The 115,343-nt window shown below is 40.7% G+C and carries 98 protein-coding genes and 2 tRNA genes (2 of these 100 cut by a window edge); 72 read left to right on the top strand and 28 right to left on the bottom strand.

Features of this window, described 5'->3' with window-relative positions:
• The 3 genes in view from Q4600_RS04685 to Q4600_RS04675 are tightly spaced (at most 47 nt apart) and all read left to right on the top strand, a layout consistent with a single transcriptional unit that may run on beyond the window.
• A protein-coding gene (locus Q4600_RS04685) for a sigma-54 dependent transcriptional regulator (protein WP_229368991.1) crosses the window boundary here: on the top strand, window positions 1-573 show its final stretch. It extends 795 nt beyond the left edge of the window; 573 of the gene's 1,368 nt are visible here — the last part of the coding sequence; its start codon lies off the left edge, out of view; the stop codon is at window positions 571-573.
• Window positions 574-620: 47 nt separating this feature from the next.
• Window positions 621-1,961 (top strand): ATP-binding protein, encoded by a 1,341-nt coding sequence (locus Q4600_RS04680; RefSeq protein WP_102526148.1) that lies wholly within the window; start codon window positions 621-623, stop codon window positions 1,959-1,961.
• 30 nt (window positions 1,962-1,991) lie between these two features.
• Entirely contained in the window at window positions 1,992-2,438 is a 447-nt protein-coding gene (locus Q4600_RS04675) for a DUF3291 domain-containing protein (RefSeq protein ID WP_248954897.1), read from the top strand.
• A 72-nt stretch (window positions 2,439-2,510) separates the two neighbouring features.
• Here the strand turns inward: Q4600_RS04675 and Q4600_RS04670 are convergent, their stop codons facing one another.
• The 3 genes from Q4600_RS04670 to Q4600_RS04660 all read right to left on the bottom strand — a co-directional run bounded on the left by Q4600_RS04670 (window position 2,511) and on the right by Q4600_RS04660 (window position 4,854).
• A complete protein-coding gene (locus Q4600_RS04670) occupies window positions 2,511-3,308 on the bottom strand; it encodes a DNA-binding domain-containing protein (protein ID WP_303513201.1) in 798 nt (265 codons plus the stop codon).
• Entirely contained in the window at window positions 3,305-4,258 is a 954-nt protein-coding gene (locus Q4600_RS04665; RefSeq protein ID WP_303513198.1) for a DUF692 domain-containing protein, read from the bottom strand. Before Q4600_RS04665 ends, Q4600_RS04670 begins: the two co-directional genes overlap by 4 nt.
• 137 nt (window positions 4,259-4,395) lie before the next feature.
• On the bottom strand, window positions 4,396-4,854 hold the full coding sequence (locus Q4600_RS04660) for a hypothetical protein (RefSeq protein ID WP_102526152.1): 459 nt from the start codon (window positions 4,852-4,854) through the stop codon (window positions 4,396-4,398).
• Window positions 4,855-5,373: 519 nt separating this feature from the next.
• Between Q4600_RS04660 and Q4600_RS04655 the strand changes: the two genes are divergently transcribed.
• Entirely contained in the window at window positions 5,374-5,757 is a 384-nt protein-coding gene (locus Q4600_RS04655; RefSeq protein WP_102526153.1) for an MAPEG family protein, read from the top strand.
• A 169-nt stretch (window positions 5,758-5,926) separates the two neighbouring features.
• Here Q4600_RS04655 and Q4600_RS04650 read toward each other — a convergent pair whose 3' ends face one another.
• The 4 genes from Q4600_RS04650 to Q4600_RS04635 all read right to left on the bottom strand — a co-directional run bounded on the left by Q4600_RS04650 (window position 5,927) and on the right by Q4600_RS04635 (window position 10,607).
• Window positions 5,927-7,015: an alkene reductase gene (locus Q4600_RS04650; RefSeq protein WP_303513195.1), complete on the bottom strand. Its 1,089-nt coding sequence runs from the start codon at window positions 7,013-7,015 to the stop codon at window positions 5,927-5,929.
• A 112-nt stretch (window positions 7,016-7,127) separates the two neighbouring features.
• Window positions 7,128-8,222 (bottom strand): alkene reductase, encoded by a 1,095-nt coding sequence (locus tag Q4600_RS04645; protein ID WP_303513192.1) that lies wholly within the window; start codon window positions 8,220-8,222, stop codon window positions 7,128-7,130.
• A 129-nt stretch (window positions 8,223-8,351) separates the two neighbouring features.
• Window positions 8,352-9,041: a TetR/AcrR family transcriptional regulator gene (locus Q4600_RS04640; protein WP_102526156.1), complete on the bottom strand. Its 690-nt coding sequence runs from the start codon at window positions 9,039-9,041 to the stop codon at window positions 8,352-8,354.
• A 141-nt stretch (window positions 9,042-9,182) separates the two neighbouring features.
• Window positions 9,183-10,607, bottom strand: coding sequence for a coniferyl aldehyde dehydrogenase (locus tag Q4600_RS04635; RefSeq protein ID WP_303513185.1), 1,425 nt, complete (start codon window positions 10,605-10,607; stop codon window positions 9,183-9,185).
• A gap of 454 nt (window positions 10,608-11,061) precedes the next feature.
• Between Q4600_RS04635 and Q4600_RS04630 the strand changes: the two genes are divergently transcribed.
• Window positions 11,062-11,493, top strand: coding sequence for a universal stress protein (locus Q4600_RS04630; RefSeq protein ID WP_303513182.1), 432 nt, complete (start codon window positions 11,062-11,064; stop codon window positions 11,491-11,493).
• 218 nt (window positions 11,494-11,711) lie between these two features.
• Here Q4600_RS04630 and Q4600_RS04625 read toward each other — a convergent pair whose 3' ends face one another.
• A complete protein-coding gene (locus Q4600_RS04625) occupies window positions 11,712-13,352 on the bottom strand; it encodes a PH domain-containing protein (protein ID WP_303513179.1) in 1,641 nt (546 codons plus the stop codon).
• Window positions 13,345-14,172 (bottom strand): PH domain-containing protein, encoded by an 828-nt coding sequence (locus tag Q4600_RS04620; protein ID WP_303513176.1) that lies wholly within the window; start codon window positions 14,170-14,172, stop codon window positions 13,345-13,347. Before Q4600_RS04620 ends, Q4600_RS04625 begins: the two co-directional genes overlap by 8 nt.
• 200 nt (window positions 14,173-14,372) lie before the next feature.
• On the opposite strand from Q4600_RS04620, the gene Q4600_RS04615 reads away from it, so the two are divergent.
• Window positions 14,373-14,714: a winged helix-turn-helix domain-containing protein gene (locus tag Q4600_RS04615; protein ID WP_303513506.1), complete on the top strand. Its 342-nt coding sequence runs from the start codon at window positions 14,373-14,375 to the stop codon at window positions 14,712-14,714.
• Window positions 14,715-14,756: 42 nt separating this feature from the next.
• Here the strand turns inward: Q4600_RS04615 and Q4600_RS04610 are convergent, their stop codons facing one another.
• On the bottom strand, window positions 14,757-16,472 hold the full coding sequence (locus Q4600_RS04610; protein ID WP_303513172.1) for a diguanylate cyclase: 1,716 nt from the start codon (window positions 16,470-16,472) through the stop codon (window positions 14,757-14,759).
• A 375-nt stretch (window positions 16,473-16,847) separates the two neighbouring features.
• Between Q4600_RS04610 and Q4600_RS04605 the strand changes: the two genes are divergently transcribed.
• From Q4600_RS04605 to bfr (Q4600_RS04540), 14 genes are all read left to right on the top strand, one after another.
• A complete protein-coding gene (locus tag Q4600_RS04605; RefSeq protein WP_303513169.1) occupies window positions 16,848-17,486 on the top strand; it encodes an alpha-ketoglutarate-dependent dioxygenase AlkB in 639 nt (212 codons plus the stop codon).
• A gap of 153 nt (window positions 17,487-17,639) precedes the next feature.
• Window positions 17,640-17,939 (top strand): BolA family transcriptional regulator, encoded by a 300-nt coding sequence (locus Q4600_RS04600; RefSeq protein ID WP_102528430.1) that lies wholly within the window; start codon window positions 17,640-17,642, stop codon window positions 17,937-17,939.
• 307 nt (window positions 17,940-18,246) lie between these two features.
• Entirely contained in the window at window positions 18,247-18,756 is a 510-nt protein-coding gene (luxS, locus tag Q4600_RS04595; RefSeq protein ID WP_102528431.1) for an S-ribosylhomocysteine lyase, read from the top strand.
• 195 nt (window positions 18,757-18,951) lie between these two features.
• A complete protein-coding gene (locus Q4600_RS04590) occupies window positions 18,952-21,027 on the top strand; it encodes a TonB-dependent receptor (RefSeq protein WP_303513167.1) in 2,076 nt (691 codons plus the stop codon).
• A 430-nt stretch (window positions 21,028-21,457) separates the two neighbouring features.
• Window positions 21,458-22,792, top strand: coding sequence for a Na(+)-translocating NADH-quinone reductase subunit A (locus Q4600_RS04585; protein WP_229368979.1), 1,335 nt, complete (start codon window positions 21,458-21,460; stop codon window positions 22,790-22,792).
• Window positions 22,792-23,994: an NADH:ubiquinone reductase (Na(+)-transporting) subunit B gene (locus Q4600_RS04580; protein ID WP_102528433.1), complete on the top strand. Its 1,203-nt coding sequence runs from the start codon at window positions 22,792-22,794 to the stop codon at window positions 23,992-23,994. Before Q4600_RS04585 ends, Q4600_RS04580 begins: the two co-directional genes overlap by 1 nt.
• Complete coding sequence (locus Q4600_RS04575) at window positions 23,984-24,778, top strand: Na(+)-translocating NADH-quinone reductase subunit C (protein ID WP_229368978.1); 795 nt, start codon at window positions 23,984-23,986, stop codon at window positions 24,776-24,778. Before Q4600_RS04580 ends, Q4600_RS04575 begins: the two co-directional genes overlap by 11 nt.
• Window positions 24,778-25,410 carry an NADH:ubiquinone reductase (Na(+)-transporting) subunit D gene (locus Q4600_RS04570; protein WP_102528435.1) on the top strand — a complete coding sequence of 211 codons (633 nt, stop codon included), beginning with the start codon at window positions 24,778-24,780 and terminating at the stop codon, window positions 25,408-25,410. Before Q4600_RS04575 ends, Q4600_RS04570 begins: the two co-directional genes overlap by 1 nt.
• A gap of 5 nt (window positions 25,411-25,415) precedes the next feature.
• Window positions 25,416-26,024 (top strand): NADH:ubiquinone reductase (Na(+)-transporting) subunit E, encoded by a 609-nt coding sequence (gene nqrE, locus Q4600_RS04565; protein ID WP_102528436.1) that lies wholly within the window; start codon window positions 25,416-25,418, stop codon window positions 26,022-26,024.
• Between the two features lie 46 nt (window positions 26,025-26,070).
• Window positions 26,071-27,318 (top strand): NADH:ubiquinone reductase (Na(+)-transporting) subunit F, encoded by a 1,248-nt coding sequence (nqrF, locus tag Q4600_RS04560; RefSeq protein WP_102528437.1) that lies wholly within the window; start codon window positions 26,071-26,073, stop codon window positions 27,316-27,318.
• A 136-nt stretch (window positions 27,319-27,454) separates the two neighbouring features.
• A complete protein-coding gene (locus tag Q4600_RS04555) occupies window positions 27,455-28,468 on the top strand; it encodes an FAD:protein FMN transferase (RefSeq protein WP_303513155.1) in 1,014 nt (337 codons plus the stop codon).
• A 72-nt stretch (window positions 28,469-28,540) separates the two neighbouring features.
• Window positions 28,541-28,762, top strand: coding sequence for a (Na+)-NQR maturation NqrM (nqrM, locus tag Q4600_RS04550; RefSeq protein WP_102528439.1), 222 nt, complete (start codon window positions 28,541-28,543; stop codon window positions 28,760-28,762).
• Between the two features lie 393 nt (window positions 28,763-29,155).
• Window positions 29,156-29,626, top strand: coding sequence for a bacterioferritin (gene bfr / locus Q4600_RS04545; protein ID WP_220751761.1), 471 nt, complete (start codon window positions 29,156-29,158; stop codon window positions 29,624-29,626).
• Between the two features lie 12 nt (window positions 29,627-29,638).
• Window positions 29,639-30,106 (top strand): bacterioferritin, encoded by a 468-nt coding sequence (gene bfr, locus Q4600_RS04540; RefSeq protein WP_102528441.1) that lies wholly within the window; start codon window positions 29,639-29,641, stop codon window positions 30,104-30,106.
• A 148-nt stretch (window positions 30,107-30,254) separates the two neighbouring features.
• Here the strand turns inward: bfr (Q4600_RS04540) and Q4600_RS04535 are convergent, their stop codons facing one another.
• Complete coding sequence (locus Q4600_RS04535) at window positions 30,255-32,165, bottom strand: methyl-accepting chemotaxis protein (protein WP_102528442.1); 1,911 nt, start codon at window positions 32,163-32,165, stop codon at window positions 30,255-30,257.
• Between the two features lie 259 nt (window positions 32,166-32,424).
• On the opposite strand from Q4600_RS04535, the gene dinB reads away from it, so the two are divergent.
• On the top strand, window positions 32,425-33,522 hold the full coding sequence (dinB, locus tag Q4600_RS04530) for a DNA polymerase IV (RefSeq protein WP_102528443.1): 1,098 nt from the start codon (window positions 32,425-32,427) through the stop codon (window positions 33,520-33,522).
• 73 nt (window positions 33,523-33,595) lie between these two features.
• Here dinB and Q4600_RS04525 read toward each other — a convergent pair whose 3' ends face one another.
• Entirely contained in the window at window positions 33,596-35,056 is a 1,461-nt protein-coding gene (locus Q4600_RS04525) for an aminoacyl-histidine dipeptidase (RefSeq protein ID WP_303513148.1), read from the bottom strand.
• Between the two features lie 238 nt (window positions 35,057-35,294).
• On the opposite strand from Q4600_RS04525, the gene Q4600_RS04520 reads away from it, so the two are divergent.
• From Q4600_RS04520 to Q4600_RS04505, 4 genes are all read left to right on the top strand, one after another.
• Window positions 35,295-36,827 (top strand): leucyl aminopeptidase family protein, encoded by a 1,533-nt coding sequence (locus Q4600_RS04520; RefSeq protein ID WP_303513147.1) that lies wholly within the window; start codon window positions 35,295-35,297, stop codon window positions 36,825-36,827.
• Window positions 36,828-37,672: 845 nt separating this feature from the next.
• Window positions 37,673-38,962 (top strand): NCS2 family permease, encoded by a 1,290-nt coding sequence (locus Q4600_RS04515; protein WP_102526876.1) that lies wholly within the window; start codon window positions 37,673-37,675, stop codon window positions 38,960-38,962.
• A gap of 292 nt (window positions 38,963-39,254) precedes the next feature.
• Window positions 39,255-40,394 carry a glutamate 5-kinase gene (gene proB / locus Q4600_RS04510; protein ID WP_303513144.1) on the top strand — a complete coding sequence of 380 codons (1,140 nt, stop codon included), beginning with the start codon at window positions 39,255-39,257 and terminating at the stop codon, window positions 40,392-40,394.
• On the top strand, window positions 40,384-41,652 hold the full coding sequence (locus tag Q4600_RS04505; RefSeq protein WP_303513142.1) for a glutamate-5-semialdehyde dehydrogenase: 1,269 nt from the start codon (window positions 40,384-40,386) through the stop codon (window positions 41,650-41,652). The genes proB and Q4600_RS04505 overlap by 11 nt, the downstream gene beginning before the upstream one ends.
• 173 nt (window positions 41,653-41,825) lie before the next feature.
• Here Q4600_RS04505 and Q4600_RS04500 read toward each other — a convergent pair whose 3' ends face one another.
• Together Q4600_RS04500 and Q4600_RS04495 are read right to left on the bottom strand one after the other, a co-directional pair.
• The gene (locus tag Q4600_RS04500; protein WP_229368969.1) at window positions 41,826-42,176 is read right to left on the bottom strand and encodes a hypothetical protein; all 351 of its coding nucleotides are present in this window, start codon (window positions 42,174-42,176) and stop codon (window positions 41,826-41,828) included.
• A 96-nt stretch (window positions 42,177-42,272) separates the two neighbouring features.
• A complete protein-coding gene (locus Q4600_RS04495) occupies window positions 42,273-43,196 on the bottom strand; it encodes a DMT family transporter (protein WP_303513139.1) in 924 nt (307 codons plus the stop codon).
• A 274-nt stretch (window positions 43,197-43,470) separates the two neighbouring features.
• Between Q4600_RS04495 and dnaK the strand changes: the two genes are divergently transcribed.
• From dnaK to greA, 9 genes are all read left to right on the top strand, one after another.
• Window positions 43,471-45,390 carry a molecular chaperone DnaK gene (dnaK, locus tag Q4600_RS04490; protein WP_229368967.1) on the top strand — a complete coding sequence of 640 codons (1,920 nt, stop codon included), beginning with the start codon at window positions 43,471-43,473 and terminating at the stop codon, window positions 45,388-45,390.
• A gap of 87 nt (window positions 45,391-45,477) precedes the next feature.
• On the top strand, window positions 45,478-46,611 hold the full coding sequence (dnaJ, locus tag Q4600_RS04485; protein WP_102526881.1) for a molecular chaperone DnaJ: 1,134 nt from the start codon (window positions 45,478-45,480) through the stop codon (window positions 46,609-46,611).
• Between the two features lie 143 nt (window positions 46,612-46,754).
• Window positions 46,755-47,996 (top strand): DEAD/DEAH box helicase, encoded by a 1,242-nt coding sequence (locus Q4600_RS04480; RefSeq protein WP_303513134.1) that lies wholly within the window; start codon window positions 46,755-46,757, stop codon window positions 47,994-47,996.
• Window positions 47,997-48,159: 163 nt separating this feature from the next.
• Complete coding sequence (locus Q4600_RS04475) at window positions 48,160-48,957, top strand: M48 family metallopeptidase (protein ID WP_102526883.1); 798 nt, start codon at window positions 48,160-48,162, stop codon at window positions 48,955-48,957.
• Window positions 48,958-49,058: 101 nt separating this feature from the next.
• Window positions 49,059-49,673 (top strand): FKBP-type peptidyl-prolyl cis-trans isomerase, encoded by a 615-nt coding sequence (locus Q4600_RS04470; protein WP_102526884.1) that lies wholly within the window; start codon window positions 49,059-49,061, stop codon window positions 49,671-49,673.
• 52 nt (window positions 49,674-49,725) lie between these two features.
• On the top strand, window positions 49,726-50,538 hold the full coding sequence (gene dapB / locus Q4600_RS04465; protein WP_102526885.1) for a 4-hydroxy-tetrahydrodipicolinate reductase: 813 nt from the start codon (window positions 49,726-49,728) through the stop codon (window positions 50,536-50,538).
• A 180-nt stretch (window positions 50,539-50,718) separates the two neighbouring features.
• The gene (gene carA, locus Q4600_RS04460; RefSeq protein ID WP_102526886.1) at window positions 50,719-51,876 is read left to right on the top strand and encodes a glutamine-hydrolyzing carbamoyl-phosphate synthase small subunit; all 1,158 of its coding nucleotides are present in this window, start codon (window positions 50,719-50,721) and stop codon (window positions 51,874-51,876) included.
• A 27-nt stretch (window positions 51,877-51,903) separates the two neighbouring features.
• Entirely contained in the window at window positions 51,904-55,128 is a 3,225-nt protein-coding gene (gene carB / locus Q4600_RS04455) for a carbamoyl-phosphate synthase large subunit (RefSeq protein WP_248954916.1), read from the top strand.
• 266 nt (window positions 55,129-55,394) lie between these two features.
• Entirely contained in the window at window positions 55,395-55,871 is a 477-nt protein-coding gene (gene greA / locus Q4600_RS04450; RefSeq protein WP_102526888.1) for a transcription elongation factor GreA, read from the top strand.
• Between the two features lie 153 nt (window positions 55,872-56,024).
• On the opposite strand, the gene yhbY is transcribed toward greA, so the two are convergent.
• On the bottom strand, window positions 56,025-56,324 hold the full coding sequence (gene yhbY / locus Q4600_RS04445) for a ribosome assembly RNA-binding protein YhbY (protein WP_055023703.1): 300 nt from the start codon (window positions 56,322-56,324) through the stop codon (window positions 56,025-56,027).
• A 90-nt stretch (window positions 56,325-56,414) separates the two neighbouring features.
• Between yhbY and rlmE the strand changes: the two genes are divergently transcribed.
• The 14 genes from rlmE (at window position 56,415) to rpsO (ending at window position 69,860) form a co-directional block, all read left to right on the top strand.
• The gene (gene rlmE / locus Q4600_RS04440; protein WP_102526889.1) at window positions 56,415-57,044 is read left to right on the top strand and encodes a 23S rRNA (uridine(2552)-2'-O)-methyltransferase RlmE; all 630 of its coding nucleotides are present in this window, start codon (window positions 56,415-56,417) and stop codon (window positions 57,042-57,044) included.
• A 45-nt stretch (window positions 57,045-57,089) separates the two neighbouring features.
• Entirely contained in the window at window positions 57,090-59,057 is a 1,968-nt protein-coding gene (gene ftsH / locus Q4600_RS04435; protein ID WP_303513125.1) for an ATP-dependent zinc metalloprotease FtsH, read from the top strand.
• A gap of 180 nt (window positions 59,058-59,237) precedes the next feature.
• Entirely contained in the window at window positions 59,238-60,077 is an 840-nt protein-coding gene (gene folP, locus Q4600_RS04430) for a dihydropteroate synthase (RefSeq protein ID WP_102526891.1), read from the top strand.
• Between the two features lie 69 nt (window positions 60,078-60,146).
• Window positions 60,147-61,556, top strand: coding sequence for a phosphoglucosamine mutase (gene glmM / locus Q4600_RS04425; protein WP_102526892.1), 1,410 nt, complete (start codon window positions 60,147-60,149; stop codon window positions 61,554-61,556).
• 169 nt (window positions 61,557-61,725) lie between these two features.
• Window positions 61,726-62,508: a triose-phosphate isomerase gene (gene tpiA, locus Q4600_RS04420; protein ID WP_102526893.1), complete on the top strand. Its 783-nt coding sequence runs from the start codon at window positions 61,726-61,728 to the stop codon at window positions 62,506-62,508.
• 4 nt (window positions 62,509-62,512) lie between these two features.
• Complete coding sequence (gene secG / locus Q4600_RS04415; protein WP_303513118.1) at window positions 62,513-62,845, top strand: preprotein translocase subunit SecG; 333 nt, start codon at window positions 62,513-62,515, stop codon at window positions 62,843-62,845.
• 100 nt (window positions 62,846-62,945) lie between these two features.
• Window positions 62,946-63,030: transfer RNA gene (locus tag Q4600_RS04410), tRNA-Leu, on the top strand.
• Between the two features lie 82 nt (window positions 63,031-63,112).
• Window positions 63,113-63,189: transfer RNA gene (locus tag Q4600_RS04405), tRNA-Met, on the top strand.
• Between the two features lie 170 nt (window positions 63,190-63,359).
• Window positions 63,360-63,815 carry a ribosome maturation factor RimP gene (rimP, locus tag Q4600_RS04400; protein ID WP_102526895.1) on the top strand — a complete coding sequence of 152 codons (456 nt, stop codon included), beginning with the start codon at window positions 63,360-63,362 and terminating at the stop codon, window positions 63,813-63,815.
• 29 nt (window positions 63,816-63,844) lie between these two features.
• Window positions 63,845-65,344 carry a transcription termination factor NusA gene (gene nusA / locus Q4600_RS04395; RefSeq protein ID WP_102526896.1) on the top strand — a complete coding sequence of 500 codons (1,500 nt, stop codon included), beginning with the start codon at window positions 63,845-63,847 and terminating at the stop codon, window positions 65,342-65,344.
• A gap of 25 nt (window positions 65,345-65,369) precedes the next feature.
• A complete protein-coding gene (gene infB / locus Q4600_RS04390) occupies window positions 65,370-68,018 on the top strand; it encodes a translation initiation factor IF-2 (RefSeq protein WP_102526897.1) in 2,649 nt (882 codons plus the stop codon).
• A gap of 61 nt (window positions 68,019-68,079) precedes the next feature.
• Window positions 68,080-68,520 carry a 30S ribosome-binding factor RbfA gene (gene rbfA / locus Q4600_RS04385; RefSeq protein ID WP_303513115.1) on the top strand — a complete coding sequence of 147 codons (441 nt, stop codon included), beginning with the start codon at window positions 68,080-68,082 and terminating at the stop codon, window positions 68,518-68,520.
• Window positions 68,520-69,464, top strand: coding sequence for a tRNA pseudouridine(55) synthase TruB (truB, locus tag Q4600_RS04380; protein ID WP_303513113.1), 945 nt, complete (start codon window positions 68,520-68,522; stop codon window positions 69,462-69,464). The genes rbfA and truB overlap by 1 nt, the downstream gene beginning before the upstream one ends.
• Window positions 69,465-69,590: 126 nt before the next feature.
• A complete protein-coding gene (gene rpsO, locus Q4600_RS04375; protein WP_055023715.1) occupies window positions 69,591-69,860 on the top strand; it encodes a 30S ribosomal protein S15 in 270 nt (89 codons plus the stop codon).
• 115 nt (window positions 69,861-69,975) lie between these two features.
• Here the strand turns inward: rpsO and Q4600_RS04370 are convergent, their stop codons facing one another.
• Window positions 69,976-72,015 (bottom strand): bifunctional diguanylate cyclase/phosphodiesterase, encoded by a 2,040-nt coding sequence (locus Q4600_RS04370; RefSeq protein WP_102526900.1) that lies wholly within the window; start codon window positions 72,013-72,015, stop codon window positions 69,976-69,978.
• A gap of 383 nt (window positions 72,016-72,398) precedes the next feature.
• Between Q4600_RS04370 and pnp the strand changes: the two genes are divergently transcribed.
• The 8 genes from pnp to Q4600_RS04330 all read left to right on the top strand — a co-directional run bounded on the left by pnp (window position 72,399) and on the right by Q4600_RS04330 (window position 82,378).
• Complete coding sequence (pnp, locus tag Q4600_RS04365; protein ID WP_102526968.1) at window positions 72,399-74,501, top strand: polyribonucleotide nucleotidyltransferase; 2,103 nt, start codon at window positions 72,399-72,401, stop codon at window positions 74,499-74,501.
• A 269-nt stretch (window positions 74,502-74,770) separates the two neighbouring features.
• The gene (gene nlpI, locus Q4600_RS04360) at window positions 74,771-75,679 is read left to right on the top strand and encodes a lipoprotein NlpI (protein ID WP_303513107.1); all 909 of its coding nucleotides are present in this window, start codon (window positions 74,771-74,773) and stop codon (window positions 75,677-75,679) included.
• Window positions 75,680-76,265: 586 nt separating this feature from the next.
• A complete protein-coding gene (locus tag Q4600_RS04355) occupies window positions 76,266-76,769 on the top strand; it encodes a hypothetical protein (protein WP_102526902.1) in 504 nt (167 codons plus the stop codon).
• A 97-nt stretch (window positions 76,770-76,866) separates the two neighbouring features.
• On the top strand, window positions 76,867-77,355 hold the full coding sequence (locus tag Q4600_RS04350; protein WP_102526903.1) for a hypothetical protein: 489 nt from the start codon (window positions 76,867-76,869) through the stop codon (window positions 77,353-77,355).
• A 55-nt stretch (window positions 77,356-77,410) separates the two neighbouring features.
• Complete coding sequence (locus tag Q4600_RS04345; protein ID WP_303513103.1) at window positions 77,411-78,148, top strand: hypothetical protein; 738 nt, start codon at window positions 77,411-77,413, stop codon at window positions 78,146-78,148.
• 84 nt (window positions 78,149-78,232) lie between these two features.
• On the top strand, window positions 78,233-79,018 hold the full coding sequence (locus Q4600_RS04340; protein ID WP_303513100.1) for a hypothetical protein: 786 nt from the start codon (window positions 78,233-78,235) through the stop codon (window positions 79,016-79,018).
• A 2-nt stretch (window positions 79,019-79,020) separates the two neighbouring features.
• On the top strand, window positions 79,021-81,477 hold the full coding sequence (locus Q4600_RS04335; protein WP_303513097.1) for a fimbria/pilus outer membrane usher protein: 2,457 nt from the start codon (window positions 79,021-79,023) through the stop codon (window positions 81,475-81,477).
• Window positions 81,467-82,378: a hypothetical protein gene (locus Q4600_RS04330; RefSeq protein WP_303513095.1), complete on the top strand. Its 912-nt coding sequence runs from the start codon at window positions 81,467-81,469 to the stop codon at window positions 82,376-82,378. Before Q4600_RS04335 ends, Q4600_RS04330 begins: the two co-directional genes overlap by 11 nt.
• Window positions 82,379-82,386: 8 nt before the next feature.
• Here Q4600_RS04330 and Q4600_RS04325 read toward each other — a convergent pair whose 3' ends face one another.
• Window positions 82,387-83,040 carry a LuxR C-terminal-related transcriptional regulator gene (locus tag Q4600_RS04325; RefSeq protein ID WP_102526908.1) on the bottom strand — a complete coding sequence of 218 codons (654 nt, stop codon included), beginning with the start codon at window positions 83,038-83,040 and terminating at the stop codon, window positions 82,387-82,389.
• Window positions 83,041-83,301: 261 nt separating this feature from the next.
• Between Q4600_RS04325 and prfC the strand changes: the two genes are divergently transcribed.
• From prfC to deoD, 9 genes are all read left to right on the top strand, one after another.
• Window positions 83,302-84,885: a peptide chain release factor 3 gene (gene prfC / locus Q4600_RS04320; protein WP_102526909.1), complete on the top strand. Its 1,584-nt coding sequence runs from the start codon at window positions 83,302-83,304 to the stop codon at window positions 84,883-84,885.
• Between the two features lie 120 nt (window positions 84,886-85,005).
• Entirely contained in the window at window positions 85,006-85,266 is a 261-nt protein-coding gene (locus Q4600_RS04315; protein WP_248954926.1) for a hypothetical protein, read from the top strand.
• A complete protein-coding gene (locus Q4600_RS04310) occupies window positions 85,259-86,020 on the top strand; it encodes a TatD family hydrolase (RefSeq protein WP_303513090.1) in 762 nt (253 codons plus the stop codon). Before Q4600_RS04315 ends, Q4600_RS04310 begins: the two co-directional genes overlap by 8 nt.
• Window positions 86,021-86,201: 181 nt before the next feature.
• Entirely contained in the window at window positions 86,202-87,464 is a 1,263-nt protein-coding gene (locus Q4600_RS04305) for a NupC/NupG family nucleoside CNT transporter (protein WP_102526912.1), read from the top strand.
• Between the two features lie 361 nt (window positions 87,465-87,825).
• Complete coding sequence (locus tag Q4600_RS04300; protein ID WP_248954928.1) at window positions 87,826-88,686, top strand: outer membrane protein OmpK; 861 nt, start codon at window positions 87,826-87,828, stop codon at window positions 88,684-88,686.
• Window positions 88,687-89,137: 451 nt separating this feature from the next.
• Window positions 89,138-89,911 carry a deoxyribose-phosphate aldolase gene (deoC, locus tag Q4600_RS04295; protein ID WP_229368947.1) on the top strand — a complete coding sequence of 258 codons (774 nt, stop codon included), beginning with the start codon at window positions 89,138-89,140 and terminating at the stop codon, window positions 89,909-89,911.
• A gap of 186 nt (window positions 89,912-90,097) precedes the next feature.
• Entirely contained in the window at window positions 90,098-91,429 is a 1,332-nt protein-coding gene (gene deoA / locus Q4600_RS04290; protein ID WP_102526915.1) for a thymidine phosphorylase, read from the top strand.
• Window positions 91,430-91,441: 12 nt separating this feature from the next.
• Window positions 91,442-92,656, top strand: coding sequence for a phosphopentomutase (locus Q4600_RS04285; protein WP_248954930.1), 1,215 nt, complete (start codon window positions 91,442-91,444; stop codon window positions 92,654-92,656).
• Window positions 92,657-92,781: 125 nt separating this feature from the next.
• Window positions 92,782-93,492: a purine-nucleoside phosphorylase gene (deoD, locus tag Q4600_RS04280; RefSeq protein ID WP_102526917.1), complete on the top strand. Its 711-nt coding sequence runs from the start codon at window positions 92,782-92,784 to the stop codon at window positions 93,490-93,492.
• 119 nt (window positions 93,493-93,611) lie between these two features.
• On the opposite strand, the gene Q4600_RS04275 is transcribed toward deoD, so the two are convergent.
• Window positions 93,612-94,484, bottom strand: coding sequence for an AhpA/YtjB family protein (locus Q4600_RS04275; protein WP_303513083.1), 873 nt, complete (start codon window positions 94,482-94,484; stop codon window positions 93,612-93,614).
• 87 nt (window positions 94,485-94,571) lie between these two features.
• Here Q4600_RS04275 and serB point away from each other — a divergent pair, with 87 nt between their 5' ends.
• Window positions 94,572-95,558, top strand: a complete 987-nt coding sequence (gene serB, locus Q4600_RS04270) for a phosphoserine phosphatase SerB (protein ID WP_303513080.1) — start codon at window positions 94,572-94,574, stop codon at window positions 95,556-95,558.
• A gap of 272 nt (window positions 95,559-95,830) precedes the next feature.
• Window positions 95,831-96,733 carry an alpha/beta fold hydrolase gene (locus Q4600_RS04265; RefSeq protein WP_303513078.1) on the top strand — a complete coding sequence of 301 codons (903 nt, stop codon included), beginning with the start codon at window positions 95,831-95,833 and terminating at the stop codon, window positions 96,731-96,733.
• A 49-nt stretch (window positions 96,734-96,782) separates the two neighbouring features.
• On the opposite strand, the gene Q4600_RS04260 is transcribed toward Q4600_RS04265, so the two are convergent.
• Window positions 96,783-99,179 carry a PilZ domain-containing protein gene (locus Q4600_RS04260; protein ID WP_303513076.1) on the bottom strand — a complete coding sequence of 799 codons (2,397 nt, stop codon included), beginning with the start codon at window positions 99,177-99,179 and terminating at the stop codon, window positions 96,783-96,785.
• Window positions 99,180-99,387: 208 nt separating this feature from the next.
• Here Q4600_RS04260 and radA point away from each other — a divergent pair, with 208 nt between their 5' ends.
• Window positions 99,388-100,761, top strand: coding sequence for a DNA repair protein RadA (gene radA / locus Q4600_RS04255; protein ID WP_248954934.1), 1,374 nt, complete (start codon window positions 99,388-99,390; stop codon window positions 100,759-100,761).
• 227 nt (window positions 100,762-100,988) lie between these two features.
• Window positions 100,989-101,840: a hypothetical protein gene (locus Q4600_RS04250; RefSeq protein WP_303524355.1), complete on the top strand. Its 852-nt coding sequence runs from the start codon at window positions 100,989-100,991 to the stop codon at window positions 101,838-101,840.
• Window positions 101,841-101,871: 31 nt separating this feature from the next.
• Here Q4600_RS04250 and Q4600_RS04245 read toward each other — a convergent pair whose 3' ends face one another.
• Entirely contained in the window at window positions 101,872-102,231 is a 360-nt protein-coding gene (locus Q4600_RS04245) for a PilZ domain-containing protein (RefSeq protein ID WP_229368938.1), read from the bottom strand.
• Window positions 102,232-102,523: 292 nt separating this feature from the next.
• Window positions 102,524-103,882 (bottom strand): YjiH family protein, encoded by a 1,359-nt coding sequence (locus Q4600_RS04240; RefSeq protein WP_198589526.1) that lies wholly within the window; start codon window positions 103,880-103,882, stop codon window positions 102,524-102,526.
• A 430-nt stretch (window positions 103,883-104,312) separates the two neighbouring features.
• Here Q4600_RS04240 and Q4600_RS04235 point away from each other — a divergent pair, with 430 nt between their 5' ends.
• Window positions 104,313-105,020 (top strand): hypothetical protein, encoded by a 708-nt coding sequence (locus Q4600_RS04235; RefSeq protein WP_303513068.1) that lies wholly within the window; start codon window positions 104,313-104,315, stop codon window positions 105,018-105,020.
• 23 nt (window positions 105,021-105,043) lie between these two features.
• On the opposite strand, the gene Q4600_RS04230 is transcribed toward Q4600_RS04235, so the two are convergent.
• Both Q4600_RS04230 and Q4600_RS04225 read right to left on the bottom strand, forming a co-directional pair.
• The gene (locus tag Q4600_RS04230) at window positions 105,044-105,931 is read right to left on the bottom strand and encodes a U32 family peptidase (RefSeq protein ID WP_303513065.1); all 888 of its coding nucleotides are present in this window, start codon (window positions 105,929-105,931) and stop codon (window positions 105,044-105,046) included.
• A gap of 10 nt (window positions 105,932-105,941) precedes the next feature.
• Entirely contained in the window at window positions 105,942-106,943 is a 1,002-nt protein-coding gene (locus Q4600_RS04225) for a peptidase U32 family protein (protein WP_102526927.1), read from the bottom strand.
• 136 nt (window positions 106,944-107,079) lie between these two features.
• Here Q4600_RS04225 and Q4600_RS04220 point away from each other — a divergent pair, with 136 nt between their 5' ends.
• Window positions 107,080-107,601, top strand: a complete 522-nt coding sequence (locus Q4600_RS04220) for an SCP2 domain-containing protein (RefSeq protein WP_229368935.1) — start codon at window positions 107,080-107,082, stop codon at window positions 107,599-107,601.
• Between the two features lie 127 nt (window positions 107,602-107,728).
• Here Q4600_RS04220 and Q4600_RS04215 read toward each other — a convergent pair whose 3' ends face one another.
• Complete coding sequence (locus Q4600_RS04215) at window positions 107,729-107,980, bottom strand: YfhL family 4Fe-4S dicluster ferredoxin (RefSeq protein ID WP_229368934.1); 252 nt, start codon at window positions 107,978-107,980, stop codon at window positions 107,729-107,731.
• A 467-nt stretch (window positions 107,981-108,447) separates the two neighbouring features.
• On the opposite strand from Q4600_RS04215, the gene Q4600_RS04210 reads away from it, so the two are divergent.
• On the top strand, window positions 108,448-109,626 hold the full coding sequence (locus Q4600_RS04210) for a threonine/serine exporter family protein (protein WP_303513061.1): 1,179 nt from the start codon (window positions 108,448-108,450) through the stop codon (window positions 109,624-109,626).
• 92 nt (window positions 109,627-109,718) lie between these two features.
• Here the strand turns inward: Q4600_RS04210 and Q4600_RS04205 are convergent, their stop codons facing one another.
• The 4 genes from Q4600_RS04205 to yegQ form a co-directional block, all read right to left on the bottom strand.
• Window positions 109,719-111,377: an amidohydrolase family protein gene (locus Q4600_RS04205; protein ID WP_303513060.1), complete on the bottom strand. Its 1,659-nt coding sequence runs from the start codon at window positions 111,375-111,377 to the stop codon at window positions 109,719-109,721.
• A gap of 116 nt (window positions 111,378-111,493) precedes the next feature.
• Window positions 111,494-112,477 (bottom strand): GTP-binding protein, encoded by a 984-nt coding sequence (locus tag Q4600_RS04200; protein WP_102436176.1) that lies wholly within the window; start codon window positions 112,475-112,477, stop codon window positions 111,494-111,496.
• Window positions 112,478-112,554: 77 nt separating this feature from the next.
• Complete coding sequence (locus Q4600_RS04195) at window positions 112,555-114,228, bottom strand: amidohydrolase family protein (RefSeq protein WP_055023742.1); 1,674 nt, start codon at window positions 114,226-114,228, stop codon at window positions 112,555-112,557.
• Between the two features lie 709 nt (window positions 114,229-114,937).
• On the bottom strand, window positions 114,938-115,343 hold the end of the coding sequence (yegQ, locus tag Q4600_RS04190) for a tRNA 5-hydroxyuridine modification protein YegQ (RefSeq protein WP_303513057.1). 995 nt of this gene lie beyond the right edge of the window; the window shows 406 of its 1,401 coding nt (coding positions 996-1,401); its start codon lies beyond the right edge, outside the window — the gene reads right to left on this strand; the stop codon is at window positions 114,938-114,940.

Here is a 115,343-nt window from a genome sequence, read left to right as displayed (position 1 = left end):
TTACGCGTGCTGCAAACTGGTGAATTTGAACGTCTTGGAAGTCATCAAACTCGTAGAGTGAATGTCCGCGTGATCAGCGCAACCAATGCAGACTTAGCAGATGATATTGCCAATGGCCTGTTTAGAGAAGATTTATTCTACCGCTTAAACGTGATTGAGTTGCCATTAGCACCACTTAATCAGCGCGTGGATGATATTTTACCGTTAGCACTGCATTTTGTTGGTGAAGGGTTTAGCTTTGATAAACCTGCTCAGCAAGCATTATTATCACACCCGTGGTCTGGCAATGTCAGAGAACTTGAAAACGTCTGCAAAAGGGCGGTTTTACTGACACAAAATGCCGTATTAACCAGCGCTGATTTAGGGCTGACATCTGTAATCGTCAATACAACAGTTCAAGAGATTACGCCTGTATCAACTAAGAATATGCCAGTATCTGAACCCGATAAGTTGCAAATTGAACAAGCGCTTATCGCTCATAATGGTGTGATTGCGAGGGTGGCTAAGTCTTTAGGTTTAAGCCGCCAAGCACTTTATCGCCGTATGGATAAATACGGCCTTTCTGCTAAGTAGCCCATGGCGATAACTTTATTAAATGCGAATAAAAGTGAACATAGATAATGAAAAATACGCTGCAACTTCGAAGTAAGTTAGTGCTTGGTAATCTTTTAAGCCTGGCAGTCAGCGGACTATGTGGTTGGAGTATTTGGTTTTCATTTGGCCCTGAACAATTATGGCTGGCGATTGTCATTAGTGCGGGAATTTGTTTCTTAATCAGTATGTGGCTTACTCAAACGTTGAGCGATAGTTTAAGTGCATTAGAAGTGGGTTTACTCAACTTTAAAGATAATGAATTTAGCGTATCGTTACATGGCTATGGCGAACCACAATTAGACGCCATTGCAGAGCTGTATAACCAAGCATCGCAAAAGCTGCGTAATGAACGGCAGTTCATCTATCAACGTGAATTGATGCTCGATAAAGTTATTCAAAACTCACCCAACATTATGTTGCTGGTGGATGACAATCAACGAATTATCTATGCCAATGACGCTGCAAGACACTTATTTAACCAAGGTGTACGCATTGAAGGTATGTTGTTATCTGATTTAATTGCAGAGTTACCTCATGCGCTCAAGCAAGCACTCGATAGCGAGCATGAAGGGCTATTTTCAATTGATGGTGACAACCCAAACAGTAGTGATGATGACGTTGAGACCTGGCATATCTCACGGGGCAAGTTCAGCCAAAACAATCAACAACACCATTTAATATTACTCAAGCAGCTGACCAAAGAACTTAATCGCCAAGAAGTGGCGGTGTGGAAGAAGGTTATCCGCATTATCAGCCATGAATTGAACAACTCAGTAGCACCTATAGCGTCTATGGTGAATTCAGGAAGAGTGTTAACCAAGGACGTTAATAACGACAAGCTTGAGTTGATATTCGACACCATCGAAAATCGTACGGCACATTTAAGTCAATTTATCTCTCATTATGCAGAGTTTGCCAAATTACCCTTACCTCGAAAAACCATTGTCAATTGGGATAACTTGATTGAGCAATTAGCTGAGCAATACGCTTTTAAATTGAATTCAGATTTACCAACAATGGCAATTGAATTAGATTGCGTTCAGCTTGAACAAGTACTGATTAACTTACTTAAAAATGCCCATGAATCGGGAGCTGATAAAGATAAAGTTAGCTTAAGCTTTCAACAGGTAAATCATCCTCTAGCAGGCATTATTATCACTATCGAAGATAATGGTAGCGGTATGTCGAGTGAAGTGCTGTCTCAAGCGTTATTACCGTTTTATTCTACTAAACAGTCAGGTACCGGAATTGGCCTGCCTTTATGTCGTGAAATAGTAGAAGCCCACGGTGGTCATATTACCATGCAAAACCGTGCACAAGGTGGACTTAGCGTTAAGTTGTGGCTGCCAAAAGAATCGGTTATTTAAAAAATAGAAGGCTAAAGGAATAGATTGCAAATGAAACTGGCACAGTTAAATATCGCAAAATGTAAATACCCACTAGAAGCTCCAGAGATGAAAGACTTTGTTGATAATCTTGATGAGGTCAATGGCATTGCGGAGGCGAGTTTAGGTTTTGTATGGCGACTGCAAGATGAGTCTGGAGATGCCACCCAAATTCAAGTATTCGATGATCCGAGCTTGATTGTCAATATGTCCGTTTGGGAAGATGTTGAATCGCTAAAAAACTTTATGTTTCGCACCCATCATCGCGATTTTATGCGCCGAAAAGGCGAGTGGTTTGAACGCTTATCTGAAGACAGCTATGTTTTGTGGTGGGTCGCTGAAGGGCATACTCCTGATGTTCACGAAGCAAAAGAAAGGTTAATGCACTTAAGAGAAAATGGTGACTCGGCATACGCTTTTACGTTTAAAAGTAACTTTACCGAAAGCGATATAGCCTGATTTTAGGACTAAAACTAAAAGCCAATTTTTGCACTAAGCACTAGCACTAAGCACTCGTTTCTAAGCTCGTTTCTAAGTAATGACTAACTCGCGGATAATGCCTTTACTGAACCAAGATTGTAATGTCTGCAGCACCATCATAGGTGCGGCCTGTTCATCGTACCAATTCAGCATTGCCTCACATTGATGGGCAAAATCATTTCCTTCAATAAAACCTGTTAATAGCGCGTATTGGCTTTGATTTAATGATTCAAATTGAGTCAACCTTTCACTGTTACGCCATAAAGCCCAATACCTTTGCTGTTGATAATATGGGGCGTCAGGAGCCGTTTCAGCTTTAAGTGCTTGCCAGCTTTCTACAGCGTTACTTTTGCAGCTAAACATTTGTAAGCTTGGGTGAAAGCGTAAACTGCAATCAGGCCATAACTCAGGTGCTAAAGTCTGCAAAGCTGTAAAGTCAGCTCGAGTAGACTCAGCGCCATCAAAAGCTGCGAGTAACAAACGCTCAAATTGGGCAATATCAGCTAAAATAGGATATTGGCAAAAGAAGTCATCTGTGCGCAAAAACGCTGGTAAATTATCGCAAAACTGTCGCAGAGATGTTGCTGAAGAGGGGTGAGCGTCGAGATATTCTATGGCTAACTTATCAAATAGTTCATCACCTAAATATTGGCCTAAAATCTGATGATCTGTTTCCATGGTTTCTTTCAGACGAATTCGATATGCATTGGCATAGATTTGTAGTCGATGGTCTGCAGAAATTCCTTTTTGATCCGAAATCCGCTCCCTGATATCAACAAGATTATTATCGCTTTTGGCTGATAATAAATATTGCATAAACGCTTGTTGGGTTGGTCTTAGTTGACTCATACAGCCACCTTTTTACTGGGTAACTGATAAGGATGCTGAATAAGATCTTCATTAGTACTCATTGGCGATATCGCTCCCATTGGGGCGAGTGATGATTGGCTTAATGCTGGATGTCCAGGCAAGGTGAGTTCAGCGATTTTCTGCGCCTCTAGCAGCTCTTGGTATAGCACTGGAAAATCTGGAATATTGGCATCTCGTTCAATCATGGTGCTGATGGGGCCAAAGCGCTCAAGCGCTGCTTGATATAATGTCCACACACTGGGCGGTACATCGTGGTCGTGAGTATCAATCACATATTCGCCGTAGTCTGAGTGACCAGCTAAATGAAATTGTTGTACACGACGAGGATCAATTTTGTTTAAGTAATCTAGTGGGTTAAAAAAATGGTTTCGAGCACTGACGTAAATATTGTTGATATCCAGCAAAATAAGGCAATCAGCTTCTTCCGCAACTTGTGATAAAAAGTCCCATTCATCCATGGTTGAGTCTTTATATGATAGGTAACTGGATACGTTTTCAAGTAGCAGCCTTCTGCCCAAAACGTCTTGGGCTATTTTCACTCGCTCAGCCACATGTTTAACGGTTTCTTCTGTGTAGGGCAAAGGTAATAAATCATGACTGTTAACGCCATGAATTGACGTCCAGCAAATATGATCGGAGATCCATTTAGGATTAATATCATTACTGAGTTTTTTAAGAGATTTAAGGTAGTCCATATCCAATGGGTCAGTACTGCCAATTGACATTGATACGCCGTGCATGACTACCGGATATTGCTCTGCGATTGCCTCTAAATAGTATCGAGGTTTACCCCCAGCAACTAAGTAGTTTTCAGACAAGACTTCAAACCAATCAATAGCAGGTTGGTGCTGCAAAATATACTCGAAATGATCCGTGCGTAACCCTAAGCCAAAACCAATAAAGTCTTGTGTGATTTTCTGTTCTGACATTGGCTTACCTCTTATTGACGCATCGCATGATGGGGGAAGTTAATAGCTTGGCAATTAGGGGATGAATCTTACCAAGCCATCACTTTTTACTTTTTTACAGTAGCGAACACTTATTGGAATGTTCGCTCAAATGATCGCTAACCCGTTTTACCGCCGATGTCAGCACATGATTTAGCCGTTGTATTGACAAAACCTGAACCTTTACAGCTTGCCTTGCCACCACACGCATGATCAGCGCCTTTACAATCATTATGGCCTTTACATACGTTGACGCCGTAACAATGGACCAAATCTGCCTTCGTTATTTTACCAACCCAGTCATCTTTGACTTTACCGCCAACATCACCACAGGCCTTTGATGGCATAGCAACAAACCCAGTTCCTTCACAACTTGCTTGGCCTTTACAGGCATTATCAGCTGTACCGCAATCGTTGTGCCCTTTACAGACATTGACGTCATAACAGTGGACTAAATCGGTTTCACCCGCAGCTAAAGGTGCAGTATTAGATTCACCTGCCACTGCTTGACCTGATAACCCAGCCATTGCCATTGCAAGTGCTGCACCTGAAAGTGCTGTTTGTGCTTTCGTATTCATGATAGTTCCTTGCTTAAATTTGAACGTTCAAGTGAATCAATATTATTGAGTGTTCAATTGAGTTGTAAGCTTAATTAGTGAGTAAGTAGACACTTACATGTGCTCCTACTAATTAAAAGATGCTGCTCTTAAAAGATACTGTCCGCGGTTATCTGTCTTAATAGCAGGTAACTATATTGACCGTGAGGGTGGCTGGGATATTTCAAATTAGTTGTGTTAGGTAAACAAAATGTTATAACCAAGCAGGGCGAGAATAGCGTTTTACAGTTGATTTAAAACAATTTAAATTCAGTTTTATGTTAATGAAATAAATTTCTTATTTCAGCTAACTGAGCCTATTTATCACTTCATAAGCGGTTATTTTTAAATCTAGACAATTGAAAATTTAAATCTAGGCAATTGACAATTTAAATCTAGGCAATTGAAAATTTAAATCTAGAGAGTAGAAAAGTCCTTTTTAAAGCCACTAAAAAGTGATTTACTGTCGGCTAATTGTCCTCTGCAAGCTTGGAAGCATTAATGCAAACTCTACTTATCTGTTTATTTATCGCTATGTTATTACCTTATTTGGCTAAAGGCCCTGTGGCAGTTGCTATGGCAAAACTGGGCGGTTATGACAATGCTCACCCACGTTCGCAACAAGCACAGTTAACTGGGGTTGGTGCTAGAGCATTAGCTGGGCATCAGAATGCGTTTGAGTCATTGATTGTTTTTGGCATAAGTTGTCTTGTAGTGCTTGCTACCGATAATGTCACCCCACTAGTGTCGACCTTGGCGATCGTACATGTCATCGCAAGGGTTAGTTATCACTTACTTTATTTAAAAGGCATTGCCACTATGCGTTCACTGGCTTGGTTTGTCGGAATATTTAGTGCCTTTGGGATTTTCTTTCAAGCTTTTTAAATATGCTTGAATGAATAAAAAGCGCTTACCGTTTATATAAACGATAAGCGCTTTTTTGTAGTGATTATTCTAGGCTAATTCATATCACTCTACTTTTAATAATTAGATTATATGACTTAGTTTTATCAATCAGTCTGTTATAAATTAGTATGTTATAAACCAGTCTTATTTAAGTATGAGCTGCATAGTCTGTATAACCTTCAGCGCCTCCGCCATAGAGGGTTAATCTGGCATCAGCATCAAACTCTGTAAGTGCCATATTTTGCTTAAATCGCTGGACTAAGTCGGGATTAGTCACGTAAGGCGTACCAAAGGCGACTAAGTCTACATAACCTTTTTCAAGCAAAGCTTGCGCACTTTGTTGAGTGAGTTTACCTGCAACCATTATCGGGTTTGGATAAATATCACGAATTTTCTGTCTAAAGCTATCAGTTGCTTCGGTGTAATCGCCGATGTTTTCGGAAAAATGCACATAGGCAAGTTTCATAGGAGCAAGTTGCTTCAGTAGTAGGTCCGTGACTTCAATAATATCGCTATCAACCTCTTTAAATCCTTCACCCACTAATGGTGATAAACGGATAGCCACTTTGTCAGCGCCAATGGCATCATTAACAGCATTGATCACCTCAAGTGGAAAACGTAGTCTATTTTGCTGACTGCCGCCATATTCATCTTGGCGTTGGTTGCTTACAGAACGCATGAATTGATCCAGTAAATAGCCGTGAGCACCGTGGAGTTCTACACCATCAAATCCTGCTTCAATTGCATTACGTGCCGCTTGAACAAAATCAGCGGTGGTTTGCTCAATATCCTCATTGGTCATGGCTCTTGGAATTGACGTTTCAACCATGCCGAAACTTCCATCAGCCAAAGGACCGTAAACCTGATCCGGTTGTTTAATTGCTGATGGTGCTACTGGCTGCTGGCCAGCAATATCAGTGTGCGAACGTCGGCCGACATGCCATAGTTGCAAGAAAATCTTGCCGCCTTGTTTGTGCACTGCTGTCGTCGTCTTTTTCCAACCTTCGATATGCTGTTGGCTATAAATTCCCGGTGTTAACGAGTAGCCACGTGCCACAGCTGAAATTGGCGTACCTTCAGCAATAATAAGTCCTGCCGAAGCGCGCTGCTGATAGTAGTTAGCCATTAAATCATTAGGTACATCACCTGGTTGAGTGGTACGTGAACGTGTCATTGGCGCCATGACGATACGATTGGCAAGTGTGCCGTTCGCCATTGGAAATTCTGAAAATAACATAACAATTCCTAATTCTTCTGAGCAGATGTGCTGTTAATAAGCACATCTGCACCTGTGTTAATAGTGATATTGCAAAGCAAACTTACTGTCTGACGGCATTGTGAAAACGGAGCTATGTATAACTTGGATAGTCAGTTAAGCCTTTTTCATCACCACCAAATAATGTCTCTGGATTATGACTTGCCCAAGTATGGCCATGTTTTATTCTTGCTGGTAAATCAGGGTTCGCTACAAAAGGTCGACCGAATGCAATCATGTCAGCAAGACCTGATTCAATAGCTGTAGTAGCTCTTTGGCTTGTGTATTTTCCTGCATAAATTAACACGCCTTTAAAAGCCGCTCTGAGCGCTTGTTTAAACTCAATACTCATTTCTGGGGCATCATCCCAGTCAGCTTCTGCGATATGGATATACGCAACATCATGTTGATTGAGTAACTTAGCTGCAGCGGTATAAGTGAGTTCTGGTGAAGCATCGACTGTACCGTTAAGTGTGGTCAAAGGCGCTAAGCGGACCCCAATTTTATCAGCGCCAATAGCGCTTGCCATTGCTGTGATCACTTCATCTAAAAAGCGTAAACGGTTGCTTAGTGAGCCACCATACTCATCAGTACGCAGGTTTGATTCAGAATCAATAAATTGGTTAATTAAATAACCATTAGCAGCATGCAACTCAATACCATCAAAGCCCGCTTTAACGGCATTGAGTGCGGCTTGTTTAAATTGTTCAACCACTTGTTGAATGTCCGCATGTGTCATTTCTCTTGGTTCAACGACGTCAACAAAACCTGGACCATTTTTACCATCATCGATGAATACTTTGACGTTTTCAGCTTTGATTGCTGATGACGATATTGGCTGCTGATTACCAATGTTTTCAGGGTGAGTGACCCTGCCAACATGCCAGAGTTGAGCAAACATAATGCCATGATTAGCATGAACTGCATCAGTGACTTTTTTCCAGCCGGATAGTTGTTTATCTGAATAAATCCCGGGAGTCCAGGCATAGCCTTTAGCCATAGCAGAAATTTGGCTGCCTTCACCTATAATCAGCCCAGCACTGCTACGTTGAGCATAATAGGTTGCCATGATGTCAGTGGCGCTGTCATCTGTGTTATTGGCTCGAGAGCGCGTCATTGGTGGCATGACAATTCGGTTAGCTAGCGTGAGTTTGCCGAGTTTAATGGGATTAAAAAGTGCAGCGGTCATGATAAGTCCTCAATGATTTGCGAATTGAGGCTATGTTAGCTAATCGGTTACGTTACAAAAATAGCAATTATTACAAATTACTTTTGTTAAAATTGCAAAAGTGTAGATTTGAATTTTCTTGCGACAAGATTACGCTTTCATGGAACGCCAAAACATCTCAAAGCTGGCTTCGCGGTGAGTTATATCGTGACCCCATTGAGGGTTGTCGGTGAAGTATCGAATCGCGGCGAGGTATTGGCCGTGACAATTTTCAAGCATCAATGCTAACGGAAAATTAGCGATGATATTAAGTTGTTGGCCTTTGGCGATAAGCTCAATAATAAAATGCAAAATGCTATTCATTGCTTGCGCTCTGATGGTGGCATCGATTTCTGAAGATAGCGAAAACTGCAAGAAAAAGCGCTGTTTTATCGGGTAAAGCAACGCCCAGTCGATAGCGTGTTGCCATAAGCTGTTGGCACTATGTTTGAGGGTCGCAGCGTTATTAACGTCGGCAGAAATAGAATGAGTCACGTTTAACTCAGCTGAACCCGTGATCGTATTATCGTTCAGTTTTATGCTCACTTCGTCGGCTGCAAGTTTGGCCATCGATGCTGTGATTGAGTCCGCAAACTCTTGTTTAACTGATACAAATAGATGGTTTAACAAGGCTTCTTTAGAAGGAAAATGATGAAATAAGGTGCCAGTGGCGACACCTGATTTTTTGGCGATAGAGGCTGTAGAGGTGCCATGAAAACCTTGCTCAACAAACAGAATAAGTGCGGCGTCTAAAATCGCTTGTTTTTTATCCGTCTTACTCGACTTCGCTTTACTTTCCATTGGTGACCTTTACTTATTTCATTAACGATATAGTCAATGGAGATGCTGAAACGATCTAGCAATCTCCAGTTTCTATTTTAAACATTACTTACGTTGTATTTTTACGTAAAACACTAACTAGTTGTTATATAGTAAGATAACTTAGCGTAAAAACATTTTCATCAATAATGCTTGGATTTTTGTGCCGTAAGGTGGATGGACAAATATCCCCGAGTTGAATTTACCGCTTTTTAACACTGTTTTAGCGTGACTAAAGGTTAAGAAGCCTTCTTTACCGTGATAGTGCCCCATACCTGAAGGTCCAATACCACCAAATGGTGCATCATCTGCTGCCACATGAAAAACGGTATCATTAATACACACTCCGCCAGAATGAGTGTTTTGAATGATGTGTTGCTGGGTCGCGTTATCAAAACTCATGACATAAAGCGCTAAAGGGCGCTCATTTTTATTGATGTAGCCAATGGCTTTATCAATATTTTGATAACTAATGATCGGCAATAATGGCCCGAAAATTTCTTCTTGCATGACAGTCATGTCATCAGTTGTAGATGTGATCAGCTGCGTCGGTAACTTACGCACATTAGCATCAATGGCATATTCTGCAGCGGGATGAATTGTTGCGCCTTTTTGTTTGGCGTCTTCTAATACAGCGAGTAAACGCGAATACTGACGTTCATTGATAACATTGCCGTAATCTGGGTTATTGGCAAAATCTGGATACATCTTATTGAAACGTTTTTGATACTCGCTGATGAACGCATCGACTTTATCTTCAGGGCATAATATGTAATCTGGCGCGACACAGATTTGACCTGCGTTTAAACACTTACCATAGATTAATCGCTCAACAGCTGTTGGAATGTCAATATCAGGCGCGACGATAACAGGCGATTTACCACCGAGCTCTAATGTCACAGGCGTTAAGTTATCAGCAGCCGAACGCATAACGTGACGTCCCACTGTGGTTGAGCCAGTAAATAATAAATGATCGAATGGCAATGATGAGAACTGAGCAGCGATATCTGCTTCACCTTCTACAACAGCAACTTCATCTTGGGAAAATATATCGCTCAATAGAGCAATTAAAACCTGATTGGTGGCAGGGGTAAATTCTGACATTTTAAGCATCGCACGATTACCTGCTGCAATAGCGGTAATTAAAGGCCCTACCGCTAACATCACAGGGAAATTCCAAGGCACGATAATGCCTACAACACCCAATGGCTGGTAATGAACGGTGACAGAAGACGGAGCAAGTAATAAACCAGCATGACGTCTATCTGGTTTCATCCAAGACTTAAGGTGTTTAATCGAGTAATTAATATTATTAATACACGGCATAATGTCAGAAATCATGGTGTCATTGCCTGAACGATGACCATAATCAGTGGCTAATGCACTAACGAACTGTTCACTGTGCTCAAGTAATGCCGCTTTCAGCTTGTTAAGCTTTTCTATACGTGACTGATAGCTAGGTGCTGGCATAGAAAGGTATGCATTGCGTTGCTGCTCCAGTAAAAGCTGCAATGATGTTTGCTGATTGTCACTGATTGCCATATTCATAAATTCTCCTAGCATCAACCATGTTTCATGATGGCTGTTATGTATAAAATAAAACCGACTGATTAGTCGGTTTACTATGGGCTAGTATTGAATAAATAGCAAGTAGTTTGAAATTTGAGCTGTATCAAGGAGGTGATTATGGATTTACACTACACTTTTATTAGTGGGTAAAAATGGATTGAAGTTAAGTGTTCAAATAAGTGCTCAAGTACGTGTTTAACTATGTTCCTAAGGTCAAACTCAGCCTGGGTAATAGTGTGATAAGTTGCTCATCCTTTAATCATTACTCATGTCATCAGTGCAAAAATATTAAGTATAAATTAAAAAAAACTTGGTATATTCAATGAGAGTATCGTCGACCTGATAAAGGTTTAAGCAGTATCGGTAACCATGAGTTATCTGAACAATATAGATGAGTTATTTATTTGTTTTCAATCTGCAGGAGGAAATCATTATGCGTACACGTAATATTTTATGGCCAACAGACTTTTCTGAAACAGCATCCCATGCTTTACGTTATGCCATTGAAATGGCGAATTTATACCAAGTAGGGATCCGTATTCTACATGTGGTTGACCAGCCTTTAGGTGATGAAAATTACATGATCCTTGCGATTACCCCCGAAGAACTGGCTAAAAGCATGGAGCAAGCAGCCGCAGATAAAATGCGCAGTTTACTAACAGAGCTTAAAACTGATCTGCCTGTTGAAACCGTGATCAGGCGCGGTGACGCAATTGAAGAAATTGTGTCAGAAGCCAATAGTGGCGATATTGGTATGGTGGTGATTGCCAGCCACGGAAGAACAGGTTTAGCTCATTTTTTACATGATAACGTTGCTGAAGAAGTGGCTAATCAAGCTGATTGCCCAGTATTAGTGGTCAAATAGTTAACTGAGCAGTTATTAGTGGTGCGGAACACTTAGATCATACACTGATAATCGTGCCTTTGATTAAAGGCTATTTTCAAGGTTTAGTTAGTGGAATGAGCTGTCAGGATATCACTGACAACTCATTTGATGACTAGCGCGTGTTGATCTTTCAAGGTTATTTTTACAGCGAATTTTTGGCGCACAAAACTCAACTAAAAAGATCAATACGCCCTAGCCTAAATCCAGTTACTCGAGTCATACTTAGTACGTGCCATTGCCTTTTCAGCAATAAAGTTTGCATCAAGTTGCTTTATATAAGGCAAGGTTAAGCTACCACTGGCTAATCCGAGTTTGAGATAGGCATAACCTTTTTTCTTTTGCGCCTTCGTTTGAATTATGGATACATGTTGGACTTTCTCGAAAGGGATTCTTTTCCAGTTACGACTGAAAAGCCCACTATGTTGCCATACGACATTATCTTCGATGACATAACCCCATTGTTTATATCTTAAATAGATTAACCCCATCACTAGGAAAGCTACTAACCAAAGTATCCCTGTGAAGATATCTAGCCCTTCAATTGCGGTTAACAGCGCCGCTGGGATAAACGCAATAAACCCACGTCTAGTGAACCAGGCAAACGCAATGCTTTGGTAGCTTTTGGGGATGCTATTACATCCTCCTGAAAGCTCAGGGATATGCTGTAATATCGTGCTTATTTCAGCGGTTTTTACAGTGGGGATCAACATATGTTGCGCCGCTTTTTGCTCGACCTCTTGGCCTTTTACTTGTTTTAGGTAAACCGTCCATACGCCAAAAAGCCTAGCAAGTACCGGTTGGCTGAAATGTAATAACTGCACGCGCTTAATCGCTAAAGCATCTTGCTGATGCGATATCACGCCACCACTGCGCTGCAGAGTTTTCAGTCTTTTTTCCAGGCGATAGGGGTAGTATTTCAGCACAGCTGCAATAATAGAGATAAGAGAAAATAAGCTATAGATTAAAGCGAAAATGATGACTGCTGAGATAACTTGAAGGGTGAGATTTTCGCCACTAAAACTAACTATGTTCGTCCAGATATATTGCACCAGCGGAATTTCAACAATGTCTTCCCATTTGATTTGCCCCAAGATAGGCCCGGCAATAACCGCGAGCCAAATTAAATTATTTTGATAAAAACCAAACTGGATTAGCTGCTTTAAATCTCGTTTGATAATAAGCCTTGTAGACTGTGATACTTGTGCACTATCAAGGCGGTGAGCTTCTAGCGGATTGTCTTCAATTCTATTTTCATTGGCAGTGGTGTTGAGTTGACCAGTTTCGAATAGACCAGTTTCGAGTTGGTCTGCTCCAAGGTGCTCGTTTGAGCTTGATTGGAGTTGTAATAATTGCTGTTTTATTAAGTTTGCATCACTAGCATTCAGTGCTGCTAAGTGAGCTTCATCTTCTTTTGAACCAGCAGTTTCGATGACTAAGGTGCCTAACTTTAATGGCTTAAAGTAAAAGGGCTGTTCATATCGAATATTTTGGATTTTATTGAATGGGATTTCGTCTTTGCGGGTAAACAATAACCCTCGTTTAATGTTGAGTTGTTGACCATTGAGTTTAAAGCGGTATTTACGCCATTGAATAACGGCAAATACAGACAACAAAATCATCAAAACGATGGTAGCTAGTAGCCCTAATTGTAAATCAAACCCATTTTTCCAGCCGGCAAAAACAATAGGGATAATGGCATAACCGTTGGATAAAATAGCTTTGGCGGTGCCAAAGCTAAAGCTGAGCATTGACCAAGGCGAAAGGGATTGCCATTGGCTAAAATCGCCGTGACTTTTTTGTGGTTTATTGACTGAAGTCGCATCTTTAGACTCAGTCATCTTGCTTATCGCCTTGTGCTTTTTTTGAGCGAGTCTCAGAGGCTAAATTCACATTCACATTCACATCCACATCTACATCTACATCCACATTAACATCCACACCCTTATCTAGATCTTGATTCATAATGTCATGTTCACTTTCTATGACATTGTCATTTGGTGTTAAATGCTGGTTTGTTTGCTCTGTTTGTAGCGATGTGTCTGAGCTTTGTTTTGATTGGTACGCCGTGGCTTGATGCAATAAATGCTGCCTTAGGTGTTCAGCGGTATCAAATAATAATCCAGGTAAATAGATTTCGGCGGCGCCACTGCCGGCACTAAAGCATTTTAGCGTTGCCAGAGAAAACCTTCTTTGCAGTGGGTTTTGTGACAAACTGACATGTTGTAGACGAGTGAAAGGCAGGGTCGTTGTCGATATCCACCAGAGTCCTTTTCGAACAACAAGTTCATGTTCTAGCACGCCATAGCCAAGATTTTTAGCGGCTTTATGTTTCAGGCTTACCAAGCCTGCGCCTAATAAGCTTAATACGGTGAAAACGGTTAGTGAATGAGATATTCCTGCTTGGTTGTCGATATTCATGATGAACATAATGATTGCAATGATAACCACAACAAGTCCTGATGTTTGTATTGCGATTTGTTTTGGATAATTTTTATCAACAGCAGATAAGGATAAATCGCTATAGGGTTGCCACTGTGACTGGGTCAGCAATGTTTTATCTGTCGGCGTTTCTGCGTGCTCAGAACCTTGTTCAATTAGCTGCTGAGAAGTTGCTGCCGCAGTTGATGCATTACTTGATAAATCAGACGTTGAAGTCATTAATTGTCCTTATTGTGCCAATAGGCGATTGCGACTTTTAATCAGTGAAACTTAGCATTATATGTTTGTTAATTAAGCATGAATAATCGCTTATTTATATAGAATTAAATCTATAAAATGCTTTCTAATCAATACGCAATCTTATAGCTTATTGATATCTGCGTATGGAAAACCTATACCTAAACATGGAACAAGTATTTATGGCATCTTCTAGTAATTCAATCGTTAACGACACTGCAGAACCTAAACTCATTTCAAAGGCGCATAAAGCTTTTTTACGTAAACTGTATCTGTGCTATTTAATTTCTCAGCAACAGCAAAACTTATTGTCGTTACATCAGATATCAAAAATGCCCCGTAGAACCATTCAAGATACCTTAGCTGCCATGTTAGATATTGGCGTAAAGATTACATTTATCCAGGATGGTGAACGACATAATGCAGGGTATTATCAATTAAAAGATTGGGGCCCGATCAACTATCGATGGGTTGAAGCTAATATCGCAGATATTTGTCAGCAACTTGATATCGACATTCCATGACCCATAAGCCATAACCCATAGCCATAACCATAACCTTAGACATTAACTCACGGCACGATTTACATCTGGTGAAAGTCCGCCACAGATTTGATTTCGCCCTGAGCGTTTAGCTTGATATAAATGTTTATCGGCAACTTCAATTAACATGGGCAACTGATTGATCGCACTGCAGCTTGTAACAATACCAATACTGGCTGTGACATTGATTTTACGTTGTGATTGGGTGAATGGCAGTTTAGCGATATTCTCACACAATCTTGCTGCAAGCGTATTGGCTTCTTGTTCTTGTGTGTGGGGCAAAAAGATGATGAATTCTTCACCGCCCCAGCGTGCTAGTACATCATCTTTTCGCAATGTATCTCTGATTAAAGTAGCGACTTTAACCAAAACTTCATCACCAAAGTTATGTCCATAGGTATCATTAACCCCTTTAAACCGGTCAATATCTATCATTAAAATAGAAGCGGACTTTTGAATCCTTTCTTCGGCAAACATCGGCTCGACTAGTTGGTAGAATGCACGACGATTATTAAGTCGGGTGAGCGGATCCATATTGGCCATTTTTTCAGCGATGGTTTTTTCATTTTCTACTCGCCTAAATCGTTCGGTTAAGGCAAGGGCCAACAATAATACGTCGATAAAAAAGCCGACTTCAGCAGCGCGATAAGTGAAATGATTAAAGGGGATATAATTCCAAACCGCTAAACAAGTCACAGCGATGCCCAACATTGAAGAAATGGAGGCTATTAAGAAGAATCGTGCAGAGATATTGCCAAAGTTAAGTGACAAAACACCTAATACAATCATTAGGCCACTAAATAACAGCATAAGATCAAAGGCAAATATGAGTCCTAATACTCTATCTTGTAGCATTACTGCCATCAGCATTAATACTGGGAAAATGATGCATAAACTTTTTAAAATCCGATTAAGTGTAGGCAATTGAAATTTTAATCGTAGAAAGTGGCAAGCGAATAAAATCCCGCTAGTACAAAAGGTCACCATCAGCAGGGGAATTGACCATTGTTGCCATAAGGGAGAGTTAGGCCACAGCCATAAAGAACCATGACCACTGTAGGCAAAGTGGAGCAGTAAAAAGTTACCAAGATACAAACTATAAAAAAGATAGCTTTTGAGCCGTAGGCCAATGAATAAAATGAAGTTGTAGATTAATAAAGCGGTGATCGCGCCATAGAGAAACCCGTAACTATAATTATTGAAAGCACTTTTTTGTAGCATTTCTTTTTGGTTAAACAAATAAACGGGAATTGCCATCGGATCGGGTGTTTGTACTCTGATAAGCACATCAGTTTTGCCTATCGGGTAGCTGTAATTAAAGTTAAAACTCGGTTGCATTGCCGATTGTTGGTAGTAAAGTGACAAGTCGCCTTGGTGCTCAAAGTGGACTATTGTATCGTTATCAAACCAAAAGGCGCTGACTTCGTCGAGCCAATAATTATCAATATGCAAAACTCGGTTCAAGGGCTCTGAGGCATCATTATTAATAGTGAGATGCAGCCATACCGGTTTGGCATTAATACCGTAGTTACTGATACTTTGATTAACGGGACTAAATTTTCCTTTTTTTAAAAGCTCAAAAGCCTGAGAAGCATTCAGCCTGTCCTTTTCAACATATTGGGAAAGAGAGTAGCCGATGGGTTCTGGATGGTTTTCAGATAAATGAAGGGCGTCAGCTTGAACTATGCTGACGTTCAATCCAAGAATTAAACTAATAGCTAACGTAAATATCCATTTCATAAGTGCGATAAAATACCATTATTTATCTTGTTAACGCTGAAATCCATGTTCTAGCAAAGTGCGATTTAGCTAGAGTCTTGTTTATTAAGAGCTGTTTATTAAGAGCTGTTTATTAAGAGCTGTTTATTAAGAGCTGTTTATTAAGAGCTGTTTATTAAGGGCTGTTTGTTCATAACGCTCTGTTAAGGCTAAGCTTCGTTTAACTGTATATTTTACAACTAGAATAACTCAATGCTTTATTGATTTTAGGTTCTCATAATAAAGTGATACTGAATATTAAAATTATGTAATAAACCTTGTTTGCATACTTAAGGATTAGTCACAAAGGTGAGCTTGTCAAAATTAAACATGCGATAAATCAATAGGTAAAGTGAGATGAAACAGCTAGGTTTAGGGCTATTACCACAAGAAGAACTTAAAAATGTCAGTCCTAGGTCTGAGCAAGCTATCGCACCTGTAACGTTAATTAAAACGTTTTTGAACTTGCAGCAACAGCAAGCGCTATTAACTGAATCGTTAACGTATCCTTTTGAACAGCCTATGGTTACTGTATTTGGTAAACAACATCCTATTCCGCGTAAACAGGTATGGTTTGCTGATGATGGGTGTGCCTATCAGTATTCATCCTTACTGATAACCCCGACACCTTGGCCGCAAGGATTATTGAGTTTAAGAAACCAATTGCAGCAGCAACTTAATGTGAATACTAATGGCGTACTAGTAAATCGCTATCAAAATGGTTCAGATAGCATGGGTTGGCACAGTGATGATGAGCCAGAAATCGAGCCCAATAGTGACATCGTGTCGATAAGCCTTGGTGCAAGTAGAGATTTTGTATTAAGGCATAAAGCTACTCAGCAAAAGCTTACGCTCACATTGCACTCTGGTGATTTATTAATCATGCATGGTGAAATGCAGCAAAATTGGCAGCATAGTGTGCCAAAACGCCTAAAAGTGTCTGAACCGAGAATTAATCTTACATTTCGCAAATTAGTTGTTGGTTTTCATGAGTAATTTTCAAGTTAATAATTAGGGTTAAAAAGTGAGCAAGCTTGCATTGTCAGCATTTTTTGCCAAACATGTCTTATTGAATTTATGTTGGTTTGATTTTTGAAACGTTAAACAGTAGTCTTCAACCTTTCAGATTGTAGATAAAAAGAGTTTGTTATGTCAGTTGAACAAGTGATAACCCAAAAACTGAACCAGTCTTTTAGCCCAATCCATTTAGACGTACTTAATGAAAGTAATCGTCATCATGTACCACCAAACTCTGAGACACACTTTAAAGTTGTAGTCGTGAGTGATGAGTTTGAATCTCAACGTCTTATATCCCGTCATCGCGCGGTAAACGGCGTTTTAGCTGAAGAGTTAGCCAATGGTGTTCATGCATTATCAATTAATGCTTATACTCAAGAAGAGTGGAAGGCCCTTGATACAGTGCCTAAAACGCCGAACTGTAAAGGCTAATTTTTTACTGTGTCATACAGTGAAAATACGTTAGTTATTCTTAAACCTCATCAGCGTATGGGGTTTTTTATTGCCTCCAATTTACCTTCTTCAACTAGCACATTAATTGCCTTATATTTTGACGGCATCACCCCAATCAATAATTACAATGAATAGCCATGGGGCGGTTCAAGTTTGACCGATTGTCATAAGCTTGTCATTGGAAGGTGATATGCATGGATATCTTCAATGGTTTGCTTAGCTGTTCGCATTTTATTTTGATGCTATGATGCCAAGCAGATTATTTGCCAACCTTAAGGAATGTGTAATGCCTTTACTTGATAGTTTTACCGTTGACCATACACGCATGGACGCGCCGGCTGTTCGTGTTGCTAAGCATATGAGTACACCTAAAGGTGACACCATTACGGTATTTGACTTACGTTTTTGTGCGCCGAATAAAGATATTTTGAGTGAACGTGGCATTCATACCTTAGAACATTTATTTGCAGGCTTTATGCGTGATCATTTAAATGGTGACAGTGTTGAGATTATTGATATCTCGCCAATGGGTTGTCGTACTGGCTTTTACATGAGTTTAATTGGTGTGCCATCAGAGCGTATGGTTGCAGATGCGTGGTTAGCTGCAATGGAAGATGTGCTTAATGTGGTTGAGCAAACTGAAATTCCTGAATTAAATGAATACCAATGCGGTACATTTGAGATGCATTCACTTGAACAAGCTCAAGATATAGCTCGCGCTATTATCGCAGCAGGCGTCAGCGTCAATCGTAACGATGATTTGAAATTAAGCGATGATATTTTAGGAACGCTTTAACGGTTTTAATTTGCAAACAGCATAGATTTATCAAAAGCGGCTTCGGTCGCTTTGTTTTTATGAGGTTAATTAATTATTAAAATACTGTTCTTATTTGTGTGAAAACGTTATTGTTATCAGTTGATAATAGGACGTTATTTATAACAATAAAGCATCGAATATAACGATGCTGATGATGTATTTTGGGAGTTAATCATGTCTAAAAGCCAATTCAGCTTGTCTGTAATTGCTTCAGCTGTGCTTTTTGTTTGCCATTCAGGTTCTAGTTTTGCTGGAACATCCGTTACAGCCTCAATGGATGAGTCGAACAATACTGTTGTGCTAACCCAGCCTCAGACGGCTCCGCTGCATTATCGAGATAGCACCATTCCGCTAGCTTTTTCAGGAATGACAGTGTTGCCTAGCAGTCAAGGACAGGCGACAGCAGTTACTCACCGCGGCGCAATGAGTGGTATTGCTGTTACACAAGATCGTGTTAGTTTTTCTCCTTCTCCTTATGCAGCACCTCAGCTTGTACTTCAGCCTAATTTAGCGCTACAAAGCAAAATATCAGCTTTAACTCTCACTGATGTGGCCAAAGGCGGCATGGGATCTTTTGGTCATGTTAATTACACGACTGCGCAGATTAGTCCAAATGAATTGGGCGGTAAGGCAAATATTGAAATCAATGAAAATGGTGATGGCCACGTAGGTGCAATTGCCAGCGGATTGAATAAAGAATACGGCATGATGTTAGCGGTGGATTATCAAAACACAGCTGAAGAAGTCGGTTTTGTTAGCGGCTTTGATAATGAGCAAACGCAAACTGACATTATGTTTAAAATTAATGCTGATAGCTTAGTTGGCGCGCGTAATCCGCAGCAAACCGAATTTATGTACCAGTACACTGACTCTGATAGCGGTTATTCAAATGTGGGCTTAACAGCGCAAGACTGGGGAACGAATCCAGGTACTCGATATTCTGCGACGCAAAATGATCAGCAAGAAGGCCAGCGTCACAAGTACCAAGTTAGCCATATCGTTGATTTAACCAGTGGCACTCAAATGGTGTCAGACTTTTATTACCAGTCTTATGATGAGAAAAAAGCGCAGCTTAATGCATTAGACGGCACTTTTATAGGTCTTAGTGAATTACAAACCATTGCTGATTTTGATATGAATCCTGTTGGCAGCAATAACCTTTCTTCTATGTTAGAAGATAACCACTATGCTGGTTATGGGCTGCAAACTGAAGGAACGAGTCAGTACGGTGAACATCAAGTGACTTACGGTGCGCTGTATCATTCAGATAAAGCTGAAATGAAATTTGGTCAACAAGATTGGTTATGGAGTGACGATAGAAGTCTTTCCAGTGTCAATGTAGATAAAGCTGTAATGGCGTATGTTGATGATGTGAATGTGTTTACCACTACAGCCGATGCTAAATTAAATTATGGCGCTTTATCATTTAACTTAGGGTTGGCGTTTGAAAATGTCAGTACCACTCGTGAAGTCAGTGTTGAAGCATATGGCATTGAAGCCGCAGACTTCTCTGATGACGGTTGGATCCCATCACTTGAAATTGCTTATACTACAGGCGCTTGGAAAGCGGCAATTGCTGCGAAACAAGCTTGGAGCGCAGCAGCTGCGGGAAATGCTACTCAACAAGCGCAAGAGTCAATGCATTATCAACTTGGGTTAACTTACCAGACAGACTCGCTTAATCTCGGTGTAAATCTTTATATGCAAGACTTCGATAATCAGCACATTAGCTGTATGTGGAGTATGGCATGTGACTATTCTCAGCGTTATGTGCAAGAAAATATTGAAGACGTGAGTGTTAATGGCGTCGATTTATCTGCCGATTACCAATTTGCTTTCGAGAGTTTCTCCATACCGTTGAGCGTTCAATACCAGTATAGCCAGGCTGAATTTGGTGAATCAGGTGTTAACGACTTAATTGGTTTATATGTGAAAGGCGAACAATTGCCTTGGGTGCCTGAGCAGCAATTAGCCATTAGTGGTGGTGTTATTGTTGGAGCGTTTAGTTTTATGGCCCAAGGGCTTTATCAATCAGAGCTAGGATATGCGACAGCATTTAATGGTGGAGAACAAATTGACGGGCAATGGAAAGTCGATATTGCCGCTAATTATCATATTTCTACTGTGCATGAAGTGTATTTACGTATAGAAAATGTACTTGATGAGGATTTAGTGAGTCAACAGTCTACTTTAGGCATTAATGCTCAAGGTGAAATGTTGACATATTTCGGCTATCAAGCACGTTTCTAAAAAAATACAATCCCTTCTATATTACCTAGCTTACTGTTTTAAAAGTGCTTTAGTATGGGCTTAATTAGCCCATACTAACTGCTACAAATGTTAACAAATAGATAAACCACTTCCTCTATTAATTCTTTTAAAATTAATGCTATAGTGCTCATGTTGCTGGATTATTGCATCGAATCGCGTGATATCAGTCTATTCCACACCCTAAATAGGTGTAATTGTTTAAAAATGAACAATCAAAAATTTCAATCACCTATTATTTTCGTGGCGATAGCGCACATTTTGAGGTAAAATGCGCGCGACCAGCGTGATTGCGATCGCATTTCCGTGATAAATCTGCGCTAGCTCAACACTGAAGTGTTTGTTAACACTTTGTATTTTTTGGGTAGGAACGCGGCGCATTGTCTTTCCTTCAAACGTAGTGCTTGTGGATATGATTACAATAAAGAAAGGATTGGAACTACCTCTAGCAGGTGGCCCAGAGCAAGTTATCCATAATGGCCCAGCCATTAAGAATGTCGCCACTTTGGGTGAAGAGTATATTGGCTTACGTCCAACGATGAAAATCAAGGTTGGCGAAAAAGTTAAGAAAGGCCAGGTTATTTTTGAAGATAAAAAAAACCTAGGTGTAAAATATACTGCTTTAGCTAGTGGGACTGTATTAGAAATTAACCGGGGTGCTAAACGTGTACTTCAGTCAGTTGTTATTGAAGTGGAAGGTGACGACAAAGTCAGCTTTACTCAATACAGTGCTGACGCGTTAAACACGTTAGATGCAGCTGTTGTCAAAGAGAACTTGATTGAATCAGGTCTATGGACAGCTTTGCGTACTCGCCCTTTCAGTAAAGTACCTGCAGTTGACTCTGTCGCCGCTGGTATTTTCGTCACCGCTATAGATACCCAACCACTAGCTGCAGATCCTGCAATTGTGATTGCTGAGCATAAAGAAGATTTCGCAAACGGTTTAACCCTGCTTGCAAAATTAACTGAAGGCAAAGTGTTCATTGCTAAAGCGCCTGGTGCAGATATTCCTACTGGGAATGCTCAAGTTGAAGAGTTTGCTGGTAAACATCCGGCAGGCCTTGTGGGTACTCATATACATAACTTACTTCCTGCATCTGCAACACGTACTGTGTGGCATGTTGGCTATCAAGATGTGATTGCAATCGGTCAGCTATTTACCCAAGGCGAACTTAACACTCAACGTGTTGTTGCTATTGGTGGCCCACAAGCTAAGAACCCTCGTCTCGTTCGTACGGTTTTAGGTGCAAGCACTAACGAACTTACTGCTGGTGAAATTGAAGGTAATACCGTTCGTGTTATCTCAGGATCAGTATTAAGTGGTCGTCAAGCTGCAGGTCCTCACGCTTACCTTGGTCGTTACCATCAACAAATTAGTTTGTTGCTTGAAGGTAATGAAAAAGAATTATTCGGTTGGGCTATGCCTGGCAGCGATAAGTTCTCTATCACTCGTGCATTCTTAGGTCACTTAAACCGTACTGGTCTGTTCAACATGACCACAAGTACTGGTGGTTCTGACCGTGCAATGGTACCGATTGGTAACTATGAACGTGTTGTTCCGTTAGACATCTTACCGACAATGTTACTTCGCGATTTAGTTTCTGGTGATTACGATGGTGCAGCTGCACTGGGTGCATTAGAGCTAGACGAAGAAGACTTGGCATTATGTACCTTCGTATGTCCAGGCAAGTATGACTACGGTACATACCTGCGTGATTGTTTAGATACGATCGAGAGGGAAGGCTAATGAGCTTGAAAGATTTTATCGAGCGTATTGAACCGCAATTTGAAAAAGGCGGTAAGTACGAAAAGTGGTACGCCCTTTATGAAGCGGCTGCGACTGTGTTTTACACTCCAGGTAAAGTAAACAAAGGTAGCACGCATGTGCGTGATAACCTTGACCTTAAGCGTATGATGATTACGGTTTGGGCGTGTACTTTCCCTGCAATGTTCTTTGGTATGTACAACGTTGGCTTACAAGCTCAAGATGCGCTTATTGCTGGTTTTGCTACTCCTGATGTATGGCAAGTCAGCCTATTTAGCTTATTCGGTACTGAGCTAACAGCAGACTCTGGCATCGCGGCCTTGATGTGGTACGGTGCCTGTTGGTTCTTACCTATCTACGCTGTGACCTTTGCGGTTGGTGGCTTCTGGGAAGTATTATTTGCTTCTGTACGTGGCCATGAAGTTAACGAAGGTTTCTTTGTTACCTCGATTCTTTTTGCGCTCACACTGCCAGCAACAATTCCTTTATGGATGGTTGCACTAGGTATTACCTTCGGTGTTGTTGTTGCTAAAGAAGTGTTCGGTGGTACAGGTCGTAACTTCTTAAACCCTGCACTAGCTGGTCGTGCTTTCCTATTCTTTGCTTACCCATTAAACATGTCAGGTGACACGTCTTGGGTTGTTGCTGATGGCTACTCTGGTGCAACTGCACTGAGTCAAGCTGCACAGGGCACATTAGAATACGGTATCACTCAAGACTGGTGGGATGCTTTCTTTGGTTTCATTCCAGGTTCTGTCGGTGAAGTTTCTACGTTCGCTATCTTATTAGGCGGCGCGGTGATTGTTTATACTCGTATTGCATCTTGGCGCATTATTGCAGGTGTTTTACTCGGTATGATTGCAGTGTCAACACTGCTTAATGTCATCGGAAGTGACACCAATGCAATGTTTGCAACGCCTTGGTATTGGCACCTTGTTTTAGGTGGCTTTGCATTCGGTATGATGTTTATGGCAACTGACCCAGTTTCAGCGTCATTTACTAACAATGCGAAATGGGCTTATGGTTTATTGATTGGTGCCATGGCTGTCTTTATTCGTGTTATTAACCCAGCATTCCCAGAAGGCATGATGTTAGCAATTCTATTCGCTAACTTATTCGCACCATTATTTGACCATTTTGTGGTTCAAGCAAATGTTAAGCGGAGGATTTCACGTGGCCAGTAATAAAGAATCAATCGGCAAAACATTATTTGTTGTTGTCGGTCTGTGCTTTGTCTGCTCAATGTTCGTTTCGACGGCAGCAGTGTTATTAAAGCCGACTCAACAGCAAAATAAGTTATTAGATAAGCAAAAGTACATTCTTGAAGCTGCTGGTTTAGTTGACACTAAGGCTGGCAAAGTAGAGAAAGACGTTATCATCGAAAAGTACAATAAGTACGTTGAAGCTCGCCTTGTTGATTTAAAAACAGGTGACTTCGTAGAAGGTGATGCGGATACTTTTGATGTTGAAAAAGCAGCACGTACTCCTGCAACGTCTTTCAAACCTGAAAACGATATTGCATCAGTTAAGCGCGTAGCAAACCAGGGTGTTGTTTATCTTGTTAAAGATGACAGCAACGAACTACAAACCGTGATTATTCCTGTTAAAGGCTACGGTTTATGGTCAACCATGTTTGCTTTCTTAGCCGTTGAACCTGATATGAATACAATTCGTAGCTTAGTGTATTACGACTTTACTGGTTCTGGTGAAACCCCAGGTCTAGGTGGTGAAGTTCAAAACCCACAATGGGTTGCTAAGTGGCAAGGTAAGAAACTTTATGACGACAATGGCGAGCTAGCCATTCAAGTGACAAAGATCCCTACTATCGCATCTTCAGTCCACGGTGTTGACGCATTATCTGGTGCGACACTAACGAGTAACGGTGTTCAGTACTCACTAACGTTCTGGTTAGGTGAAGAAGGTTTTGCACGCTTTATTGAAAAAGCACGCAATGGAGGACTTAGCTAATGGCTGATGCTAAAGAACTTAAACAGGTTCTGACCGGACCTATCATTAATAACAACCCGATTGCTTTGCAAATTCTGGGTGTATGTAGTGCGCTAGCAGTAACCGCTAAAATGGAAACTGCCATCGTAATGACATTAGCATTGACAGTGGTTACCGCATTCTCGAATTTATTTATTTCGATTTTACGTAATCACATTCCAAGCAGTGTTCGTATTATTGTGCAGATGACCATTATTGCTTCGTTAGTAATTGTGGTTGACCAAGTATTGCAAGCTTACGCCTATGACGTTGCGAAGCAATTATCAGTATTCGTTGGTTTGATTATTACTAACTGTATTGTAATGGGTCGTGCAGAAGCCTATGCGATGAAAACACCACCTTTAATGAGCTTCATGGATGGTATCGGTAATGGCCTAGGCTACGGTGCAATCCTATTATCAGTTGGCTTCTTCCGTGAGCTATTTGGTAACGGTTCATTATTTGGCGTGGAAATCCTAAGCAAAATCTCTGACGGTGGTTGGTACCAGCCTAATGGCTTGTTACTTCTTCCTCCTAGTGCGTTCTTCTTGATCGGCATTTTGATCTGGGTTATCCGTACTTATAAGCCAGAGCAAGTAGAAGCAAAAGGGTAAGCGCAATGGAACATTATATTAGTCTGTTAATTCGTTCGATATTCATTGAGAACATGGCGTTGGCCTTCTTCTTGGGTATGTGTACTTTCCTAGCTGTATCTAAGAAAGTCACAACTGCGATGGGCCTTGGTGTAGCAGTTATTTTCGTACTTGCGATTTCAGTACCTGTAAACCAAATCATCTATCAAGGTTTATTAGCGCCAGGCGCACTTGCTTGGGCTGGTGTTCCTGATGCAGATTTGAGCTTCTTGAAGTTCATTACCTTCATTGGTGTTATCGCAGCATTAGTACAAATTTTGGAAATGGCTTTAGACAAGTACTTTCCACCTTTGTATAACGCGTTAGGTATTTTCTTACCTTTGATCACCGTAAACTGTGCAATTTTTGGTGCTGTTTCATTCATGGTTGAGCGTGATTACAACCTAAGTGAAAGTTTAGTATTCGGGATTGGCTCTGGTATTGGTTGGGCATTAGCGATTGTATTGCTAGCCGGTCTTCGTGAGAAAATGAAGTATTCTGATGTGCCAAATGGTCTTCGTGGTTTAGGTATTACCTTCATCACTTCAGGTTTAATGGCGCTAGGTTTCATGTCGTTCTCAGGTGTATCTCTTTAAGAGATACCCAGCGACGTATTACTTTGAACCTTAAAGGATAAGTTTAATGGATATTCTTAACGCTACTCCAATAGATGTTTATCTAGGTGTGAGTATGTTTACTGCAATCGTTTTAATCTTGGTTTTAGTGATTCTATTCGCTAAATCTAAGCTGGTTGCAAGCGGTGATATCACTATCTCAATCAATGATGATAGCGAAAAAGCAATTAAAACAGGTGCGGGCAGTAAGTTACTTGGCGCATTAGCTGATAACGGTATTTTTGTATCTAGTGCCTGTGGTGGCGGTGGCTCATGTGGTCAGTGTCGCGTTAATATTAAGTCTGGTGGTGGTGATATTCTTCCAACAGAACTTGATCACATTAGTAAAGGTGAAGCTCGTCAAGGTTGTCGTTTAGCCTGTCAGGTAAATGTAAAAACTGACATGGATATCGAACTTGATGAAGAAATCTTCGGTATTAAGAAGTGGGAATGTGAAGTTATCTCTAACGATAACAAAGCGACGTTCATTAAAGAACTTAAGCTGCAAATTCCTGGTGATGAATCAGTTCCTTTCCGCGCCGGTGGTTACATTCAAATTGAAGCACCTGCTCACCATGTTAAGTATGCGGACTTTGATGTTCCTGCTGAATATCGTGGCGACTGGGAGCACTTTGGTTTCTTCAACTTAGAATCAAAAGTTGATGATGAGACGATTCGTGCTTACTCAATGGCTAACTACCCTGAAGAGTTTGGTATTATTATGTTGAACGTGCGTATTGCTACGCCACCTCCGCGTAATTTAACTTTACCTTGTGGTAAGATGTCATCGTACATTTGGAGTCTTAAAGAAGGTGATAAAGTCACTATCTCGGGCCCATTTGGTGAGTTCTTCGCTAAAGAGACTGATGCTGAAATGGTGTTCGTTGGTGGTGGTGCTGGTATGGCCCCAATGCGTTCACATATTTTCGATCAACTTAAGCGTTTAAACTCTAAGCGTAAGATGAGTTTCTGGTATGGTGCACGTTCTAAACGTGAAATGTTCTACGTTGAAGATTTCGACGGACTAGCATCGACCAATGAAAACTTTGAATGGCATGTTGCATTATCTGATCCGCAAGAAGAAGATAACTGGGATGGCTATACTGGATTCATTCATAACGTATTGTACGAAAACTACTTACGTGACCATGATGCACCAGAAGATTGTGAGTTCTACATGTGTGGACCTCCAATGATGAATGCTGCCGTAATTGGTATGCTTAAAGACCTAGGTGTTGAAGATGAAAACATCTTACTCGATGACTTTGGTGGCTAATGCGTTAATCAACATAGATTAGCAATTACACTATAAGACATTGAACGTCATGAATTGCAGCTCGCTGACACGGAGGTCACTCTAGTTAGTAAGCTGCAATTTTTTATTTTAGATATTACTAATTTTTAAGTTTGAGATGATAAAGATTTCTATAAATTCGATTGCAGTTACCCTCGTTGTATTTTTACTCACAGCATGCGGGACTGAAGATAAGATGGTATCGCTTGCCGGTAAAACTATGGGCACGACTTACCATATTAAAGTCGTTAGAAATGAGCAATTACCAACGACACAATTACTGCAAGCTGAAATCGATATTGCGCTTGAGCTAGTCAATGACCAAATGTCGACTTACCGACCGAAATCTGAATTATCTAAATTTAATCAGCTAGGGATTAATCAGAGTATTACCGTTTCACAAGATACGATGACAGTATTTAAAGAAGGGTTAAGACTTTATGATGTGACCGGTGGCGCTTTAGATATTACATTAGGGCCGTTGATTAATTTATGGGGCTTTGGTCCTAATAAGCGTCCAACCGAGATCCCGAGTAAAGAAACGATTGATAGAGTGAAAGCAAAAGCTGATATTAGCGGTTTTACTATTAATGGTTTAAAACTAACAAAAACCAACCCTGACTTATATGTGGATTTATCCTCATTAGCAAAAGGTTACGGTGTTGATAAAATAGCGCAACTTTTAAATAAGTATCAAGTTAAAGGTTATCTTGTTGAGATTGGCGGTGAAATTAGCGTTAAAGGCGTTAAAGATGACGGTGCGCCTTGGCGTATAGCGGTCGAGAAGCCGTCGTCAGAAGGAGCCTCTGTTCAACAAGTTGTTGAGCCTGGTGACATGGCGTTGGCGACATCGGGTGACTACCGTATATATTATGAAGAGAATGGCGAGCGTTTTTCGCACTTAATTGACCCACGTACTGGCTATCCAATTAAGCATAAGCTAGCCTCAGCGACAGTATTACATCCAAGCAGCATGACAGCGGATGCATATGCGACTGCAATGATGGTGTTAGGCACTGAAGCATCTTTAGCGTTAGCCCATGATGAGCATTTGCCTGTGATGTTAATTGAAAAAGATGGCGATCAATACGAAGTTTTTTACAGTGAAGCTTACGCACCGTATATTCAGTAAGCGTTTTATTATACGTTGTTTGTGGATTATTTAGCGATTTTTGCCGATTAGAAGTAATTGTTGGAGAATATTATGAGTACCTTTATTGCAGCGTTCGTTGTGTTGTTATTATTTTTTCTATTGATGTCTATTGGCTATATTATTAAAAGAAAAGCGGTTGAAGGTAGTTGCGGTGGTTTGGGTGTATTGGGTATTGAAAAAGCCTGTGACTGCGATGACCCATGTGATAAGCGTAAACGCCGAATGGCTGAATCAGAACGTGAAGCTAAACTAAATCAAAATCGGATTATTTAATCATCTGATTAGAGCGTCAACTTGCTCTTAAATTGATATCAATAAAGCCCATTGAATAAATAATTCATTGGGCTTTTTTGTTGTCATCATTGGCCAATATAATGGCATTATTGTATTAGATACAAAATTTACAAAACTCTTTTTAGGTAACATTTTCGACTAATTTTGTGATTTGATGCAGGTGAAATATATTACCTGTTTAGCTAGAAGGGTGATTCTATTGAAGTTAACGTAACTTACGCATAGTTAAACCTAGTTAAAAACCTAAGTTGTAATGATAATGATTATCACTAACTAAGTTTATGATTTTAAAGGATATTTGTATTTTTTTATTGTATGTACTATTCTGTTGGAAATTGATCCAGATCAATCTTGCATTTAAAGGACAAAATCATGAAAGGCCATCCAAAAGTAATTAGTCAGTTAAACCGTGTTTTGACTTGCGAGCTAACTGCAATCAACCAATATTTCTTACATGCACGCATGTTTAAACATTGGGGTTTAGAAAACCTTAATGAAAAGGAATACAAAAAATCGATTCAAGATATGAAACATGCTGACAAGTTGATTGAGCGTGTTTTGTTTTTAGAAGGCTTACCTAACCTTCAGCAGTTAGATAAATTACGGATTGGTGAGCATTGTGAAGAAATGCTTGATTGTGATGAGCAAGCGCTAACAGAACAGTTAGTGGTATTGCGTGAGACTATCAAGCTTTGTGAAGCTGAACGTGATTATGTTAGCCGCGATTTATTAGAAGATTTACTCGAAGATGAAGAAGAGCACCTAGATTGGATTGAGTCTCAAAAAGAGCTAATCAATCAAACGGGTATTCAAAACTACCTTCAATCACAAATTAAAGATTAATAGGAAATTAACATGAAAGGTAATCCAGAAGTAATTGCAGCGCTGAATGCACTATTAACCGGTGAATTGTCGGCAATGGATCAGTATTTTGTACATGCTCACATGTATGAAGATTGGGGATTTGACGAGCTTTATACTCGCATCCTTCATGAGTCTGATGATGAGAAAGCCCATGCAGCTAAGCTAGTTCAGCGAATTTTGTTCCTAGAGGGAACGCCAGATGTCGCAAGTCGTGAAGCATTAAACATTGGTAAAGATGTTGAAGAAATGCTGAAAAACGACCTGAACTACGAATATGCTGTGGCTGACCATTTACGTGAAGTTATCGCTTTGTGTGAAGCTAAAGAAGATTTCCAAACTCGTGAAATTTTAGAAGTGTTATTAGACGATACTGAATCAGATCACATGTACTGGTTAGAGAAGCAAATTCGACTCATTGATCGCGTTGGTTTACAAAACTACCTACAAACAAAAATGTAATCTGTGTAAATTGTTTTATTATTAAAGCCCAACTGTTTAATAACAGCTTGGGCTTTTTTGTTTCTATTAATTAAAGTTACGCCCTAATAAGGTAAAAATCTAAATATATTAATTAGATATATATCTTATCTACTCTGTATTTAATCCATTATAGTTTGAAGCGGCCAATCATATTGGTGAGTTTGTTATTTATGTCGATAATATTGTTGGTTTCAGCTCTTTGTAAGTTGCCCTCATTATTGAGTGTTTCTACCATGTCGTGTATTTTATGCATATTCTTATTAATGGCATGAATAACCTGGTTTTGTTCATTGGCTGATGTTGATATCTGATTATTTAAGTCATTCACTTGTGTCATGAATTGACTCATTTCCTGCAAGCTAGATGATGTAGCTTCTACGTTTGTAACTGTTTCAGTACAAGCGGTTTCAGTATGAGTAATAGAAGAGACAACATTGGTTGCCTCTGATTTTAACTTTGCGAGGGCTACTTCAATTTCACTGGTACTTGCTTGAGTTCGACTTGCTAGTGCTCTTACTTCATCAGCCACTACAGCAAAGCCTCGACCTTGTTCGCCAGCACGAGCTGCTTCAATAGATGCATTTAACGCCAGTAGGTTAGTTTGCTCAGCAATGCTCCCAATCACAGACACAATACTTTGAATACTGCTGGTTTCATTATTCATATGTTCTACTTTTTGAGCTGTTTCATTAATTTGTGAAGCTAATGCTGTTATGCCTATTTGAGTCGATTCGATTGTCTTAAGTGAATATTCACCTGTAGTATGTGCTTGCGTAGTAAGTTGTGCAGCGTTAAAGGTGTTTTCTACAACCATCTCAGCAGTGTTAGATAGCTCTTCGATCGCTGTTACAATCTGTGTTGTTTCACAGGTATGTGACTCCAAGATATTATCACTGTGAGCGCTATATTCTTGTAATTTGCTTACTCCTTCAGAAAGGCTGACAGTTGATTGATGTATTTCTACCAGCATTGACTGAAGTTGGGCAATAAATTGATTTATCCCTAAGGCAATTTTACCTAAATCATCTTCACTTTTAATGGTTAATCGTCGAGTTAAATCGCCATTACCTTCTGAGAGACCTATAACAAGATCTCGTAATTCAATAATCGGTTGATAAAGCTTGTTCAGAAGAGTAAGTAAGATAACGATTGAAATAATAAGAATTACGCTGATGATCATGGCCATTTGCAAAGTGGCACTAACCAGAGGCGCAAAGGCTATGTCTTCATCTACGGTAATTACAACGTACCATTCCTTACCATCGAGCAGTTCAATGCGTTGGCTTGCAACTAAACTTGTTTGACCATTTATCATGCTACTTTCTACGGCTTCAGCCTTATCGGTTATCGTGTAGTAGAGTGATTGTAGTGCTGCGACATCATTAATGTTCTGCTTTTGTTCAATCAAAATCGAGTTAGATGCCAGCACTAACCCCTGCTTATCAATAATGAATCCAGATGCCCCATTGATTTTATGTAAATCATCTAATTCTTGTTGCAGTTCATCAAACCTGAGATCGGCCATAATAATACCGTTATCTATCGCATGCATGACACCAAGCATTGGAACAGCATCAGTCCGAGTAAAAAAAATGTCACTTAAAGTTAATGATGAGCTACCTTTTCCTGTTTGGTACCAAGGGCGTGTTCTTGGATCATATTTATCTAACAACCCAACACCATTCGGAAACGACTCAGATTCTTTGGAAACAAATGATGAGCCATCATCAAAACCGATTATGACTTTAGATACCCCACCTAATTGAGCGGTGTACCTTGTCATTGCAACATGGTTATCACCTATCTCACCTTGACTATAAAGATGTGCAAGTTCAGTCACAGCCTCAGTAGTTCGATTAAATGCTGTGTGAATGTCTGAAACTTTGTGCTTTAAGGTATTATGAATTTCTTGGGTGAGTGCGCTAGTGATTTGATCTTTAAGTAAGCTATGAGCAACCCAGCCATAAATCAACAGTGAAAGCACCAATAGAAAGCTCATGGCAGACAATATACTTGTTTTAAAACCTAATTGTTTCATTTGGTTACCTATTTGTATTATTATAGGTTTATATGATAATCATTAGGTGGAGGTAAAAATGATATCTTGCTCAATTATTTTAACTTCTAGTGACATTAATTGAACATTTTTATTGTTACTTTATGAGTTTAAACAATTGAAATCGATTCAATGATAGGGATGTAATCGTTTCTTTTACGTTGAGGTGGCTTGATTTCTTGTGTACTGTTTTTATATACAGTACTATTGGGATGTGTATTTGCTATTTAGTTTTTTGTCTATGCGAAAAATTATTCATATCGATATGGATTGTTACTTTGCCGCAGTGGAAATGCGCGATTTTCCTGAGCTGCTCGGCAAACCGCTTGCTGTGGGTGGAAGAAGCGATCGAAGAGGGGTTATTAGCACCTGTAATTATGAGGCTCGTGAGTTTGGCGTACGTTCTGCAATGTCGAGTTACCATGCGCTTAAGCTTTGCCCAGACCTTACCCTAGTCCCCGGTCGAATGGATGTATATAAATCTGTATCTGTACAAATTAGAGAAATTTTCCACCGTTATACCGACTTAGTCGAGCCACTGTCATTAGATGAAGCCTACCTCGATGTCACAGATTGTGAACAATGTAAGGGCAGTGCGACCTTGATTGCACAAGCCATTCGCCAGGAAATATTTGAGGTCACTGGGCTGACTGCATCAGCAGGTGTGGCACCGATTAAGTTTCTTGCCAAAATTGCTTCAGATTTGAATAAGCCCAATGGTCAATATGTTATCCCTCCTGGTGCCATTGCTGAGTTTGTAAAACCGTTAACCTTAAATAAAATTCCCGGCGTAGGCAAAGTGACCTCTGCTAAATTAGCTGCATTAGGCTTAAACACCTGTGAAGATGTGCAACATTACCCAAAAGAAAAGTTGATAGCGGGATTTGGTAAATTTGGCCGAGTATTAATAGAGCGAGCCCAAGGTATCGATAATCGTCAGATAAGCCCGAATAGAGTTCGTAAATCTGTGGGAGTCGAAACCACACTGGCTCAGGATATTTTTACTCTTGAGCAATGTAATAATGTGATGCCGCAGTTGATCCAAGAATTGCTGGCTCGAGTCAACCGCAGTGCTAAAGATAGAAAAATACATAAACAAGTGGTGAAGTTGAAGTTTAATGACTTTAAACAAACCACCATTGAGCATCGCAGTGACGAGATATCAGTGAACATGTTTCAAGACCTACTGGCACAAGCCCTAGAGCGGTCAAATGGAAGAGGAATACGATTAGTGGGTGTTTCTGTCGGACTGGCTGATATTGTGGCTGATGCTAGCCATTCAACAAGTGAGTCTCAAGGGGCATTAACGCATAGCGAGCAACTGGACTTAAACTTCTAATAGAGTTTAAGGTCGCCATTCAAATAAAAAGGCTGCCATTGGCAGCCTTTTAGTCTTGTACTGATTAAGTGTATTAACCTTTAGCCGGAATACGTTCTAGCACTGCTAATAACAGTTCCCAATATTGGCCAACGGTTGTGATGTTAACCATTTCATCAGGGCTATGTGGATAACGAATGGTAGGGCCAATAGAAACCATATCCATTGTTGGATAAGGCTCTTTAAATAATCCACACTCAAGACCCGCATGAATTACCATGATGGTTGGATCTTTTTTGTAAATGTCATTGTAAGTATCACGAACAATTGCCATCACTGGAGAGTTATTGTCGGGCTTCCAGCCTGGGTAAGCGCCAGATAACTCGATGCTAGCACCTGACAGGTTAGCGAGTGCTGTCAATTGTGTTTCAATTTCAACGCGGCCTGAGTCGATTAATGAACGGATAAGGCAAAGCACTTCAACAGATTCATTTTCAGTACTAATAACACCAGTATTCAATGATGTTTCAGTAACGCCTTCAACTTCATCACTCATACGCATTACCCCATTAGGGCAAGCATGAAGTAAGTCGATCAAGGTGTTTTGTGCATCTTCACTCATGACTTTTTCTGGAGTCTCGATTGAAGCAAGTGTGAGTAACATGTCAGGATCGGCAATCGATAACTCTGCACGCACTATTGCTTGGAACTCGGTAATGGCTTGTTCAAGCTTAGTTTGGTTTTCACTAGGCAACATAAAGCTGATGTTGGCTTCACGTGGAATAGCATTACGTAGTGAGCCGCCAGTAAAGTTAACTAACTCAAGTGCGAGCTCATCGGCGTAGCTAAATAAGAAGCGTGCTAGTAACTTGTTTGCATTACCACGACCTAAGTGGATGTTTACACCTGAATGGCCACCTTTTAGTCCAGATAAAGTTAGGTTAAAGCTGGCATTAGTTTGCTCAGGAGCTTGCCATGACATTGGCACACTTAACTGAGCGTCAACACCGCCAGCGCAGCCCATGTAGATTTCGCCTTCTTGCTCAGAGTCAGTATTAATTAAAATATCTGCTTCAAGCATGCCTGCTTCTAGACCAAAAGCGCCAGTCATTCCAGCTTCTTCATCAATGGTCAGTAATACTTCTAATGGACCATGCTTGATATCTGCAGCGCCAAGTACTGCTAGAGCAGAAGCCATACCAATACCATTATCAGAACCTAACGTTGTACCGTTAGCTTTTACCCACTCACCATCAACATAAGCTTCAATCGGATCTTTTTCAAAATCATGCTCTTTATCAGCATTCTTTTGCGGAACCATATCAATATGAGCCTGAAGAACTACAACCTTGCGGTTTTCCATGCCAGGAAAAGCGGGTTTTTTAATGATGAGGTTGCCCACTTTATCTTCTACAACGCTTAAGTTTTTTGACTTAGCCCACTGTTGTATGTGTTCACTTAATGCTTGTTCGAATTTTGATGGATGTGGAATTGAACAAATTTGTTCAAACCATTGCCATAAAGGCTGAGGATATAATTGATTGATCGCTGTCACGAAGACTCCCTTATTGTTTTTGAGGTGGGAATAGATGGCAAACAGTCTAGCATATCAAGCCTGTTAGACTGTGATCTGAGGCGATTTGATTGTTTGTGTTATAGCAAATATATGTAAATAAATATTAACCCTGTCGTCATTTGAAATTTATATACTTAGGCCGCGCAAACTGGCTATTATTTAATGCTTAATGGCAAACTGTTCATAGCTAAATAAAAATGATTAAAAAGGAAGGCTCATGTTTCAAGTGGATCTAGTAGACGTTCAAAGTGATGATGCGATTTTCGAAGGTAATGGCTGGGATGCCGTTATTGTTGTTGCTTCAGATTTAGATGTCATCGCACAAGATGAAATCAAATTACTGGCAAATCATGCCAAACAAATTGATCAAAGAATTGGTAAAACCGCAACCTTATTATTAGCGCCAGGTTTAGCTGGCGGGCGTTTGATTGTGTCGCCAGTGCTCAATGCAAAAAACGAATACAGTGATGTAACTGTGTTTGCTAAGGCAGCACGTGAGGGGATTGCGATTGCAAAAGCTGCTGGTGCGGTAAAACCATTATTGGTGGTAAGCCAACATAGCGATACGCGTTATCAATATGCGCAACAGGTCTCGGCATTAGCATGTGGTCAAGAGTTATGGCAATCCCTTGAGTACCGAGAAGCTGAACAGACATTGCCTGCAATGACAGCGATTGGTTTATTGGTAACTCAATCTTGCAGTGAATTACTCAATGCTGTTGAAGCGGGTAAGGTGCTGGCTCGTGACTTATGTGGCACGGAACCTGAAAGAATGGCAGCTCCTGCATTTGCTGATTATTGTGTCGATGCTTTTAACGGCAGTGGTTTATCAGTTTCAGTGGTGGATGAGCAAGAAGAGCTAGAACGAGACTACCCGCTATTATGCGCAGTTGGTCGAGCATCATTTTGTGTACCTAGGCATCAGCCTCGTGTTGTAAAGGTTGAATACGTTGGCGAAGGTGAAATAGAGAAGACATTTTTATTCGCTGGTAAAGGGGTTATATACGATACCGGTGGTGCAGATATCAAAGTCGCTGGCGGTATGGCTGGGATGAGCCGTGATAAGGGCGGCGCTGCAGCAGTTGCAGGCTTAATGAAAACCTTATCTCTATTAAAACCCAAAGGTATTCGGGTTATCGCAGAATTAGGTTTAGTCAGAAATAGCATTGGTAGTGATGCGTTTGTACCTGATGAAATCATCAATAGCCACGCAGGTGTGCGCGTAAGAATTGGTAATACTGATGCAGAAGGGCGTTTAGTACTCGCTGATTTATTATCGCATTTAAGAATAAAAGCCACATCTGCAGTTAATCCTCAATTATTTTCAGTGGCTACCTTAACTGGCCATGTGGTGCGCTGTTACGGTGGTTACACTGCAGTGGTAGAAAATGCGGTGTCAAAAGCACAGGGCATTGGCGCTGGAATTGCTGATGTCGCTGAGTTATGGGGTGAATCGGTTGAGTTGTCTCGTTTACGTCATGATGATTTCGCTAAGGTAAATAACATTTCTGGTCAAGGTGAGTTACTGTCATCTAATAATGGTCCATCAGCCATTACTGCCCGTGGTCATCAATACCCAGCAGCTTTCCTTATTAATGCCTCAGGTTTAGGCGACCATGGCAGTCACAGTGCTGCACCGCTACCATTTGCCCATATCGACATTGCGGGTAGTGCAACGGAAGGGCACCCTTTGTATGGAAAACCGACGGCATCACCTTTGGTAACTTTATTACAAAATGCGATAAAGTAAGCTTCTAGTAGCTTAAAAAATAACCGAGCACAATATATAGTAGCTTTGTTGCGAAAGTAACAAAGCTGCTTGTATTTATATAGTCATGCAAATGTAATTTAGTTACTTTTTTAGCTATATTTAAAATAAATTTAAATAATACTTGTAATAAAATTACATTTTGGTATTATTTATCTCGTTGAAGAGCACGGTGCTTTTCAATTCTAGTTCATCCAGGAAGGATAAAGTCTCCAAGGAATCGAGTAAGTAAGTTGTCTCAATGGATTGAGAAAAGTAAGTTCCAAGGAACCGAGCCCAGCAAGACTAGGTTTTAAACAACTTTATTTGGAGTATGTACTATGTCTTATACAGGCAATCAATATATTTATTGGCAAAACACTTGGTTAAGTTCAGATGCTTTATCAGGTGGTTTATATGCCATGACATTCAAGGGCTAACCCATCCTTGATTGAAGTTTTACCCGTATCAACCCTTTTTTCTGTCGCCTCACGGCGATCTTAGACAACAATAAGCTAGTTCTCTATTGCTAGTTTATTTTGAAGTTTTATCACTTAATGGTGATTCAGTTTTCCTATCCCCATAACGGAAAACGATTAAACTTGTCAGCCTACTCATTGAGTAGGCTTTTTTTTACCTGTATTTCACGTTTTCCTCAGTAATCAGTTTATTAAATTGTCTTGCTAGCGAATATGAGTGTTTATATTGTGAATATGGTTAAGCTCCCTATAAATACCTATAATCCTTGTCACTTAAATGTCACCTGTATCAGTTCCTTATCATAGTGAGTTGATCAAGTAAGGCGTGACAACAGCCGTTCCATTCCCTTTTTCAAGGATTAAAGTTTCATGTTAGAGAAACTGTTCAAACTCAAAGAGAATCAATCAAATATAAAACAAGAAGTGGTTGCAGGTATCACGACCTTTTTAACCATGGCCTATATCATTTTTGTTAATCCGATGATGTTGGCGGATGCGGGCATGGATCAAGGCGCTGTTTTTGTGGCGACATGTTTAGCGGCTGCAGTAGGTTGTTTAGTGATGGGCTTTGTTGCCAACTATCCAATCGCGTTGGCACCTGGAATGGGATTAAATGCTTTTTTCACTTACACCGTTGTTGGTGAAATGGGCTATAGCTGGGAAACGGCACTAGGTGCGGTATTCATGTCGGGTATTTGTTTCCTTATTCTGTCTTTAGTGAAAATTAGAGAGTGGATTGTCAATAGTATTCCGATGAGTTTACGTTTGGGTATTGCTGCTGGTATTGGTTTATTCCTTGCCTTTATTGGCCTTAAGGCTGCAGGCATTGTTGTCGCAAGTCCTGCAACCTTAGTGACCATGGGCGACATTACGGCATTTCCAGCTGTGATGGCTGCACTCGGTTTCTTTTTAATTATTGCTATGGTTCAGCGAGGGTTAAAAGCTTCAGTAATTTTAAGTATTTTTATCGTCACAGCGCTGGGGTTAGCGTTTGGCGACGTTAGTTATAATGGCATTGTATCAATGCCGCCATCTATTGCGCCCACTTTCATGAAAATGGACTTATCTAGCGTATTAGAAATCAGCATGATTTCAGTGATATTTGCTTTCTTATTTGTCGATCTCTTTGATACTTCAGGGACATTAGTTGCAGTGGCTCAACGCGGTGGTTTCTTAGATGAACAAGGCCGTTTACCGAGAGTGAAGCGTGCATTAAGTGCTGATAGTTTGGCAACTATTGCAGGTGCGAGCTTAGGTACCTCTACAACAACCAGTTATATTGAAAGTACTGCGGGTGTGAGCGCTGGTGGCAGAACTGGATTAACAGCGGTTGTGGTCGGTATTTTATTTATCCTTGCATTATTCTTTGCGCCACTCGCGGGTATGGTGCCTGCGTATGCAACAAGCGGTGCATTATTTTATGTGGCTATTTTGATGATGTCTGGTTTGGTGAATGTTGAATGGGAAGACCTCACTGAAGCTGCGCCTGTGGTGATTGTTTGTTTACTGATGCCACTGACTTTTTCTATTGCTAACGCAATTGGCTTTGGATTTATCTCTTACGCTGTCATTAAAGTATTGACTGGTCGCTTTAAAGATTTGAATCTAGGCATTGTATTTATTGCGGTCTTATTCTTAGTTAAATTTATATATGGTTAAACCGTTGAGATGTTGGGTTTAAGTTAACTTTTTGCGTTGATTTTACTTGTTTGCTTTGGATTTTAATCCTCAGCTATTGTTTTTACAGGCTTCATTAAATATATCTTGTTAGCTAAAATGAATCGATTTATTGATTTTTTGTTAAGGGTTATGCATTGCATAGCCCTTTTTTATGCAGGATCATAATCTATGTCATGAATTTCTTTTAACATAGTTAAGCATTGCTATTATTCTTTAGTCTAATTAGGTATAAAAATCTTCCACTAAAATTGTTTTGTTTGGAAAGGTACCAATGTCTTACCAGCGGGTAGTAGTAAAATTAGGCACCAGCGTGCTGACATCAGGCAGTAATAAGCTTGATAAAGCGCACATGGTTGAATTAGCGCGACAAATATCAGCGTTAGTGCGTTCAGGCGTTGAAGTTGTGCTTTGCACATCAGGCGCAATAGCTGCAGGACGAGAGCACCTCCAATACCCCGAACTCCCCGATGACATACCCAACAAACAACTTCTTGCAGCAGTAGGCCAAAGTCAGTTAATTCTTGCTTGGAGTGAAGTGTTTAGCATTTATGGTTTGCATGTCGGTCAACTGTTGCTTACTGGCGCTGATTTACATGATCTTGAAAGATACATGAATGCAGGCGATACGATTAACGTCTTGTTAGAAAACAACATCATTCCAATCATTAATGAAAATGATGCGGTTGCGACTAGTGAGATCAAAGTGGGGGATAATGATAATTTATCTGCCAGAGCTGCATTGCTATGCGAAGCCGATCTGTTAGTGCTACTGACGGATCAAAAAGGTTTGTTCGATGCAGATCCGAGATCAAACCCCAATGCCAAATTAATCACTACCGTAGCCACCATTGACGACAACTTACGTCAGTTAGCTGGCGGCGCTGTATCTGGGCTTGGCACTGGTGGCATGGCGACTAAATTAGAAGCCGCAGACATCGCTAAAAGAGCTGGTGTTGAGGTTGTAATTGCTTCAGGCCATCATCCAGAAGTCCTGACTAAAATTGCTAAAAAAGAAGCAATTGGCACTCATTTTAGTGCGATTAAAAACCCACTAAGTTACCGTAAACAATGGATTTTGGTAGGACCTGCAACAGAAGGGCGATTTAAACTTGATGATGGTGCATGTCATGCGGTGGTTGAAACTGGCAGCAGCTTATTACCGAAAGGTATAGTCAGTGTTGAAGGCGAATTCGAGCGTGGTGCGATTGTGTTATTGACCGATCAATCTGGCAATGAAATAGCTAAAGGCTTAAGCCGTTACTGTTCACGTGCGCTGAAGCTTATTGCCGGCAAACATTCTAACCAAATTGAAGAATTAATTGGTTACGACTATGGCGCTTCTATAGTACATCGAAACGATATGGTTCTATTAGACTGCGAACAATTTAAAGGAAGCAAACATGCCTCATAAAGAATATTTACACACATTAGGCAAGCAAGCGAAAGCGGCAAGTTTTGCCCTAGCGAATTTATCTAGTCAAAAGAAATCTGAATTATTACATTGTATTAGTGAGCAGTTATCACTTAACAGCGAAGCTATTCTTACTGCCAATGCTAAAGATGTCGCAGCGGCTAGAGAAAGTGGTTTAACAGATGCCATGATTGACCGCTTGTTATTAGATAACGATAGATTAAGCGGCATAATTGCAGATATTGATAATGTGATTAATCTTGCCGATCCCGTTGGAAGTGAATCAAGCAGTCAGCTGTTAGATAACGGTTTACGCTTAACTCAACGTCGCGTGCCACTAGGTGTTGTGGGAGTGATTTACGAAGCAAGACCAAACGTGACAGTTGATATCGCAGTACTTGCATTAAAAACGGGTAACGCAGTTATTTTGCGTGGCGGTAAAGAAACACTAACTTCAAACCAGGTATTAAGCGACGTCATTCGTAAAGCATTAACCTTGCAAGGCTTACCTGAGAATGCGGTTCAACTCATTAACTCAACCGACAGAGATTTGGTAACTGGTTTATTAACCTTAGATCAATACGTCGATATGATTATCCCGCGTGGTGGGCAAACGCTGCAGCGTTTATGTGCTGAAAAAGCCAGTATCCCGGTGATCTTAGGTGGTATTGGTATTTGTCATTTATACCTAGATAAAATGGCCGACCTGAGCCGCAGTGCAGAAGTGATTATTAACGCAAAAGTTCAGCGCCCAACAGTATGTAATGCGTTAGATACTTTACTGATACATGAAGATGTTGCTGCTGAATTTTTGCCAATCTTATTCAAGCAAATGTCAGCATTAGGTGTCAGTTTTTATACTTGTGATAAAACCAAAACCTTAGTGGATACTCAAGCCTTTGAAATCCATTCAGCTACTGATGAGAGTTACTCAACAGAGTGGTTATCACTGACCTTAGGTGTAAAAGTGGTTACTGACATTGATCAGGCTATCGAACATATCCGCCAGCATTCTAGCGGTCACTCTGAAGCGATTTTATCTGACGATATTAATGCCACTTGCCATTTTATGAATCAAGTCGATTCAGCTGCAGTGTATGTGAATGCAAGTACACGCTTTACTGATGGCTCGCAATTTGGACTAGGCGCTGAAGTTGCTGTTAGTACGCAGAAGTTACATGCTCGTGGACCAATGGCACTTGATGCGTTAACCACATACAAATGGTTAGCAACAGGTGACTACACTGCACGTGGATAGTTAGTCTGCTTCTTTTTTACTTAACGTTTGAGATAGATACTTAATGTTTGAGATTATTACTTAACGTTTGTGATTGATAGTTAAAAAGCACTTCGGTGCTTTTTTGCTTTCTGCCATCTGCCAATTAGTAAGCTTTACTACAAGCTAGTAGGGATGTTGTATCAGGTTAGCTGTTATTGAGTAAAAATGAGATGACTTGGCATAGGTGGAATTGATAAACGTAAATACGTGGCATAGCACCAAACGGCAAAACTACTGAGTGTCATTATTATTGCAGCAATCCTTGTCGCTTGGACATATTCCTTCATAAATGGGAAGTATTTGGTTTGAATGCGGTTAGTAAAATAGACCGCTGGAAAAATGAAAACGCAAATATACATGGCTGGGTATTGTGTTGAACTGTCACCGTTGAAATATTCATAAACCATAATCCCTACCGTTATCAATAGACAGGTAATACGTATTCTGGTTTCGACGGCATCACTAAAGTTCCAACGCGGCATTCCCATTGCCAATATCTCCATTGCTTTCTTTTTGCTTGTAACATATTAATAACAATTAATCTGCTGCCTGACAACCAGGTTATTGAGTATATGCATGATAGTGCAATATATTAGCAGCTAACTGGTATATTTTACTTTTGAGAAACGATTCAATTTAGGCAGCAGTTTTGGCAATATTTTTTGTAGCATTAAGCCAGATAATATAAAGCACAAGCCAATATAAGTGCTCACAGTTATATGCTCTTTTAATATGACAGATATTAACCCAACAGATAATACTGGGGTGAGGAAAACCAGCGTGGTGATATTGGAGGTCTTATCAGTGGTTTTAAGTGCCATTAACCAAAGCACGAATGTTAAACCCATTTCAAATAAGCCAACATACATCCCAGCCACGAGCGCTGACCAACTGATCGCTTCAATGGGTTGGTGCAGCATCATTGCGGCTGTAACAAAAGGCAAGCCGATTAAAAAACTCAGTAATAAACTAACAATCGCATCGCCGTCATCTTTCGTATTAATCACCCAGTAAAAGCACCAAATAACAGTACTACTTAACACAAATGCGATACCTGTAGGGCTGTCAAAATTAAAACTGGTGAGGTTCCCGCCGCTAGCAATAACGTAAACCCCGCTGTACGCAATAATCGCTGCAAGTACATCTATCTTAGTTAATTTATGGCCAAGTAAAGGTACGGCTAAAATGGGTAATAAAATAGCCCATGTGTAGTTCAGGGATAAGGCTTGTTGAGCGGGCAATAAATCATAAGCTTCAAACAATACGTAATAGTATAAAAACGGATTCAATAGGCCAGTGAATAAATAAAAGAGAGGGCGTTTGATAAATTGCTTAGCGATTAAGCCAAATTTACCTTGGGCGATAACAATGATACCTAAGGCGAAAATAGAGGTGATGACGGCAACAAAAACTAACTGTAATGGGGTGAAATAACCCAACGCTATTTTAAAAGCTGTCGCGACAGTTGACCATAACAATACGGCCAATAGGCCATAAATATAAGCTAGAGAAGTATTCGACACTGTCTTTCCTAATTGAAAATAAAACGTAGGCATAATAATTTCCGAGATTGTATGCAATATACAAAGTGGATGCACTACTTATTTTCTCATTGCTTAAGATATTTTTAATAAAATTTATGATCTCGCCCTTGTAATTTAGATCGCTGTCCCAATATATGCAGTAAGGCTGATATGAGAGGCTAAAAAATTAGGACTTGAAATTACAAATCCTGACCCCATATCAACAACCATAAGCAAATTTAGAAACACTAAAATTTATATTTCGGAGATCCTCATGGGCAAAATTATTGGTATTGACTTAGGCACAACGAACTCTTGTGTTGCTGTCCTTGATGGCGACAAAGCTCGCGTAATTGAGAACGCAGAAGGCGAACGTACTACATCATCAATCATCGCATACACTGAAGATGAAACATTGGTGGGTTCACCAGCTAAACGTCAAGCTGTTACCAACCCAACTAACACTTTCTTCGCGATTAAGCGTTTAATCGGTCGTCGTTTTAAAGATGACGAAGTTCAACGTGATGTTGACATCATGCCGTTCAAAATCATTGGTACAGACAATGGTGATGCATGGGTTGAAGCTCACGGTAAGAAAATGGCACCACCACAAGTTTCTGCTGAAATCTTGAAAAAGATGAAAAAGACTGCAGAAGACTTCTTAGGTGAAGAAGTAACAGAAGCAGTTATTACTGTTCCTGCATACTTTAACGATTCACAACGTCAAGCAACGAAAGATGCTGGTCGTATTGCTGGTCTTGATGTTAAACGTATCATCAACGAACCAACTGCTGCTGCATTAGCTTACGGTATCGATAAGAAGCAAGGCGACAATGTTGTTGCTGTATACGATTTAGGTGGCGGTACTTTCGATATCTCTATCATTGAAATCGATAGCAACGATGGCGACCAAACTTTCGAAGTACTTGCAACTAACGGTGACACTCACTTAGGTGGTGAAGATTTTGATAACCGTCTAATCAACTATTTAGCTGATGAGTTCAAAAAAGAGCAAGGTCTAGACCTACGTAATGACCCGCTAGCTATGCAACGTGTTAAAGAAGCTGCAGAAAAAGCGAAAATTGAACTTTCAAGCACCACTCAAACTGAAGTTAACCTACCTTACATCACTGCTGATGCAACAGGTCCTAAGCATTTAGTGGTTAAAATCACTCGTGCTAAGTTAGAGTCTTTAGTAGACGACTTAATTCAACGTTCTTTAGAGCCACTAAAAGTTGCTCTAGCTGATGCTGACTTATCAGTTTCTGATATCAACGAAGTTATTCTTGTTGGTGGTCAAACTCGTATGCCTAAGGTACAGGCTGCAGTAACTGATTTCTTCGGTAAAGAGCCACGTAAAGATGTTAACCCTGATGAAGCTGTAGCTGTAGGCGCGGCAATTCAAGCAGGTGTTCTTTCTGGTGACGTAAAAGATGTATTGTTACTTGACGTTACACCACTATCATTTGGTATTGAAACCATGGGTAGCGTAATGACTAAGCTTATCGAGAAGAACACCACTATCCCGACTAAAGCGAGCCAAACGTTCTCAACTGCTGAAGATAACCAAAGTGCGGTAACGATTCACGTACTTCAAGGTGAGCGTAAGCAAGCTAGCTACAATAAATCTCTAGGTCAATTCAACCTTGAAGGTATTGAGCCTGCTCCACGTGGCCAACCACAAGTTGAAGTATCTTTTGATATCGATGCAGATGGTATCTTAAACGTATCAGCAACTGACAAGAAAACCGGTAAAGCGCAAAACATCACTATTAAAGCTAACTCTGGTCTAAGTGACGAAGAAGTAGAGCAAATGGTACGTGATGCTGAAGCACATGCTGACGAAGATGCTAAATTCGAAGAGCTAGTTCAAGCGCGTAACCAAGCTGATGGCATGGTTCACGCGACTAAGAAGCAAATCGAAGAAGCTGGCGAAGCACTACCAGCTGAAGAAAAAGAGAAAATTGAAGCTGCAATGGCTGAAGTTGATACCGCAACTCAAGGTAACGACAAAGAAGCGATTGATAAAGCAACTCAAGCATTAATGGAAGCGTCAGCTAAGTTAATGGAAATTGCTCAAGCGAATGCACAAGCGCAACAAGGTGAAGCTCCTGCACAAGATGCACAAGAAGCTAAGCCTGAAGATGACGTTGTTGATGCTGAGTTTGAAGAAGTAAAAGACGACAAAAAGTAAACTAATTAGTTAGTTAACTTTCAGGCGGGCGTTGAGAGAAATCTCTAACGCCCGTTCGTACAATACCTGCTTGAGAAAACTGAGATTATGTCAAAGCGAGATTATTACGAAGTTCTAGGTATCGGTCGCGATGCTAGTGAACGAGAAGTCAAAAAAGCCTATAAACGTTTGGCGATGAAGTTTCACCCGGATCGTAATCCAGGTGATGAAGAAGCTGAAGCAAGCTTTAAAGAAGTTAAAGAAGCTTACGAAATTCTAACCGATGCCAATAAAAAAGCCGCTTATGACCAATTTGGTCATGCTGGTGTTGATCCTAACCGCGGTGGCGGTGGTCATGGTGGCGCTGGCGATTTCGGTGATATCTTCGGTGATGTGTTCGGTGATATTTTTGGTGGCGGTCGTCGTGGCGGTGGTCAACGTCAAGCAGCTAGAGGCAGTGACTTACGTTACAACCTTGAGCTGTCGCTTGAAGAAGCGGTACGTGGCCTATCAAAAGAGTTACGTATCCCTACACTCGCATCATGTGATACCTGTGATGGCAGCGGCGCTAAAAAAGGCACCTCTGCAACGACTTGTGGCACATGTCATGGCCAAGGCCAAGTACAAATGCGCCAAGGGTTCTTTGCTGTTCAACAAGCGTGTCCGACTTGTCATGGTCGCGGTAAGATCATTAAAGACCCATGTAAGAAATGTCATGGTGAAGGTCGCGTTGAGAAGAGCAAAACATTATCAGTTAAAATTCCTGCTGGTGTTGATACGGGTGACCGTATTCGCTTATCTGGTGAAGGTGAAGCGGGCGAATTTGGCGCACCTCCAGGCGATTTATACGTACAAGTGACGGTACGCGAACATAATATCTTCGTTCGCGATGGCAATAACTTATATTGTGAAGTGCCAATCTCATTCAGTAAAGCAGCCTTAGGCGGCGAAATTGAAGTGCCAACACTTGATGGCAAAGTGAACTTAAAGATCCCAGCAGAAAGCCAAACTGGCCGTATGTTCCGTTTACGCGGTAAAGGTGTTAAATCAGTTCGCAGTCATGCAGTCGGTGATTTGCTTTGTAAGGTTGTGATGGAAACACCAGTTAACCTGAATGAAAAGCAAAAAGAATTACTGCGTGAATTCGAAGCAACGTTGACAGGCGAATCTAAGAAACATAGCCCTAAAGCTGAAGGTTTCTTTGATGGCGTTAAAAAGTTTTTTCACGATTTAAACAGTTAATCGTTGTAAACACATTACGCTGATATTTTGAAAGGCTGATTACCTATGGTAAACAGCCTTTTTTATTGCAATAAAATCACCTTATTGAGCACTTGTTAAAAGCGTGATTCAATGAGTTCACATGTTTAATTAGGCGTAATCATATGTCGTTTTCATCATTTTCACTTAACCCTAAACTCGTCGATGCTTTACCTGCTTCTGTGTTGAAACCCAGTGAGATTCAAAAGCAGGCAATACCTAAAATCATCCAAGGGCAGGATGTAATGGCATTAGCCCAAACTGGCAGTGGTAAAACCTACGCTTTTGGTTTACCCATTTTGCACAGTATGAGTCAAAAGCCAATTCAGAAACTGAGCCAGAAACTATTGGCTTTAGTTATTGTGCCAACCCGAGAGTTGGCCACACAGGTGGCTGGGGATTTATCTAGAGTAGGTGCAGACTTAGATCTTCGAGTAGAGGTGGTATGTGGTGGCGAAGATACAGAACTACAAATTGAACGCTTATCAACGCCTGCAAGTCTGATTGTTGCGACGCCAGGAAGATTACTGGCATTAGTTAATCAAGGTGCTGTGGACTTTGCAACACTAGAACACCTAGTGCTAGATGAAGCTGACCGTTTATTAGATATGGGCTTTATCGCCGATATTAAGTCACTTATTGCACTTATGCCCACAAGACAAACCTTGTTGTTTTCAGCCACCATGCCAGAACCTTTGCTGCAATTTACTCAGCAGGTATTAGCTAGAGATGCTATTAGGCTGGAAGCTAATGTGGTTAATACAGCGGTTGAAGATATGACTCAAACCATTTATCACATCAATAAGGGCAGTAAGGCAAAAGCAGTCATTGATCTGATTAAACGTAATAACTGGTCTCAAGTGTTGGTGTTTGTGAATGCTAAAGGTGACGCTGATGCTTTATGTAAGAAGATACATAAAGCAAAACTGACAGCGGCTTCCTTACATGGCGATAAAGACCAAGCATTACGTACAGATACTTTGAACCAATTTAAGGCAAAGCAGTTAACGGTATTAGTGGCAACCGATGTCATGGCTCGTGGGATCCACATTGACGCATTGCCTGTGGTGATTAATTTTGAATTACCCGAGCAAGCAGCTGTGTACATTCATCGAATAGGTCGTACTGCACGAGCAGGGTTAAGCGGCTGTGCAATATCTCTGATATGTCATGCTGAAATGCCAAGGCTTAATGCTATTCGCGAATTAAGCCAGTTATCCGTGCCGGTAAGTGAACTCGAAGGCTTTCCCGTAACGGATAAACCCATCGATCCTAATAGTAAAAGGCCGCCTAAAGATAAACAGGCTAATCGACGGACGGCTAAAAAACGCAGTGCCAGTCAATTTAGTAAGAAGCAGGTACGCTGATACTGAATTTGAAAGCGGACTGTAATATTGCAATGGACTGTAGCTGTAACTGCAACTGGCTAAAGGTGGAATGGCTAAAGGTGCAATCAACGGGTGGAATAGTTTAAAATAATTGCAATTAGATAGGCTTAACGCGTGAACAAGATATTTAAAGGGATGTAATATGAAAAAACTAGTTCTGACATTACTGCTTCCAGTGTTATTAGCAGGTTGTGCAACGACAAAGTCACCCACGGGGCGAAGTCAGGTACTGTTATTTGATAAAACACAAATGACAGAAATGGGCGGGCAATCGTTTGCTGCGATGAAAAAAGAGCAAAAGGTCAGTACAGATAAACAGAAAATCGCTTACGTAAGTTGCATTGCTGACAGGATAACCGCAGAGCTTCCTGATCAATCCTTGCAATGGGAGGTCGTGGTATTTGACTCTGAACAAGTCAATGCTTTTGCGTTGCCTGGCGGTCATATCGGGGTGTACACAGGCCTGTTAACTGTTGCAAGCGATGAAGACCAGCTAGCAACGGTTATTGGGCATGAAGTGGCACATGTATTGGCAAGACACGGTAATGAGCAAGTGTCTCGTGCTCAAATGACCAATACTGGCATGCAATTAGCGGATGTAGCGCTAGGCGCTGGTGGTGTTTCAAATAAAGACATGTATATGGCAGGCTTAGGACTTGGCGCGCAGGTAGGGATTTTATTACCTTTTGGTCGAGATCAAGAAAGTGAAGCGGATGAACTCGGTTTAGAGTTAATGGCCAAGGCAGGTTTCAATCCAGCCAAGAGTGTTATTCTATGGCAAAACATGGCGAAAGCTGGCGGTGAGCAAGGGCCGGAATTGTTCTCTACTCATCCATCTCACTCAAGCCGTATATCTGATTTACAAGCGCTACAAACTAAGGTGACCCCTTTATATCAAGCGGCAAAAAAACAGTCCCCAACACAATGTAAAAAAGGCTAATGAAAAATAGTCATTATCATCGCAGATTAGCGCCCATAGCGTTATAAAGTGTGCTAAACTGCCCCGCAAATTTTAACTGATGAATTGAGAGTAAATACGTTATGTCAGAGTTCAACACAATGGAACAGCAAGCAAGTTACGGTGTAGGTCGTCAAATGGGTGAGCAACTAGCTGCTAACTCTTTCGAAGGTATCGATATCCCTGCAGTACAAGCTGGTCTAGCGGATGCGTTTGCAGGTAAAGAAAGCGCTGTTGCAATGGAAGACTTACAAGTGGCTTTCACTGAAATCAGCCGTCGTTTACAAGCTGCTCAAGAAGAAGCTGCTGCAGCTGCTTCAGCTGAAGGCGAAAACTTCCTTGCTGAAAATGCTAAACGTGACGGTATTACTGTGACTGAGTCTGGTCTTCAGTACGAAGTTATCGCTCAAGGTGAAGGTGAGAAACCAACTCTTGATTCAACAATTCGTGCTCATTACCACGGTACTTTCATCAACGGTGAAGTATTCGATAGTTCTGTTGCTCGTGGCGAGCCAGCTGAATTCCCAGTTTCTGGTGTTATCGCTGGTTGGACTGAAGCATTACAACTAATGCCAGTTGGTACCAAGCTTAAATTATTCGTGCCACAACACTTAGCTTACGGCGAACGTGGTGCTGGTGCTTCAATCCCGCCATTCTCGGCGTTGGTATTTGAAGTAGAATTGTTAGAAATCGTTTAATGATTAACGCCTAAGTTTAACTTAGGCGTTTTTGTATCACTGGGAGAAAGACATGACTGCAAAAGTAAGAGTCGCTGTTGTTGGTGCCAGTGGCCGTATGGGTCGCACATTGATTGAAGCTGCTAAGCAACATGACATGATATATTTAGGTGCCGCAGTTGAACGCACAGGTTCTACACTGATTGGTGTTGATGCTGGTGAGTTGGCTGGCGTGGGTACTATGAATGTTGCGATTACAGATTCATTAGACATAGCATCAGAACATTTTGATGTATTAATTGATTTTACCTCTCCAGAATCGTCGCTTGTGCATCTTGATTGGTGTTCAAAAAATAATAAGGCGATTGTGATTGGTACGACAGGTTTTAATCATGCTCAAAAAGAGATGATTAATGCGTTTGCTGAGCAAACACCTGTTGTGTTTGCTCCTAATATGTCTGTAGGCGTTAACTTAACGCTGAAACTATTAGAGCTAACCGCGAAAGTCATGGGCGATTACACTGATATTGAGATCACTGAAGGGCATCATCGTTTTAAAAAGGATGCACCCTCTGGTACGGCGTTAAAAATGGGTGAAGTGATTGCTGATACCCTTGGCCGAGATCTTGAAGAGTGCGCAGTTTATGGTCGTGAAGGTATGACTGGCGAGCGTGATAGAAATACCATAGGTTTTTCTACTATTCGTGCTGGTGATATTGTTGGCGACCATACGGTGATGTTTGCCGATATCGGTGAGCGAGTTGAAATAACTCATAAAGCGACCAGTCGAATGACATTTGCTAATGGTGCCATGCGTGCAGCCTATTGGTTATCCGATCAGGATTCAGGCTTATACGACATGCAGCAAGTGTTAGGACTCAATTAATATTTAAAAAAACCACCTTCGGTGGTTTTTTTTTGGAAATAAATTTTCCCAAAATAAAATAACTAAGCATAGACGCTTTAACTTAATTCATATAAAATCGCTGGAATTTGCCAAAATTTCGTAAATTGGTAGATTTGTAAAAATTAAATACAAATAATTTCAGTGGCTTGGCTCTTTTTTTTGGAGGTCGCGTTGACACAGTCTGCCTTACTCGTACTCGAAGATGGAACCGTATTCTCTGGCACAGCAATTGGTGCCGATGGACTCACTGTTGGTGAAGTAGTTTTTAATACTTCAATGACAGGCTATCAAGAGATTTTAACGGATCCGTCATATTCTCGCCAGATCGTAACTTTAACTTACCCTCATATTGGTAATACCGGTACGAATGATGAAGATACAGAATCTGATTCAGTTCATGCTTGTGGACTTATCATTAGAGATCTACCTCTATTAGCCAGCAACTTTCGTAACCAGCAATCATTAAGCGATTATTTAAAATCGAATAATGTTGTGGGTATCGCGGATATTGATACACGTAAATTGACCCGTATTTTACGTGAAAAAGGTTCGCAAGCCGGCTGTATTATGGTCGGCGATATCGATGAAGCTAAAGCATTAGCTGCAGCGAAGGCATTCCCTGGTTTAAAAGGTATGGACTTAGCAAAAGAAGTCACTACCGAGTCTACTTATCAATGGCGTAAAGCAAGCTGGCGTTTAGTCGGTGGTTTACCTGATGAGACTCCAGAATCAGAACTTAAATATAAAGTTGTCGCTTTCGATTACGGCATCAAACGTAACATCTTACGTATGTTAGTTGACCGTGGTTGTGATGTGACAGTAGTACCAGCCCAAACATCAGCTGCAGAAGTATTAGCGATGAATCCTGATGGGATTTTCCTATCAAATGGTCCTGGCGATCCAGAGCCTTGTGATTACGCTATCACTGCCATTCAAGAAATACTAAAAACTGATATTCCAGTATTTGGTATTTGTCTTGGTCACCAGTTGCTTGCATTAGCATCAGGGGCTAAAACCTTGAAAATGAAGTTTGGTCATCATGGTGCTAACCACCCTGTGAGCGATATTGAGAAAGGTAATGTGATGATCACCAGCCAAAACCACGGTTTTGCTGCTGATGAAGCTACACTACCAGCGAACATCAAAGTGACACACAAGTCATTATTTGATGGTTCACTTCAAGGTATTCACCTTACTGATAAACCTGCGTTTAGTTTCCAAGGCCATCCTGAAGCGAGCCCTGGACCGACCGATGCGTCACCGCTGTTTGATCATTTCATTGAATTGATTGAGCAATCTCGTTCAAACGCTAAATAGTTAGGTCACTCGGAGAAGATAGAAGCAATGCCAAAACGTACTGATATTAAAAGTATTCTAATCCTAGGCGCTGGACCAATTGTCATTGGTCAAGCGTGTGAATTTGACTATTCGGGTGCTCAAGCGTGTAAAGCGCTTCGTGAAGAAGGTTATCGAGTTATCTTAGTTAACTCTAACCCTGCCACGATCATGACCGATCCTGAAATGGCCGATGCAACTTATATCGAACCGATTCATTGGGAAGTGGTTCGCAATATTATCGCTAAAGAAAAACCTGATGCGATTTTGCCTACCATGGGTGGTCAGACTGCACTTAACTGTGCGCTTCAGCTAGAAGCTGAAGGCGTACTAAAAGAATTTAACGTTGAAATGATTGGTGCGACAGCTGACGCAATTGATAAAGCTGAAGACCGTAGTCGTTTTGATACTGCAATGAAAGCCATTGGTCTTGAATGTCCTCGTGCTGGTATTGCTCATACAATGGAAGAAGCACACGGCGTATTAGACCAAGTTGGCTTCCCTTGTATTATCCGTCCATCTTTCACCATGGGTGGCAGTGGCGGTGGTATCGCATACAACAAAGAAGAGTTTGAGGATATTTGTTCTCAAGGTCTTGAGCTTTCTCCAACTAGCGAATTATTGATTGATGAATCGCTAATTGGTTGGAAAGAGTACGAAATGGAAGTGGTTCGTGACCGCAACGATAACTGTATTATCGTTTGTGCTATCGAAAACTTCGATGCGATGGGCGTTCACACTGGTGATTCAATCACAGTTGCACCTGCGCAGACATTGACCGATAAAGAATACCAATTAATGCGTAATGCTTCTTTAGCAGTATTACGTGAAATTGGTGTTGAGACCGGCGGTTCAAACGTTCAGTTTGGTATTTGTCCAAATACAGGACGTATGGTCATCATTGAGATGAACCCGCGTGTTTCTCGCTCATCTGCATTAGCCTCTAAAGCAACTGGTTTCCCGATTGCTAAAATCGCTGCGAAGCTCGCTGTAGGCTTCACGCTTGATGAATTAATGAATGATATTACTGGCGGTCGCACTCCAGCATCATTCGAACCTGCAATTGACTACGTTGTGACTAAAGTTCCTCGTTTTAACTTCGAGAAATTTGCTGGCGCTAATGACCGTTTAACTACGCAAATGAAGTCAGTTGGTGAAGTGATGGCGATTGGCCGTACTTTCCAAGAGTCATTACAGAAAGCACTGCGTGGCTTAGAAGTCGGTCGTAACGGTTTTGATTCTGTTGTTGATATTTCTTTGCCAGAAAGCATGCAGCAAATTCGTCACGAATTGAAAGAACCTGGTTGTGACCGTATTTGGTACATTGCCGATGCATTCCGCGCTGGGCTAAGCCGTGATGAAATCTTCAGACTGACTAATGTTGACCATTGGTTCTTAGTTCAAATTGAAGACTTAATTGCTCAAGAAGCAAAAGTTTCAGAAGTGGGCATGTCTGGTCTTAACCAAGAATTCTTACTTAAGCTCAAACGCAAAGGTTTTGCCGATTCACGTTTAGCTGAAATCTTGGGTGTGAGTGAAACTGAAGTGCGTAAAATTCGTGATAGCTACGGTATGCACCCTGTTTATAAGCGTGTTGATACTTGTGCTGCTGAATTTGCTACAGATACCGCTTACATGTATTCAACGTACGAAGAAGAATGTGAAGCTCTGCCTTCAACGCGCGACAAAATCATGATTCTTGGCGGCGGCCCTAACCGAATTGGTCAGGGTATTGAGTTTGATTACTGTTGTGTTCACGCTGCATTAGCATTACGTGAAGACGGTTACGAAACCATTATGGTTAACTGTAACCCAGAAACAGTATCAACTGATTACGATACATCTGACCGCTTGTACTTTGAACCGGTTACGTTTGAAGATGTACTTGAAATTGTGCGTATTGAAAAGCCAAAAGGCGTGATTGTTCAATACGGTGGCCAAACACCACTTAAACTTGCTCGTGCTTTAGAAGCTGCAGGCGTGCCAATTATTGGTACAAGCCCAGATGCTATTGACCGTGCAGAAGACCGTGAACGTTTCCAACAAGCGATTCAGCGTCTTGAAATGAAGCAACCTGAAAATGATACTGTGACAACGGTTGAAGGTGCGGTACTGTCAGCTGCACGTATCGGTTACCCATTAGTTGTTCGTCCATCATATGTACTGGGCGGCCGCGCGATGGAAATCGTTTATGACGAGCAAGATTTACGTCGCTACTTTAATGAAGCTGTTAGCGTGTCGAATTCTTCTCCAGTATTGCTTGATCGCTTCTTAGATAACGCGATTGAAATTGATATTGATGCTGTTTGTGATGGTGAAATCGTGGTTGTTGGTTCAATCATGGAACACATTGAGCAAGCCGGCGTTCACTCTGGTGACTCTGGTTGTTCACTGCCGCCGTACAGCTTAAGTGAAGATGTGCAAAACCGTATGCGTGAGCAAGTTGCTAAATTGGCAATGGAATTACGCGTAATTGGTTTGATGAATGTTCAGTTTGCGGTTAAAGATGACGAAATCTATATGATTGAAGTTAATCCGCGTGCTGCACGTACAGTGCCATTCGTGTCTAAAGCAACTGGTATTCCACTAGCGATGATTGCTGCTCGTGTTATGGCGGGTCAAAGCTTAACGTCGCAAAACTTTACTAAAGAAGTGATCCCACCATATTTCTCAGTGAAAGAAGTGGTCTTGCCATTTAACAAGTTCCCAGGTGTTGACCCAATGCTTGGCCCAGAAATGCGCTCAACGGGTGAAGTAATGGGTGTGGGTGACACATTCGCTGAAGCCTATGCTAAAGCGCAGCTTGGTGCTACAGCTGAAGTGCCTAAGTCAGGCCGTGCATTAATTTCTGTGCGTAACAGTGATAAAGCACGCGTCGCTGAACTTGCTGCTGAGCTAATTGAGTTGGGTTATCAAATTGACGCAACTCACGGTACTGCAGTTATTCTAGGCGAAGCGGGGATTAATCCTCGTCTCGTTAATAAGGTACACGAAGGCCGTCCACATATTCTCGACCGTATTAAGAATGGTGAATACACTTACATCATCAATACGACAGAAGGGCGTCAAGCGATTGAAGATTCTCGTCAAATTCGTCGTGGTGCACTACGTTACAAAGTGAACTACACAACGACGCTAAATGCTGCCTTTGCTACTTGTATGGCGCATTCGGCTGATGACAGAAATAACGTGAGTTCTGTACAAGAACTACATGAAAGAATCGCTAAAAATTAATTTTGATTAATTTATTGCTGATTTGATTAAAAAGGCTGCATTCGTGCAGCCTTTTTTATTACTATTTTTTGACAGTCACTAGTAACTAAACTCAAGCTTATGTAAGCTTAGACCATCATCATTAGATGCATCCTCAACGCAAGACACCACATCATTAAAACATTTATGTTGTAAAGATCGTGCGCTATGCGAATTAATCGAGATTTAACTGTGCTGACTTAGGTTGGCACGGGGTGCTTTTGTTTTTAAAGGAGACATAAGACATTATGAATACCGTCCCTATGACGATTATTGGAGCTGAGCAGCTTCGTAAAGAATTAGATGAATTAAAATTTGAGCGTCGCCCGTCAATTACTTCTGCAATTGCTGAAGCGCGTGAATTAGGCGATTTAAAAGAAAATGCTGAGTATCATGCAGCACGTGAAGAACAAGGTATTTGTGAAGCTCGTATTCGCGATATTGAAGGCAAGTTATCGAACGCTCAAATCATCGATGTGACTTCAATGCCAAATTCTGGCCGTGTGATTTTTGGTACTACAGTGACAATTTTAAATGTTGATACTGATGCTGAATCGACTTATCGCATTGTTGGTGACGATGAAGCGAACATCAAAGAGAATTTAATTTCAGTTAATTCTCCTATTGCTCGCGGACTGATTGGCAAAAGTGTTGATGACGAAGTGGCTATCACTACGCCAGGCGGCACAGCTGAGTATGAAATTACTGCGGTTGAATATATCTAACTGCATTTAATATCAATATTAATTACGACTTAAGATTGATATTTTATAGTTATAAAAAAACCACTGCTAAACAGTGGTTTTTTTAGGTCAGAATGAACATTTGAATCGTATTGACTGCAAGATGAACCCTAGACCTTAAGTTGTTTGACGAAATTATTTTGCTTTTGGAATGGCAACTTTCATTTCAGCAGACTGACGGAAAATAACTAAGGTGTGTCCGATAAGCTGTATTTTGGTTGATTGAGTTTCGCGAATAATCGCGTCAACGACAGCATTTTTAAGCTCTCTATCAGAAGAGCCTACTTTCACTTTTATTAGTTCATGATGAGTGAGTGCACTATCAATTTCAGCCAGCACACCTTCGGTCAAACCATTAGCACCAAGCAGCACTACTGGCTTTAAGTTATGCGCCAGGCCTTTTAAATGCTGTTTTTGTTTGGTTGTTAAGTTCATTTGTACCAACTTTTTGAATGTTACTGTTGAAAAACGGCTATTCTACCCTTATATAAGCTTTATGTAACTCCAAATCGTTACGGAATTTAAATGGCAACGAAAAAACGTTCGGCAAGTTCAAGCCGATGGATGCAAGAGCATTTTGACGATCACTATGTGAAATTGTCTCAAAAGCGAGGTTTACGCTCTCGTGCTGCATTTAAGTTGGAAGAAATCCAACAGAAAGATAAACTGATTAAACAAGGCATGACAGTGGTTGATTTAGGTGCCGCGCCGGGTGGCTGGTCACAAATCGCTGTTAAGTTAGTGGGTGAAAAAGGCAAATTGGTAGCTTGTGATATTTTACCAATGGATCCGATCGTGGGAGTTGACTTTTTACAAGGTGATTTCCGTGAAGAGAAAGTGCTAGATGCTTTACTTGACCGTGTAGGTGAGGATAAAGTGGATGTTGTACTTTCTGATATGGCGCCTAATATGAGTGGTTCAGATGGTGTGGATCAACCAAGGGCGATGTATCTTGTAGAGTTAGCACTAGATATGTGTCATCAAGTTTTGGCACCTAATGGTAGCTTTGCGGTTAAAGTCTTTCAGGGGGAGGGCTTTGACGAATATATGAAAGCAGTTCGACAAGCTTTCACTACAGTTAAAACACGAAAACCAGATTCATCGCGACCACGTTCACGTGAAGTGTATATAGTGGCGACTGGTTACAAGTTATAGTAGTCTAACGATTAATTATCGTGGGTCTTCAAGAGGTCTAGAAATTTGAGTGACATGGCAAAAAATTTAATTCTCTGGGTTGTCATCGCCGTTGTGCTGATGTCAGTTTTTCAGGGTTACTCCCCCTCTTCTTCGTCATCGTCGAAGATGGACTATTCCGTATTCTTAGATAGCGTCCGAAATGGCAATATCAATTCGGTTGAAATCAAAAGTGACCAGCGAACTATTGAAGGAATCAAACGTTCTGGAGAGAAGTTCACCACTATTATGCCAATGTATGATCAAGATTTAATTAATGATCTTGATCGTAAAGGGATTTCAATGAAAGGGCAGGAAGCTGAAGAGTCTAGCTTCTTAACCCAGATATTTATCTCTTGGTTCCCAATGTTACTGCTGATTGGTGTATGGATTTTCTTCATGCGTCAAATGCAAGGTGGTGGCGGTAAAGGCGCAATGTCATTTGGTAAGAGTAAAGCCAAATTGATGAGCGAAGACCAAATTAAAACCACCTTTGCTGATGTTGCTGGTTGTGACGAAGCGAAAGAAGATGTTAAAGAATTAGTTGATTACTTAAAAGAACCAACTCGATTCCAAAAACTGGGTGGCCGTATTCCTACTGGTGTGCTGCTAGTGGGTCCACCAGGTACTGGTAAAACGCTGATTGCAAAAGCAATCGCGGGTGAAGCAAAAGTACCGTTCTTTACTATTTCTGGTTCTGACTTTGTTGAAATGTTTGTTGGTGTCGGTGCATCTCGTGTACGTGACATGTTTGAACAAGCTAAAAAGTCTGCACCTTGTATCATCTTCATTGATGAAATCGATGCTGTAGGTCGCCAACGTGGCGCTGGTGTTGGTGGTGGTCACGATGAACGTGAGCAAACATTGAACCAAATGTTGGTTGAAATGGACGGTTTTGAAGGTAATGAAGGCGTTATTGTCATTGCTGCGACAAACAGACCAGACGTGTTAGATGCTGCATTACTTCGTCCAGGTCGTTTTGACCGTCAAGTAGTCGTAGGCTTACCTGACGTTCGTGGTCGTGAGCAAATCCTTAAAGTTCACATGCGCAAAGTACCATTAGGTGATGGCGTTAAAGCTAGCGTTATTGCGCGTGGCACGCCAGGTTTCTCTGGTGCTGACTTAGCTAACTTAGTTAACGAAGCTGCTTTGTTTGCTGCTCGTGGTAACCGCCGCGTAGTCGGTATGGAAGAGTTTGAAAGTGCTAAAGACAAAATCATGATGGGTGCAGAGCGCCGCACTATGGTGATGTCTGAAGAAGAAAAAGAAATGACTGCTTACCATGAAGCAGGTCATGCGATTGTGGGTTGTTTAGTGCCAGAGCACGACCCTGTGCATAAAGTGACAATCATTCCACGTGGCCGCGCCTTAGGTGTGACATTCTTCTTACCTGAAGCTGATGCAATTAGCCAAAGCCGACGTAAACTTGAAAGCCAAATTTCAGTAGCCTATGGCGGACGTTTAGCTGAAGAGTTAATTTACGGCGGCGAGAAAGTCTCTACTGGTGCATCGCAAGATATTAAGTATGCGACGTCAATTGCACGTAACATGGTAACTCAGTGGGGCTTCTCTGAGAAATTAGGTCCTGTTTTATATGCTGAAGATGAAGGCGAAGTATTCTTAGGCCGTAGCATGGCGAAGTCTAAGAATATGTCTGATGAAACTGCTGGTCTAATCGATCAAGAAGTTAAACAGTTAATCGACAGTAACTATGAACGTGCAAATCAATATTTGACTGATAACATGGATATTCTTCATTCAATGAAAGATGCATTGATGAAGTATGAGACCATTGATTCAGAGCAAATTGATGATCTAATGAATCGCCGTGAAGTGCGTCAACCTGCTGATTGGCAAGCTGATGACTCTATGGACGATCAAGACAAAGGCACTCCGGTAACGCCTGAAGCGACTTCGACTGAAGAAACGACTGAAGAGCCATCTGTTGAAAAGCCAGATACGGAACCGAAAACTGACGAATCGCCTGTAAAGTAAGTTGCTGATTTGAAGTTTGAAAAAGCCCCGAAAGGGGTTTTTTTATATTTGTTGAACTAGTGTCATATATAAGTCATATTTCTATAAAGAGACTTATTAGTGTGTAATTTTTGTAGAGCCGTATTATTTGAGATAGCGCTCTATGAAGAGTCAGTATTGAAAATATTTGAGTGAGGTTGTGTGTTTGAAATTAAATCTGGTGATAAAACCTTATCGCTAACTAGCCCAGTGGTTATGGCCATTATCAATGTGACTCCTGATTCTTTCTCTGATGGGGGCCAGCACGCCACCGTAGAGCAAGCTTGCGCTCAGATTGATAAAGTGGTTTCAGAAGGCGCATTGATTGTTGATATCGGTGGTGAGTCAACAAGACCGGGTGCAGAAGCTGTATCTGTTGAGGAAGAGTTATCTCGCGTTATCCCTGTGATTGAATACACGGCTAAACAGCATGATGTTTGGATTTCAATCGATACCAGTAAACCTGAAGTGATGGAAAAAGCAGTTGCTGCGGGTGCACACTTAATTAATGATGTACGTGCATTACAAGAGCCAGGTGCAGTCGCCATGGCAACAAGTTTAGATGTCCCAGTGTGTTTAATGCATATGCAAGGCCAACCACAAAACATGCAAGATGCGCCTCAATATGAGGACGTGATGCAACAAGTCACAGAGTTTTTATCCTTACGAGTGGATTATTGCCTTGCCGCAGGTATGCCGAGAGAAAATATTATTTTAGATCCTGGCTTTGGTTTTGGTAAAACACTTGAACACAATTATCAGCTGCTAGCGAAACTGCCTGAGCTTCACAGTTTACATTTGCCAGTATTAATTGGTTTATCAAGAAAAAGCATGATTGGCGATTTACTGCAACGCGATACTAATGAACGTTTAGCTGGGAGTTTGGCTGGGGCAATGATTGCAGCGCAGCAAGGTGCACAGATCTTACGTGTACATGACGTAAAAGAAACCGTTGACGTACTTAAGGTTATGTCAGCGACCATGGCCAGTTTACATCAGTAAAGTTTCGGTTTAAGCGTTGTCGATTTAAATAGGTTAAATTAGTGTTGATTCACTTAATGTGAGGTACTAATGCAGGACCATAACCAACAAAATAAAGAGCAGCAAGATAAAGAGCAGCGAGATAAAGGACAGCAACAAAGAAACCTGTTTGGCACCGATGGTATTCGGGGGGAAGTAGGCGCTGGAGTGATGACGCCAGAGCTTGCTTTAAAACTAGGTTGGGCTGCGGGCAGGGTGCTTTCACGCAGTGGTACCCAGAAAGTCATTATTGGTAAAGATACTCGTATTTCTGGTTACTTATTTGAATCGGCACTAGAAGCGGGATTGTCTGCGGCAGGACTTAATGTGCTATTGGTTGGCCCAATGCCGACACCGGCTATCGCTTACTTGACTCGCACTTTTAGAGCTGAAGCAGGCATAGTCATTAGTGCTTCTCATAACCCATATTTTGATAATGGTATTAAATTCTTTTCTGCTAATGGCAGTAAACTTGATGATGAACTCGAACTTGAAATCGAAAAAGAACTCACTAAGCCGCTAGTTTGTGTTGAATCCCACCTATTAGGTAAAGCTGCTCGAATAGATGACGCTGCTGGACGTTACATTGAATACTGTAAGGGGCACTTCCCTGCTGAATTAACCCTTAATGGCCTTAAGTTGGTGGTCGATTGTGCTCATGGCGCGACCTATCATATTGCGCCGAGTGTCTTTCAAGAACTCGGTGCTGAAGTAATATGCATAGGTGTTCAACCTAATGGCTTGAACATTAATGACAATGTTGGCGCGACTTCAATGCAGGCTATTTGCGATGAAGTGCTAAAACATCAGGCTGATGTGGGTATTGCATTAGATGGTGATGGCGACAGGATCATGATGGTTGATCATTTAGGCAATGTGATTGACGGAGATCAAATTCTCTATGTACTTGCATGTGATGCCATAAAAAACAATGAACTCAAAGGCGGTGTAGTTGGCACTTTGATGTCAAATCTTGGCTTAGAATTAGCTTTGGCAGAACTTAATGTGCCTTTTGTTCGTTCTAACGTTGGTGACCGATACGTGATGGAGTTAATGCGACAATATGATTGGCGCATAGGCGGAGAAAATTCAGGTCATATATTAAACCTTGATCACGGCACAACAGGTGATGGGATTGTGGCAGGCATTTTGATGCTGGCTGCGATGCAAAATCAACAAGCTTCTATCGCTGAATTAGTTTCGCCATTAAAAATGTTACCGCAAGTATTAGTCAATGTCCGTTTTGAAGGTGATTCAAATCCACTTCAATCAGAAATTGTGTTATCAATAAAACATGATGTCGAAACTAAGCTCGGTAAAACTGGCCGAGTTTTATTAAGAAAATCAGGAACTGAACCACTCATTCGGGTCATGGTTGAAGGCCAAGATATTGACCTTGTCACATCCTATGCAAATCAAATTGCAGATGTAGTTAAAAAGGTAGGCTTACAGCAAAGTTGAATATACAATCGACAGCAGTTTTTATTTATTATTTGGTTATTTATTAATATCTAAAGTCAGCGCGTAAAAAAGCAACATTCTGTCATGTTATGACAAATATTCCTGACTTAGCTATTGTAACTTGTTTGGCGGTTCGTTATTATTCACGCCGCTTTCAAAGGAGACAGTAATGGCACTTAGACGTCCTATGGTAGCTGGCAACTGGAAAATGAATGGTAGCGCGCCTTTAGCGCAAGAATTATTCACCAAGTTTGCTACTAAGCTCCAAAATGATTCTGCAGAAGTAGTTTTATGTCCACCTTCAATTTATCTTGAAAGTGTTAGACAACTGCTTGAAGCAAATAAGCAAACCTTAGATGGTGCGCTTGTAAGAATGGGCGCACAGAACCTGAGTCAACACGACTTCGGTGCCTATACTGGTGAAATTTCCGGTAAAATGCTAAAAGATTCAGGATGTCGATATGTGATTATCGGCCATTCCGAGCGTCGTCGTATGTACGGCGAAACAAGTAATATCGTTGCAGAGAAATTTGCTGCAGCACAAAAACATGGTTTAACGCCGATTCTTTGTGTTGGAGAATCAGGTCCAGCTCGTGAAGCAAGACGAACTTTTGAAGTGATTGCAGAAGAGTTAGACATTGTTATCGAAAAGAATGGCACCATGGCTTTTGATAATGCCATTATCGCTTACGAGCCTTTATGGGCTGTAGGTACTGGTAAAAGTGCAACTCCAGAGCAAGCGCAAGAAGTTCATGCGTTTATTCGTAATAGACTCTCTGAAGTGTCTCCATTTATTGGAGAAAATATTCGCATTTTATATGGTGGTAGTGTGACTCCATCAAATGCTGCAGATATATTTGCCCAACCAGATGTCGATGGTGGATTGATTGGCGGAGCTAGCTTAAATTCTAGCGAGTTTTTAAGTTTATGTTCCATTGCGATGAGCGCTTAATATTATGTATGAAGTTTTAATTGTAGTTTACTTGGTTGTAGCAATTGGTCTTGTAGGACTAATTTTAATTCAACAAGGTAAAGGAGCTGATATGGGGTCTTCTTTTGGTGCTGGTGCATCAGGGACGCTATTCGGTTCAGACGGTGCAGGTAATTTCCTGACCCGAAGCACAGCTGTTTTAGCTATTGCTTTTTTCGCTTTAAGTCTTACTTTAGGTAACTTAAGCGCAAACAATTCTAAAAAAGATGATGCTTGGAACGATTTAGGTTCTGCGGTAGAGCAAGTTGAACAAGCTCCTACACAGGCCGAAATATCAGAGACTGAAATCCCTGATTAATTTGCCTCTTAAAAGAAGCAAATAAAGTAAGACCGCAGTCATTGAGTTATCTTAATTTCCTCAATTAAATATGATAACGACTGCAAAAATTTAGTAGTAAGCGGATGTGGCGGAATTGGTAGACGCGCCAGCTTGAGGGGTTGGTGACTTAGGTCGTGTGGGTTCAAGTCCCACCATCCGCACCACTAAATTTTATTAATCATTTTGAAGTTAATTTGATTAAATATTGCAAGCAAAGACGTAAGTTAATATAATTGCGCAAGTTGTCGCGGGGTGGAGCAGTTTGGTAGCTCGTCGGGCTCATAACCCGAAGGTCGTCGGTTCAAATCCGGCCCCCGCAACCAGCTTATTGTTTTTACTTATTTGCAGTAGTGCAATGTAAAGGCAATTAAAAGGTTCTATATTTAAGACCTCGTTATTACGGGGTTTTCTGTTATATGGAGCTTAGTAACTCCGTGATTTTACGGACTTTTCGAGGGCTATTTGCCCTTTTTTTCGTTTTTGGGGGTCATTTTTGGCAACATTAGAAACTAAACTGACAGAAATGCTGACAGTACCTGTTGAAGCGTTAGGTTTTCAACTTTGGGGTATTGAGTTTGTCCATGCAGGGCGTCATTCAATATTACGTGTATTTATTGATGGTGAAAGTGGTATCAATATTGAAGATTGTGCTGAAGCCAGCCGCCAAGTTAGTGCTGTTCTAGATGTTGAAGACCCAATCTCGACAGAATACACACTAGAAGTTTCATCGCCAGGTGTAGATAGACCACTATTTACGGCTGCGCAATACGCCGCATATATCGGCGAAGATGCAAAAGTACAGTTAACGATGCCTGTTGCAGGTAGTCGTAATTTAAAAGGTGCTATCACATCAATCGAAGGGCAAATGCTAACGATTAATGTAGATGGTGAAGATTTGATTGTGGCTTTAGATAATGTGCGTAAAGGCAACGTTATTGCGAAGTTTTGATAGTTTCAAGGTGAACGAGGCAAGACATAATGAATAAAGAGATTCTGCTAGTCGCAGAGGCGGTATCAAATGAAAAAGCCGTCCCACGCGAAAAAATATTCGAAGCGCTAGAAATTGCTCTAGCCACAGCAACTAAGAAAAAGTATGAAGGCGAAATTGAAGTTCGCGTAGCTATCGATCGTAAAACTGGCCACTACGACACTTTCCGTCGTTGGATGGTTGTCGATGACCAAGGTGAAGCTTTAGAAAACCCTTACAGCGAAATTACGTTAGAAGCTGCACGTTACGAAGAACCAGAAATTCAACCTGGCGAATTCATCGAAGATGAAATTGACTCAGTTGTTTTCGACCGTATTACAACGCAAACAGCTAAGCAAGTAATCGTACAAAAAGTACGTGAAGCTGAACGTGCACAAATCGTTGAACAGTTTATTGAACGTGAAGGCGAAATTGTTACTGGTGTTGTTAAGAAAAGCACCCGTGAAAGTGTCGTTGTTGATTTAGGTAATAATGCTGATGGCGTTATTTACAAAGAAGACATCATCAGCCGCGAATCTTTCCGTCCAGGTGATCGTGTTCGTGCATTGCTATATGCAGTACGTCCAGAAGCACGTGGTGCACAGTTATTCTTAACTCGCAGCAAGCCTGAAATGATCATCGAATTATTCAGAGTTGAAGTACCTGAAATTTTAGATGAGATGATTGAAATCATGGGCGCTGCTCGTGACCCAGGTGCTCGCGCTAAAATCGCAGTGAAAACTAATGATAAGCGTATCGATCCAATTGGTGCTTGTGTTGGTATGCGTGGCGCACGTGTACAAGCTGTATCTAACGAATTAAGCGGTGAGCGTGTCGATATCGTAATGTGGGATGATAATCCAGCACAGTACGTTATCAATGCAATGGCTCCTGCTGACGTTGCTTCTATCATTGTTGATGAAGACAACCACTCAATGGATATTGCTGTTGAAGCTGACAGTTTAGCGCAAGCTATTGGCCGTAATGGTCAAAACGTTCGTTTAGCAACTCAGTTAACGGGTTGGGAACTTAACGTCATGACAGTGGAAGAGCTTAATGCTAAGCATCAAGCTGAAAGCGCTAAAATTGTAAACTTATTCGTTGAAACTTTAGATGTTGACGAAGATTTTGCAACTGTTCTTGCTGAAGAAGGTTTCACCTCTTTAGAAGAAATTGCCTATGTACCAGAAGCAGAACTGTTAGAAGTTAACGGTTTTGATGAAGATATTGTTGCTGCATTGCGTGAACGTGCAAAAGCAGCTATTTCGACTCGAGCATTAGCAACGGAAGAAGCACTAGATGGTGCTGAACCGGCTGCTGATCTATTAGCGTTAGATGGTTTAGAAAAGCATTTAGCATATGTTCTTGCAAGTAAAGGTGTGTCGACCTTAGAAGACTTAGCAGAACAAGGAATTGACGATTTAATCGATATTGAAGAATTGACAGAAGAAAAAGCAGGTGAGCTCATCATGGCTGCCCGTAATATCTGTTGGTTTGGCGAAGAAGCATAAGTCGATCAACAGGGGGATTTAATTGATGGCAGATACAAGTATAGATAAATTGGCCGCGGAAGTGGGCAAGAATGTAGACAGACTGATTGAACAGTTTGCCGAAGCAGGAATTAAGAAAAGTAAAGCTGACAATGTTTCTGAAACAGAGAAACAAACTTTGCTAGACCATTTAAAGAAGCAGCACGGCGGCGATAAAGAGCCTCAAAAAATGACTCTGCAACGCAAAACCGTTTCTACTTTAAGTGTAAATGCAGGTGGCGGACAATCTAAAGACGTTAAAGTAGAAGTACGTAAAAAACGTACTTTTGTTAAACGTGATGATAGTGAGCTAGCTGCTGAAGCTGAAGAACAAGCTAAGCAACAACAAGAAGCTGAAGCTGCAGCAAAAGCTGCTGCAGAAGCGAAAGCTGTTGAAGATAAAGCTAAAGCAGAAGCTAAGGCTAAAGCAGACGCTGAAGCGAAAGCTAAAAAAGAAGCTGAAGCTAAAGCCAAATCTGAAGCTAAACCAGCTAAAGCTGAAGACCCAGAGTCTGCAGCAGTAAAAGCTGAAGCTGAACGCATTAAAGCCGCGCAAGAAGAAGCAATGACTAAAAAGCAGAAAGAAGAAGCGGCGCAAGCTGCAGAAACTGCTCGTAAGCTTGCTGAAGAAAACTCTAAGCGTTGGGCTGAAGAAGAACGTCAACGTATCGAAGCTGAGAAAAATAGTGACCACCATATCACTACTTCGAAAGCGGCTCGTGCAGCTGAAGATACTTCAGATGCTGCTGATGAGAAGCGTGGACGTCGTGCTCGTAACAAGAGCAATAACAAGAAACGTGGTGGTAAAGGCGGTCGTGATAACCGTAGCAACCATGCGCGTAACAAGAGTACTGCTCCAGAATCAATGGCACATGGTTTCAACAAGCCTGTTGCTGTAGTAAAAGGCGAGATCCGTATCGGTGAGACCGTTTCTGTTGCAGAATTGGCATCACGTATGTCAATTAAAGCCACTGAAATCATCAAGCAAATGATGAAGATGGGCTCAATGGTAACGATCAACCAAATCTTGGACCAAGAAACTGCGCAAATGATTGCAGAAGAAATGGGCCATAAAGTGGTACTACTTCGTGAAAACGAATTAGAGCATCAAGTACTGGGCGATCGTGATGAAGATGATGTTGTACTAGAGACTCGTGCTCCAGTAGTAACCATCATGGGTCACGTTGACCACGGTAAAACATCATTACTTGATTATATTCGTCGTGCAAAAGTTGCTGACGGTGAAGCCGGTGGTATTACCCAGCATATTGGTGCATACCATGTTGAAACCGACAATGGCATGATCACCTTCTTAGATACTCCTGGTCACGCGGCGTTTACGTCAATGCGTGCTCGTGGTGCTAAAGCGACAGATATCGTTGTATTGGTTGTTGCTGCGGATGATGGCGCTATGCCACAAACGATTGAAGCAATTCAACATGCTAAAGCCGGTAACGTACCGTTAATCATTGCCGTTAACAAAATGGATAAGCCAGAAGCTGATCCAGAACGTGTTAAGAGTGAACTAGCTCAACACGGTGTTATGTCTGAAGATTGGGGCGGCGAACATATGTTCGTTAACGTTTCAGCTAAAGCGGGTACTGGTATCGATGAGTTACTTGAAGGCATTCTTTTACAAGCTGAAGTATTAGAGCTTCAAGCTGTTCGTGAAGGTATGGCAGCAGGTGTTGTTATTGAATCTAAATTGGACAAAGGTCGTGGCCCAGTTGCTACTGTTCTTGTTCAAGAAGGTACTTTACGCCAAGGTGATATCGTTCTATGTGGTCTTGAGTACGGTAAAATCCGTGCAATGAAAGATGAGAATGGTAAGAGCATCACTGAAGCCGGTCCTTCAATTCCAGTTGAGATTTTAGGTCTTTCTGGTGTGCCATCAGCGGGTGATGAAGCGACTGTTGTACGTGATGAGCGTAAAGCGCGTGAAGTTGCACTTTACCGTCAAGGTAAATTCCGTGATGTTAAACTAGCACGTCAGCAGAAATCTAAGCTTGAAAACATGTTTGCCAACATGACTGAAGGCGAAGTACAAGAGCTTAACATTGTACTTAAAGCAGACGTTCAAGGTTCACTTGAAGCAATTTGTGATTCATTAACTAAACTGTCTACTGACGAAGTTAAAGTTAGCATTATTGCTCGTGGCGTTGGTGCATTAACTGAAACAGATGCGACATTAGCAGCTGCTTCAAATGCAATCATGGTTGGTTTCAACGTTCGTGCTGATGCACAAGCGCGTAAGACCATCGAAGCTGAAAGTGTTGATTTACGCTACTACAGCGTAATTTACGACTTGATTGATGAAGTTAAAGCGGCAATGACGGGCATGCTTGCTCCTGAATTCAAGCAACAAATCATTGGTCTTGCTGAAGTACGTGATGTATTTAAGTCGCCTAAGATTGGTGCTATTGCGGGTTGTATGGTTACCGAAGGTACCATCAAACGTAGTGCTCCTATCCGTGTTCTACGTGAAAACGTAGTAATCTACGAAGGTGAGCTTGAGTCGCTACGTCGCTTTAAAGATGACGTTAGCGATGTTCGTAACGGCATGGAATGTGGTATCGGTGTGAAGAACTACAATGACGTCAAAGTTGGCGATCAGATTGAGGTCTTCGAGACGGTCGAAGTGGCCAGAACGCTGTAACACAGAAAGGGCGGCGTTAGCCGCCTTTTTTATTTATACAAAGCTATAAGGTATTAATGTTATGGCAAAAGAATTTAGTCGTACTCGCCGTATTGCACAGCAACTCCAACAAGAGTTAGCGATGATTTTACAGCGTGACATGAAAGATCCACGTATCGGTTTTGTTACCGTTAACGATGTTGATGTTTCTCGTGATTTAAGCTTTGCGAAAGTATTTGTTACTTTTTTCGAAGAAGATCAAGAATTAGTCGATCAAAAAATTGAAGCGCTCACGGCTGCGGCACCATATGTAAGAACCTTGGTTGCTAGTCGCATGAAATTGCGTGTTATGCCTGAGCTTCGTTTCGTCTATGACAGCTCGCTTGTTGAAGGGATGCGCATGTCTAACTTAGTTAGCCAAGTGATTACACAAGACAAAGCTAAGCAAGACAAAGCAAGACATGAAGAGTTTGGATCTGACGATGCTGACGCATCTGAAGAAAAACCTGAGGATAAAGATTAATGGCTCGTCGTCGCAAAGGTCGTTTTATTAATGGCATTGTACTGTTAGATAAAGGTACTGGCATCAGTTCTAACCATGCTTTGCAACGCGTCAAACGTCTTTATAACGCTAATAAAGCGGGTCACACAGGTGCGCTTGATCCTTTAGCTACTGGCATGCTGCCAGTTTGCTTAGGTGAAGCGACAAAGTTCTCACAGCATCTTCTCGATGCTGATAAGCGTTACTTGGTAACTGCTAAGTTAGGTGAAAGAACTGATACCAGTGACTCAGATGGTGAAGTGGTTCAGATCCGTCCGGTTAAGTTTACTCAAGCACTATTAGATGAATCATTAGAGCATTTTCGTGGTGATACCATGCAAGTGCCTTCAATGTTTTCAGCTTTGAAATATCAAGGTCAGCCTTTATATAAATATGCGCGTGAAGGGATAGAAGTTCCGCGTGAAGCTCGACCTATAACGGTTTTTGAATTGTTATTTGTGAGCCTTGAAGGTGATGATTTAACTCTTGATATTCATTGCTCTAAAGGCACTTATATTCGAACAATCATTGATGATTTAGGTGAAATGCTTGGGTGTGGTGCGCATGTCACCATGTTAAGACGTACCCAAGTCGCTGAATATCCTTATGCCAAAATGGTTACGATTGAGCAGTTAACAGAGCTTGCTGAAGGAACGGATAAAGAAGATGAGTCTACTTTTACCGTACTTGATGAGCTGTTACTGCCAATGGATACAGCGGTTGCGAACTTCCCTGAGGTTAATTTAGCTGAGGAAAGTGTGCAATACATTATGCAAGGTCAACCTGTACAAGCATCAGGGTTAGAACCTGATGTATTAGTGCGGATGACATCTGGTGAAGACCGTCAGTTTATCGGCATCGGCACCATGAATGATGATGGTTTATTAGCACCTAAACGTTTGGTTGTTGATCATAGCGCAGATTAGTTAACAGCTTTTATTAACTGTTCTGTGTTTTTTATTGCGATAGTGTCTGAATATAGTTAGAATGTCGCCCCCTCTGGCTGAGTTAGTGATTGGCTAGAGTTAATTTAATTTTTTCTGGAGATAAATATGTCACTAAGTAATGAACAAAAAGCTGCTATCGTAGCTGAATATAGCCGTGGCGAAAACGACACTGGTTCTACTGAAGTACAAGTAGCTTTATTGACTGCGCAGATTAACCATCTACAAGGTCACTTCAAAGAGCACATCCATGATCACCATTCACGTCGTGGTCTATTACGTATGGTTAGCGCACGTCGTAAACTTACTGCTTACTTAAAGCGTAAAGACGTAGCTCGTTATACTGCTCTTATCCAGAAGTTAGGTTTACGTCGTTAATATCGACGTTTAATTTGGGCATGGTTAACATACTCAAATTCAAACCGTGAAAAAGGAGGCTTATGCCTCCTTTTTTATTAGGTATAATTTACCGAAATGTTTAACGTGAAAGTGCTTAAACTTGCTCGAGTTGCTGTATCGGCATTTCTGTTAGGTATTTAGATTCAAACTCTTCCTGCGGTAGAGGCTTACTGAAAAAGAATCCTTGGCCGATTTGACAGTTATGTTGTTGTAACCATTCAAGCTGTTCTTCGTTTTCAATACCTTCTGCAACAATATCTAAATTGAGCTGCTGACCTAACATTAAGATGGTTGATGCTATTGCTGCATCATGGGGTAAGTCGGAAACAAAACCACGATCAATTTTCATGGTTGTGATTGGTAAATGTCTAAGATAAGACAAGGATGAATAACCGGTACCAAAATCATCCACGGCAATACCGAATCCTGCGCTCTTTAGCTGCTCAAGCTTAGCAATTGCCTGATCTACATCATTCATCAAAGATGTTTCTGTTATCTCTATCTCAAGTAGCTCAGGGCGTATTTGGTAGCGTAAAGCTAATTGCTTGATGTCAGAAACCAAGCTGGCATCAGCAAATTGTTGTGAAGCGACGTTCACCGCTATTGGGATAGCGTAGTTGTATTTCTTTTCCCACTCGCGGATAACTTTACAGCTTTGCTCAATCACCCATCTTCCGATTGGGATAATAATCCCAGTTTCTTCGGCAATGGGGATGAATGACATTGGTGATATAAGCTCACCATTTTTTTGCCAGCGGATAAGCGCTTCACAGCCAATGACTCGATTGGTTCTTAAATCTAATTTAGGTTGAAAATAGAGCAAGAATTCATTGTGTTTTAGCGCGTCATGAAGTGATGCTTCGGTCTTTAACCTAACAGCGGCATTTTCTGTCATCTGTTGTTTAAAGAAGGCCCATTGGTTTGAACCAGCCGCTTTAGCGCTATACATGGCAATATCAGCGTGTCTAATTAAATCTTCTGCGCCCGGGCCATCTTCAGGATAGATTGAAATACCAATCGAAGCCGCAGGGTGTATCGCATGTTCATTGAGTTGCACTGGGGTATTGAGTTGTAGTAGAAGCTTATCGACAAAGTCAGCAGCTTGATCTGGGGTTTCAATATCATCAGCCACAATGACAAATTCATCACCGCCTAACCTGGCAACACTGCCTCTATCGCCGACAACAGTTTCTAATATGCGGGCAACACGGGCAAGAAACTGATCACCAATCGCATGACCTAATGAGTCATTGACGTTTTTAAAGCGATCTAAATCAATGAACAATAATGCGAAATGTCTTTTGTGAACTCTAGCACGCTGAATCGTGACATTGAGAGTTTCCAGTAACAAGGTACGGTTAGGTAAGCTGGTTAACGGGTCTCTGGTTGCCATCTTTCTAAGTTTATTTTGTGTTTGGCTAAACTGTAATAAAATTTGGTTAAACTTCGATGTTACTAGCCCTAGCTCATCATCTTTATGGGCTGCAGACATAGGTAATAAGTTTTCATCAGGTAAATCAGGATCAATTTTATCTATGGCTTCACTGATCCTTGCAATCGGTTGAGTCAAGAACCGATGGAATACAATGGTCAGTACCAACGTCAGCAATAAGGCGCGAGCGAGAGTAGCAATAAAGCCTAATTGAAGTTGATTAAACAGGTTGTTAGTCATCTCTTGTGTATCGTAAAAGATGGTTAACGTACCAATAAGCTGCTGCTTTTTGTTCCCTTCGAAATAGAATGGTCTATATAAAGGACGTGATATTTCGTTTAAATCATTGAACAGAAAATGGCTTAAGTTGTCATAGTTTTCTGAAAACAACTTAGGCTTATTGCTAGCGGTGACAAATAAACTGCCGTCATCAAGGGTAATCACAGCTGAGCTAATATTATCAATCTTGATAATACCTTCGAGTGTTTGTTCGGTTTGTTTATCGTCCAACGCCCAGACAGCATTAGAGGCAGTTTGTTCTACTGAGTTGAGTAACTCTTCTTGCGAAGCGGTAAGTTGCTGCTTAGTCGTGACAACAACTAATGCAATTTCGACGACAAAAATGGCAATCGCAAAAAACAAAGCAGTAAATACAACTAAGTTTGTTTGCTTCCATGTCAGTGACTTAAACCTTTGCGTCATTCAAACGATTCCATTTGTTTTTATTAAATAATCACAGCTTTTATGGGTAACTGGTGCATTTAACATGTTGAACTCATTTAATGTGTTATTTTTATTTAGGGACAACAACAACTAACTGTAGACAAAATAACATTAAAAGTCATTAATTATAGCTGTTACAACTTATATCAATAGGCTATTTTTGTTCAAACAAAAATGGTGTTTCAAACAGTGGAATCTTGTTAGGTTATCTATTCATTGAGTGATTAGCCGTTTTATCGGCTGATAGAAGATTAATTTTAATTATTTTTTAGCGGTATATTGCGATGCGCTTTAACTATTGTAAAAAATTGCAGTATACTTATGCGCGTAATTTAAAGGTCAATAATTAAGGAATGGGTCAAGTGAATCCAATAGTAAAGAGTTTTGAGTATGGTCAACATACCGTCACCTTAGAAACAGGTGTTATTGCACGTCAAGCAGACGCTGCAGTTTTAGCGAGCATGGGCGACACAACTGTATTAGTTACAGTCGTTGGTAAAAAAGTAGCTGATCCTAGCCGTGACTTTTTCCCATTAACAGTAAACTACCAAGAAAAAACCTATGCAGCAGGTAAAATCCCTGGTGGTTTCTTCAAGCGTGAAGGTCGTCCAAATGAAGACGAAACGCTTATTGCTCGTCTAATCGACCGTCCAATTCGTCCTTTATTTCCGAATGGTTTTAAAAACGAAGTTCAAGTGATCATCACAGTGGTTTCTGTTGATCCTCAAATTGAGCCTGACATGGTTGCTATGATTGGTACATCAGCAGCGCTATCTATCTCAGGTTTACCTTTCAATGGCCCTATCGGCGCAGCACGCGTTGGTTACATTGATGGTGAGTACTTATTAAACCCAACAGTTGATCAAGTTGCTGAAAGTGACCTTGACTTAGTTGTTGCAGGTACTGATTCAGCTGTTCTTATGGTTGAATCAGAAGCTAAGTCTTTAGCTGAAGAAATCATGCTAGGCGCTGTGACTTATGGTCACGATCAACAACAAGTTGTTGTTCAAGCCATTGCTGAGTTTAAAGCTGAAGCGGGTAAACCAGCTTGGGATTGGACTGCACCTGTTCAAGATGCTGACTTAGTTGCTCAAATTAAAGAGCTAGCTGAAGAAGGCATGACTGCAGCTTACCAAATCGAAGTTAAGCAAGATCGTTATGCTCAAGTTGGCGCTGTTAAAGCAGCTGCTAAAGAAGCACTAATGACTAATAACCCAGATGTTGATGCTCGCGAAGTTGATGGTTTACTTGGCAGCCTTGAGAAGAAAGTTGTTCGTGGTCGCATCATCAGTGGTAAGCCACGTATCGATGGTCGTGAGCCTGACATGATCCGTGCATTGAATGTACTAGCTGGCGTACTTCCACGTACTCACGGTAGTTCATTATTTACACGTGGTGAAACTCAAGCACTAGTAACTTGTACTTTAGGTACTGAACGTGATGCACAAAAGATTGATAGCATCATGGGTGAACGTACTAACCGCTTCATGCTTCATTATAACTTCCCTCCATACTCTGTTGGTGAAACAGGCATGGTTGGATCACCTAAGCGTCGTGAAATTGGTCACGGTAAGTTAGCTTGGCGTGGTATTAACGCTGTTATGCCTTCTGCAGAAGAATTCCCATACAGTGTTCGTGTAGTATCTGAAATTACTGAATCAAACGGTTCAAGCTCTATGGCTTCTGTTTGTGGTACTTCATTAGCATTAATGGATGCGGGTGTACCAATTAAAACTTCAGTTGCAGGTATTGCAATGGGTCTAGTTAAAGAAGGCGACGATTTCGTTGTTCTTTCTGACATCTTAGGTGATGAAGATCACTTAGGTGACATGGACTTTAAAGTTGCTGGTACTCGTGACGGTATTACAGCGCTTCAAATGGATATCAAGATTGAAGGTATCACTAAAGAGATCATGGACATCGCGCTTCAGCAAGCATACGGCGCACGTGTTCATATTCTTAACGTTATGGATCAAGCAATTGGTGGCGCACGTGAAGATATCTCTGACCACGCTCCACGTATCACGACTATCAAGATTAATCCTGAGAAGATCCGTGACGTAATCGGTAAAGGTGGTGCGACTATCCGTGCATTAACCGAAGAAACTGGTACAACTATCGAGCTTGATGACAATGGCACAGTGAAGATTGCATCTTCAAACGGTGAAGCAACGAAAGAAGCTATCCGTCGTATCGAAGAAATCACTGCAGAAGTTGAAGTGGGCCGCATCTATAAAGGTAAAGTTATCCGTATCGTTGATTTCGGTGCGTTTGTTAACATCTTACCTGGTAAAGATGGCTTAGTGCATATTTCACAAATCAGTGAAGAGCGTGTTGCTAACGTTTCTGACCATCTTGAAATGAATCAAGACGTCGACGTTAAAGTGATGGAAGTTGACCGTCAAGGTCGTGTAAGACTTTCTATCAAAGAAGCTAACGCGAAAGAAGAAGCTGCTGCAGAATAACTTCTGACATCAGTTCAACTTAAAAAGAGACCTTAGGGTCTCTTTTTTGTTTTGTGACATAGAGTAATCTTTTTATGTTGATAGGCACTTAATGTTACTTCACTTGTCAAAATGCGAGTTGAATCGCTTTTGCAGCAACTTTCGCTCGCTTTATATTAATTGAAGCTAGTGTAAATTCAGTAAATGAAATTTTATCAGTATCTGCATAGCCCTAATGTAGATAGGTTGATATGATGCAAAGAAATTATAGAACCTGATAAGGTATTTAAATGGAACAGAAATTACGTACCACAGTCGTCGCATTATGTGTGGGTGCCAGTTTATTATTGTCAGGTTGTGCTTCTTTATCTGGAAGTGCTGACAGCGCAACTAGCGGTAAGGTGATGGTTGCACCGAATGTCCCAGATTATAAATTAGAAGTCACCTTGGCTAAGCTAAATGAAATCTTAGGCACAATGGAGTTAACCCCTGAGCAACGAGCTCGTTTTCATTATGACCGTGGTGTTATCTACGATAGTGTAGGTTTGCGTTTACTTGCCCGAATAGACTTTCATCAAGCGATTAAACTTCAGCCTAACTTAGCGGATGCTTATAACTTCTTAGGGATTTATTATACCCAAGAAGGTGAGTTTGAAAGTGCATATGAGTCTTTTGATGGGGTACTCGAATTATCACCTGAATACGACTATGCGTATTTGAATCGTGGTATTGCATTGTATTACGGTGAGCGTTACGAATTAGCCGCGCAAGATATGCAAAACTTTTTACGCAAAGAGCCTTCTGATGGTTACCGTGCGCTGTGGCTTTACTTAGTTGACTCGCCTAGAAACACTGAAACTGCACAACTCGCATTAGTTGAAAACAGAAAAGCATTGAACGAACAAGCCTGGTCAACGGTATTAGTGGATTACTATTTAGGTACACTGACTAAAGAACAGGTCTTTGAGGCAGCGAAAGAGAACTTATCTCAGCCTAAAGAGTACTCTGAGCGTTTATGCGAAACTTACTTTTACTTAGCTAAAAAAGCAGTCGAGCAACAGGATTATGAGTTAGCGATTGATTATTATCGATTAACGCTAGCAACTAACATCTATGATTTTGTTGAACATCGCTATGCACGTATAGAGCTTGCACAAACACAGCAAAAGTTAGCTGAGCAAGCAGCTAAGCAGCCTTAATTATATGCGTTAAACCCAGTGTATTAACGTCAGAAACAAAGCTAGTCTCTATACAGGGGCTAGCTTTTTTATTTTATGTCATTTAATAATGCGAAAAGTATGATCATACTTTATAGGCAAAGTATGATCATACTTCAGTCCGTTCACCGAAAAGTTGTCATACTTCCATTCATTATCCTCATGTCAAACTTACAGTTAAGTTTGCATTTACCTTCTCTTATTCTGAATTTATAAAACCATCATTAATCGTTGGGGTTAGAATAAGGTACTAATAATCAGTGTTTTATGCTTTTTTCTTTACCTTGGTTATGAGCAAGAAACTAAAATCTGAACAATCATTCAAACTTTGAAAGATAAATTTTCTTTGCTTTTGGAAATAAAGTTTTAGCAGTAAAAGAATGTGGCTGAAAAGTTTGCCAACAAGTGTGTTGAATACTTCATACCTTAAATCAGACTTAAGCTTGGATTTTCTATATTAAAATTCTCACAAGTTATTTACAAAGCTTGTTAATGACAAATTGAAGGACTATTAAGTTCTAGTTGAGTTAAACGTGATGTTTCTACTGCTTATTAGCTAGAGGTAAAAATGGAAAGGTGTGTTAAAGCGGTAATCTGTTTTTTGATCGCACTACTTACATCTTTAACTAATGTTTACGCTAACGACTCTTTAACTTTAAGCATGAGCGGTGTAATTGAAGAACGTTGTGTCGTTGGAATTGTAGATTCAATTCCCTTTGATTTTAGCATTGAGCTATCTCACACAGCGAATCTATCAATTGAATGTAACTTGCCTATGCTCATAGCATTGCGCTCTGATTATGGCGGACTGGAGTTAATAGACGGTTCAGTTGAAACAAGCTTAGTGGCTGAATACCAAGTTGAACTTAATATCGACTCTTTAAATTTTTCATTGAAACAAAAGTCTAAAGAGCTAATAGATGAACAAAGATTTATCACCGGAGCAGATATTCCATTTAATACATCTGGAATGATCAAAGTGAGTTTATTTGAGCCATTGAAGTTTGCAGGTGAATATCAAGATACATTGCATATTGATGTATATCCGAATTTCGTTAATAGCGGAATATAAGAATTCTTCTAATGAAGAGAAGAAAACCACCGATTTGTTGGTGAGAACAAATCGGTGTAGCAAAAAACCAATCTGAATATTAAAAAGGAGTTTTACCATGAAAAAGTATACTTTAGCAGCAGCTGCTGTAGCAACTTTATTTGTAGGTTCAGCAAGCGCAGTAGAAGTTAACCTTAGCGGCAACATTCAAGAAGTCTGTGAAGCGAGTGCTACTCAAACATCACTTAGCGATATGTCAACGACTACAATGTCAGGCTTTTCTTTTGTGTGTAATGACCGTGATGGTGCGACAGTTACGATTACAAGTGCTGAAGGTGGATTACAAGGAATTGACTCAGAAGATCTCGTTATCCCTTATGTAGCGACGCTTTCTGTAGGTGGTTTTGGTGACCTAATCTTGGATTTAACAACTGGTGGTAACACCGGTACTAATGATGCTTCACAATCTCGTGACTTTACTGGTGCACAGCTATTAAATGGCGCAGCAGCAACATTGGAGATTAACTTTGGAGCACTAACTACAGGTACTGGTGCTTGGGCTGGTGCATATTATGATCAGTTAACAATTCAAATCTCAGCAATTTAAGACTTTAACAACCTATGCGGGAGAACATCTCCCGCATTATTACGGAATAAAACTTATGGAAAAGTTATCAAATAAACAGTTAACACTCAGTATATTCATTCTCTTTACTTCTTTGTTTCTTATCAATCCTTACGCGCTTGCTTATCAGGTTCAGCCTATGTCTGCTGAAATAAAACCTGTTGGAAAGCAATCACAGTATTCTCTTCGTGTTGATAATACCGATTCATTTCCTGTTTCATTAGAATTTATTCCATGGCTCGTTACTCAAGATGAGTTTGGTAAAAACACCTTATCTCCTGCAGATAATGATTTACTCGTTATACCTATGACAGCGGTTGTTCAGCCAGGAAAGTCACAAACTATTATGGTTCGTTACTTAGGTGAGCCTGTGATAGAGCAATCACAAACTTATTCTATCGAGATTAACCAAGTTACTGTCGCGATGGAAGATGTTTCAGCGTCTGAACTTGGGATCGCATTTAACTTTAAAACGATGCTGAATGTTACGCCTGATGATTCAAAGGCTGAGTTAAACGCAAAGTCTTTTCAATCTCACGGAGATACCTGGAACATTGAAGTTGTCAATAGTGGTAACCGCTTTGCAAAAATTACTGAAATGGAGTGGGTCGTTTCAGATGGTAATCATTCAGTGACGTTAGATCGCGACAATATTAAGAACTTTGTTGTAGGCAAGATGGTGATGCCTAATGCGTCTCGAATTTTTACAGTCAGTCAAATAGATAAAATTGATATGGGTAATGCCAGCGTAAAAATTAAATGGTTACAACAGTAATTGTCATCTCAAGCATTTCAAAAATAGGTCATTGATCTAGATAATACAAGAGCAGTAATAATGAACCCTAAACGGAGTGATGAGATGATTAACCTTAATACGTTTTCCACCTCAATCACTTTTTTATGCTTGGTGATATTACTGTTTATGACGAGTCACTCATTCGCATTAGAAATATCCCCACTGACACTTGAGTTAAAGTCAGACTCCAGGCCTCAATATCAACAAATTTTTGTTAGAAACCCTTCAAATAAGACGGTTCCTGTTGAAATAAATTTAAACAAAATTGTATTTAATCCTGCTTCAACAGGTAATTCCTTTTCGCTGTTAGCTGTAGAAAATGATAGTGAGTTATTGGTTTTTCCCCCTGCATTAGTGTTAGAGCCAGGAGAAGTAAAGTCAGTAAGAGTTCAATGGATAGGGACACATGCTGTGAAGCAGTCAGTAAGTTATTTCGTGCGCTTTAGTCAACCGAGTTTATCGCTGCCTATGTCAGAGGAAAATTCTCAGGAAAATACGCAAAGTGGAGTTAAGGTTTTTGTGCATTTCAATGCTGTTGTTCATTTGAGTGCTAATGATTTGTTAGCTGATTTAGCCGTTGTTGAAGGTTCAATAGCGTTCCATGAACAAGAACACAAGCTAGTTTTTGATGTGAAAAATAATGGTCAGCGCTACAGTTATTTAAAACCATACCATTTAGCAGTAGTAAACTCAGATGGCTCGACTACTCCATTACTAAATGAAGCCGCTTTTAGCCAGTTAGGGGATATATTCTTTCCTCCTCAAATGATTAAAAAGGTATCTATTCCCTATGAAAAATTATGGGTTCAAGGTACTAAACTCAAAATCAATAATTCAAAAAGAGATTAGGAATGTTTAAGTCATCCGTTATCTCAATTTTAATCATGTTGCTTTGTTTATTAACTACATCAGTTATGGGCTCTGAAATAATAAACCCCACAGGTCGAGATATTACCTTAACGAGTTTATTAAGGTTGCATGATACTGTGATTGGTGAAGTTGAAGTGACTATAACCAAAGAACAGCTCATTTTAATGCCTGCAGAAGCAACAATCACATTGCTTAATGCAACTTTATCGGATGAGGTTCTGAGTTCACTGTCTGAGCAACAGTTAGATGGCATGATTAGCCAAGCTATGTTTACCAAGCTAAATATAGGGTTGAGCTTTGAAATGTCTTCGCTGGAGTTAGTGCTTGATGCAAACTCTGAAGATTTAAAAGTAGGGCAAATTGATTTTGGAGATAAACCAACACAACGTTCATTTTTAACGCCCTCCTTATTCAGCGGCTATATTAATTTATCTGCTGGAGCTTCAAGACTCGAGAATAACACTCCAGAGAATGATGTGGGTGTGCAGTATAGTCACACACTCGATGCTGGCTTCAATTATGAGCGTGCAGTATTAGAATATGAGTCTATTTATAATGATTATCAAAATCAAAAAGGACTCTATTCAAGGCAAGGAACCCGAATCAATTATGATTTTCCTGAGCAAGGAACACGACTGACCATCGGAGATTTCTATTCCACTGGTGCTACTTTTCAAGATGGAGGCGACATGCTAGGGATAGGGATTGCTAGGGATTTTTCTCTTATTCCAACCAAAAATGTTCGACCGACAGCAGCAAGACAATTCACCCTTCAACGTGCGTCTACTGTAGATCTACTGGTTGATGGTGTTGTGGTACGGCGATTAACCTTGGGTGCAGGTTCTTACAACTTACAAGATATTCCTTTAGCTGAAGGAGTCAGTGACTTAGAACTCATCATTACAGATGCATCAGGAAAAGAAGAAAGGATCAGTTTTTCTATCGCTACAGGGATGGATTTATTAAAAGAAGGTGAGTTTGAATATAATTTTAATGGCGGTATAAAAAGTAATATTAGTGATGCTGAACCAGAGTATGAACGAGAAAAATACCTTATTAATGGTGAATTAGAGTACGGCATAACCCCTGCTTATACATTAGGTGGTAACTTTCAGGTTGGGGATAACAGTTACCAATTAGGTCATAGGAGTTTATTTGCTACAGGTATTGGCATTTTTGATATTAAAACAACTTACAGTTATCAGGATGTGTTAGGTAAAGGACTTGCAGCAAGTGTTGGATATGACTTAATTGGTAGTGCGAGTACCGACAGTACTTTTGAGTTTAGTATTTATTACGATTATTACTCGCAATTTTTCATTGGTGCGAGGAATGATATTCTGGTTACACCAGAAGCCCCAATTAACGCTAATCAACATTTTTTGTCCAGCCGTATTAATTATACATTCAACCCGTTTTTAAAAGTTTCACTTACTGGCAATTATGTTCATGCTTATGATGACGCTCAACGCTACTGGACTTTGAGTCCTTCATTATCTGGTTCTATCTTTGATACAGGTGCGACTTGGAGTGCACGAGTTACCCACAAAGAGTTTTTAGACGATAGTAGCGAGTTTTCAGGGCTACTGACCTTGAGTTGGCCATTTGGTAGTGAATCTAGGGTTATTTCAAGCTATAAAACCGATAACAAAGAAATTAGTTCAGAATATTCTTACCGTAAAAATGTAGGTAACAGTGGCGGAATTTCTATGTTTGCTGGGGCCACTCACTCCGAAACTAATGATATTGATGGTGATGTCGGTATTGATTACGATGCTAATCGCTTTACCTTGAGGGCTCAACATGTCAGCCGTTATAGCGATTTCTCAGAAGATACCAATAATCATGTTACTCAAGCTAAGCTCGCTACAGGTATTGCGTTCTCTGGCGGTCAATTGGCTTTTGGTCGCCCAGTTAGAGAAAGTTTTGCAGTGATAAAGCAGCATAAAAGCATTGAAGATAACCGAACAGAAATTTCTCCTTCTTCAATGGGCGCTAGAGCATATAGTGATGGGCTAGGCCCAATACTTATCCCAGATCTTGCTGCATACAGTGAACAAGTTATCTCTTATGAGGTTGAAGATTTACCTGCTGGGTATGATTTAGGTGCGGGTGTTTTTCCTGTCTACCCAGGCAATGGTCAAGGTTACAACTTACAAATTGGTTCAGAGGCAGCAATTACCTTGATGGGGACACTGCTTGATAAAGAAACTCAGCAACCGATTACATTAGTCGCAGGAAAAGCGGCTTTGATCGGGCGTGATGATCTTGAACCATTACAATTTTTTACGAATAGAACGGGTCGTTTTGCTATTTCCGGTGTAAGGCCTGGCACATATAAGATTAAATTAAATACACCTACACCACGATACTTCGAACTGGTTATTGATGAAGATAGCAGCGCGTTATTGCGCTTAGGGAAACTCTATGTCGATTAAGCAATTTAAAAATTTTAATCTGTTATTGGTATGTTTTTCATATCTATGTTGTCCGGTCGCGGCTTTAGCATGCACTGCGAAGATTCAATCATTAGACCTTCAAGCTGGAAGTTATGATGATTACGATGTTTTTACTTCAGAAGCATATGGGTTAACTCAACAATATGAAGCCAAGGTGCTTTTTTCAGATGTCGTAGAAGGGGAGGAATGTCTGTTTTATTTTTCGGCATCTACTTTTGATTCAACAACTAAATTAACTTCCTTAAAGAATGAAAGTTTATTTTTTGAGCCAGTTCCTCAGTCATTAGACAGTGGCGTGCAGAATAATCGATGGTTTGGCAAAGTGTCACCCGCAAGTGACCGCTTTAGATTTCAATTACGCTTTCCAAGTCATCAATTTGGTACATATGGTAACTATGACGCATTATTGGAAGCTAAACTTCATCAATTACCTGACGGTGGTCAGGTAATTGATGAACTGCAACAGTTGATTGCCGCTTCTATTGAACAGGCTGCACAAGTGAGCTTTTATGGCGTATCAGATAATACCTATCATCTTGATCTTGGTTATTTATCAACAGGGAAAGTAATCAATGCTGCACCTAATTTATTTGTCAAAAGTACGACTGACTATTCTTTATCTTTTGAATCTATGAATAAGGGTGTCTTGAAACATCAAAATCAACAAAGCCAATGGGATATTGATTATCAGCTTACATTGAACAATATTGAGATAGATTTATCTCATAATGAAAATCAATTTTATGCTAACTCAGCAACGGTAAGTCAAGGTGAGCGTCTACCTCTGAAAATTGTCATTGGCGAGACCGAAGATAAATTAGGTGGTATATATACTGATGAAATACATATATATATTAGTCCTGGCGGTTTTGCAGAATAAAACTTTGCTTACTGTAAGTTCTCTTTGACCCAACTCATTGCTTGCAGTCTATTTTTTACATCAATTTTTTTAAAGACTTTATATAAATGAGATTTCACAGTATGTTCGCTTACGAAAAGAATATCAGCTATTTCAATATTGGATTTGCAAGTTGGTAGTAATGCCAATACATCAAGCTCTCGAGATGTGAGTGCCGTTGTTGGTTGTGCGGATGGTTTAAAGTCAGTTCTATAGTGTTGCAAAAGCTCTGTCATGACACTACGTGGCAACCAGTATTCTCCATTGAGAATTTTTTCCATACCAATAATAAACTCTTTAAGAGGGGTATTATTGGCAAAAACGCCACAGCAATTAGGCCATCTTAAGATTTTTTGTTTGTCATGGAAATCATCAGTATTGAGCAGAATTGTTGAAATGTTGCCAGTGTTAGAGGCTAGAATATTTTGCCAGTGAAGGGTTTCGTCTTCATCTAAGTTATTGACATCAATTAATAACAAGCTGTTTTCAGGGCACGATTGAGCCAAAAGCAATTCACATTTTGAGATACGAACTACTTGGTTAAGGTTATCTTTAATAAATTGGCTTAATATTCTATTTTGAATATTGTCGGAGCCCAGCAAGGTTAAGGTATAGATAGTCATAGTCTTAATTTTGTATTTCACTAAGTATCATAGATTAGTCGAATGAGTCATATCCTCTATAAGTGTTAAATTACCAACAGAAGTTATATCCTCTAACCTAAGAGTGATTATAGTTGTTTTTTTGAGCTAAAAATATCTTATTTATATTAAATTACCATGATACTTAGGGAAAAAAATAAACCTAGATAGACTTTGTTTATGTAGGGTACGCTTTACCTAGCCAACTATCCTTGGAAAAGCTATAATTTGCGCCATTTTTATCATGCTAGGGCAAAGTAACTCATGTCAGCTCACACAGTCGAGGTCGATAAACGTCGTACCTTCGCGATTATTTCGCATCCAGATGCCGGTAAGACCACTATTACCGAAAAGGTACTTTTATTCGGACAAGCTATTCAAACTGCAGGTACCGTTAAAGGCCGTGGCTCTAAGCAACATGCTAAGTCAGATTGGATGGAAATGGAGAAAGATCGTGGTATTTCTATCACGACCTCTGTCATGCAGTTCCCATATAGCGATTGTCTGGTAAATTTACTTGATACTCCCGGTCACGAAGATTTCTCAGAAGATACTTACCGTACCTTAACTGCTGTTGACTCATGTTTGATGGTCATTGACTCCGCTAAAGGTGTCGAAGACCGAACCCGTAAGCTAATGGAAGTGACCCGTTTACGTGACACGCCGATTGTGACCTTCATGAACAAATGTGACCGTGATATTCGCGATCCTATGGAAGTGATGGATGAAGTTGAAAATGAGCTGAAAATTGCCTGCGCTCCGATCACTTGGCCTATTGGCTGTGGTAAATCATTCAAAGGTATTTACCATATTCACCGTGATGAAGCTGTTTTGTATCAGTCTGGCTTAGGTCATATGATCCAAGAAGTGCGCACAGTGAAAGGCATTGATAATCCAGAACTAGATGTTGCAATTGGCAGTGAGCTTGCTGAAATCTTACGTGAAGAGCTTGAACTTGTTGTGGGTGCTTCTCATGAGTTCGATTTAGATGCGTTTCTTAGCGGAAAATTATCACCAGTATTTTTTGGTACTGCATTAGGTAACTTTGGTGTTGACCATGTATTAGATGGCTTAACAGAGTGGGCTCCTAAACCACAACCGCGTGCGACTGAAGCAAAAGTGATTCAAGCTGAAGATGAAAAATTCAGTGGCTTTGTATTTAAAATTCAAGCGAATATGGACCCAAAGCATCGTGACCGTGTGGCATTTATGCGTATTGTTTCTGGTAAATACCAGAAAGGCATGAAGATGCATCATGTACGTGCCGGTAAAGATGTTCGTATTTCAGATGCATTGACCTTTGTTGCAGGTGATCGTGAGCAAGTTGAAGAAGCTTATCCAGGTGACATCATTGGTTTACATAACCACGGCACTATTCAAATTGGTGACACTTTCTCTCAAGGTGAGAAGCTTAAGTTTACCGGTATTCCTAACTTTGCTCCGGAAATGTTCCGTCGTATTCGCTTGAAAGATCCATTAAAACAAAAGCAATTACTGAAGGGCTTAGTGCAACTTGCTGAAGAAGGTGCAGTTCAAGTCTTTAGACCACTTGATACCAATGATCTTATTGTTGGCGCTGTAGGTGTACTACAATTTGAAGTCGTTGTTGGTCGTCTTAAAAGTGAATATAACGTAGAAGCAATCTATGAAGGCATCAGTGTCTCGACTGCTCGCTGGGTATATTGTAAAGATGAGCGTAAATTAGAAGAATTCCGTCGTAAGTGTAGTACTAACCTTGCACTAGATGGTGGTGATAACCTAACTTATATTGCGCCAACCATGGTAAACCTTAATTTATCAATGGAACGTTATCCTGATATTGAATTTGCTAAGACTCGTGAGAACTAAGCATTAATTCAATATTGGTATAATTTTAAAGGCGGGTAACCGCCTTTTTTATTGCCTGAATTTTAATAAGTGAGCCAATAGCCAATAAATGTATGCCATCAGTTTTTCTAAGGGAGCGATATGCCATTGAACACAAATAAAACTCTGATTTTATTGCGCTACCTTTTCTTACCTTGGAAGGCTTATATTCGCTGGTGTGACAAGATGGGGCTGACGCTAGAGAATAAAAGAAGTTGTGCCCCTCGAATTGAAGAGCCCCAGCTGAATGTTGATGTTCTTGCTTACATGAAAAAAAATCGAATAAAACCTGAAAGAACCCAATTGGATTGTAATAACAATGATGAGGGGACTGAGTCTTTGAAGGAGAACCTGCATGATTGATACTCATGCACACCTTGACCTTGAGGATTTTGATCATGATCGCGATACGTTATTTAACGAAATGCGAGATCATGGCATTACTAACGCAATCATACCCGGTATTAGTGAAACGCAATGGTGCAAACAAATTGCGATTGCCGCTGAATTTAATTGCTACTACGCCTTAGGCATTCACCCTTGGTATGTCCCTAACAATATTGATGATTCATTAACTTTATTAGAACAAAAAATAATCGAACATAAAGATAATGCTCGTTTTGTTGCGCTCGGCGAGTGTGGTCTTGATAAATTAAAGCCACACTTTCCTATGCAATTAGAGTTACTTTCTGGGCAGTTAACAATGTCTGTCAGGTTTCATCTTCCTGTCATATTGCATGCGGTAAAATGTCATCAAGAGTTAATTGAATTATTAATCCGTAACCCCAACCCTCGAGGCGGTGTGATACATGGTTTTTATGGTGGGCCTGAGCTAGCAAAGCGCTATATTGATTTAGGATATAAATTGGGAATAGGGGGATTATTGATGAACCCTAATGCTAAAAAATTACGCAAAACGATCACAGAAATAGACATCAAACATTTCTTAATTGAAACAGACTCACCGAGTATGACGCCATATAATGCACTTGAAAAACGAAATACGCCGCTTCATTTGCCAAAGTTCGTTTCAGAGATCGCAAATTTACAGAAAAAAACAACTGTTTCTATTTTAGAACGATTGAATAAAAACGCCTCCCAACTGTTTGAGCTGTAATTCTTTTTTTTTAAACACAGTTATTAATTAATATTAATGTTGCATAAGATCCTGAAATTAAACTCTAAAAGTATGATCTAATCCACGATTTTCATCTGCTCCTCAGTTATAATCATTAACGGAAAATAGGTGAGTTAACAACAAATATACAAATCGTTAACATAAATAAGGGTGATGATTAATGGATATACTAATGAGTCTAGTAGGTGTGGTTACCATACTAGCAATCGGTTATGCACTATCAAATAATAGAAAAGCAATTAATGTTCGTACTGTTGGTGGCGCTTTAGCTATCCAAGCGTTCTTTGCTGGTTTTGTTCTATATGTTCCAGTGGGTAAAGACATCTTAAAAGGTGTTTCTGATGCTGTTTCTAGCGTTATTGGCTATGCACAAAGTGGTATTAACTTTTTATTCGGCGATTTAGCCCAATTTAAAGTTGGTTTCATTTTCGCTGTTAACGTTTTACCAGTTATCGTATTCTTCTCTTCTCTAATTGCAGTTCTATACTACTTAGGCATTATGCAGTGGATCATCCGTATTATCGGTGGTGGTTTACAAAAAGCATTAGGCACAAGCCGTACTGAGTCTATGTCTGCTACTGCTAACATCTTCGTTGGTCAAACAGAAGCGCCTCTAGTTGTACGTCCATTTATCGCGACAATGACTAACTCTGAATTATTCGCAATCATGGTTGGTGGTCTTGCATCAATCGCGGGTTCAGTATTAGCTGGTTACGCACAGATGGGTGTACCAATTGAGTACTTAGTTGCTGCATCATTCATGGCTGCTCCTGGTGGTCTTATGATGGCTAAACTAATGCATCCTGAAACTGAAGAAGCTAAGAACGAAATGTCTGAGCTTCCTGAAGATCCTGACAAGCCAGCTAACGTTTTAGACGCTGCTGCTGCAGGTGCTTCATCAGGTATGCATTTAGCGCTTAACGTAGGTGCGATGTTAATCGCATTCGTTGGTCTAATTGCAATGATCAACGGTATCATCGGTGGTGTTACTGGTTGGTTTGGTCTTGAAGGTATTACTTTAGAACTTATTCTAGGTTACATCTTTATGCCTTTAGCATTCTTAATCGGTGTACCTTGGAACGAAGCACTTGTTGCCGGTTCATTCATCGGTCAAAAGATTGTTGTTAACGAATTCGTTGCATACCTTAACTTTGCTCCTTACTTACTTGATGCATCAGCTGAAGGTTACCAAGTAGTAGCAGAAACGGGTCTGATGATGACTGACAGAACCAAAGCGATTATCTCTTTCGCACTTTGTGGTTTTGCTAACTTATCTTCAATTGCGATTCTATTAGGTGGTTTAGGTGCTATGGCTCCTAGCCGTCGTCATGACTTAGCTAGACTAGGTATCCGTGCTGTTATGGCCGGTTCACTAGCTAACTTAATGAGCGCAACTCTAGCAGGTCTATTCTTAGCGATTTAATCCTAAGATAGGTTTGACTATGAGCTCATTAAAAGCCGTTATTACTCAGGTAATAACGGCTTTTTTTTGTGTATTTTAGCTAACTTTAACCAAAGTTTAATCTGTTTTTATTTTGTCTGGCATGTCAGTTGCTATGACAAGTTAGTAGTGATTTATATTGATTTAGTCAAAAATTGCAGTTTATTAGACATAAACGTTCTAAGTTGTTAGTGAAAAGTAGAGATATTGTTCACATTTTGGGATTAAGTATTCGTATTTTTACCAATTCTTATTGAGCTTTTATTCATTAGATGTACAATGCAAACGTTTATAAAAATCGCCACCCTCGAAGGTGGTAATAAATATATCAATGGGGTTGATAATGAAAAACGTTAAAACTTTAGCTTTAGCTGCTACAACTATCGCTGCAATGTCTGCACCTGCTATGGCTGCTGACAGAACTGATCTTCGTGCTGGTGATTACAGTTGGATGCAGTTCAATGCAATGTACGCAGTAAATGAACTTCCGCGTGATGGTTCTACTGATAATGGCCATGATTACTTAGAAATGGAATTTGGTGGTCGCGCTGGTGTTGTTGATTTATACGGTTATGTTGATGTGTTCAACATCACAAACCGCGATTACGGTGATAAGAATAACGGCGCAAGCAAAATGTTCATGAAGTTTGCTCCTCGTTTCTCTTTAGACGCAATTACAGGTAAAGATTTATCATTTGGCCCTGTTCAAGAAGTTTACATCTCTACTCTATTTAACTGGGGTGGCGGCGCTATCCGTGGTACAGATGTGAATGGTAATGAGACAAATGACGTAAACAACGCTTCTATTGGTATCGGTGCTGACGTTATGGTTCCATGGTTAGGTAAAACTGGCATGAACTTATACGGTTTTTACGACTTGAACCTAAAAGAGTGGAATGGTTACCAGTTCTCAGCTAACTGGTTCAAGCCAGTTATGAACTTTGATAATGGTTCTTTCGTATCATTCCAAGGTTACGTAGATTACCAATTTGGTGCTGATGAAAAGTACGGTAATGAATTTGTACCACAAACTACTAGTGGTGGTGCTGCATACTTCGGTCTGCACTGGCATTCAGATAACTACGCTGTAGGTTACGGTCTTAAAGCATACCAAGACGTTTACTTACTTGAAGATGGCGGCGGAATCGTTGGCCTAGAAACTACAGGTTTCGCACATTACTTCACTGCAACTTACAAGTTCTAAATTAAACTTGTAAGCGATTGGAGCCACTGAAATAGTGGCTCCAAATTTATTCTTAAATATCCAAAAAAATCTTAAAATATGTTAGTCTTTACTTAAGTACATCGAAAAGTTTGTTAGAATGTATTTAAATAAATATTAACGTCCAAACAGTGGTTTATTTGAACTAACTTTTGATGATTTCGTCATATATGGTTCAACTTAATAGTTTGGATTGATTTGCGCGCTAAAAGGGATTTTTCGCGGAATGGATGGGACAATGTCATTGTTTCACCTCTTCCGGTCTTCAAGGATTCAAGTCGTGGTACTCGTTATCATATTGAATACTTAGTTCAGTAACTTATGAATTAATTTACTGGCAATGCTCGAAGGCCCGGCCTCACAATTAATCTACTGCCAGCTTTACGCATTGCCAAAACAAGATTTTATTAGGTTTTTGTTTCGGAGAGCAAACATGAGTGATTTAAAAAAAGCAGCACAATTAGGTATCTCTTTAATGGATTTAACGACATTAAATGACGATGACACTGATCAAAAAGTGATTGATTTATGCCACAAAGCTAACACAGCTGCTGGCCATACTGCTGCAATTTGTATTTACCCTCGTTTTATTCCAATAGCTCGTAAAACGTTAAATGAGCTGAATTGTGAAGATATCAAAATTGCAACAGTGACTAACTTCCCACATGGTAATGATGATATTGCAATTGCAGTATTAGAAACTCGCGCTGCTGTTGCTTATGGCGCAGACGAAGTTGATGTTGTTTTCCCATACCGCTCGCTGATGGCAGGAAATGAATCTTTAGGATTTGAACTTGTTAAAGCCTGTAAAGAAGCCTGTGGCGATGAAGCAATTTTAAAAGTCATCATTGAATCTGGCGAGCTTAAAGATCCAGCTCTTATCCGTAAAGCTTCAGAGCTTTCAATTGATGCTGGCGCAGACTTCATTAAAACATCAACAGGTAAAGTGCCTGTTAATGCAACGCTAGAAGCCGCTGAAATCATGCTGACAGTCATCAGTGAAAAGAACCGCAACGTTGGTTTTAAACCTGCAGGTGGCGTTCGTGATGCAGCGCAAACAGCTGAATTTTTAGGTGTCGCTGAGCGTTTACTTGGCGCGGACTGGATTAGCCCTGCAAGCTTTAGGTTCGGCGCTTCAAGCTTATTAACAAGCTTATTGCATACGCTTGAACTGTCTGATGCTCCTCAAGGCGCACAAGGCTACTAAATAGAGAGTGGCTAATTAAAGACTTCAAGTTGATTAATCTCGTCATTAGTTAGCCAAACTTGTTTTAACGGTTTTAATTGATAGCATCGATCACCATCGCATTCATGTGATTGGTGCCATCTTGTTAAGGCGGATTGTACAGACTCTAAATGATTAGGGCTTATACATGATGTTGGAGGAAATAGTATGTTTCTCGCTCAAGAAATTATTCGTAAAAAACGTAATGGTGAAGCTCTCAGCAAAGCTGAAATACAATTTTTTGTAGATGGTATTACTCAAAATACTGTCTCAGAAGGTCAAATTGCCGCTTTCGGTATGGCTGTTTACTTTCAAGATATGAACATGGATGAACGTATTGCCTTAACCACAGGCATGCGCGATTCTGGCACTGTATTAAACTGGGATTCATTGTCATTAAATGGCCCTATCATCGATAAGCACAGCACTGGCGGTGTGGGTGATGTTATTAGTTTAATGCTTGGCCCAATGGCTGCTGCCTGTGGCGGTTATGTGCCGATGATTTCAGGTCGTGGTTTAGGTCACACTGGCGGCACACTAGATAAATTCGATGCAATTCCTGGTTACCAAACCGAACCATCTAGTGAATTATTCCGTAAAGTTGTTAAAGAAGCGGGTGTGGCTATTATTGGCCAAACAGGTGATTTAGTCCCTGCTGATAAACGCTTTTATTCAATTCGAGATAATACCGCTACCGTTGAGTCAATCTCGCTTATTACCGCTTCTATTCTTTCTAAAAAACTCGCTGCAGGGCTTGATGCTTTAGCGATGGACGTTAAAGTCGGTAGCGGTGCATTCATGCCAACTTATGAAGCATCTGAAGAGCTTGCTCGCAGCATTACTGCGGTAGCGAACGGTGCAGGCACTAAGACGACCGCTCTACTCACAGACATGAACCAAGTGCTGGCGTCTTGTGCTGGTAATGCAGTAGAAGTGCGTGAAGCGATTAATTTCTTAACGGGTCAATACCGTAATCCACGTCTTTATGAAGTCACGATGGGTTTATGTGCTGAAATGCTGGTATTGGGTGGCATTGCCCAAAATGATGCTGATGCACGTAATAAGTTAAATACCGTATTAGATAACGGTAAAGCTGCTGAGATATTTGGTCGTATGGTATCAGGTCTTGGCGGGCCGACTGACTTTATCGAGTCATATGATAAATATTTACCTCATTCGCAAATCATTCGTCCTGTGTATGCAACCGAACAAGGTTTTGCCCATAGTATGGATACTCGTGAGTTAGGTTTAGCCGTTGTCACACTTGGTGGCGGACGCAGAAAGCCTGGTGACAAATTAGATTACAGTGTTGGCTTAACAGAAGTTTGTGCTTTAGGTGATCAGATTACACCTGATAAACCTATCGCCATGATACATGCACAATCTGAAGCGGCATTTGAAGAAGCTTCAGCCGCGGTACAAAAAGCGATTCACATTAAAGATTCAGCGCCAGAGAAAACGCCTGAAATTTATCGCTATATCCGCGCTTCAGATTTATAAGGGAGTGAGATTATGAAACGTACATTTATTATGATGTTGGATTCGTTCGGTGTAGGTGCTGCAACGGATGCTGATAAATTTGGTGATGTTGGTTCAGATACTTTTGGCCATATTGCTCAAGCATGTGCCGAAGGTAAAGCGGATATTGGTCGTCAAGGACCATTAAAGCTACCTAACTTAGCCAAGCTTGGCTTAGGCCATGCAGGTTTTGAAAGCACGGGTAAATTTGCTGATGCGTTTGGCGATAATGTCGAGGTTATCGGCGCCTATGGTCATGCTGATGAACTAAGCTCTGGTAAAGATACACCGAGTGGTCATTGGGAAATGGCGGGTGTACCTGTGCTATATGAATGGGGTTACTTTTCTGACTTAACAAACTCATTCCCACAAGAGTTAACTGATAAAATCTTAGCTCGTGCTGGTTTAACAGAGTTTTTAGGCAATTGCCACGCATCAGGTACTACAATACTTGAAGAGCTTGGTGAAGAACACATGCGTTCTGGTAAGCCAATTTTTTACACTTCTGCTGATTCGGTATTTCAAATTGCCTGTCATGAAGAAACTTTTGGTTTAGAAAACCTTTATCGTTTGTGTGAAATCACTCGTGAAGAGTTAGAGCCTTATAATATTGGCCGTGTAATTGCGCGTCCATTTGTGGGTACTGGCCCTGATGATTTCGCTAGAACAGGCAACCGTCATGACTATGCGGTATTACCGCCTGCTCCAACAGTATTAGATAAACTTAAAGATGCCGGTGGTGAAGTGGTGAGTATTGGTAAGATTGCCGATATTTATGCCAACAGCGGTATTACGCAAAAGTTTAAGGCCACTGGGCTTGAAGAGTTATTTGATGCAACGCTTGAACAAGTTAAGCGTGCAGGTGATAACACTATCGTGTTCACCAATTTTGTTGATTTTGACTCTCATTATGGCCATCGTCGTGATATAGCAGGTTATGCCAAAGCGTTAGAGTATTTTGACCAACGCTTACCTGAACTATTGGCCTTGCTGAATCCTGAAGATTTGATTGTATTTACAGCGGATCATGGTTGCGACCCAAGCTGGCAAGGTACTGAGCATACTCGTGAGCGAGTGCCTGTGTTGGCATTAGGCGCTGGTTTAGCTGCAGGTTCATTAGGTCGTCGTAATAGTTTTGCTGATATAGGTCAGTCAATTGCGAGTTACTTTGAGCTTGAGCCAATGGAATATGGTGAATCTTTCATTTAACAATGAAACTTACTGTCTTCTAACGATATTATTGTTAATAAATATAGTAGAATCGGTTTGAGTAATTAAGGGGATGACTTAATTACTCATTTTAAAGATTTAAGATAAAAATATAGGGGTTTTTCATGGCTACACCACATATTAATGCTGTTGACGGTGCTTTTGGCGAAACAGTTTTATTCCCAGGCGATCCATTACGTGCAAAATACATTGCTGAAACGTTCTTAGAAAACGTTGAGCTAGTGACTGATGTTCGTAACATGTTTGGCTACACTGGTACTTATAAAGGGACTCGCATCTCTGTTATGGGTTCAGGTATGGGTATTCCTTCTTGTTCAATCTATGCTCATGAGTTAATCAAAGAATACGGTGTTAAAAACCTGATTCGTGTTGGTACTTGTGGCGCGATTAGCACTGACGTAAAAGTACGTGACGTAATTATTGGTATGGGTGCTTGTACTGACTCACAAGCCAACCGTTTACGTTTCAAAGGTCAAGACTTTGCTGCTATTGCAGATTATGGCCTAATGAGCGCTGTTGTTGATTCAGCTAAAGCTCATGGTACTAACATCCGTGTTGGTAACGTTTTCTCTGCTGATTTATTCTACACTCCAGATCCTTCTATGTTCGACACAATGGAAAAAATGGGTGTTTTAGGCGTCGAAATGGAAGCTGCTGGCCTTTATGGCGTAGCACACGAACTTGGTGCTAAAGCATTATGTGTCGTAACTGTTTCTGACCACATCAGAACTGGCGAAAAGACCTCTTCTGACGAGCGTCAAACTACGTTCAATGACATGATTGTTATGACATTGGATGCAGCAATTACTCTTTAATGTAGAGTCTTTGCTCACTAAAAAGGGATAACGTCAGCGTTATCCCTTTTTTGATGTCTCTTTTTAAGCTATACCCTGATACTTAGCTAAAGTTTGTATCCTATCCAACTTAATACAGGCTATTGAGTTTTAGATTTATTCTTACTGCTGGTATCTTCAGCTTGTTCTTCTTTGATGTCAGATAGCTCTTTAAACTCTAGTTTTACTGCTTCGTCTTGGCTAATGTCATTCTTGTCAAAGCCACTGTCATTTAAGTCACTGTCGTTTAAGTCAGCTTCATTTAAGTCAGCTTCATTAAAGCCGCTGTTATTAAAGTCAGTGTCATTTAGCTCATCTTCAGCGGTATTTTCAATCATACTATTTTGTAGCAAGTTGCTATTTTTGCGCCCTTGCTTAGCTCTGGTTTTACGGCGATCAAAGTCTGCACGTTTAAAAGATAAGGCTCTTGAAAGTAATAAGCCGATAATGCCCGCTACAATCAACATTGTTTGCTGCAACTTCATATTTTCTTGATACAAGGTTTTAATTTCGTCAAAGAAAATGCGCAGATTTAACCGAACCTCAATATAACCTAAGTTATTTTCGCCCTGAAGCACGTTTTCAATCAGTGGCGGGTAAGGGGAGAGAAGTTGCTTAAGTTCCTTGTCATCGGCGTCGAAGTCATCTTCTGAAACAGATTGAGCAAAGGCGAGTCTAACGCCTTGGGCATCATATATATTAACTGACATGACTTTAGGGTCATCAATCAGTGCATTAGCAAGCCATTGAAGCTGTTCATCATTTTGCAAAAACATTGCTGGCGCAGCTCCGTTAGCAGCCTGTTGCGCTAGCAGCCTTGCCATGATCTGGGTTTGCGAATTAAGCAATTGCTGGCCGTTATTGAGACTGGATTTCCACAGGTGTGTTAGCCCTATCAGCAAAATAATCGCCAGGATGATTTGAATTAGCCTACTGATTTTTTGACTTTTCTTAAGACCTTTAACAAAAATCACTTTAATCCTTGGTATTTTTTCTATTTAATTAATACTAATCGAAATATTTAATAGTAGATAGTCGCAATCATTGAGGAAATGCAGTCGATGGAAAGTCAGAAAAATATACAAGCTTTAACTTGGTTATTCTCAGGGTTTGATGCGTCTTTTACTCATAGTGATATAACACTGACTCGTTATTTTGAAGATGAGTTTATTAATAATATTCAGATAAAACAGCCGCATCGATTTCGGGTGATATTTGATGAGTCGGCATTTGATGGGATTAGTCAGTGGTTTGAAGGTTTAGAACAAGATTGTTCTATTGCGGTGTTAATGCGCCACAACAGCCTGAAAGGAGTTGAGATTGCTTCATCTTCTCGATTAACCCAATTAATTGAACAGTTTCCTGCTGACATAAATGCCGAGATACTTGAAGTGACTCAAGCATTACCAAGCTTTTTTAAGCCGGGCTTATTGGTCATGGATATGGACTCAACGGCGATTCAAATTGAATGCATAGATGAACTTGCAGCAATGGCGGGTGTGGGCGATGCTGTTTCAGAAGTCACAGAAAGAGCAATGCAGGGTGAGTTGGACTTTGAAGAAAGTCTGCGATTGCGTGTCGGTAAACTTGCTGGTGCCAGTGAAGAGATTATAACGACACTATGTCAGAACTTGCCATTAATGCCAGGGCTTGAAAGCTTAGTTGCTGAGCTTAAACCTAATGATTGGAAGTTAGTATTAGCATCTGGCGGCTTTACGCCTTTTGTGGGCCACTTAAAAGATCTTTTAAAGCTTGATGCTGCTTATGCCAATGAGCTTGTGATAGAAGACGGCAAGTTAACGGGTGAAGTTACTGGTGAAGTGGTAGATGCGCAATATAAAGCCGATGTGATTGATAAAAGCTGCGCATCGTGGCAAATAGCGGCAGGTCAACGAATGGCAATTGGTGATGGCGCAAATGATATCCCAATGGTTAATGCAGCAGACTTTGGGGTCGCTTTTCATGCTAAACCTAAACTGCTTGCGGCCGCTGATGCCAGTATTCAAAAACTAGACTTACGTTGTTTAGTGTTTTACTTACAAGGCTAAGCTATTCAATAAACTAGACAATAAACTAAACAATAAACTGAACTTGTCGCGATGGTGCTTTTTATTGTGATGAGGTTTGCTTGGCAATGAGTTTGTTAGGAAAACTGGTGTGCTCTTGCTGGTGAAGTCGCTCTCTAGCATGAGCGACTTATTCAAATAGATTTGATTAAATCTATTTGGCTGATTAGATTTATTACTCTAATTTACTTGTAATTAACACTCGCTGTGTTTACCGTGGTTATATTCATGATGACGGATATATCAAGACTTGTATGCAGCACTCTCATTACCTTCCTTACCGAAATGGAAAACTTCATCTTCGCCATATCAAAGCAAGCCCTTTATCTCAGCCGGGTAGCGATAGTCGTACCCCCATCTTGATGCTTCATGGTGCTATGTCTAATGGGCGCGTTTTTTATAGCCCTTCAGGTAAAGGATTAGGCTGTTATCTTGCTGAGCAAGGCTATGATGTTTATGTACTGGATACAGCGGGTAGAGGGGCGAGCGAGCCAAGAATTGATGCTGATTATCACATGGGACAAACAGAAGTGATTCTAGAGCAGTTGCCCATTGCCCACACGTTCGTGCTGCAGCATGCTAAAGCACAAAAGGTGCATTGGTGTGCCCATTCATGGGGTGGGGTGTTAATGGCTAGTAGTTATATTCGTTTAGCTGCTTTGCGCGATCAAGTGGCGTCATTTGTTACATTCGGTAGTAAAAGAACCATTAAAGTGTCGTCATTTAGAAAAACCATGATGGTAGATTTGTTTTGGAATCGCCTCGCGCCGCTAATGACTAAGTATCAAGGCTATCTTGCAGCCGATAAGTATCGCCTGGGAATGGATAATGAAAGCCGGTTATCGTTATTGCAAACTATTGATTGGGTTAGAGGTGACTGGGTTGATGCAGAAGATCAGTTTAATTATAGCGAGGCGGTACAAAATATTAAGTGGCCGAAAAGCTGGTTTATTGCAGGTAAAAAAGACTTTGTACTGGGTAATCCATCAGACGTTAAAGACATGATGAGTGAGTGTGGACTGGAGCATGCTGACTATACTTTGCTTGCCAAGGATAAAGGCTTCAAACAGGATTACACCCACGCAGGAATGCTCACCGATAAATCTGCTGTGACAGATCACTTTCCGCTCGTGAGTGATTGGTATAACCGTTTTTAGTTTTAAAAGGCTTTATGCAGAGCTTAGCTACACTTAGAAATCGTTAAGTCTAATTATTAACTGAATTTTCTATATGTAGCTCAGGGAAGCGAACCTCTACTTCAGCGGTAATATCTAATAGTTCTCCGCTGCCGATGACCTGCCATAGGCGCTCTTCAAGCTGCTTAGCTCTATGTTTTGCATGGATAGTGATATATTCCATTTCACGTCGTATATAGCTCATATCGGTTTTTTCTGTAGCACCGAAGTAAACGCGTAATGCCATAAAACGTCCAACTGATTGGGCATGGTGAATGAAACTAATTTGTGCATTGCGACTATTAAAATCATTCATCAGTTGCGACTGAATATTAATAGCACCTCTTCCTTGACGAGATATTTGCATGAATATTTCAAAGTATTCCACACCATCAATAGGCTTCATGGCTCTGATAGGGTCGATAATGTGCTGTTTAAACTGGGCTTCATCAAATAATGGTGTGAGGTTAAAGCTAAGTGGTTGCGTCGAACCTGCAGCAAAAAGGTGGCTAATTTCATCGTTTTTAGTACCAATACCAATACAAGCCAGTTGTGCCGATTTTTTGGTTTTTTCAACGAAATAAGGCACACCAACAAGTTGTCTTAATAGTAAATTTTTCATTCCGTCAGCGAGCTCTTTAAGCTCACCTTCATCATCCGATAGTTGCTCAAACTTATCTCGGTTGTGGTTAATAAGCTTATTGATAAACTCAACACCAGCATGAGGCTCGTGGCCAACGATGGCTGATAAATGTAATGTTTGATGATTATTACGACTACGGATTAATTGATATGGCAGGTTCTTTAATTCTGTTTTACCCGCGATAGCTTGCAGCTTTGGAAAGTGTAGACTGACTTCAGCAGGACTTGTAAATTGAGTATTATCTTCAAGGGTAAACTGCAAACCTCGAGTGGATATATCATGGGTTATACCACGGCTCTTTTTGCCTTCTTGCTCAATTTCGATAATGGTTTTAAATGCAAAACGACCTTCTCTTCTACGCTCACTAAATGGCATAGATAAACGCTTAACGGTATTTTTTTTCAGTTTTAGCTGATTAAATATTTTAAGCGAATTGACGTTGTCGCCTTCATTAAACCATGCACGATAATTAGGCCTGACATCTTCATTAGTTAAATCAACGATCTGTAAGATATAACTAAACCTTGCCAATTGTTGTTCGGTCAATGCCGAATACTGGCTTTCATCGCCAGGAAGGGTAGAGGTTTTATAATTTAATTTATGATCAACCTTTTGTTGCGCGACCTTATAGATCCGCCAGCTCTCTTTTGCTGCGCCAAACCCAAAGAATAGCTGCATGGCATTATGTTGTTTCAGCTCATGCAATGAAGCTGAAAAATACTGGGTCACACCTTTGGCTTGGTGGGTAAAGCAAAAGAATAAACTGTGGTCAGTTTCTTCGGGGTATTTAAGTAGGTTAACTAATCGATTATTGGTCAACATGCTGGGGAGTTGACTCACTTCTTTTTCGTCAAGAAAATACTGCAAAATGGGTTGGTTGCCACGACTTAGCAGCTTGTGACTGATAAAAGGCTTACCGTCAGCTACTGATATATACAGCGGCATGTGTGCCAGCATAGGCAAGTAGTGACGCTCAAAACCTAATCCCGTAGCATTAACGATGACATCATTAACATCCACTTTATACCGAAACTTATAGCCACGGATAAGTTGGGTGAGCACTTTATCTAATTCAACGCTATCACCCATGCGCCGTAAACGCATAATAGCGCTGTCATCTTTATTCTGGATATCGACAATTTGATAGTCGACACCGTTTTGCAGGTCTTCAAAAAAGAATTCTTCGTTAAGTTCTAATAGCTTAATTCGCAGTGGTTTGTCTTGGTCAAAGCGATGCTTAGCTGGCAGTCGAACTCTGGCTCCACCAACGGATAGATCTAAGCTCGCACCGATAACGTCTGCACCGCCATCTTGAGAAGCTGAGATACGAATAGAGTAGTTCATTCGTTCTTCACTGCGATTAAAGTAACTTCCCATGACAACACCAGGTACCACTAACTCTGAACTCTCTATGGCAGGTTCTTGCTTATTTAGGCGTAATTGTTCTTTGCGATGTCTATGTTCATTAAGTACGTGCTCATAAACACCGATTGTGTACTTGTTACGATAAATTTGTAGTGCTTGGGCTAATGAAGCTTTTGCAGGCTCATCAAGAAAGTGACGCTGTTTAGCCACGCTGACTTCTTCGCAGTGCAATTCTGTTTTATCGCGTAAATCAATTATTCGGGTACATATAGCAGAAAGGCGATTCAGTTCCATTTTGAGCAAAAATCGAGTCGAATTAGATTCGTCGATAGTCAGCTTTTCAAAGACATCTTTGAAATCTGGTTCCATCAGTAGCGGTTTGAGTTGTTCTATTAGCTGACTATGGTCTTCTATGCTCATTGGCTCTTTTCAGTTTTGGTGCGAGAACTAGGTGCTAAATATAAGTCTGACTGGTAGTCTTATCGGCTAGCGAAATACTTACTTTATACAAATTTAATTTATGTGTCTGTTAAAGCAAGTAATAAAACTATTAAAATACCATTTTAATGTGGCTTGGTTGATTATTGACCTAAAACTCTTCTTTTGATTAATTTAATGACAGTGAAGCATGGCAAAGAATAAAACAGCGTTTGTGTGTAATGAATGTGGGCAAGACTTTCCTCGTTGGCAAGGACAATGTAGTGCATGCCAAGAATGGAATACGATTTCAGAGGTGCGTATTGCTGCTGTGAAATCATCATCAACTTCTGTTGCTGGCTATGCTGGCTCTGTAGGTGGAGGCTCTAAAAAATTAGCCGAGGTTGAAGAGTTTGAAGCGCAAAAGCGATTAACCGGGATTGGCGAACTCGATAGAGTATTATGTGGCGGGTTAACGACGGGTTCAGTGAATATTATTTCTGGCGATCCTGGCGCAGGTAAAACAACGCTTTTATCTGATTTGATTGCACGTATGTCTCAAGTTATGCCATCGCTTTATTGTACTGCTGAAGAGTCACTATCGCAGTTTAAAAATCGTGTGAATCGCTTAAAGCTTAATTATAACGAAGATAACTTATATCTAATGGCGGAAACCAATGTTGAAGCCATTATTGCAGAGTTAGAAGCCAAGCAAATTAAGTTTGCTGTTATTGACTCTATCCAAGCAGTGGTCTCAGACTTAGCCAATGGTAGTCCAGGTTCACCATCACAAGTTAAAAGCAGTGCCCAAGCGTTAACTCAATACTGTAAACAAAATAACGTCACCATGTTTTTGGTTGCCCATGTTAACAAAAATAATGAAACCGCAGGGCCGCAAACCTTAATTCATATTGTCGATTGTCTCACCCATATTGAATGCAATGACGGCCAGATAAGAACCTTAAGGGCTAATAAAAACCGTTTTGGCGATGTCGATACTGTCGGTATTTTTAAGATGACAGAGCGCGGTATGATAAGTGTCGATAACCCCAGTGAAATATTTCTTTCGGGCTCGAGTACTGAGTCACCTGGAGCCGCAATTACCTGTATTCGAAAGGGTAACCGTAATTTATTGTTAGAGATTCAATGTTTGACCACTGAAACTGAAGGCGAGTTTCCACAGCGTGTCTGTGTTGGGTTGAACATGAACCGAATAAAAATGCTCACAGGGGTGCTTCGAAAGCATACCCGTACCAAAATCTTTCATGATACTTACTTTAACCTTGTGGGTGGTTTGAAAATTGATGAGTCAGAGACCTGTATCGATTTAGCACTTGTGACAGCATTATTAAGCAGTCTGAATGATTTTGTCGTACCACGAACCACTTGTATCATGGGTGAGTTAAGTTTAAATGGTGATGTCAGGCCAATTGATAGCGGTGTTCCAAGAGTTAAGGAAGCAGTGCAACATGGCTTTACCGAAATCTATATTCCTCATCGAAATTATCATAAGTCGATGGAAAACTTAGGGGCTAAAATTCACCCGATTAAAACGGTTCATGAATTACTTGAACTGATAAATTAATACACTTGTTTGAATTTTAACTAGGCAAGCGACATCAGAAACGATATTATTCCTTGCCTAATTATTGTACCCGTTAGGACGTGAGCTTTTGTTGTCTAAATCATATTTGATCTTGTTACAGCATGTTCAGCACATGCTCTTTAGGGGGAGCAAGCAATTGTGATGACATAGCAATTGAGAAAACGAATACTCGTGAAGGGATACTTTACTAATGGATTATGATGTTGTTGCTTAACTTTAAATTATTGTTGATTGCGCTTATCTGCTTTTTTGTTACAGAAGCCTCTGCCAAATCCTCTTCTCCCCAAGTATTACGTTTATATCAAACTGATTACCATTTTCAGTATCATATTGAACTTCTTAAAATGGCACTTGATAAAACTGCCGCCGATTATCCTGAAGCAAGTTTGCAATTCACTGAGCAGGTCACTCAAGGTCGCGGTTTAAAAATGCTTGAGCAGGGTGAAGTCGATGTGGCTTTTCTAGCGTCCAGCAAACAGCGTGAACAAACCTTTATTCCGGTTAAAATTCCATTATTGAAAGGCTTACTTGGATACAGGCTTTTGTTAATTCATCAAGATAATCAACAAAAATTTCTCCAGGTAAAAAACACTCAAGACTTAGGTGAATCATTTGTCGCAGGCTTTGGCAGCCATTGGGCTGATATCGATGTATTACGTCATAATGCACTACCGACACAGGATATTGGCACTGCAAGTAGCTTACATCGAATGTTGCATGCCAAACGTTTCGATTACTTTCCTCGCGGAATCAATGAAGTATGGCAAGAGCAACAACGCATAAGTAGTAAGTTGCCGGAATTAATGATTGAACCGAATATTGCGCTTGTATATAACTTACCAGTGTATGTCTTTGTGAATAAAGAGCTACCAGAATTAGCTGAAAGAATTGAGAAAGGGCTGAATAAAGCCACGGATGATTTGTCTTTCCAAGAGTTATTTTTAAAGTATTACAGTGACTCTATTTTGAAAGCGAGGTTATCTGAGCGGCAAATTATTTACCTTGATAACCAAGATTACCCACAGACAGAACAAATAGATACGAGCTGGTGGTTATAGATAAGCTTAGTCATCTGCTGGACCTTTTGAGTTATATGCTCACAAGCTGAGCAAGCTCTCGTTGCAGTAATTCTTCATCGCCAATATTAAGTTCAATAATGCGTTTAAGGTGACTAATACTGTCTAGATCAATGTGCTGGCATTCAAGCCCTAAATGCTTGGCCTCTTTATGAACAAGGAGCGTGTCCATGCTTAGCACGATATCAGAGTCAGGTAATAAAAAGCTTAATGCCACTTTTTGCCCCTTTATTGCATCGAGTCCATCAGGTGTTGAAATTAAGGCACCCTTGATACTTAAATCTAGAATATCTGTACGATAGCTTTTATCTTCAATCTTGATTGAAGCTGTAGCCGCAAATAATGTACGTGTGAACTTTCTTCTTTCATCCATAAAACATTCCACCCACTTACTGAACTCACAAATTGTAGATGCTGAAGTAAACAGTCATCAGTAATTTGTTTTGATTTATAAAGAATACGCTATCTAAAAATGAATGCCAATAATGACTTAGTTAACGCGCTATGTTGGAACATAGTCATGAGGCAAATGGCTCGTTTGCCGCTTTATTGCAAACGTAAAAAAGGAGCCTAAGGCTCCTTTTTTGTCTGCTAATTATCTAAAGCAAGGTGTTTAGCTGATACTCAATTTGATTGTTGAGCTGAGTCAATTATGGCGTTAACCACTAAACTAACAAATGGCCACACAATGCAATCACTGGCAGTGTGACTAAAGTACGCAGAATAAATACCACAAACAACTCAAAGAAGTTTACTGGGATTTTACTGCCAATTAATAACGCGCCAACTTCACTCATATAAATTAGCTGAGTAACAGATAGGGCAGCAATCACAAAGCGGGTTAAGTCAGATTCAATAGAACTGGCTAAAATTGATGGTAAGAACATATCTGCAAAACCCACAACGATGGTGGTTGAAGCCACATCAGCTTCAGGTATTTGTAGCAGTTCAAGTAACGGGATAAATGGCATGCCTAAATAATCAAAAATAGGCGTATTTTCTGCTAAAACTAAGGCAACAGTACCAATGGCCATGACCACAGGAATAATACCAAACACCATATCGACGACATTCTTAACACCTTCTTGTAGAACATGTTTAACGCCACCAGCACGAGATGCTTTATTGAGTGCTTGCTCAAAGCCCCAAGACATTACCCCATGTCCCTGTGGGATCATTTCATCATCAGGGTGACGAGGCGTGTTATCTATGTATAAATCTTTTTTCCAGGATAAAGGAGGCAATTTAGGCACAATAATGGCCGCAACAAAACCTGCTAAACAAACCGTTAAGTAAAAAGGCACAAATAAATGTTCAAGCTGAACTTGTGAAATTACGACTAAACTAAAGGTAATTGACACAGCAGAGAAGGTCGTACCGATAACGGCAGCTTCACGTTCAGTGTATAAACGTGTTTCGTATTGTTTGTTGGTCATTAAAATACCAACGCTGCCATCACCTAACCAAGACGCCATACAATCGATAGCACTTCTTCCTGGTAAGTTGAAGATAGGACGCATTAGCTTGGTCAGCATAGTGCCGAAAAACTCTAATAAGCCAAAGTTCAGTAACAGAGGTAATAACATTCCAGCGAAAATGAATACGGAAAATAGCACTGGAAGAAGGTCGTTCAGTACTAATGCCCCAGTATCAGCAGAATAGATTGCCTCAGATCCGATTTCTAAATAGGTTAGTACAATAAATACAGCACCCAAAATACGTACGATTAACCAAAATGGCGACACGTTGAGTAGGGTATTCAAAAAGGCGCTTTCTTGAACCAGTTTAGGTTTAATGATTTTACAAAGTACCGATATGATTGCCATAAACACGACGATACAGGTGACAATCAGCGGTAAAATCTCGGCAAATTGGCTCTGAACCGCTTTAGACATGATAGCAATTGGAATCGTAATTGCGTCGTTATAGCTTATCGGTGTCATGAATAATAACAAACCGATCAGTGACGGAATGATAAAGGTCAGTATTGTCTTTATGTTATGTTTTTGTTTTTCTTGAGTCACTTTATATATGCCTTACCCATTGACCAAATTTTTATGGTTGATTATGTCTAACCGTCCGGTGGGGAAACTGCTGAATGTCCATTCAAAGATGCGTTAAGCGAGGCAAGGTTACCTGCTTATCTAGCCTATGTAAAACTATTCACTTTAACGAATAGTTATTGAGTTATTTTGCTTATCTATATTCTATAGCTTTTGTTGGTAAATGCACGTATTAATTCCTTTGTAATCATAATGTTGCGGTGTTGTTTTGTGTTGGTTTTGTGGGTGTTATTTAGGTTGGACGCGGTTATTTTAACTTTGAAGTGTTTTCAACTTCGGCAGATTTACGATATTTTATTAAATTAAGTTAGTAAACATTAGACGTGGATAGAGGTTTTATCAATTATGATTAAGTATGATAGAGCCGAATTTACAAGGAACTTACCTAGTTGTGATAATAAATAAAACGGAAAAGATTGCTAGATTAGCTTACCTATTTGGTTTGCTTGGTCTGTTCGGTCTTTTTCTGGGTATTGTAATATCGGTTTTAGTTGAATACATACAGTACGGTGATAAGTATAGTTTATTGCAGTTTTCTCTGAGTGAACTCGGTACTTATAATCGTTCATCCACTGCGATATTGATTAATGGCGGTTTGTTTTTTGGCAGTTTGAGTTTAACCATGAGCTGCATATTCGGTTTACAGATGAGCCAGCGATTAAGTGGTGGCTTATTATGGTTATCCTTAATTATCACGTTCATTTCTCTTGCGGCTATCGGCTTATTTCCTCTCAATGTGCATCATTTACACATCCAAGCTGTTTCTATTTATATCTACTTTGGATTTTTCAGCGCGGCTTTATGTATTATCGAATGTGCTATAAAACGAAAAGCCGCATTGAGCATGCCGTTTATATTCAGCGGTATTATTTTACTGATCCATGGCGCCATTTTATCCCATGAGTATTGGCGTGAAAGTCTAGGTGCTAAGCCCATATCTGATGGCATGTTGTTTCAAGCGATAGTGTCTCAATCACCTAAACCAGAAGTGTGGTGGTTATCAATCCTATTTTGGTGCAGTATTGTGATGATGTGGCTATGGATGTTGAGTATTTGCCGGTGGTATTTTCTACCCCACCGACAAATGAAGGCTAATTGATACTGTTGACGATTAAGCGCTTATTACACTTGCGCTAATCCAGCTTGACCGAACCAGTAGCCATTACATTGTTGAGTGTTAATATGACTGAAAGGCAGTTCGTATTTATCGTCAACCACATCATGAGATAGTGCGTTTGTTAGCTCATTGGCAAGATCAAGACATGCAAGACTACTTGGCGACACTCTAAAGTAATCGACCCCCATTTGCTGCATCGATATTATCTCTTGGGTCAAATCAATATTAGCAGCCGACTGAGTTTGTACACCATTTAACCTTAATAGCGCTTGTTGTTCTTGGGTTTGAGCTAAAATCCCTTTAGGGTGCTGCTGACAAATTGTTTCACAGTTATCTTTATTCAAACCAAAATGTTTTGCGGTAAAACAACGAGCCGAATGAGCGAGTGGAATATATCCATGGCCCATGACTTCGACTTCGAAGCTTGCCTTGGTTGGCTCACTAATGACACTTTCTAACCAAGCTTTTGATAATTCATAAGGCATGACAAACCGCTTCATACCCATGGTTTGTAAAATGTCTAAACTGGCACGATTATAGTTATTAATCGTAGGGCCGCAGATAAAAGGAATATTAGCTTGTCTAGCAAGTTGTACGGCTGCCATGTCATTGGCTTCAATACTAAACTCACCATTATCAATATGCTTTTTAAGTTCAGTTAATTCTGACTGTGCTTCAATTAAAGCCATAGTCGATAACACTACGTTTTTGCCATGGCTTTTGAGCATATGTGCCAATTCAAGGTAATCTTTGAATTTTAAAAAGCGGCGGCGACTGCATACTGTTTCACCAAGATAAACAGTATCAATCTGGCTATTCGCAGCCTGTTGATAGAAATCTTCAATAGAGGTCTTATCCCAGCAATAGCTTACTGGCGCGAGAGATATTTTCATTATTATTACCTTACTGCCATTGACGTTCGTATGCGCCTAACGTGGTGACTTGCCCTTCAGAAACTTTAGCGAGTACTTGATTCCATCTAGCTTGCTCTGTAAATGACTCAGGGTGTGTTAAAAAGCTATCAATCGCTTCTCGCCAAACTCGGGTGACTTGCTCTACATAGGCTGGGCTGCGCTGTCTTCCTTCAATCTTTAAAGACTTTATCCCTGCTGATGCTAATTGTGGCAGTAAGCTAAGAGTATTAAGGCTTGTAGGTGACTCAAGTAAGTATTTGGCTTGTGTTTGATTTTCAGCGATATAACGACCTTTACACACAACTGGGTAACCTAATTGCTGATCAACATCAGAGGTATCAATGAGTACTTCATTTAAGCGTGTTAAGCATTTATCACCTTGTTCTTGCCATCTCACATGTTTTGCAGGAGAGCACGAACCACCCGTATTGGGTGATTGACCTGTGACATATGAAGATAAGTGACAACGGCCTTCGGCCATAATACATAGGCTGCCAAAGGCAAAAACTTCAAGATCAACGGTACTATTTTTAGCTAAGTCTTTAACTTGCTTTATGGATAGCACCCGTGGCAACACTGCTCGCTCAATATTGAAAGCCTGCTGATAGAAGTCTAATGCGGCTAGATTGGTTGCACTGGCTTGAACTGACAGGTGCAAGGGTAAATGAGGGTAGCGTCGACTGGCGTAATCCAATAATGAGATATCGGCAGTGATCAGCGCATCCATCCCTATGTTGGCTGCTAAATCAATCGCTTGATACCAACGGGATTCTTCACCAGGTTTTGGGAAGGTGTTTAATGTTAAAAATACCTTTCTACCTTGGCTATGTGCCAGTTTAGTGGCTTGTTTTATTTGTTCAGGGGTGAAATTTAGTCCCGCGAATGAGCGGGCATTGGTATCATCTTTTAAACCAAGATAAACCGCATCTGCACCAGCTCTAAAAGCGGCTTTTAATGAAGCTAAATTTCCTGCAGGGCACAAGAGTTCCATTTTCTCTCTCTCAAATTGCTGTTGCAAGGGAGTGTAAAGTTGAATGACGTCACATGAATTGATTTGAAACAGGTTTCAATTGATAAAATGTGAGTAAACTAGCTTAAATTTAAATCTAGGCAGTGTAGGAGTTTTAATGTCTCTCGGTTTCTCAAGTAAGCTCGCGAAAAATGTACTTGGTTTAGCACCCAAAGTGGCCACTCAATCATTATCAATTGTTCCTGAAAAACTCAAAATGGATGTGTTAGCTAAGTTGCTAACATTGACGTTATCTGAGCAAATTAAGTTTGGCGAATTAGACTTTTTAAAAGGAAAGTGGGTTGCGATTTCAGTGCAAGACATCGGCTTACATTTTGAGCTCAGTTTTGATGGCCAATTATTATTACGTTCATTAACTAAGGCTGATGTTACATTTACTGCTAATGTTCCTGAGTTATTACTGGTTGCAGCAGCCAAAGAAGATCCTGATACCTTATTTTTTCAGCGCAAATTACGGATTGAAGGCGATACCGAGCTAGGCTTAGAAGTGAAGAACTTATTATTAGGTATCGAGTTAGAAGCCCTGCCTCAGCCTGTGAGAGTAAGCATTGAAAAATTAGCCATTACTTTGCAAACCTTGCAAAGCTATTCTGATGGCAGCAACACTGCAACTGCATAAAACGAACCAATCGATAAATGATAAATGATAAAATTTGAGCAATAAAAAGGCGCTATCTAAGCGCCTTTTTTTGTATCTAATGCTGGAGAAATTGTTTCGCCGTCAAGATTAATTGAGCGAGTTTAAGTTAAACCTTACCTGTAATGACTTGGTACTTATATTTAAGCTCTTCCGGCGTTTCTGCATGAGCAGGATCAGGATCAATACAATCAATCGGACAAACCGAAATACAAGTCGGCTTGTCATAATGCCCTACACATTCGGTACAAAGCGCAGGGTCTATCTCATATATTTCTTCACCCATAGTAATGGCTTCATTTGGGCACTCTGGCTCACACATGTCGCAATTAATACAGCTGTCGTCAATTAGTAATGCCATCTAGTTCATATACCTTATAAAATTCATCTGTAACAATTGCTTATGTATATTCCTTATAATGGTAAAAATTACCCTGTCCCGACTTTCAATGATTCATACAGCGGATTTTCATGCACTTAACCATGAATAATGACCTGAATGAAGACAAAGACTTAATAAGCGTTGAATGACTGCGCTGATCTAATGCGTTTTAACACGCTATAAATCTTTCAATCGATGATTATATCACACAGAGATAGCCCGCCTAGGGTTAAGCGAGAAATTCACCGGCTAGCGCATGTTTTGCAGTGGAGATTATCGCGACCACTGCTAATTCAATGAAAGGATTCATTTTTGAAGGGTTTGACCCTCTATTTCAGATTATGGAGTGAATGAGTTCGCTACTATTATGTAGCAATTATCATTTAGCTACTATGATTTAACTAAGCCCTCAGAACCACTTTTTGCTGACTTATCGAGAATAAAAAATGGAAGATAAAAGCCCAACCCAGCAACAGTATGATGATGTTTTATCATTTTCAGATCGATTACATCAATCAGGGTGCGCACCATACTCAGTGGCGAAATATACTCAGTCTTATGCGGCTCATCATCAGATAGATATCGCCATTGATGTTACTCCAACTAAAATTGTGACCATTTTCGAGCAACCCACTCAAAAAATGGTGATGCAAACTAAAAATCCACCGTCAGTCAATTTACGCAATTTGGTGGCAACCCTAAAGGCAATACACTCAAAAGAAAACTATCAAGGGGTGCCGAGTTACTCAAATTTTACTTTAGGCATTGCCAACCTATTACTGCCGCCTTGCTATTTGATGCTGGTGGGGAGCACGTATCTTGCGGCAATGATTTCGGTTTTTTTAGGGTTAATCGCCTGGTTAGCTCAACTAATGTGCACCGGGCAGCGAGCAATGCTGGTTGAGTTCATTGTGGCGTTTATTGCCAGTTTTGTGGTGGGGATATTAGCCGCTCAATTTCCTGAGTTACCGGTGTTAGCTTTATGCATCTCATCCATTGTGCTGTTTATTCCAGGACTTACTGTCACCAATGGTTTAGCTAGTCTTGCCTTAAATGACTTTCGCTCAGGCATAGAGTTATTGGCCCAAAGTAGTTTGGTGGTAATAAAAATATTCATTGGCGTGGTGATGGGCTTAGGCTTATCAAACTTGCTTGTCGGCCATGTAGCCGCTGCGCCATTTATTAATGAAATCCCTTTAGGTTTGCATATTCTGGCGTTAATTGGCATATCGGTTGCGATTGGACTGATTTTTAATGCCAGTTGGCAAGACATTATTATTGGCCTGCCCGCTGCTGCAGTTGGCATGTGGGGGCCACATTGGTTTACCTCTGATTGGGTTATCGGCACTTGGATTAGCACCATGATTATCACTTTTTATGGGCTGTTAGCCGGTAAAGCACGTAAAGTGCCTGCGTTAGTGTATATTATCCAAGGGGTGATCATTTTAGTGCCAGGAAGCCGGATCATCGTTGGTGCCAGTGAGTCATTCTTTGCCACTGCAATATTGCCTATCCCCAGTATTGGTATGTCAGCATTATTGATGTTTTGTTCGATTATGGCAGGGCAGATCATGGTTTATTCTATTTTCAATGACCGCTTTTTGTTTAACCATAAACGCAACTAATCGATATTAATTGAGAAAAACTAAACACATGAAAAAAGCGCCTAATGGCGCTTTTTAGTTGTCATGTTTTGTCGACGTTTTTTGATTATCGATTAGACTGTCACATCGCGACGAATTGCTCTGCCAGGCTTAGCATCCATAAGCAATTGTCCCTTATCAATAATCGATTGGCCATTGACTAGTACATGCTGCATACCCACTGAAAGCTTATTGGGCTCAGTAAATGAGGCCATATCTTTAAAGCTATTGAGATCAAATACCACTATGTCAGCATCTTTACCCACTTGCATACGGCCTTTGTTACGCATTTGCGGCACAGCATCTTCGATGATATGACACGCATTGAGGCTGGTGCGCTTCATTGCCTCGACTAAATTGACTTCTTTATACTCAACCACGTATTTATTTACAAAGCGGGCAAAACACCCGACCGAGCGGGGGTGAGCAAAAGCATCGTTAGGCAATGGCCATACATCACCTTCAATCAATTTACCTTTGCTGTCCATCCACGGCATGGCATCAGAGGCAATAGCGGCGTTAGGAAACAACACCGAACGCTTCATCATGCGTAAGTCTTCTTTACTGTCGTCAGGCTTTAAGAAGTGAATAACGATCACTTCACCAGGGTTGGTTTTTCGTAGTTCATCGATTTTGGTTTGGGTCATAGGTACGCCATTGGCTTCCATGTAACTTGCATCGGGAACGCCAAAGCGGTCAATCCATTCTGGGCCAGCAAATAAGGCCGCGCCCACAGGTGTTGAGCCTGCGCCATAGGGGTAAGCTTCAGTGGTAATCGGCAAACCAGAATCAACAGCTTCTTGCACTAGGTCGGCGCAATCATCAATGTCTCGCACCGAGGTACTGTTGAGGTGACAAATATGCATATGTGCCCCAGTGGTGGCGGCTAAACTGATTAACTCTTGATAGGCTTCAAAGCTTGATCTGGGCTCCATGCCGTTGGCATAACGTACATGGGTGAAGGTCGGTACATCAAAACTTTTGGCCAGTTTAGCTAAGCCGTAATACTCTTTATGGCCATAGGCGGGAGCATAACCGCCATTAATACCAATCCCTAAACCACCTTCTTTTAAGCCTTGTTCAACATCAGACAATATCGTATTTAGCTGTGCGTCGGTGGCGAGATCATTTTGCCAATTTTTTAAACTAAAGGCATTCTGAAACCAAGTAATGGTGCCATCTGCGGGCGAAATTTCACTTTCAATTGCCATAATGCGGGCATAGGTCCAAGCTACTGAGGTGCCGTAGTTTATTGGGCGACCTTCTTTAGCGGTGTCATCATAATACTTACCAATGGGTAATAGGCCTGATTCCAACTCAAGGGCGGTGGTGACACCATCGAAGGCTTGAGCTCTGGCTGCGGGTAATTGTTGTCCATGGGCGTGAAGGTCGATAAAGCCTGGGGCAACCACAAGCCCGCTGGCATCAATGACTTTTTTACCTGTGAGCTTTTCTGTCGATATAGCGGCAATTTTGTCGTCTTTAATGCCTACATTGCGTACGGCATCTAAACCCGTTTCGGCATCAATGACACGGCCATTAGTAATCACTACATCAAACGGGCCTGTTTGATTTGGCATTAACTCTGGCTTTTGTGGACCCTTGTTAGTTTCTGCTGTGGCAGTCGATGAAAGTGTTATTGCAGCGGCGCCAATAGCCAGTTTTTTCATGGTATCGCGCTTGGTTTGATCAACTTCAGCGGTTAATTTGTCATCTTGATTTAACTCGGACATCATTTGCTCCTTTCTCGCCAATATCCTTGATTATCATGCTATTAATTATCAGCCAAGCATTTACAGCTTGTCATTAACAGCTTTAGTGGGCCGTTTACTGCATAGTCGTTTTATATTTAAACCACTAAGCTAGCTAACTTTTCACGCATTATTTTTTCGTCCATGCCACCTTTGGGGGCAATAAAGACTAAACGGGTTGCTCTTGCTTCATCGTGTTCCCACGGCTCGCCAACAGTGACATTGGCGCGTTGGCCAGTACATTGAAATATACAGCGATGATCAGGTCGATCAGATAAATTTAAAATACCTTTCATGCGGTAGGCATCGACTGAAAACTGCTGTAATAGCGGATAGAGGCTTTGTAAAGACAGCGGCTTGTCGGTTTCGAAGCTAAAAGTATCAAAGCTGTGGTTTACATGGTCATGATGGTTGCATTGGCTGTGGTCATGGTCTGCACCTTGGTGCTGACAAGTATGCTCATGGCTAAGTTTTACTAACCGCTCAGGTACATCAAATAAAATCGGTAGTGCGACGTTTCCAAACTCCATTTCAACCAGTTTGGCAAAAGGGGCTTGGGTTTGGCACCATGCTTTAACTTTTTCCAGCTGCTCAGTTGCCACTAAATCAACTTTATTAACTAACACGATATCGGCGACTTGTATTTGTTGCTCTGACAAGCTGGCCATTGAACCTTCTAAACTTAAAATATTCTCAGCATCGATAGTGGTGATAATCGCGTTCAATGGCGCGTGTGCTTGTAGTTCAGGATCTTCAAATTGCAATGCCACTTCTTTAGGTTCGGCAATACCTGAGGTTTCAACAATAATATGATCAGGGCGCTCTTCAAGTGCCAGTATGCGCATCACTGAGACCACTAAACCTTCGGCAAGATTGCAACACACACAGCCATTTTCGAGGCTAATCATATTGTCGCTTTGGGATTTTACTAGCTCTGCATCGACATTAATTGAACCAAAGTCATTTACGATAACGGCCATACGCATGCCATCGGCATTGGTTAGGATATGGTTTAACAGGGTGGTTTTCCCGGCACCTAAAAAACCCGCTAAAATGGTCACTGGAATAGGTTTTTTATTCATTGACGTTTCTCTATATGATTTACTTTTTAACGAAAAAGCTCGGTATTACCCGAGCTTTATGATTTTAGGCATAATGGTCATGCAACCACTGGATTACGAACTGCTAAGCCAGGATTTACATCTAAATGCAATTCACCATTTTCGATAATAGGTGTACCATTTACGATCACATGATGCATCCCTTCTGAGAGTGCATTAGGCGCATCAAAGGTCGCTAGCACTTTGATTTCGTCAAGTTTAAATAAGACTAAATCAGCATCTTTACCCACTTGAATACGGCCTTTGTTTTTCATTTGAGGAACACTGTTTTCTAATATTCGACACGCATTTAAGCTCGTACGCTCCATCGCTTCGAGTAGTGTAACTGCTTTGTATTCATTGAGGTATTTACTGATAAAGCGAGTAAAACAAGCAAGCGATCTTGGATGAGCAATAGCATCACTTGGTAATGGCCATACATTACCTTCGATTAATTGCCCCTTAGGATTCATCCATGGCATTGCATCGGATGCAATGGCTGCGCCTGGAAATAATACTGAGCGGTCCATTTTATGGCGATCGGATTTACTTTCATCAGGTTTTAAAAAGTGCATTACTACCACTGTACCTGGCGCATTTGCTTGAAGCTCAGTGACTTTTTCTTGTGTTAAGGCTTTACCATTTGCTTCCATGTAGCTTGCACTTGGCACTCCCCAGCGCTCTAGCCAATCATCACCGCGGAAAACTTCTGCGCCGATCACTGATGAACCAGCACCGTAAGGATAAGCTTCTGTTGTCACCGATAAGCCTGCATCAACCGCATCTTGAACTAAATCAGCACAATCTTCGATATCTTGCACTGAGGTGCTGTTAAGGTGACAAATATGCATGTGTGCACCGGTGGTTGCCGATAAACTGATCAGTTCTTGGTAGGCTTCAAAGCTTGATTTAGGCTCTGCGCTATTTAAGTAACGCACGTGGGTATAAGTAGGCATTTCATAGCGTTTAGCTAGCTTTGCTAATTCGTAGTACTCTTTATGGCCATAACCTGGTGCATAGCCAGCGTTAATACCAATGCCCAAACCTCCCTCTTTAAGGCCTTGCTCAACATAGTTTAAAATGGATTTAAGCTCATCTTTTGTCGCAAGGGTGTTTTGCCAGTTATTTTTAGAAAATGCTTGTTGAAACCAAACAATCGTACCGTCTGCTGGTGGCATTGTGGGCTCTTTTGCCGTGATACGAGCATAAGTCCATGCAACAGAGGCGCCGTAGTTAATAGGGCGGCCCTCTTTGGCTGTGTCATCATAGAATTTAGCAATAGGTAGCAACCCCGACTCCATTTCAAGAGCGGTGGTTACACCATCAAATGCTTGTGCTCGTGCAGCCGGAAGCTGTTGACCATGCGCGTGCATATCAATAAAGCCCGGCGCAACCACTAAGCCTGTGGCATCAATGACTTTTTTGCCTTGTAATTTATCTGTTGAAATGGCGGCAATACGATTGCCTTTAAGGCCGACGTTACGAATGGCATCTAATTTAGTTTCAGGGTCAATGACCCGGCCATTTTCAATAACAATATCAAATGGGCCCTTTTCATTGGCCATTAGCTTAATTTGCTGCTCAGTGAGTTTGTCTGATGCGGCTTGCAAAACTGAGGCAAATGGAAGCGCTGCAGTACCAACAGCACCCGCTGCAAGCTTAGTTAGCGTAGTACGCTTTGACTGGTCGACATTGTTAGTGGTTAAATCATTTAGCTTGGTATCGTCTTTCATTTTTTATCCTCATTTATTCATGCAATAAAAATAGTAAAAACTGGCAACATGTGAAACGGCAAGCACCATAAAAGCTACTTTAAACAGCTTTGCTCTAAATTTGGATAATGTACAGCACACTTTGATACTTTTGTTGCGCAATCGTGTCTTTGGGGGCGAATAATAAATATTTCAGGGCTTAGGGTTACGGCTTTGTTAGCTTCGGTTGCTCGTATCGCTTTGAGTTTGTTACTGATATTGCGTTAATGATAAAATTTTGCCGCTGTAAAACTTATTACTGATATTAATTAATAGCATAGATTAGAGGAACTCACATTTGAAGGGTCTAACCCTTCAAGTTTTGGCCAACCTTGGCCAATAATAAATAAATGATAGGTGATAACTGACTAAATGATAGGTCATGAGTTTTTATATGTAGTAGGCTGGATCTTGAGTGGGCGATAGAGTTGGGTAGGTGATAGAGTTGAGTAGGTGATAGAAGTTGAGTAGGTGATAGAAGTTGAGTGAAAGGTAGAGATTGAGTCAAAGGTAGAGATTGAGTCAAAGGTAGAGATTGAGTCAAAGGTAGAGATTGAGTCAAAGTGGTGGCTTGTATTGCATTGGCGGGTAAACACTTTCTCAACAGTCACAGTTATGGCCTAAAAGGCAATAACTGCAACAGCTGAAAACGGATAACCATCCCCTGGTTAGACTGACTTATGTAGCAGGTCTAGGTAACGGGTTCAATCGCTTGATGTGGATTGCGGCTATCTTGCCCTTGAGGCAGATTGCGCATTAAAATTGCTTTATCCAGCTCGACTTCTGCCGGCACAGCTAAGAATACAAAGTGCCCTGAACCTAACCCGGCTTCTACTGATTCACCTTTGCGATTAACTAATTCTGAAATGGTTAAGGTGATATTGCCTTGCGGGGTCATCAATTCAACACTGTCACCGACAGAGAACTTGTTCTTAACGTCAATTTCAGCTGCGCCGGCATCATTGCGTTTACCGGTAAATTCACCAACAAATTGTTGGGTATCACTGATTGAGTAGCCGTAATCATAGTTCTGGTATTCGTCATGAACGTGACGACGTAAGAAGCCTTCGGTATAACCACGATGCGCCAAGCCTTCA

The organism is Shewanella sp. 2_MG-2023 (assembly GCF_030548905.1).
Lineage (GTDB): Bacteria > Pseudomonadota > Gammaproteobacteria > Enterobacterales > Shewanellaceae > Shewanella > Shewanella electrodiphila.
This window is presented reverse-complemented; position numbering and strand designations above follow the sequence as displayed.

Excerpts from the sequence above, each read along its gene's own strand:
- Q4600_RS04680 (WP_102526148.1), top strand. The coding sequence starts at position 621 with ATGAAAAATACGCTGCAACTTCGAAGTAAGTTAGTGCTTGGTAATCTT.
- Q4600_RS04675 (WP_248954897.1), top strand. The coding sequence starts at position 1,992 with ATGAAACTGGCACAGTTAAATATCGCAAAATGTAAATACCCACTAGAA.
- Q4600_RS04670 (WP_303513201.1), bottom strand. The coding sequence starts at position 3,308 with ATGAGTCAACTAAGACCAACCCAACAAGCGTTTATGCAATATTTATTA.
- Q4600_RS04665 (WP_303513198.1), bottom strand. The coding sequence starts at position 4,258 with ATGTCAGAACAGAAAATCACACAAGACTTTATTGGTTTTGGCTTAGGG.
- Q4600_RS04660 (WP_102526152.1), bottom strand. The coding sequence starts at position 4,854 with ATGAATACGAAAGCACAAACAGCACTTTCAGGTGCAGCACTTGCAATG.
- Q4600_RS04655 (WP_102526153.1), top strand. The coding sequence starts at position 5,374 with ATGCAAACTCTACTTATCTGTTTATTTATCGCTATGTTATTACCTTAT.
- Q4600_RS04650 (WP_303513195.1), bottom strand. The coding sequence starts at position 7,015 with ATGTTATTTTCAGAATTTCCAATGGCGAACGGCACACTTGCCAATCGT.
- Q4600_RS04645 (WP_303513192.1), bottom strand. The coding sequence starts at position 8,222 with ATGACCGCTGCACTTTTTAATCCCATTAAACTCGGCAAACTCACGCTA.
- Q4600_RS04640 (WP_102526156.1), bottom strand. The coding sequence starts at position 9,041 with ATGGAAAGTAAAGCGAAGTCGAGTAAGACGGATAAAAAACAAGCGATT.
- Q4600_RS04635 (WP_303513185.1), bottom strand. The coding sequence starts at position 10,607 with ATGAATATGGCAATCAGTGACAATCAGCAAACATCATTGCAGCTTTTA.
- Q4600_RS04630 (WP_303513182.1), top strand. The coding sequence starts at position 11,062 with ATGCGTACACGTAATATTTTATGGCCAACAGACTTTTCTGAAACAGCA.
- Q4600_RS04625 (WP_303513179.1), bottom strand. The coding sequence starts at position 13,352 with ATGACTGAGTCTAAAGATGCGACTTCAGTCAATAAACCACAAAAAAGT.
- Q4600_RS04620 (WP_303513176.1), bottom strand. The coding sequence starts at position 14,172 with ATGACTTCAACGTCTGATTTATCAAGTAATGCATCAACTGCGGCAGCA.
- Q4600_RS04615 (WP_303513506.1), top strand. The coding sequence starts at position 14,373 with ATGGCATCTTCTAGTAATTCAATCGTTAACGACACTGCAGAACCTAAA.
- Q4600_RS04610 (WP_303513172.1), bottom strand. The coding sequence starts at position 16,472 with ATGAAATGGATATTTACGTTAGCTATTAGTTTAATTCTTGGATTGAAC.
- Q4600_RS04605 (WP_303513169.1), top strand. The coding sequence starts at position 16,848 with ATGAAACAGCTAGGTTTAGGGCTATTACCACAAGAAGAACTTAAAAAT.
- Q4600_RS04600 (WP_102528430.1), top strand. The coding sequence starts at position 17,640 with ATGTCAGTTGAACAAGTGATAACCCAAAAACTGAACCAGTCTTTTAGC.
- luxS (WP_102528431.1), top strand. The coding sequence starts at position 18,247 with ATGCCTTTACTTGATAGTTTTACCGTTGACCATACACGCATGGACGCG.
- Q4600_RS04590 (WP_303513167.1), top strand. The coding sequence starts at position 18,952 with ATGTCTAAAAGCCAATTCAGCTTGTCTGTAATTGCTTCAGCTGTGCTT.
- Q4600_RS04585 (WP_229368979.1), top strand. The coding sequence starts at position 21,458 with ATGATTACAATAAAGAAAGGATTGGAACTACCTCTAGCAGGTGGCCCA.
- Q4600_RS04580 (WP_102528433.1), top strand. The coding sequence starts at position 22,792 with ATGAGCTTGAAAGATTTTATCGAGCGTATTGAACCGCAATTTGAAAAA.
- Q4600_RS04570 (WP_102528435.1), top strand. The coding sequence starts at position 24,778 with ATGGCTGATGCTAAAGAACTTAAACAGGTTCTGACCGGACCTATCATT.
- nqrE (WP_102528436.1), top strand. The coding sequence starts at position 25,416 with ATGGAACATTATATTAGTCTGTTAATTCGTTCGATATTCATTGAGAAC.
- nqrF (WP_102528437.1), top strand. The coding sequence starts at position 26,071 with ATGGATATTCTTAACGCTACTCCAATAGATGTTTATCTAGGTGTGAGT.
- Q4600_RS04555 (WP_303513155.1), top strand. The coding sequence starts at position 27,455 with ATGATAAAGATTTCTATAAATTCGATTGCAGTTACCCTCGTTGTATTT.
- nqrM (WP_102528439.1), top strand. The coding sequence starts at position 28,541 with ATGAGTACCTTTATTGCAGCGTTCGTTGTGTTGTTATTATTTTTTCTA.
- bfr (WP_220751761.1), top strand. The coding sequence starts at position 29,156 with ATGAAAGGCCATCCAAAAGTAATTAGTCAGTTAAACCGTGTTTTGACT.
- bfr (WP_102528441.1), top strand. The coding sequence starts at position 29,639 with ATGAAAGGTAATCCAGAAGTAATTGCAGCGCTGAATGCACTATTAACC.
- Q4600_RS04535 (WP_102528442.1), bottom strand. The coding sequence starts at position 32,165 with ATGAAACAATTAGGTTTTAAAACAAGTATATTGTCTGCCATGAGCTTT.
- dinB (WP_102528443.1), top strand. The coding sequence starts at position 32,425 with ATGCGAAAAATTATTCATATCGATATGGATTGTTACTTTGCCGCAGTG.
- Q4600_RS04520 (WP_303513147.1), top strand. The coding sequence starts at position 35,295 with ATGTTTCAAGTGGATCTAGTAGACGTTCAAAGTGATGATGCGATTTTC.
- Q4600_RS04515 (WP_102526876.1), top strand. The coding sequence starts at position 37,673 with ATGTTAGAGAAACTGTTCAAACTCAAAGAGAATCAATCAAATATAAAA.
- proB (WP_303513144.1), top strand. The coding sequence starts at position 39,255 with ATGTCTTACCAGCGGGTAGTAGTAAAATTAGGCACCAGCGTGCTGACA.
- Q4600_RS04505 (WP_303513142.1), top strand. The coding sequence starts at position 40,384 with ATGCCTCATAAAGAATATTTACACACATTAGGCAAGCAAGCGAAAGCG.
- Q4600_RS04500 (WP_229368969.1), bottom strand. The coding sequence starts at position 42,176 with ATGGAGATATTGGCAATGGGAATGCCGCGTTGGAACTTTAGTGATGCC.
- dnaK (WP_229368967.1), top strand. The coding sequence starts at position 43,471 with ATGGGCAAAATTATTGGTATTGACTTAGGCACAACGAACTCTTGTGTT.
- dnaJ (WP_102526881.1), top strand. The coding sequence starts at position 45,478 with ATGTCAAAGCGAGATTATTACGAAGTTCTAGGTATCGGTCGCGATGCT.
- Q4600_RS04480 (WP_303513134.1), top strand. The coding sequence starts at position 46,755 with ATGTCGTTTTCATCATTTTCACTTAACCCTAAACTCGTCGATGCTTTA.
- Q4600_RS04475 (WP_102526883.1), top strand. The coding sequence starts at position 48,160 with ATGAAAAAACTAGTTCTGACATTACTGCTTCCAGTGTTATTAGCAGGT.
- Q4600_RS04470 (WP_102526884.1), top strand. The coding sequence starts at position 49,059 with ATGTCAGAGTTCAACACAATGGAACAGCAAGCAAGTTACGGTGTAGGT.
- dapB (WP_102526885.1), top strand. The coding sequence starts at position 49,726 with ATGACTGCAAAAGTAAGAGTCGCTGTTGTTGGTGCCAGTGGCCGTATG.
- carB (WP_248954916.1), top strand. The coding sequence starts at position 51,904 with ATGCCAAAACGTACTGATATTAAAAGTATTCTAATCCTAGGCGCTGGA.
- greA (WP_102526888.1), top strand. The coding sequence starts at position 55,395 with ATGAATACCGTCCCTATGACGATTATTGGAGCTGAGCAGCTTCGTAAA.
- yhbY (WP_055023703.1), bottom strand. The coding sequence starts at position 56,324 with ATGAACTTAACAACCAAACAAAAACAGCATTTAAAAGGCCTGGCGCAT.
- rlmE (WP_102526889.1), top strand. The coding sequence starts at position 56,415 with ATGGCAACGAAAAAACGTTCGGCAAGTTCAAGCCGATGGATGCAAGAG.
- glmM (WP_102526892.1), top strand. The coding sequence starts at position 60,147 with ATGCAGGACCATAACCAACAAAATAAAGAGCAGCAAGATAAAGAGCAG.
- tpiA (WP_102526893.1), top strand. The coding sequence starts at position 61,726 with ATGGCACTTAGACGTCCTATGGTAGCTGGCAACTGGAAAATGAATGGT.
- secG (WP_303513118.1), top strand. The coding sequence starts at position 62,513 with ATGTATGAAGTTTTAATTGTAGTTTACTTGGTTGTAGCAATTGGTCTT.
- nusA (WP_102526896.1), top strand. The coding sequence starts at position 63,845 with ATGAATAAAGAGATTCTGCTAGTCGCAGAGGCGGTATCAAATGAAAAA.
- infB (WP_102526897.1), top strand. The coding sequence starts at position 65,370 with ATGGCAGATACAAGTATAGATAAATTGGCCGCGGAAGTGGGCAAGAAT.
- rbfA (WP_303513115.1), top strand. The coding sequence starts at position 68,080 with ATGGCAAAAGAATTTAGTCGTACTCGCCGTATTGCACAGCAACTCCAA.
- truB (WP_303513113.1), top strand. The coding sequence starts at position 68,520 with ATGGCTCGTCGTCGCAAAGGTCGTTTTATTAATGGCATTGTACTGTTA.
- rpsO (WP_055023715.1), top strand. The coding sequence starts at position 69,591 with ATGTCACTAAGTAATGAACAAAAAGCTGCTATCGTAGCTGAATATAGC.
- Q4600_RS04370 (WP_102526900.1), bottom strand. The coding sequence starts at position 72,015 with ATGACGCAAAGGTTTAAGTCACTGACATGGAAGCAAACAAACTTAGTT.
- nlpI (WP_303513107.1), top strand. The coding sequence starts at position 74,771 with ATGGAACAGAAATTACGTACCACAGTCGTCGCATTATGTGTGGGTGCC.
- Q4600_RS04355 (WP_102526902.1), top strand. The coding sequence starts at position 76,266 with ATGGAAAGGTGTGTTAAAGCGGTAATCTGTTTTTTGATCGCACTACTT.
- Q4600_RS04350 (WP_102526903.1), top strand. The coding sequence starts at position 76,867 with ATGAAAAAGTATACTTTAGCAGCAGCTGCTGTAGCAACTTTATTTGTA.
- Q4600_RS04345 (WP_303513103.1), top strand. The coding sequence starts at position 77,411 with ATGGAAAAGTTATCAAATAAACAGTTAACACTCAGTATATTCATTCTC.
- Q4600_RS04340 (WP_303513100.1), top strand. The coding sequence starts at position 78,233 with ATGATTAACCTTAATACGTTTTCCACCTCAATCACTTTTTTATGCTTG.
- Q4600_RS04335 (WP_303513097.1), top strand. The coding sequence starts at position 79,021 with ATGTTTAAGTCATCCGTTATCTCAATTTTAATCATGTTGCTTTGTTTA.
- Q4600_RS04330 (WP_303513095.1), top strand. The coding sequence starts at position 81,467 with ATGTCGATTAAGCAATTTAAAAATTTTAATCTGTTATTGGTATGTTTT.
- prfC (WP_102526909.1), top strand. The coding sequence starts at position 83,302 with ATGTCAGCTCACACAGTCGAGGTCGATAAACGTCGTACCTTCGCGATT.
- Q4600_RS04315 (WP_248954926.1), top strand. The coding sequence starts at position 85,006 with ATGCCATTGAACACAAATAAAACTCTGATTTTATTGCGCTACCTTTTC.
- Q4600_RS04310 (WP_303513090.1), top strand. The coding sequence starts at position 85,259 with ATGATTGATACTCATGCACACCTTGACCTTGAGGATTTTGATCATGAT.
- Q4600_RS04305 (WP_102526912.1), top strand. The coding sequence starts at position 86,202 with ATGGATATACTAATGAGTCTAGTAGGTGTGGTTACCATACTAGCAATC.
- Q4600_RS04300 (WP_248954928.1), top strand. The coding sequence starts at position 87,826 with ATGAAAAACGTTAAAACTTTAGCTTTAGCTGCTACAACTATCGCTGCA.
- deoC (WP_229368947.1), top strand. The coding sequence starts at position 89,138 with ATGAGTGATTTAAAAAAAGCAGCACAATTAGGTATCTCTTTAATGGAT.
- deoA (WP_102526915.1), top strand. The coding sequence starts at position 90,098 with ATGTTTCTCGCTCAAGAAATTATTCGTAAAAAACGTAATGGTGAAGCT.
- Q4600_RS04285 (WP_248954930.1), top strand. The coding sequence starts at position 91,442 with ATGAAACGTACATTTATTATGATGTTGGATTCGTTCGGTGTAGGTGCT.
- deoD (WP_102526917.1), top strand. The coding sequence starts at position 92,782 with ATGGCTACACCACATATTAATGCTGTTGACGGTGCTTTTGGCGAAACA.
- serB (WP_303513080.1), top strand. The coding sequence starts at position 94,572 with ATGGAAAGTCAGAAAAATATACAAGCTTTAACTTGGTTATTCTCAGGG.
- Q4600_RS04265 (WP_303513078.1), top strand. The coding sequence starts at position 95,831 with ATGCAGCACTCTCATTACCTTCCTTACCGAAATGGAAAACTTCATCTT.
- Q4600_RS04260 (WP_303513076.1), bottom strand. The coding sequence starts at position 99,179 with ATGAGCATAGAAGACCATAGTCAGCTAATAGAACAACTCAAACCGCTA.
- radA (WP_248954934.1), top strand. The coding sequence starts at position 99,388 with ATGGCAAAGAATAAAACAGCGTTTGTGTGTAATGAATGTGGGCAAGAC.
- Q4600_RS04245 (WP_229368938.1), bottom strand. The coding sequence starts at position 102,231 with ATGGATGAAAGAAGAAAGTTCACACGTACATTATTTGCGGCTACAGCT.
- Q4600_RS04230 (WP_303513065.1), bottom strand. The coding sequence starts at position 105,931 with ATGAAAATATCTCTCGCGCCAGTAAGCTATTGCTGGGATAAGACCTCT.
- Q4600_RS04225 (WP_102526927.1), bottom strand. The coding sequence starts at position 106,943 with ATGGAACTCTTGTGCCCTGCAGGAAATTTAGCTTCATTAAAAGCCGCT.
- Q4600_RS04220 (WP_229368935.1), top strand. The coding sequence starts at position 107,080 with ATGTCTCTCGGTTTCTCAAGTAAGCTCGCGAAAAATGTACTTGGTTTA.
- Q4600_RS04215 (WP_229368934.1), bottom strand. The coding sequence starts at position 107,980 with ATGGCATTACTAATTGACGACAGCTGTATTAATTGCGACATGTGTGAG.
- Q4600_RS04210 (WP_303513061.1), top strand. The coding sequence starts at position 108,448 with ATGGAAGATAAAAGCCCAACCCAGCAACAGTATGATGATGTTTTATCA.
- Q4600_RS04205 (WP_303513060.1), bottom strand. The coding sequence starts at position 111,377 with ATGTCCGAGTTAAATCAAGATGACAAATTAACCGCTGAAGTTGATCAA.
- Q4600_RS04200 (WP_102436176.1), bottom strand. The coding sequence starts at position 112,477 with ATGAATAAAAAACCTATTCCAGTGACCATTTTAGCGGGTTTTTTAGGT.
- Q4600_RS04195 (WP_055023742.1), bottom strand. The coding sequence starts at position 114,228 with ATGAAAGACGATACCAAGCTAAATGATTTAACCACTAACAATGTCGAC.